The sequence below is a fragment of the Qipengyuania aquimaris genome (assembly GCF_020171965.1).
GTDB classification, from domain to species: Bacteria; Pseudomonadota; Alphaproteobacteria; order Sphingomonadales; family Sphingomonadaceae; genus Qipengyuania; species Qipengyuania aquimaris_A.
Window position 1 is genome coordinate 727,340 of sequence record NZ_JAIUZK010000002.1, and the last position, 111,680, is coordinate 839,019.

Below are 111,680 nucleotides of genomic sequence, written 5' to 3' on the forward strand. Positions count from 1 at the left end.
TTGCCCTACGTCTGGCTGGTCATGCCACGTATGCTGAAGAGCAACCGGATCGAGCAGGTCCATGCCCTGCGCAAGTTCGAGACGCGGCTGCGCATTACCGAAAATTCCGTTCTGAATGGCCGCGAATTGTCCGAAGTGGCCTCGCGCCTGCCAGACGGGATCGAGTTTCATGACGTCCCGCCCGGCCTGTTGCGGCCGCAGCATCGCCTGCTGATGACCGGCACCCATGCCGCCATCGAAGAGGCCATGTCGGTACTCAGGGGCGATGCCGCGCCCAGTTGGGTGATCGATCGCATCCGCCGCAACTCGCATGAGAAGGGCGTCGACATTGCGGTCGTCGAAATGACCGTCACCGCGGATTCCCGCCTCATTGGTCGCACCCTGCCGAGTTCCGGCATTGCAGACCTATACGGCGTGGCCGTGATCGGCACGCACAGGCCCGAACGGTTGCTTGGCGAAAAGGACCAGTATTCGGAAGGCGGCGACATGCGGCTTATCGAAGGCGATGTCCTGCTGGTGATGGGGCTGCCCGAAGATATCGAGAATTTCGAGCGCGCCGACAGCCTCCTCACGCTCGAGGGGCGGCGCGAGTTGCCGCGCCGTTCCAAGGCCGTCCTCGCAGCTACGATCATGGGCGCTTCGGTGGCGCTCGCTTCGGTCGGCCTGCCCTTCTACGGTTCGCAGGGCTTTTACCTGCTCACGGTGCCGATTGCGATTTCGGCGCTGCTCGGTGCGATCCTGATGTTCGTGACCGGATGCGTGAAGTTCGACCGCGTGGGACGCGCCCTTTCAGCCTCGGTCATCGTGCTGGTGGCTGCCAGTATCGCGCTTGGCCGTGTGATCCTCGAAAGCGGGGCGGCGGACTGGATCGGCCTCGTAATGGCCAGCGGGTTGCAATATCTGAGCCCGGCGGCGGCGCTTGCAGTGATCATGCTCACCATGACGCTGATCACCAATTTCGCGTCCAATGCCACGGCTGCCACGGTCGGTACGCCCATCGCCTTTGCCATTGCGACACAGCTTGGCTTGCCGCCGGAACCGATGGTGCTGGCCGTGCTGTTCGGCTGCAACCTCTGCTACGCGACGCCGATCGCCTACCAGACGAATATGCTGATCATGTCGGAAGGCAGCTACGAGTTCTTCGACTACGTGCGCACCGGCGTGCCCTTGGTGATCATCATGGTCGTTGCGCTGTCGGGCGCGCTGGTCTTCACTTACGGGCTGTAGGCCTTCCCTACCGACGCAGGGCGTGCCAGACAGGCGCGCAACCGAACGCCAGATGCGGGCCCGAGGATTCCTTTCCCAGGACCGTGTTCCACATGTTCCACTCTGTGGGGGAGATACCAATGAAGTCCAACTTGCGTCCAACACTCGCCGCGCTCGCCGTGATGGCTGTCGCAACGCCCGCTTCGGCGCAGGACCTGCGCGCTTCGCTGGCCGAGGACATGCCCGGCCTGATGGAGCTTTACCGCGACCTGCACGCGCATCCGGAATTGAGCTTCGAAGAACACAAGACCGCGGCCAAGCTGGCCAAGCGGATGCGCGATCTCGGCTTCGAGGTGACAGAAGGCGTCGGCCAGACCGGCGTCGTATCGGTGATGAATAACGGGGACGGTCCGGTGGTCATGCTGCGCGCGGACATGGACGGGCTACCGGTGATCGAACAGACGGGGCTTCCTTTCGCCAGCAAGGAAACGGCAACGCCTGCCAGCGGCGTGACGACCGGCGTCATGCACGCCTGCGGCCACGATACGCACATGGCGGGCTTCATCGGCGCCGCGCAGCTGCTGGTCGAGCACAAGGACGAATGGCAGGGCACGCTGGTGATGATCCTGCAGCCCGCCGAAGAGCTTGGCCTTGGCGCGATCGCGATGATCGAGGACGGGCTCTACACGCGCTTTCCCAAGCCGGACTACGTCTTGGCCTTCCACGATGCCGCTGCGCCCGCTCCGGCAGGCACCATCGGCTATACGCCGGGCTATGCGCTGGCCAATGTCGACAGCGTCGACATCACGGTGAAGGGTATCGGCGGGCATGGCGCCTATCCGCACACCACGGTCGATCCGATCGTGCTCGGCAGCGCTATCGTGATGAAGGTCCAGACGGTGGTGAGCCGCAATTCCTCGCCGCTCGATCCGGCAGTGATCACCGTCGGAAGCTTCCATGCAGGGGCCAAGCACAACATCATCTCCGATGAAGCCAAGCTCCAGCTGACCGTGCGCAGCTACTCGGACGAAAGCCGCCAGCTGCTGCTCGACGGCATCCGCCGCGTTGCAAAGGGCGAGGCGATTACCGCGGGCCTGCCCGAAGAACTGCACCCGGTGGTGACGGTGGAAGATCCGTACACGCCCTCGACCTTCAATGACCCGGAATTCTCCGAAGAACGCGCTGCATCCTTCCGCGCTCGCTTCGGCGAGGAACGCGTGATGCAGTGGCCGGCGGTCATGGGGGGCGAGGACTTCAGCCAGTTCCGCCGCGCTTCGCCAGAAGATGTGAAGAGCATGATCTTCTGGATCAGCGGCACGACCGATGAAATGCTGACCGCGCTCAAGGAAGAGGGGAAACCGCTGCCCTCGCTCCATTCGCCGTTCTGGGCGCCCGATGCCGAGAAGGTGGTAGCGACCGGCGCCGAAGCGCTGGCCGGTGCCGCGCTCGACCTGATGCCGCGCAGCGGAGGCTGATCCATAAATTGACGGCCGCCGCAGCATTGGGGGTGCTGCGACGGCCGTTTCTCCTCCCCAGGAGAAAGTATGGTCCGCGCTATCGCATCGCTGCTTGAGCGCGGACGATCGGTTTAACCGTCCGAGGGAACGTAGGTCCCCAGGCGATGGTGCAGGGCGTTGATCTTCGCCAGCTCCTCGCGGTCTTCGGTCTGGCGCGCGTAGCTCGTCAGGGCCGTGCGCAGGAGACGGAAATCGGCGGTCGAGAACAGGGCACGTGCGCGGCCCGGCTCGGTCTTGGGAGTGTCTTCGGTCATCGTAGTCATCCTTCCTCTCCGTTAGGCCGCAGCGAACTGGTTCATGGTGTTGTCCTTGCCGCCGGCCTTCAGGGCCGCTTCGCCGGCAAAGTATTCCTTGTGGTCATCGCCGATGTCCGAACCGGCCATGTTCTGGTGCTTCACGCAGGCGATACCCTGGCGGATTTCCTCGCGCTGCACGTTCTTGACGTAGCCGAGCATTGCCTGTTCGCCGAAGTATTCCTTGGCGAGGTTGTCGGTGCTCAGCGCAGCCGTGTGGTAGGTCGGCAGCGTGATGAGGTGGTGGAAGATACCGGCACGCTTCGCGGCATCTGCCTGGAAGGTGCGGATCTTCTCGTCGGCTTCGGCGGCCAGTTCGGTGCCGTCGTAGTCGATGCTCATGAGCTTGGTGCGGTCGTAACCCGACACGTCCTTGCCCTCTGCTTCCCACTTGTCGAAGATCTGCTGGCGGAAGTTGAGCGTCCAGTTGAAGCTGGGCGAGTTGTTGTAGACCAGCTTGGCGTTGGGGATCACTTCGCGGACACGGTCCACCATGCCGGCGATCTGCTCGACATGCGGCTTCTCGGTCTCGATCCACAGCAGGTCGGCACCCGCTTCCAGCGCGCTGATGCAATCGAGCACGCAGCGGTCTTCGCCGGTTCCGGGGCGGAACTGGTAGAGGTTGCTGGGCAGGCGCTTGGGCGCGAGCAGCTTGCCGTCGCGGCTGATGAAGACCTGGCCGTTCTTGATGTCGGCAGCGTCGACTTCGTCGCAATCGAGGAAGCTGTTGTACTTGTCACCCAGATCGCCCGGTTCCTTCGAATAGGCGATCGACTTGGTCAGGCCTGCGCCGAGGCTGTCGGTGCGGGCAACGATGATGCCGTCGGGAACGCCGAGTTCGAGGAAGGCGTAGCGGATCGCGCGGATCTTCTGGTGGAATTCCTCGTGCGGAACCGTGACCTTGCCGTCCTGGTGGCCGCACTGCTTTTCGTCCGACACCTGGTTTTCGATCTGCAGGGCGCAGGCACCCGCTTCGATCATCTTCTTGGCGAGCAGGTAGGTCGCCTCGGCGTTACCGAAACCAGCGTCGATGTCCGCGATGATCGGCACGACATGCGTTTCATGCTCGTCAATTTCCTTGAGCAGGCGGTGCGTGTTGACCGCGTCGCCCTTGGCCTTTGCTTCGTCGAGTTCGCGGAACAGACCGCCCAGCTCGCGGGCGTCGGCCTGGCGCAGGAAGGTGTAGAGTTCCTCGATCAGCGCCGGAACGCTGGTCTTCTCATGCATCGACTGGTCGGGCAGGGGACCGAATTCGCTGCGCAGAGCGGCGACCATCCAGCCCGACAGGTAGAGGTACCGGCGCTTCGTGCTGCCGAAATGCTTCTTGATCGAAATCATCTTCTGCTGCGCGATGAACCCGTGCCAGCAGCCGAGCGACTGGGTGTAGTTCGCCGGGTCGGCGTCATAGGCTTCCATGTCTTCGCGCATGATCTTTGCGGTGTAACGCGCAATGTCGAGACCGGTCGGGAAGCGGTTCTGGACGGCCATGCGTGCAGCGCTGGCGGCGTCGATTGCGCCCCACGGCGCGCCGTTTTCCGAGATGGTCTGGCCGAGTTCGGCGATGCGGCTTTGATAGGTCATGGCGAATCTCCTGTAAGTTCTGGCGCGGTGGCCTTGCTCATGAACTTGGGGCGATTGGCCGTTCCGCGACAGGAAAATTTACAGAATTTGTTGTCTAAACCGTGCTGTTCTGCCAGATGGACGTGTAATGATGTAAAGGAATTTACAAATGGCGGACGCCGCTCTCATGGCAGGACCGGCTATTCGCCGACTGCGTAAACGTGAAAACCTGACCCAGGCGGCCATGGCGACGCGGCTGGCAATCTCGCCGAGTTATCTCAATCTGATCGAACGCAACCAGCGGCCGGTGAGCGCCCGTGTTGTAATGGCATTGGTCGAGAAATTCGACTTCGATCCCCGCTCGCTGCGAGAGGATGAGGCGGTCGGTGGCCTCGATGGCCTCATGCGCCGACTTGCCGATGAACGCTTTTCCGATCTCGATATCGACCGTGACGAAGCAGAGGAGTTCCTGTCCACAGCGCCTCAGGTCGCGGCAGCCTTCGCCCGACTGTATGACAAGGCCGGTCCCGGTGCAGACACGCATGACGATGCCCTGGCGGCGTCGCGCCGGGAAATCGAACGGTGGCGCAACCACTTCGCCGACCTCGACCATTCGGCGGAAGAGCAGGCGGATGAAATGCGCTTGTCGCGTGGCGACATCGGGCTGGCCTTGACCGAGCGACTGCGTGAGCGCCACCAGCTTTCGGTTCGTATCCTGCCTCGCGATGTGCTCCCGGAAAGCCTTAGCCGGTTGGACCTTCACGCAAGACAGATCCAATTGTCGGAAATGCTCGGTCCCGCATCGCGCAATTTCCAGCTCGCGCTCAAGGTGGCGCAGTTGGAAAAGCGCGACGAGATAGAGGCGGTGGCTCAGGGCGCCGAGTTCGAGGATGAAGCCGCACGCGCCTTGTTCAGGCGACATCTCGAAGGCTACTTCGCGGCGGCCCTGCTGATGCCTTACGGCCGCTTCCTGCGCGCCTGCGAGGCGACGGGATATGACCTCCCTGTGCTGGAGCGGCGCTTTTCGGTGAGTTTCGAGCAATTGGCGCATCGTCTGACTACCCTTCAGCGAGTAGGGCAGCGGGGCTTGCCGTTCTTCATGGTCCGGATCGACCGGGCGGGACAGTTTTCCAAGAGCTTCATCGGCGCGAGCACGGCGCATTTTGCCAGTGCGGATGTGTCCTGTCCCTTGTGGGACGCGCACCGGGCCTTCGAAACCGGCGGCGAACTCGTCACGCAATTCGTCGCTCTGGAACAGGCCGGAGAGGGACAGGCGGGCGGATGGCTGACCATGATGCGCAGCGTCGAGGGCAGCGGAGCGCCGGGTGAGGCGCGCTTTGTGGTCGCAGTGGGGATCGAGGCAGTGCTGGCGGCGGACCTTGCACAGGCGAGGGGATTGTCGCTCAACCCGTCGGATGCCCAGCCGATCGGGCCCGGGTGCGCAGCCTGTCAGAGGCAGAATTGTCGCCAGCGTTCGCTGCCCCCGCGCGGCAGGAAATTGCAGTTCGACCGGATGCGTCGCGGCAACACTCCGTTCGAATTCGGCGAGCGGTAACCATGATGCCGGGAACGCTGCGGAACCATCGCGCGTTGGCGCCGCAGTAAGACATGGATGGGAAAGGATTTTTCCATGGCAGAAGAACGTATAACCGAAACGCGCACGCCCGATGGCAACACGCATACCACTCACACAGTCGTCACTGACGAACCGCGTCGCAGCGGCGGCTCGGGCTGGGTTATGGCGATCATTCTCCTGGTTGCCGCGATCGCAGCAATCGTGGTTTTCACTCAAATGGGCGGCGCGGAAGTTGCGAAGGACGAGGCGATCACCGATGCCGCCAACCAGGTAGGCGAAGCGGCCGGACAGGTCGGCGATGCTGCCCAGGACGCTGGCGAAGCCGTTGGCGACGCCGTCAACAACTGATCCAGACTACTATCGAATCAAGGCGGCGCTCCGGCAATTCGGGGCGCCGTTTTCTTTGCTGTAAAGTTTACCGACAGTTCACCAATCGCATGGTAAGGAAAGGCTTAACCAACCTTCGGGGTATCGCCGCCTGCCATGATCAGAGTCTTCAAGCACTACATCCCCAAGGAGGTGATGCTGCTTTGCCTGTTCGACCTGCTCTTGCTTGGTCTGGCAGGGGAAGCAGGCTGGCAGCTGCGGACTTTCCAGCTTTCGATCGGTCCGGGACCCTTCTCGGAGCGGGCAGTGGCAATCTGCGGTTTCGCCGTCATCGTCTGGCTCGCAGTGATTGCGGTCGGCACCTATACGCCGCTTGCCTTGCGCTCGATCCGGTTCGCGACCGCGCGCCTCCTCGTGGCGTTCGGCCTCGGCATCCTGACGATCTCTTTCGTCAATCTGGTCATGCCGGGCACGGCGCTGTGGCGTTCCATCCTGCTCTACGCAATGGCTCTGGGTCTGACGTTTCTGGTCCTGAACCGCTTCATTGCAACGCGAATGCTGGATGCCAAGGTCTTTCGCAGGCGGGTACTGGTGCTCGGGGCGGGACCGCGCGCCCAGCGCCTGCTCGACCTTTCCAATCGGCCTGACAGCGGCTTTCGTGTCCTGACCTTCGTCGCCATGGGCGGCGCAGTCACAGAACGGGTGCCGGGGGCAGTCGAGCGCGAGGAGATCGGCGATCTCGGCAAGTATGTTGAGCGGATTGGCGCGCAGGAAGTCGTCCTCGCCATGCAGGAGAGGCGCAATTCCCTGCCGCTGAAAGACCTGGTCCGGGTCAAGACCAAGGGCGTCGATGTCAGCGATCTGTCCGGTTTCCTGGAACGCGAAACCGGCAAGCTCGATCTCGACACGCTCAATCCGAGCTGGTTGATCTTCTCCGACGGTTTCATCGCCGGGCAGCGTATCTCTACGGTCGCGAAACGTATCTTCGACGTCGTGGTAAGCCTAGCCGTGTTGTTGCTGACCCTTCCACTTATCGGTTTCTTTGCCTTGCTGGTGAAGCTGGAGAGCAAGGGACCGGTATTCTACCGGCAAGAACGGGTCGGCCTCTACGGGCAGACCTTCCAGATACCCAAGCTGCGCTCGATGCGTCAGGACGCCGAGGCGGATGGGATTAAGTGGGCGGAAAAAGACGATCCGCGTATCACCCGCGTGGGCCGCTTCATCCGTCTCGTCCGTATCGATGAATTGCCCCAGCTGTGGAGCGTGTTGAAGGGTGAAATGAGCTTCGTCGGTCCGCGTCCGGAGCGCCCGCAATTCGTGGCCGAACTCGATGAAAAACTTCCGTTCTACGCCGAACGCCACATGGTCAAACCGGGCATCACCGGTTGGGCGCAGATCAACTATCCCTATGGGGCGAGTATCGAGGATGCGCGTGGCAAGCTGGAATACGACCTCTACTATGCGAAAAACTATTCGCCATTTCTCGACCTGCTGATCCTGCTGCAAACGACGAGGGTCATCATCTGGCCGGAAGGCGCGCGCTGATGACGTGGCTGGCAAATATCGGCTCGGTCAGCTTCCTGCTCGGCGCTCTGGTAAGCGGGCTCGCTGCCTTGTGGATCGCGCGTTCCGGAGCGGCCGAGCGTTCCGATCGCTGGGCTGCGGTGGCGGCATTGGCCCTGACTGCAAACTGGTGCTTTGCCGCTGCCAGTTTCGGGGCGGAGCAGCCGATCGTCGCATTGACCGAAGTCGCAAAGAACCTAGCCTGGATTTACGTCTTGCTGCGGCTGTTCGCAAACGACGGGCGCGATGAGACCCTGCGGCTCGTGCGACCGGCAGCCATCGTCCTGGCGCTGGTGGAATCCTTCCAGATCGTCCTTGTCATGCTCGCCTTGCGCAATGCAAACGCTCCGGGCGCAGCGACGCTGATATTCGAAACTTCCGCGATCCTGAGAGCGTTGACGGTGGTCGGTGCTCTGGTCCTCCTGCATAACCTGTATGTCGGCGCTGCGCTGTCTTCGCGGCGCATCCTGCGCTGGAATGCGGCGGCTCTCGCGGGGATGTGGGCGTTTTCGCTGAACTTCTACACGCTGAGCTACCTCACCGGAGAGATTCCGGTGGAATTGCAGGCCATTCGCGGGCTGGCTGCGGCAATCATCGCCGTGCCGTTCGCTGTCGGCTTCAACTCAAATGCAGCCGGCCTCGAGTTTCGCCCGTCCCGGACGCTGACCTTCCGCTCGCTCTCGCTTCTGGTCATCGGCGCCTATTTCATCCTCATGCTGTTGCTGGCGAATTCGCTCGACATGCTGCGCGGCGATATCCGAGCGCTCACGCAGGTAGGGCTGATCCTGGCCGCAGGGGCTTTGGCGCTGATCTGGCTTCCGTCCCAACGCGTGCGCGGCTGGTTGCGGGTTACCGCGGTGAAGCACCTGTTCAAGCACCGCTATGACTACCGCAACGAGTGGATCCGCTTCACCAATACGATCGGTCGTACGGGATTTGACGAAACAACCCTGCAGGAGCGCGCGATCAAGGCACTGGCGGATATTACAGACAGTCCGTGCGGCCTGCTGCTGCTGCCCGAAGATGACGGTGCGCTTGCCCTCGGAGCGCAATGGAATTGGCCCACCGCGGATTTGCCGTCGAGTGCCATGAATTCGGATCTCGCGGCAATCCTTGAGCGAGAGGCACTGATAATCGATTTCGACGAAGTCCGGGCGGGAAAGGAACATCACGGCGAACTGGCGCACATGCCCCACTGGCCTTTCGAGGAACTGCGTGTCTGGGCGGCCGTGCCCCTCCTTCACTTCGATCGGCTCGTCGGTGTCGTCATCCTTGCCCGTCCTGCGATCGAGCGCGAACTGGACTGGGAAGATTTCGACCTTCTGGGCATCGTTGGCCGCCAGTTGGCCAGCTATCTCGCCGAGCAAAGCGGTCAGGCAGCACTGTCCGAAGCGAGCCGCTTCGATGAATTCAATCGTCGCATGGCGTTTGTCATGCACGACATAAAGAACCTGTCGAGCCAGATGTCTCTGCTTCTCCGGAACGCCGAGAAGCACGCCGACAAACCGGAATTTCGCAAGGACATGCTGGTCACGCTCAAGAACAGCGCTGACAAGCTCAATCTCCTGCTCGCCCGGCTGGGAAGGTATGGCACCGGGGCCCGCGAAGAAATGCAGCAGTTCGATCTGGCAGAGATTTCGCGCGAGGTCGCGGCCCGTTTCGAAGGTAGCCACCCGGTCAGACTGGCGCGGTGCGAAGCTGTCGAAGTGGTGGGCGATCGGGAAGGGCTGGAGCAGGCCCTTGTACACCTCGTCCAGAACGCGATCGATGCCAGCGAGCCGGACATCCCTGTCATGATCGAAACCTTCAGCAACGGTATCAGCGGTCAATGCCAGGTCATCGACAACGGCAAGGGTATGAGTCCGGCCTTCGTTCGCAACGGACTGTTCAAGCCGTTCGTGTCGTCGAAGGAGGGTGGCTTCGGCATTGGAGCGTATGAAGCGCGCGAGATCATCCGGGCGATGGACGGGCGCCTCGACGTGGAATCGCGCGAAGGGCTTGGAACGCGCTTCGCTGTCAGCCTGCCCTTGCGCTCTGCCAAGGCGATTTACTCCGGCCCGAAAGATCTAATCGAGGAGACGGTCTGATGGCCGAGGACAAACGCAAGCTCCTGGTGGTGGAAGACGACGAGGGTCTCCAGGCACAGCTGAAATGGGCTTACGAAGACTATGAAGTCCTGATCGCGGGCAACCGCGACCAGGCGCTCGCATTGCTGCGCTCGGAAGAGCCCGCGGTCGTTACGCTGGACCTGGGCCTGCCGCCGGATCCCGACGGCACGAGCGAAGGCTTCGCCGTGCTCGACGCAATCATGGAAATGAAACCTGATACCAAGGTTGTCGTAGCCAGCGGACATGGCGCACGCGAGAGCGCCCTGCAGGCTATCGAGCGCGGGGCCTATGATTTCTACCAGAAGCCGGTCGACATCGAACAGCTGGGCATGATCGTGGATCGGGCCCATCGGCTACATACGATCGAGGCAGAAAACCGCCGCCTTGCCGAGAAAGTGGGCGAAGAGAAAACGGTGCTCGGCTCCATGATCACTGCGGCGCCCGAAATGGCCAAGGTCGCACGCACGATCGAGCGGGTCGCGCCGACGAACGTGTCGGTCATGTTGCTGGGTGCCAGCGGGACCGGCAAGGAATTGCTCGCAAAAGGTCTGCACGAGTCCAGCGATCGCAAACATGGCGCTTTTGTAGCGATCAATTGCGCTGCAATTCCCGAAAACCTGCTGGAGAGCGAGCTTTTCGGACATGAGAAAGGTGCTTTCACCGGTGCCGTGAAGACGAACGAAGGCAAGATCGAGCTGGCCGATGGCGGCACATTGTTCCTCGATGAAGTCGGCGACATACCGCTTCCGCTGCAGGTCAAACTGCTGCGCTTCCTGCAAGAACGTGTCATCGAGCGGATCGGCGGACGCAAGGCAATCTCGGTCGATACAAGGATCGTCTGCGCGACGCACCAGAACCTGGAAGCCATGATTGCGGAGGGCAGTTTTCGCGAAGACCTGTTCTACCGTTTGGCCGAGATCGTCGTGAAAATCCCCTCGCTGACCGAACGCCCAGGTGACGCAGTGCTCCTGGCCAAGCATTTCCTTGCAAAATTCGCGGGCGAGATGAATTCGCGAGTGAAAGGCTTCACGCCCGACGCACTGGCAGCGATCGACAATTGGGGTTGGCCGGGCAATGTCCGCGAGCTTGAAAACCGGGTCAAACGCGCCGTCATCATGGCCGATGACAAGCTGGTAAGCGCCGAAGACCTGGATATGGATGCAGACGAAGAGGGCGGCGAACTGGCGCTAAACCTGAAGCAGGCGCGGGAGGAAGCGGACCGCAGGATGATCCGCAAGGCGCTGGCGAGGACACAGGGCAACATTTCCAACAGCGCCAAGATCCTCGGGATAAGCCGTCCCACGCTCTACGATCTCCTCAAGCAGTATGACCTTCAGGCGTAGCTTTCCGGTGCACCTTGCACTGGGGCTGGCGGCGGCGTCCGCCATGCTCGTCTCATGCGCGGACGAGGCGACGCCCGCCAATGATTTGCAACAGCTGCGAACGCAGATTGCCCGCGGAGATGCCGGCGCTGCAGAGCTCACCATCGATCGCTTGGTCGAAAACAAGGTGGACCGCGGCTCATTCTCTGCATTCGCGGGGGAGGCAGCCCTGCTGCGCGGCGATCTGGTCGAGGCCTGCAAGTGGCTGGCCGAAGGCAATTTTGACAGCGAAACCGCGCCGCTTGGTTTCAGGATGCTCGCCGAACTGGAGCTGCGCGAGGGTGATCTCGACGCAAGTGCCCGAGCCTTGGCCAAAGCGCGCGAGATAGCTCCCGACGATCCGCGCGTGTGGGTGGATATCGGCCGGCTGCGGTATCGCCTCGGCAATCATCGCACTGCAATCGAAGCCGCTGAGCGGGCGGTTGAATTCGGACCGGACGATGTCGAGGCATTGCGTTTTCGCGGGCAGCTTGTGCGTGACATCGAGGGAATGATTCCCGCGGCGAAATGGTTTGCAGCGGCGAGCGAGAAATCCGGCGGCGATACGGCGTTGGAACTCGAATATGCAGCAAGCCTCCTCGACGCGGGAAGATTCGAACAGGCCCAGACGATCCTGTCACGGACCGATGATCCGTATTTGATGGCGATTGCTCTGGCGCGCACTTCCGATTTCTTCGCGGCCCGCGAAGCGCTGGAGAGGGCTGAGACGAACGATCGCCAGACTGCCGCCGCACGATTGCTCTCTGCCATAATCGATGTGGAACTGGGCAACCTCGAAAGCGCCGCACAAAACCTGGACCAGCTCGCTCGTGAACAACCCGCAAACAGGCGCGTTCGCGACCTGCTTGCCTATGTTCTTTCACGCAACGGCAACGAGGACGAGCTGATCTATCGTTTCGCCGATCAAGCGCGTGGACCGCAAGGCTCGCCATGGCTTCGCATTCTGGTCGGGCGCGCATACGAGACGCAGGACAACCGTGAGGAAGCGGCCGAATTTCTCGACCTTGCTGCCTCGGATCAGTCGGCGCTCAGCCTGATCGACGGAGACGACGCAAGAGCAGCAGGAAAAGGTGCTTTCGCGAGGCGTAACAGCATTCGCGCAGCCTTGTCGGCAGGCAGTGTCGATCGGGCAGTTCAAGAGGCGCGGCACTTTTCGGAAGAGTATCCGCAATCCGTCGATGCTGCATCGCTTTTGGGAGATGCGCTTCTGATGCGTTCCGATCTGGTTGGGGCGCGCAAGGCATATCAGCGCGCCGCGCAAATGCGCGGCAGCTGGCCTCTCCTGCTGAGAATGGCCGCTACTCTCGACCGGTCCGAGGCAGCCAGGCTCGTCGCCGAATATGCTGCAGCGAACCCGCTTAATGCAGAGGCCGCGGCAATGGCTGCCGATGGTTATGCGGCGGCAGGACAATGGCGTGAGGCCGCGGCTTCGCTCGATCGCGCGCTGGAGAACGGCATGCGGGATGTCCCATGGGTCCTTGCTGCGCGAAGTGTGGCGGCACGCGAACTGGGCGAGGGCAATGGGGTCGATCAACTGGATTGGGCTATCGAGGCCTACGAAACGCAGCGGATGAGCCAGCCGGCGATTGCGGCGCTGCTTGCGGCGCTGCCGGAAGAGGACGTCCAGCTGCGCTCTGAGCTGGCCGCTAAGCTGCAAGCGCTGGCTGGGAACTAGACAGGATTGCCACGGCGCGGCAGTGCGGCAGGCAATGGCAATTCGCACCATCACCAGAGATCCGATGTTACGCCTTTTGCTCCTGGCAATGGTGCTTGCAGCGCTCTTGCCGGCGATAGGCCAGTGGCGCGGGGTGGCCCAAATGGCTGCAAACGCGGGCATCTTCGCGCTCTTCCTCGCCAACGGGATGCGCATTCCGCGCGCAGAGATAGCTTCCGGCATCGCAAACTGGCGCTTCTTCCTGCCGCTGGCCACGTGGATGTTCGGCGCGATGGCACTCGTCGGACTTGCCTTGTCCCATGGAGGTCAAGCGATCGTACCTCCGTTGGTGGCGATCGGCTTTCTCTACCTTGGGGTCCTGCCTACGACCGTGCAGTCGTCCACTTCCTACAGTTCGCTCGCCCAAGGAAACGTGGCTCTCTCGGTGATTGCCGCGGCTTCCATGAGTATCCTCGGCTTGTTCATTTCTGTCCCGATTTTCCTGGCACTTGGCGGCAGCGGAGAGGGGATGGTGGGGAGCGATGCGCTGATAAAGATCGTCCTCATCCTAATCCTGCCCTTCGCAATCGGCCAAGTCTTGCAGCGCCGGACCGCGACCTTCATCGCGCGGCAGAAGGCACGGATCGTCTGGCTCGACCGGTTCGTGATCGCCTTTGCTGTTTACGTCGCTTTCTCTGGCGCAGTCGAACAGGGCATCTGGGAAAGGTTCGACGCGGCAGAATGGGCAGCCACTCTCGCTCTCGTCGCGGTTTTCCTCGTGGTTGGTCATGCCGGAGCCTGGCTGGCGTCCGGAACGCTGTCCCTTGCGCGCCAGGACCGGGTCGCTTTTCTGTTCGCAGGTGCGCAGAAATCCGCAGCGATCGGAGCGCCGCTCGCAACCGTACTGTTCGAGCCGGCAGCAGCAGGCTTCATCGTCCTGCCGCTGCTGCTCTACCATTTCTTCCAGCTGGTGCTGGCCGCGCCGCTTGCTACTCGGCTGGCAGCTCGGTCCGCTCCTCGCCCGGATGCTTCCGGTTATGACGCACCGACCACCAGAAGCTGAGGCCGATCAGCACCGCGCCGATCAGGCCGGTAATCGTCTCCGGAATATGCCAGCGCGCTGACAGCAGCATGATGATGCCGAGCACGATGATGGCCCAGAAAGCGCCGTGTTCGAGATAGCGGTACTGGGCCAGCGTACCCGTGCGCACGAGATGGATCGTCATCGAACGCACGAACATTGCACCGACCGACAGGCCGAGAGCGATGATGATCATGTTGTTCGACAGTGCGAATGCACCGATCACGCCATCGAAGCTGAAACTGGCGTCCAGCACTTCGAGGTAGAGGAATCCGCCAAGGCCCGATTTCACGATCTCGCCAGCGGCTTTCTTGCGGGCCTCGCGTGCCTCGATGATGGCGGCAATTGCGTGGACTGCGATAAAGGTGACGAGGCCGAGGATCGCCGCCGTCAGGAACACGATCGCATCGTCCGGTGCCAGCATCGTAGAGACGAAATAGACGAGGATGAGGACGAGGCCGATCTCCACCGCAGGCACGTTGGAGAATTTGTTGATCATACGCTCCAGCACGGCGATCCAGTGGATCTCCTTGTCCTCTTCGAAGAAGAAGGTCAGGCCGACCATGGCCAGGAACGCGCCGCCGAAACCGGCGATGCCGATATGGGCATCGGAGACCAGCCGTTCGTATTCCTTCGGATCATTCAACGACAGGTTGATCGCCTCCATGGGGCCGATCTTGGCTGCAATTGCCACGATCGCGATCGGAAAGACGATCCGCATGCCGAAGACGGCGATCAATATGCCGATAGTCAGGAAGCGCTGCTGCCAGACCGGGTCCATATCGCGCAGGACGGTGGCGTTCACCACTGCGTTATCGAAGCTGAGCGACACCTCCAGTATTGAGAGGACGAGCACGATCCACAGGATGCCGAGCGTCGCGGAGATCGAGCCCGTACTGGTCCATCCGTACCAGCCCGCGAGAGCGAAACAGATTGCCGTGAAGACGAGCGAGAACGTGTAGTACTTGCGGAGCGTTTCCATCGATTTTTTGAGGTCCTTAGCCCTTCTTGGGCTGGTAAGTCTGATCTGCTGAGGGGAAGCTGCGTTCGCGCACTTCCTCTGCATATTGTGCGACCGTGCGGTCGATCACTTCGGCGATGTTTTCGTATTTTTTAACGAAGCGCGGGACGCGCTCAAACATGCCGAGCATGTCTTCGGTTACCAGCACCTGTCCATCGCACTGCGCCGAGGCGCCGATCCCGATGGTGGGGCAGGACACTGCCTTGGTGGCCTCGATGGCGATGGGTTCAAGCACCCCTTCAAGGACGATGGCGAACGCGCCAGCCTCATCCAGCGCCTTGGCGTCTCCGACGATCTTCTTCGCCTCCGCATCGTCACGTCCGCGCGCCATATAGCCGCCAAGGACGTTGACCGCTTGCGGGGTGAGGCCGACGTGACCCATCACGGGAATGCCGCGCTGGTTCAGGAATGCGACCGTTTCCGCCATCTGCTCGCCGCCTTCCAGCTTCACCGCTGCCGCACCGCTTTCCTTGAGCAGACGAGAGGCGCTTTCGAATGCCTGTTCCTTCGAGGCTTCGTAGGATCCGAAGGGCATGTCGACGACCACTACCGCGTGATAGCTGCCACGAACCACCGCGGCGGCATGGTTGGCCATCATGTCGAGTGTGACGGGAATGGTGGATGGCAGGCCGTAGATTACCTGCGCCAGCGAATCTCCCACCAGCAGGATGTCGCAATGCGCATCCAGCAATTGCGCCTGACGGGCCGTGTAAGCCGTCAGCATGACCAACGGCTGCTTGGTTTCACCGTCTGCCTTGTGCGCGCGAATCTTCGGCACCGTGAGCCTTTTCATCGGCTGCGGGGTAGGGTTCGCGCGGCTGGTGCTCGTATCGAGCTGGAAAGTGGTCGACATATGCGTCCCGTAGCAAGTGCTGGGAAGAAGGCAAAGCAACGCTTGGACAGCGACGGGTTTCCGTGCTTTAAGCCCACCCCGAGGAGCGGCACGGGAGAGCGCCGCTGGACACAAGGGAATCTAACGACACATGGTCGCTACTTCGCAAACTACGGGCGAGGGTTGGTCCTCGCGCAGCGCATTCATTCTGGCAGCCGTGGGTGCGGCCGTCGGTCTCGGCAATATCTGGCGTTTTCCGACGCTAGCCGGGGAGAGCGGGGGCGGGGCCTTCGTCATATTCTACATCGCCTGCGTTTTCCTGCTCGGCCTGCCGTTGGTGCTGGCTGAAATCTTCATCGGGCGCGTAGGCCAGACCGATGCCGTCGGTTCGATCCGCAAGGTTTCGCAGGAATCGAAAGCTTCGCCGAGCTGGTCGATCTTCGGCGGTGTGGGCGCGATTGCGGCTTTCCTCATCGTTTCGTTCTATTCGGTCGTGGCCGGGTGGGTGCTTTATTACGCGGGCGTAATGGGCCTCGACCTCATCCAGGCAATCGGCGCGGGTGAACCGTTCCGCGGTGCGCTGGCGGGCGAAAGCCAGGAGCAGATCCAGCAGCGCCTCGGCGACATGTTCGCCAGCCCGAGCCTGCTGTTGGCGATGCACTTCGCCTTCATGGGCCTGACCCTCTACATCGTCGCACGCGGCGTCAGCTCGGGTATCGAGAAGGCGGCGACCTACCTGATGCCGATGTTCTTCGTGCTGCTGGTAGGTCTCGTGGTCTACGGGGCGATCGAGGGCGACATTGGCGATGCCATGGCCTTCCTGTTTACCCCCGATTGGTCGAAACTGACCCCGCAGGTGATGAACAGCGCACTTGGGCAGGCCCTCTTCTCGCTATCACTGGGTGTGGCAGGTCTCATCACCTACGGTTCCTACATCAAGGAAAAGAGCAATCTGGGCAGTACCGCGGCGATGATTGCGGTCGCCGACACTAGCGTGGCGCTTCTGGCCGGCCTGATGATCTTCCCGATCGTCTTTGCCGTCGGCCTCGATCCTGCAGCAGGTCCGACGCTGGTTTTCCAGACGCTGCCTTTCGCATTCCAGACGATGCCGGGCGGCGCGCTCTTCGGCTTCCTGTTCTTCGTCCTGATCCTCGTCGCGGCAGTGACGAGCTCGATCTCCCTGCTCGAGGTGCCGACCGCATGGGGCATCGGCGAACGTGGATGGAGCCGCACGAAGTCGGCGCTGATCTTCGGCATCGGCGCGTTCCTGATCGGTATTCTGTGTCTGCTTGGCTACAACGTGTTGTCGGACGTCCGCCCGCTCGGTTTCTGGTCGCTGTTCGAGAATACCGACATCCTCGACACGGTCGACGGGTTTACCGGCAAGGTGATGCTGCCGGTCGGCGCACTGCTGACCTCGCTCTTCATCGGCTGGAAGGCGGACGCCAACCTGCTGCGCGCGACCACGGGTCTGTCGCCGCTGGCATTCAACGTCTGGCGCTTCCTGCTTGCCTGGCTGTGCCCCCTCGCAGTGACGGTTATCCTGGTGACCGGCCTGTTCCCCGGCATCCTGGGGAGCTAAAGAAAAGATTCAGGCTGGAAGTTTTCGCTAGGCGGGCGCGCGACTTGGGAGTATTTATTGCGCGCCGGCTGGCAGGACGGGGAGGTCTCGTTGCGGGCCGGCGGAGCCTTCCGGCCATCCATGATCCTCGACAGAGTTAAACCGCTCGACGCCATTCTGGCCGCAGCGGAAAAGAAATCGCTGCACCGGTCGCTCGGTGCTTTCCAACTCATGCTGTTCGGCATCGGCTGTATAATCGGTACCGGCATTTTCGTGCTGACCGCAGCCGGCGCGCAAAAGGCCGGGCCCGGATTGATGCTGGCGTTTGTCATCGCCGGCGCGGTCTGCATCGTCGCAGCGCTCTGCTACGCTGAAATTGCCGCCATGATCCCGGTCGCCGGATCGGCCTACACCTACAGCTATGCCACGATGGGCGAACTACTCGCGTGGACCGTGGGCTGGGCCCTCATCCTCGAATACGCCATCGCCGCCTCGGCGGTGTCGGTCGGCTGGTCGGGCTATTTCAGCGGGACAATTCTGACGGAATTCCTCGGTATCGAGCTGCCGCAATGGCTGTCTGCCGGGCCGCTCGTTTTCGGTGGTGAGCCGGGTGGGCTGGTGAACTTGCCGGCACTTGTCATTGCCTTGCTGGTAACCTGGCTGTTGATGATCGGCACCAGCGAAAGCGCCAAGGTCAATGCGATCCTGGTCGCGATCAAGGTCACCGCACTTACGGCTTTCATCGGCCTGACGCTGACAAGTGCCTATTTCGATCCTGACCGGTTCAACCCGTTTTTGCCCGCCGGCATTTTCGGAGGCTTCGGCTCGGGCGTTGGCGCGGTGGGCGCGGCGGCGACGATCTTCTTCGCCTATGTCGGTTTCGATGCCGTCTCCACGGCGGCGGAAGAGACTAAGAACCCTCAGCGCAACGTGCCGATCGGTCTCGTGGGTTCTCTGGTATTCTGCACCGTGTTCTACATACTTGTCGCAGCGGGCGCGATCGGGACGATCGGAGGGCAACCTATAATGGGGCCAGGGGGCATTCCTTTCCCGGCCGGATCGGAAGAGCTTGCGCGCCAATGTGCCCTGCCTGCCTATTCGGACGCGCTGGTTTGCTCGAACGAGGCTCTCGCCCACGTGCTGCGGCAGATCGGTTTCTCCGGGATCGGTAACCTGCTCGGCATTGCAGCCTTCCTGGCGCTTCCCTCGGTCATTCTCGTCTTGCTCTTCGCGCAGACGCGCATCTTTTTCGTGATGAGCCGCGACGGACTGCTGCCGGAAAGCCTCTCCAAGGTGCATCCGAAGTGGAAGACACCCCATGTAGTGACCGCCATGACCGGCGTCATCGTGGCGCTGGGGGCAGCGTTCTTCCCGGTGGGACAACTGGCCGACATCGCCAATGCGGGAACGCTCTATGCATTTTTGATGGTCGCTCTGGCCGTGATGACGCTGCGCAGGACAGATCCCGAACGTAAGCGTGATTTCCGTACCCCGATGCTGTGGTTCGTTGGCCCGGCGACGGTTGTCGGGTGTGCCTTCCTCTTCCTGAACCTGCCGTTCGAGGCGATGATTATGTTGCCTCTGTGGTCGGCTATCGGCTTGGTCGTCTACTTCGGTTACGGTCGGCGCAACAGTCATCTCGGACACGGCATCGTCGAGGTGGTTGACGCGGTTGCGGGCGAGGAAACCATGCTGCCGATCCACCCCCCGAAGGATTGAACGAAAAAGGGCCGCTTCCTTTCGGAGCGGCCCTTCGGTTTCGGAATTATCGGGTGATTTAGAGATCGACCTTGTCGACGTGGCGTTCTTCCGCTTCGTCATGGACGGTCATGCCCAGCGCCATCTTGGCGGTGTTGAGGAGGCCAAGGTCTCCGCTCCAGATTTCGGCATCGCCGAGATCCATGCGCAGGAACAGGATGTCCGGATCATCCTTGCCGCCGTCGTACCAGGCTTCGACGAAATTGTTCCAGAACTGGTCGAAGCGTTCCTTGCTGGTTTCGACCGAGAGCGTGCCGTCGAAGCGCGCGAACATGTCGTGATCCTTGCCGGCAAAGCTTGCCGTGACCTTGCCGAGCTGGGCGAAGGTCGAATTCTTCTGGGTGAAGAACCAGATTGCGCTGTTGGCGTCCTTGTCGAGCTGGGCGGTCATCGGCACCGCAGTGTCGGAGCGACCGTCGAGTTCGAGGAAGACGAACGGCGAATCGGACATGGCGAGCCAGAACTTCTTCTTGAGCGCGTCGGAATTGCCTTCGGTATATTTCATGAGTGACCTCTCGTGTTTGCGTTTGCCTCTTCTACGCTCGGGGGAGGTCCTGCGTTCCGCGACGCGCGCCGGAACGAAGCCGTGAAGGGATGAATTGCGCAAGCGGCGATATTGGAACATAATGAGAACAAGCGAGTCGATTCTCTCATGTCCCATGCCGATCTTTCCTCCCTGCCGATAACGGCCTTCGAAGACGTTGCGGCGCTGTCCGCTCGGCGCAGCGTGCGCTGGCGCCCGGGGCTTGCAGCCGTGCAGGGCGCCGCTCACCACACCGAAGTGTTCACCGCTTCGGGCGATGCGGCCGGGGCAGGGGTGGCGCTGGCGCTGGCGCTCGACGACTTGCGCCACCTGCCGCGCACCGATGGCAGCGAAGCCGACGACCGGCGCAACGTGCTGTGGGTGCAGACCCGCGATGCGGCACGCCTGAACGGGCGGCCCTATCGCGCGGGCTTGCCCCGAGGTCTGCAATCGCGGCTCATCCATGTCATGGCCGAAAAGGCCGAGGATGCGCTCTTCGCCCTGGAAGAGGGGCTGCGCTGCCGCGATTTCGCCTTCGTGATCGGCGAGATGGCAGGCAATGCCAAGGCGCTCGATTTCACCGCCTCACGCCGCTTGACGCTGACGAGCGAGCGACACGGTATCCCGCTGTTCCTCGTGCGGATCGATGCCGCGCACGACCTGTCGTCTGCCCGGATGCGCTGGGAAGTGACCAGCGCGCCGTCTGCTGCGCCTGAATGGAATGCGCAGGCTCCCGGCGATCCGGCTTGGAAGGCGGAGCTTTTCCGCGCGCGCTCCCATGCCCCGGGCACATGGACGCTGAGTGACGGCGGCACGGCGCTAACCGCCAGCAAGGCGCGTGAAGACACCGATCGCGCGGTGGCGGATTGGACGGCTGGGTTGCAGCATCGCCGCTCGCCCCGTGCCCGATGAGCGCGAAGACACCGGATGCCGTGTCTTCCCGCCGCATCCTTTCGATCTGGCTGCCCGCAATGGCGATGGATCGCTGGCGAAACGCCGGGGGCGATGACCGCCGTGCACTAGACAGCCGGCCGCTGGTCCTGATCGCCGATACCGCGCACGGGCCGCGGATCGAGGCGGCAAACCGCGCAGGCATGGCGGCAGGCGCCCGTCGCGGCATGATGCTGGCCGATGCGCGGACCCTGTGCCCCGACATAGTCACCGCGCCGAGCGATCCGGCAGGCGATCTCGCCTTCCTCGAAAAGCTGGCGCTCTGGGCGCGGCGCTGGGGGCCGTGGTCCGCCATGGATGCGCCCGACGGCCTGCTGGTCGACGTTACCGCCGTCCCGCACCTGTTCGGCGGCGAGGAGAAGCTGGTCGCCGATGTCGAGGCGGCATTTGCGCGGCGCGAGCTTGGCCTGCGCTGTGCCATCGCCCCCACGGCCGGTGCGGCCTGGGCGCTGTCGCACTTCGGCCCGCAAGGCGCGATCCTGGAAGGACGAGGCGATTTCGAGGCCCGGCTGGCAGACCTGCCTGTCGCCGCGCTGCGGCTCGACGACGATGTGCTCACGGTCCTGCGGCGGCTCGGCCTCAAGCGGCTGGGTGACCTCACCGGTATCGAGAGCGGAGGCAGCGGGCGCGATGCCATCCAGCGCCGCTTTCGCAACCGCAAGTCGCCTGCCGCCAATCCGCTTATTCGCCTCGACCAGATCCTCGGCCGGGTGCCGGAGCCCTTGCTGCCCGTGGTCCCGCAGCACATGCCGCTGGTGCAGCGCCGCCTGATGGAGCCGATCCGCCACCGCCAGCTGCTGGACAAGGTCGTCGAAGACCTCGCGCAGGACATGGCGCGCGAACTGGAAGGGCGAGGCGAAGGGGCAAGGCGGCTCGAACTGGGCCTGTGGCGTGTCGATGGCGAAGTCGTCGTGCGCCGCCTGGAAATGGCCTCTGCCACGCGCGAGGCAGCGCACATATGCCGCCTCTTTGCCGCGCGGCTGGACGATGTCGATGCGGGTTTCGGGATCGAGATGCTGCGCCTGCGCGCCAGCTGGTCCGAACCGCTCGCGCTGGAGCAGGGCGATATCGAGGCGGCGGCCGAAACGCATGGTACATCGCTGTCGGCCTGTATCGACCGGCTGACCGTGCGGCTGGGGGCGAAGGCAGTCAGCCGCCCCGTCGCCTTTGCCAGCCATATCCCCGAACGCGCGCAGCGCTGGCAGCCCCCGCTGGACCCGGAACCCGCTTCACAAGGAGAGTTGGCTTTCCACAAGAGGCCATTGAAAATGCTCGACAAACCGGAAAGGATTTCGGTGCTCTACGCAACGCCCGACGGCTATCCCAAGCGCTTTCGTTGGCGCGGCGGAGTGCATGAGGTGACGCGCGTGGAAGGGCCCGAACGGATCGCGCCGGAATGGTGGCGCGAACGCGGCAGCACGCGGCTGCGGGACTATTACCGGATCGAGGACGACTGCGGCCGCCGGTACTGGATATACCGGCTCGGCATCGTGGGCGACGGGCGCGGCGGCGCACCCGACTGGTACTTGCAGGGATTGTGCGCCTAGGCGGGCTCGGCTGCGGCTTCTTCGCCAGCTTCTTCCTCGTCCGGGACCACGGCCTCTTCGGGTCCGTGCTGCAGTTCGGAAAGTTCGGGATTGAGCGCGCTGGTCTTGCACACCTGGTCGCCCGCCACGATCGTCGCCGCGATGCGCGACTATTCCATCGCTTCTGGCGTATTGTTGAAGGTCGGCACGATCACTTGCGGCGCGATGCACTTGCGCACTTCGCGGCGGTCTTCTTCAACCGGCGCATCGGCATCCTGAGCAAGCGACGGGGTAGCCAAGACGGCAAGGGACGACACGAAAAGGGCAGCACGCATGGAAATCTCCTACGCGCGAACTTCTATTGCCGCGCGCTTTCGCGTGCCTGAACCGTCAACCTTCGGAAACCAGCGAAGCCCTGCGCGAGCGCTTCTGGCCAAGCGGGATCTTGCCGAAATTGGCCACGGGGCCGGTCTGGACTTCCACCTGTTCGACGGTTTCTTCCACGATATGCATGGGGATGGGGCGTTCGAAGATGATGCCGCAGCTCTTGTCGTTGGCCCAGACGATCTTGCCGAAATGTTCGTGACCGTTCCACGAAAGCAGGCCCGATACGCCTTCGCTGGGAGGATTATTCGTTTCCAGTCGCGCACCTGCATCCGATAGGTCGGACAGCCGCCCGACGCGGTCGCCGCCGAGCATCTTGAGCGTTGCGGGACAATCGACGGCGTAGCGGGCTGTTGCTCGCCGTTCCTGCGGCGCTACGGCCTGGTTCCTGCGGAATAGCCCCACACGTTTTCTCCCCTTGGTCCCGCCTTGTGCGCTGCGAAGGGTAAATGCCGCGCTTCCCGAAAGGATTACCGCGCCATTAGGAAACGGGCCGAAAGCGGCAAGCTTCCGACCCGTTTCAAGAGGTTATTCGCTGTTACTCGGGCGCGACGAGGAGACGTGTTCCCAGCGGCTGGATCGACCGAGCGGAGGGGCCGAGATTGGCTTCCATCGCCGCGATCTGGTCCGCGCTGGCCGTCATTACTTCATCGGCAACATGCCAGTTCACGCCTTCGCTGCAGGGCGGCGTGGTGAGCGAGCCCATGTAGCGATAGATGCCGGTGTCTTCGGGCACCATGTCGTTCACATTAAATTCGACTGCGGCTCCCTTGCCGGCACCGACACCGGCCACGATGGTCTCAAGCGCGGGGTTGGCATCGCCTTCTTTGAACATGACGCCCAGAACGCCCAGTTCGCCGCTTTCGGTGGCGTGGACGAAATGCGCGACGAGAGGATAGCGCTTGCCGCTGATCGCGTGTTCGGACGGTGTGTGGAAGTGAACCTGGATCAGGGCGAATTCCTTGCCACCGGAATTCAATCCAAGGCCGGCGGGAAAGTCCACTTGGACCTTTTCTTTACCGAGCGCGATCGTGCCGCTGGTTTCGCCGAAATTCGTTTCCAGTTCGATATTGCCGCGTGCATTGGCTGCGCCGAGATCGATGGGTGACTGGTGGAGGCCCGCATCGCACAAGGCGTAGGCCGCGTTGACGGTAGCCCAGCGCTCAGGCGATACGCCGTCGCTGAAGCTCCAGTCTTTGTCCTGCGCAGCGAGAGGCGTCGCGGCAAGGCCGATCAGGGCGAGGGAAGCGAGATATTTCATTGCATACTCCAGACTGGCGACCAGAGGGTCGCTGAATGTAGGTATGCCGACGATGTCGTAGTTTCGTATCTGACAGGCCGTCGGCGTTACTTACGTCCGACATCACGTGCGGATGCACGCCAGAGGGGCCCGGTCCGTGGTAAATTTACGAGGATAATGCGCGAAGGTTCCCGCTCGGGTTATCTTTTGATATTTGCGAATCCTACAGCGGAACGTATAGTGAACATATGGCCGCGCAAACGATCCTCCAGAAGCTCGAGATTCTCGCCGATGCGGCGAAATACGATGCTTCCTGCGCGTCGTCCGGAACGGCGAAGAAGAACAGCCTTGGCGGGAAGGGCATCGGCTCGACCGAAGGGATGGGCATCTGCCATGCCTATGCGCCCGACGGCCGCTGTATCTCGTTGCTCAAGATCCTGCTGACCAATCACTGCGTGTTCGACTGCCATTACTGCGTCAACCGCAAGAGCTCGAACGTGGCGCGGGCGCGCTTCACGCCGCAGGAGGTGGTGGACCTGACGCTCGCCTTCTACCGCCGCAATTATATCGAAGGGCTGTTCCTCTCTTCGGGCATCGTGAAGAATTCCAATCACACGATGGAGCAGATCGTCGAAGTCGCGCGCATCCTGCGCGAAGAGCACGATTTTCGCGGCTATATCCACCTGAAGACCATCCCCGAGGCGGATGCGGAAATCGTTCACCAGGCGGGGCTCTATGCCGACCGCGTCTCGATCAATGTCGAACTGCCGACCGACAGCGGCCTGACCCGTCTCGCGCCCGACAAGGATGCGCGCCAGATCGAAGGCGCGATGGGCAAGGTGAAGTCCGATCTCGTCGAGGCGAAGGATGCGAGGAAGCGTTTCCGTCATGCACCGCGGTTCGCGCCTGCCGGCCAGTCGACGCAAATGATCGTCGGTGCCGATGCGGCGACCGATGCCGATATCGTTGGCAAGGCGAGCCGGCTCTACGACAATTTCCGCCTGCGCCGTGTCTACTACAGCGCCTTCTCACCGATCCCCGATGCCAGCGCCGTGCTGCCGCTGAAGCGCCCGCCGCTGATCCGCGAACACCGGCTCTACCAGTCCGACTGGCTGATGCGTTTCTATGGCTACAAGCCCAGCGACGTGATGCAGGCGACTGAGGCGGATGGAAACCTGCCGCTCGATATCGATCCCAAGCTCGCCTGGGCGCTCAAGTTCCGGGAGGCCTTTCCGGTCGATGTGAACCGCGCGAGCAAGGAGCAATTGCTGCGCGTGCCGGGTCTCGGTGTGAAGGCGGTGGGCAAGATTCTCGCCAGCCGCCGCCACCGCGCGCTGCGGCTCGACGACGTGGCACTGCTCACCCAGTCGATCACCAAGGTGCGACCTTTCATCTGCACCGTCGACTGGCGGCCTATCACGCTGACCGACCGCGCGGACTTGCGCAGCCTGCTCGCGCCCAAGGCAGAGCAGCTTGAATTGTTCGCGGCATGACCGCGCTCCAGCACGTCAAACTCGGCACTTATTACGTGGTGCATTTGCCCGAAGCCGATGACTTCGACTTCTGGCGCGAGAGGGCGCGGGCGCTGGTCCAGTGCGATGTCCCGCCCGATCGTATCGCATGGGTGGAACCGGGCGGAAGTGGCGACCTGTTCGCTCACGGGGAACGGCGCATGCCTGTGCCGCCGATGGATGCGAAGCCGGTGCGCGCCAACCGGCGCTTCGTGAGCCTGGCGAGGAACGCGATCCTGCATTCCGATCCTGAGCGGTTTGCGCTGCTCTATCGCCTGCTCTGGCGGCTCCAGTCTGCCCCGCGGATGATGGAGGACAAGGCCGATCCCGATGTCCGCCGGGTGGAGGAACTCGACAAGAACGTGCGGCGCGACAGCCACAAGATGCACGCCTTCGTCCGCTTCCGGCTAGTGGAGAGTGAGGACGAAGAGGTGGGCGAGCATTACGTCGCCTGGTTCGAGCCCGAGCATCATATCCTGCGCGCCAATGCGGGCTTCTTCATGCGGCGCTTCTCCAACATGCGCTGGTCGATCCTGACCCCGCGCGGCAGCCTGCACTGGGACGGGGAGACCATGTCCGAAGGTCCGCCTGCCGAGCGTCACGATGCGCCCGGCGGCGATCCCATGGAGGACCTCTGGCGCACCTATTACGCCTCCATCTTCAACCCCGCGCGCCTGAAGATCGGCGCGATGCTGAAGGAGATGCCCAAGAAATACTGGAAGAACATGCCCGAGGCATCGCTTATCCCCGAGCTGGTCGCGGGCGCGCAGGGGCGCGAGGCCAAGATGGTCGAGAAAGGCGCGCTGGAGTTCGAGGAGCGGCCCGATACGCTCGCCGCGATCGACAAGGCGATCCATGCCTGCCGCAAATGTCCTATCGGCAGCCTCGATAACCATGCCGTCATGGGCGAAGGACCTCAGGACGCTGCGCTGATGATTGTTGGCGAACAGCCGGGCGACCAGGAGGACCAGATCGGCCGTCCCTTCGTCGGTCCTGCCGGTCAGCTGCTGGACGCGCATCTCGAAAAGGCAGGGATCGACCGGCGCGCCGCTTACGTCACCAATGCGGTGAAGCATTTCAAATATGTGCAGCGCGGCAAGCGGCGGCTGCACCAGAACCCGGGCGCGAAGGAAATCGACACCTGCCGCTGGTGGATCGAGAGCGAGCGCGCGATCGTGAAACCGAAACTGGTGCTCGCCATGGGCGCCAGCGCGGCGCGCGGGATGCTCGGCAAGACGGTGAGCATTTCCAAGGTTCGAGGGAGCCCCATTCCGCTGGAAGACGGCAGCGAGCTGTGGGTCACCGCGCACCCCTCCTACCTCCTGCGCCTCGAAGGTTCGGCGCGTGAAGAGCAGGCGCGGCTGTTCGATGCCGACCTTGCCGCAGTGAAGGCGCGGCTGGAGGAGCTGGCGTGAGATGCCCGAGAACGACCTCCAGATACCCAAGCGGACGATCGATCTCGACCCTGCGGGCATAGACGCCCCTTCGCGCAGCCCCTTCGTCGAACTCGGCCTCGTATCCTGTTTCAGCTTCCTGCGCGGCGCGTCGGACGCGGTCGACCTCGTCCTGCAGGCGCGCGCGCTGGGTTATGACGCGGTCGGGATTGCGGATGCCAACACCATGGCAGGCGTCGTGCGCGTCCATACCGAGGCGAGAACGCTCAAGCTGAAGCCCTGCATCGGCTGCCGGATCGAAACGGTGGAGGGGCTGGCCTTCCTCGCCTATCCGAAGAGCCGCAGGGCCTATGGCCGCCTCTGCCGCCTGATTTCCGCCGGGCGCATGCGCACCCTGTCGGGCGAATGGCAGGAGAAGGGCGAATGCGACATCTCCCTGCCGATGCTGGCCGCGCATAGCGAAGGGGTGCAGCTGATCCTGCTTCCCCCGCGCGACCTTGCGCGCGAATTCACCGTGCCTGCATGGGCAAGCAATGTCGTCGGGCTCGGCGGCGAGAAGGTGCAGGAACTGGTCGCCGCACCCTTCGAGGGCATCGTCCCGCATCTCGCCGCAGGCCTGCCGACCCTGCGCCATATCGCTGCGGCCTTTCTTTACACCAATAGTGACATCGCGCGGATCGAGCGGCTCGATGCGCTGGCCCGTGCGAACGGCCTGTCGATCCTTGCCACCAACGATGTCCATTACGCGACGCCTGACAGGCGGCCGCTGCAGGACGTGATGACCGCGATCCGGCACAAGACCACCGTGGCGCGGGCCGGGCACCTGCTCCACGGCAATGCCGAGCGTTACCTGAAACCGCCCGAGACCATGTGCCGCCTGTTCGAACGCTGGCCGCATGCCATCGCTGCTGCGCGCGAAGTGGCCGATGCCTGCGATTTCAGCCTCGACGAGCTGAAATACGAATATCCCGAAGAACTCTATCCCGGCGGCGTCGAACCGCAGGAATACCTCGAAAGCGAAACGTGGAAGGGTGCCGAGTGGCGCTATCCGGCAGGCATTCCCGATAGCGTCACCGAAACGCTGCACAAGGAACTGGCGCTGATCGGGAAGATGGACCTCGCGCGCTATTTCCTGACTATCAAGGACATCGTCGATTTCGCGCGCGAGAAGGTCGACCCGCCGATCCTGTGCCAAGGGCGCGGCAGCGCGGCCAATTCGGCCGTCTGCTATTGCCTCGGCATCACCAATGTCGACCCGGCACAGCACCAGCTGCTGTTCGACCGCTTCATCTCCGAAGACCGCAAGGAACCGCCCGATATCGACGTCGATTTCGAGCACGAGCGGCGCGAGGAGGTGATCCAGTATCTCTACCGCAAGTACGGTCGCCACCGCGCCGGGCTATGCGCCACGGTGATCCATTATCGCCCGCGCATGGCGATCCGCGAAGTGGGCAAGGCGATGGGACTGACCGAGGATGTCACCGCCGCGCTCGCCAAGACGGTCTGGGGCGGGTGGGGCCGCGAGATCAGCGAGAAGCACGCCCAGGAAACCGGCATGGACGTGACCGATCCGCACCTTAAGCGGGTTCTCAAGCTGACCGAGCAAATGATTGGAATGCCGCGTCATTTGTCGCAGCACGTCGGTGGCTTTATCCTGACCGAAGGCGCACTGACCGAGACGGTGCCGGTCGGCAATGGCGCCATGCCCGATCGCAGTTTCATCGAATGGGACAAGGACGATATCGAGGCGCTGGGCATCCTCAAGGTCGACGTGCTGGCGCTGGGCATGCTGACCTGCATCAGGAAATGCCTCGACCTGCTTGACGATCATCACGGCCGCACGCTGACGCTGGCCAATGTCCCGCGCGAGGACCCGGAAACCTATGCCATGTTGCGCACGGGGGATTCGCTTGGCGTGTTCCAGGTCGAAAGCCGGGCGCAGATGAACATGCTTCCGCGCCTGCGCCCGCGCCAGTTCTACGATCTCGTCATCCAGGTCGCCATCGTGCGGCCCGGGCCGATCCAGGGCGACATGGTCCACCCCTATCTGAAGCGCCGACGCGGGGCCGAGCCCGTGGTCATCCCTGCGCCAAGTCCGCAGCATGGCCCGCCGGACGAATTGTCGAGCATTCTCGAGCGCACGCTGGGCGTCCCGATCTTCCAGGAACAGGCGATGAAGATTGCCCTCGATGCGGCGAAATTCTCCTCGAAAGAGGCGAACCGGCTGCGCAAGGCCATGGCCACATTCCGCAGCCGCGGGATGGTGGACGAGCTTCAGGACATGATGGTCGGGCGCATGGTGACGCGCGGCTACGACCGCGAGTTCGCGCAGCGCTGCTTCAACCAGATCCGCGGTTTCGGCGAATACGGCTTTCCCGAGAGCCATGCGGCCAGTTTCGCGCATCTCGTCTACGTGTCGAGCTGGCTCAAATGCCACTTCCCCGCCGCCTTCGCCTGCGCGCTGCTCAATTCGCAGCCCATGGGCTTTTACGCGCCTGCGCAGATCGTGCGCGATGCGGCGGAACACGGCGTGCGTGTGCTCCCGGCGGACGTGAACCTGTCGCAATGGGACTGTACGCTGGAGCGGACCGGCGAAGGCGGGGCGGGTGCGGGCGATAGCGGACGGCTCGACAAGCATATCGCGCTGCGCCTTGGCCTGCGCCAGATCGACGGATTACCCGAGGCGGTGGCGGCGCAGCTGATCGCGGAGCGCGAGGCCAACGGCGCCTATGCCGATGTGCGCGCCCTGCGCGACCGTGCCCGCACCGGTCCCGCCCATGTCGAACGGCTGGCGAGTGCGGATGCTTTCGGCTCGATGGGCCTTACGCGGCGGCAGGCCTTGTGGGATGCCCGCAGCCTTGTCGGCGGACCGGACCTGCCTTTGTTCGCCGCCGCTGCCGCGCGCGACGAAGGGGCGGAAAAGCAGCCCACGCGCCTGCCGCAGATGCCGCTGTCGGAAGAGGTCGTTGCGGATTACCAGACCACGCGCCTCAGCCTGAAGGCGCATCCGATGGCCTTCCTGCGCGCCAGCCTTGCAGAGCGCGGCTTCGTGCGCGCTTGCGACCTGCGCGCGAAGAAATTCCGCTCCATGGTCCATGTCGCAGGTGTGGTGCTGATCCGCCAACGTCCGGGCAGCGCCAAGGGCGTGTGCTTCATCACGCTGGAAGACGAGACGGGCGTGATCAATCTCGTCGTCTGGCCGGATCTGAAGGAAAAGCAGCGCCGCGTGGTCATGGGCGCGCGCCTGATGGAGGTGCGCGGGCGCGTCGAATACGATGACGAGGTGATCCACGTGATCGCGCAGCACATGACCGATGCGACCGACCAGTTGCACAGGCTGTCGGACGACATGCTCAACGCCCCGCTTGCGCGCGCGGACCATGTCTCTTCGCCGCTGCCGGACAAGTTCAATCCGCGTGACAATCTGCGCGAGGGCAAGGACGATCCCTACCAGCCCGTCGAACCGTGGCAGGAACCGCCGCCGGGCAATCGCGAATGCGGCTGGCATGGCAGCCACCCGCGCGATGTGCGCATCATTCCGAAATCGCGCGACTTCCATTGAGGCCGGGGTTAAGGGCGCAGCGTGATCGGCACCGAAACCCTCCTCGCATTCCTGATCGTCACGGCCACGACCAGCATAGTGCCCGGCCCGTCGATGATGTTCGTCATGGGACAGGCTATCTGGCGCGGGCCGCGCTCGGGATGGGCAGCACTGATGGGCATGCAGGTCGGCTATTTCGTCTGGTGGGCTTTCGCCGCGCTCGGCCTTGGCGCCTTGGCAAGCGCCTATCCGCTAGCCTTCCGCCTGCTCGCGATTGCCGGCGTTGCCTATCTCGCGTGGCTCGGCATCAAGGCTATCCGCCATTCATTTCACGCGGACGAAGGCGAGGGCGAAGCGCCGCCGCGCAAGGTGTCCAACCACGCTTTCCGTGACGGTATCGCGGTCGCGATCGGCAATCCCAAGTCCCTCGTCTACATGGTCGCAATTATCCCGCCCTTCGTCGATCCGGAGCGCAGCGTGCCGATGCAAATCGTAGTATTGGCGGTGGTCGCCCTGGTGGCGGACCTCGTCATAGGGTGGCTCTATATCGCCGCCGGAAAGCGGCTCGCCCGCCTGATGGAGCGCGCGGCAACACGCGTCTGGATCGATCGGGGCATCGGAATCGTATACATCCTGATAGCGATCGCCATCCTGGTCGATCTCATGGGTACGCAGATTTGAAGTTCACGCTTTCGCGCCACATCGGGAAGTTCGTCGGAGACCGGCGGGTGATCGCCGTGCTGATCCTGATCGGGCTGGCCGTTGCTGGCCGTGCCTGGCTGGCCGCGCATCCAGAGCATGATCCGTGGGCACCGCTAGACCTGAATGACCCGGTTGGCTGGGCTACCGAAGCGAAGCTGTTGGCCCTGCGCGGCGATGTCCCGCAATGCCGCGCTGTCCTGGAGCGGAGCGACGTTGCGTTCAACGCGCTCGAACCCGCGGGTGAGGGGCCATGTCGGCGCGAAGACCGCACGCAGCTGTCGGACTTCCCCCTCAGCCCGGACACGCCGCCCATGACCTGTCCGGTGGCGATTGCATTGCAGCTGTGGAAGCGCGACGGCCTCGATCTGGCGGCGCAGGAGATTTTCGGCAGCGAAGTGGCGCAGATCGAGCACTTGGGCGCCTATTCCTGCCGCCGCCTCTATGGTCGCGGCGAAGGGCCCTGGAGCCAGCACGCCACGGGCAATGCGCTGGATATCGCAGGCTTCGTCCTCGCCGACGGGACGCGCATCAGCGTCCTGGGCGACTGGGACGGGGAGGGGGACAAGGCCCGCTTCCTGCGCGAGGTCCGCGACCGAGCCTGCGACAGTTTCGGCATCGTGCTTTCGCCCGATTACAATGCCGCCCACACCGATCACTTCCACTTCGACATGGGCGCTCGGCGCGGGGGGCTGTGTCGTTAGACCGCTTCGAGCGAGTATCCGGCGCTGCGGACGGTACGTATCGGGTCTTTCAGTCCCTCGATCTCCAGTGCCTTGCGAAGGCGCCGGATGTGCACGTCGACAGTCCTTAGTTCGATATCGCTTTCCGTGCCCCAGACCGCGTCGAGCAGCTGGTTGCGGCTGAACACACGGCCCGGGCTCTCCATAAAGAACTTCAGCAGGCGGTATTCGGTCGGCCCGACCTTGAGCACCTTGCCGCGGCGCATGACCTTGTGCGCGACCGGGTCGAGCGACAGGTCGCCAGCCTCGATAGTCTCGCCTGCCAGGACCGGCCGGATGCGCCGCATCACGGCAGAGACACGGGCGAGCAGTTCGCGCGGTGAGAAAGGTTTGGTGAGGTAGTCGTCCGCCCCGGTCTCGAGGCCGCGCACACGGTCGTCCTCTGTCTCGCGCGCGGTAAGCATTATGATCGGGACATGCGCCGTCGATTTGTCGCGTCGCAGCCTGCGGCAAACCTCGATCCCGCTCGTCCCCTCGATCATCCAGTCGAGGATGACCAGATCCGGCGTTTCCTCACTCGCAAGCAGGATCGCTTCGTCACCGTCCGGCGTGGTCCGGACGTTGTAGCCCTCATTCGAAAAGCGGTATTCCAGAAGCTCGGAGAGGGCGGGATCGTCCTCAACCAGAAGAAGTTTGGCAGCCTGCACTTTCGCGTCTCCATGCGAGCGTGGTTTCTCGTTGGACACGTCTTTATGACCCCCAGGCTACAGGAATGTGTCAGCCGTCCTCATCTACCGGATATTGTCCGGTAGCTGCAAAGTGCACCATTTCGGCTACGTTAGTCGCGTGATCCCCTATACGTTCGAGATTGCGGGCTACAAAAAGCAGCTGCGCAGCGCTCGAGATCATCGAGGGATTTTCAACCATGTGGCTGACGAGATTGCGGAAGATCGAGTTGTAGAAGGCATCGACCTTTTCGTCCGCCAGGATGACTTCCTTGGCGAGTTCCGGATCCCGAGCGGCGTAGGCAGTCAGGACATCGTGGACCATCTCGCTGGCCACTTCCGCCATGGCCGGGAGCAGGGTGAGCGGTTCGAACTTCTTGCGATTGTCGCCGATCTCGCGGCTCGCCTTTGCAATGTTCTTGGAATAGTCGCCGATACGCTCCACCACGCCGGCGATCTTCAGCGCGGCGATCACTTCGCGAAGGTCGTCCGCCATGGGCGCGCGCAGGGCAATGATGCGCACGGCAAGCTTGTCGATCTCGCTTTCCAGCGCGTCGATCTTCTTGTCGCCTTTGACGACCTTTTTCGCCAGATCGTCGTCACCACGGACAAGTGCGTCGAGCGACTGCTGGATCGCGACTTCGGCCAATCCGCCCATTTCAGCGATCAGGCCGCGGAGGCGCGTGATATCTTCGTCGAAGGCTTTAACGGTATGTTCTTGCATCTTTTCCAAAGCCTTATCCGTACCGGCCGGTGATGTAATCCTGGGTCCGCTGTTCGAGCGGATTGGTGAATATGTCAGAAGTACGACCATATTCCACCATCTTTCCGAGGTGGAAGAAGGCCGTGCGCTGGCTGACGCGGGCCGCCTGCTGCATCGAGTGTGTGACGATCACGATGGCATATCGGCCGTTGAGTTCGTCGATCAGTTCCTCGATCTTGGCGGTGGCAATCGGGTCGAGGGCCGAGCAGGGTTCGTCCATCAGGATGACTTCGGGATCGACTGCAATTGCGCGCGCGATGCACAGGCGCTGCTGCTGGCCGCCCGAAAGCGCTGTGCCGCTGTCCTGCAGGCGATCCTTCACTTCTTCCCATAGACCGGCACGGCGAAGCGATTTTTCCACGACCGCGTCCAGTTCGTCCTTGCCTTCGGCCAGACCGTGGATCTTCGGACCGTAGGCGATGTTCTCGTAGATCGACTTGGGGAAAGGATTGGGCTTCTGGAAGACCATGCCGACGCGAGCGCGCAGCTGCACCACGTCCATGCCTGATTTGTAGATATCTTCGCCGTCGAGCATGATGTCCCCTTCGACGCGGGCCGAAGGGATGGTGTCGTTCATGCGGTTAAGCGTGCGCAGGAAAGTCGACTTGCCGCAGCCCGATGGGCCGATGAATGCCGTGACGTAGCGCGTGGGGATATCGATCGACACTTCGTCGATCGCCTTCTTGTCGCCGTAGTAAACGGAGACGTCCCGCGCGCTCATCTTGGCGTCGGTATCTTCCAGGTTTTCGTGAACTACGGTCACCACTTTTTCTCGAACTTGTTGCGCAGGTAGATGGCGAGGCCGTTCATCAGCAGGAGGAACAGCAATAGGACGATGATAGCCGCACTTGTCCGTTCCACGAAACCGCGGTCGATTTCATCCGACCAGAGGAAGATCTGCATGGGCAGGACGGTGGCAGGCGATGTAAAGCCGTCGGGCGGGCTGGCGACGAAGGCGCGCATCCCGATCATCAGCAGCGGAGCGGTTTCGCCGAGCGCTCGTGCCATGCCGATGATCGTACCCGTCAGGATGCCGGGCAAGGCCAGTGGCAGAACGTGGTGGAATACCACCTGGACCGGCGAAGCTCCGACAGCCAGCGCGCCGTCGCGAATACTCGGCGGAACCGCCTTGATCGCGTTGCGGCCCGCGATGACGATGACCGGCATGGTCATGAGCGCCAGCGTCATACCACCGATAACGGGGGCGGAACGCAGGTTGGGGAACAGGGTCAGGAACACGGCGAGCCCGAGCAGGCCGAAGATGATCGACGGCACGGCCGCAAGGTTGTTGATCGAAAGCTCGATCAGGTCGGTCCAGCGGTTCTTCGGAGCGTATTCTTCGAGGTAAAGCGCGGCCAGGACGCCGATCGGGAAGGCCAGCAAAAGCGTGACGATCATCGTCAGCATCGAGCCCTTGAGGGCGCCCCAGATACCCACCTGCTGCGGGTTGGTGGCATCGGCGCGCGAGAAGAAACCCGCATCGAAATTCTTGTCGATCTTACCCGCTGCATCGAGCTCTGCGGCAAGCGCCTGCAGGTCTTGCGACCCTTCACCGGAATATCCGCTGGCGAGGTCTGCACTGGCGGGAAGCCAGAAGGTTTCCTGTCCGCGCACGATCGACGGATCGTCGATGATGGCCTGCGCGACATCGCGCCAGGCCTGTGCACCGAGCTCTTCGGCTCCGGCTTCGCCCAAGGATTCCTGCGCGAAGTACTGAACCACTTCGGGAAGTCCCTGACCTTGCAGCGATTGCAGCGCTTGGGGGGAGTCCATCGTCGCGGGGTCTGCGGATAGACCTGCCTGTGTAAAGTCGATCGGCACTTCCAGCTCGGCGCGCTGGAAGCCGCCGATGCCATTCAATGTCATCGTGCCAAGCAGGTAAACCAGCACCGCGACCGAAAAAACGATCGCTGCGAGGCCAAGCGACCGGAAGCGCTTCTCAGCCGCATAGCGTTTCTTGAGGCGCGCCTCGAAAGCGGGCGTACGCGTGGGGGCGATGTGCTCACTCATAAGCTTCGCGGAACCTCTTAACGACGCGCAGGGCGATGAAGTTGAGACCGAGCGTGACCATGAACAGGACGAAGCCGAGCGCAAAAGCGCTGAGCGTGGCAGGGTGGTCGAAGCTGCCTTCGCCCGTCAGCATGGCCACGATCTGCACCGTGACGGTGGTCATGGAATCGAGCGGGTTGGCGCTGAGGTTGGCCGCGGTCGATGCGGCCATCACCACGATCATGGTTTCGCCAATCGCGCGGCTGATGGCGAGCATCACGCCGGCCACGATGCCGGGAAGGGCCGCCGGAACCAGGACTCGGCGAATGGTCTCGTTCGTGGTGGCGCCCATCGCAAGGCTTCCGTCGCGCATGGATTGCGGCACGGCAGCAATGGAATCGTCGGCCATCGACGACACGAACGGAATGATCATGACACCCATGACCAGGCCTGCAGCGAGCGCGCTTTCGGAAGACGGGTTGGATGCCCCCAAGTCGACCGCCAGGTCGCGGATCGCAGGGGCGATGGTGAGCGCGGCGAAGTAACCGTAGACGACGGTCGGCACGCCAGCGAGGATTTCAAGGGTGGGCTTAACCCAGGCGCGCAGGCGCGGGTTCGCGTACTGCGTCAAGTAGACAGCGCTCATCAGGCCGAGCGGTATCGCCACGATCATGGCGATGATCGCACCGATGAACAGCGTGCCCCAGAAGAGCGGGATTGCGCCGTAGCGGGTGGCATCCGGGTTTTCCGGATTGCTCATCGGGTCAGGTGCCCAGTGTGTTCCGAAAAGGAAGTCGATCGGGTTGACCATTCCGAAGAAGCGCAGCGTCTCGAAAACGAGGCTGACGAAGATCCCGATGGTCGTAAGGATAGCCACCAGCGAGGCGCCCAGCAGGATCGCCATGACGATACGTTCCACCCGCGTGCGAGCAGTGAAATCGGGCTTCAGGCGCAGGAAGGCGAAGGCCCCGCCGAGAAAGGCGATGACCAGCGTCGCGGCGATGCCGATCCAGTTATAGAACGACAGGGCGTCGCGATATGGTTCGACGAACTCGCGGGCGAGGGGATTGAAGACGCCCTGGGCTGCACCGGTGGCAACCGCACGCGCTTCGTTGAGGATCGTCTGGCGCTGGAAGCCGAATGCAGGAAGCTGGTCGGCCGCGGGCGCAGCCAGCACCGACTGGGTCACAAGACCCGGCGCAACCGCACTCCAGATGGCGATGAAGACGAGGACGGGCAAGACTATCCAGAGCGCGACGTACCACGCGTGATAGCTCGGCAAGCTGGCGAGCCGCCCGGTCGGGCTCGCCTTGCGGAAGGTCCACGCACGCGCACGAGCCGCCAACCATCCGGCGAGCCCGAGCCCGAGGGCCAGGAGGAGCAGAATGGTTAGCGACATTGCGTGCGTGGTTACCCTTACTTCAGCTCGGAACCGTCGAGCGTGGTGTACTCGGTGACAGCAGCATTGGCTGCAGCTGCCGCATCATCGGGATTGGCGACGAGGCCGATCTTGGCGAGCGGTCCGTCCTTGCCCCACATGCCTGCCCACTGGCTGAGGAATTCCTTCAGGCCGGGGATGGCGTCGAGGTGCGCCTTCTTGACGTACATGAAGAGCGGACGTGCGCCAGGATATTCAAAGCTCGAGATGTTCTCGTAGGTCGGGTCGACGCCGTTCATCGGCAGGCCCTGCACCTTGTCGAGATTCTCCTCAAGGTAGGAATAGCCGAAAATCCCCACGGCATTCGGATTGCCTTCGATCTTCTGCACGATCAGGTTGTCCTGCTCGCCCTGGTCGACATAAGCGCCGTCGCTACGGACTTCGGTGCAGACCTGGTCGTAACGGTCTTCGTCGGTTTCCTTGAGAGCCTTGGTGGCTTCGTCGGTCTTGCAGCCCGCTTCAAGGATCAGTTCCTTGAGCGCGTCGCGCGTGCCCGAGGTGCTCGGCGGACCGTAAACGAGGATCGGCTCGGCCGGGAGCGAGGGATCGACATCCGCCCAGGTCTTGGTGGTCTGCTCACCGCCATAGGGCGACGCAGCAAGTGCTTCGTAAACCATCTTGGGCGTGAGGTTCATCATGATGCCACCCTTGGAGGAGGCAAGGGCGATGCCGTCGAGGCCGACCTGGACTTCGATGATGTCGGTCACGCCATTGGTCTGGCAAGTCTCGAACTCGCTGGCCTTCATGCGGCGCGATGCGTTGGCGATGTCCGGCGTTTCGGCGCCGACGCCGGCACAGAACAGCTTCATGCCGCCGCCAGTACCGGTCGATTCGATGATCGGCGATGCGAACTGGGTGTCGCGGGCGAACGCTTCCGAAACGGCCTTCGAGAACGGGAAGACGGTCGAGGAGCCGACGGCCTTGATCTGTTCGCGCGAACCGCCACCGGCGGAATTGTCACCACAAGCGGTGAGCGCGAGAGCCGAAGCGGCGGCGAGAGCAATCTTGAAAGTCTTGGTCATGGTAGAACCCCTATGTTGTCCAACTAGCCGCGCAAGAGCGCGGGATTGTTACAAGGTGACGACAAAAGTGTGACTTCCGCTCCGGGGCACCGAATCGTTGTCGATGCCCCTAGCGGGATATGGATCAGAAATCGACCTGAGCGCGAATTCCGAAAGCATCTACGGTGTAATCCGTGTCGCCATCCGCCTTGGCATGGACTGCATCGGTGTAGTCCATCTTGCCGTAGTTGAGGCTGAAGAGCGTGTAATCCGTCGGTTTCCAGATCAGCGACGCGAGGTAGCCGTTCTGGATTCCGCCTACGATTCCTGCGCTGTTGAGGTCGAGATAGTCATAGCGCAGGTTCAGCTGAACCGAACCCATGCCGCCTTCGCCGACGGGGTTTTCGGGCTTCGTGCGATCGAACTTACCGCCCTTATAACCGCGGCTGTCGCCCTTGGTGAGGAAGTAGCCGACTTCGGCATAGCCGCCAAAGAAAGTCGGGTTGTCGGTCATCGCGGGCATGTCGACGTTCTGCCAGAAGCCTTCGGCAGCAGCGTGGAAAGGTCCGGAGATTACGGCGCCTTCGAGCCCGACGCCGAATTCGCTGTCGGCATCCAGATTGCCGGTGTTCACGAACCGCTCGGAGGTGAAGTGCACGAGCGGGCGCTGGCGATAACGTACGCTGGCGTCATCCTCGCCCAGATCGTTGTAGTGAAGCGATCCGCCGAGGTGGAACTGGGTGTTGCCGCTTTTCGGCATCACGACCACGCGACCGTCGAAGCCGCGATTGTTCGTCCCGGTGTCATCGAAATTGTCGGTGAAGACACCGGCCTGCGCCAGGACGACCCCGGCGCTGTAGCTGACCGATGCGCCGATGCGGCGTTCGAACCCGAAAGCATCCGTGAAAGCAGCACGTTCGATGAAGGTCGTGTGCAGGCTGCTGGTCAGTTCTTCGAGGGACTGGAAATTGTTGTGGTGGCCGATCGCGATGTCCAGCCCGCCGTCCTCGTAGGTCAGGATGGCATCGGCCGCTTCGACTTCGTTTCCGGCGAAATCGAGCTCAAACTTGTAGCCGAAGCCTCCGCCAAGCCCGCCGGATGCACCAAGGCGCGCGCGGCGCACTTCGTTTCCGAAGCCGTCGTCGCGGCCGGTTGATTCGGGAACGCTCGTGAAGCCGACATCATACATCAGGCGACCGCGCGGCTTGAAGCTCCAGCCATCCTTCTTTTCAAGGGTAGCGACCTGCGGCTCTGGTGCGGAGGCGGGTGCGGCGACGGCTTCCGCGTTGGCGGCGATCGTCGCGTCCTGCGCAGCGTTTGCAGCCTTCTCTTCAGCGAGTTCGCCTTCGAGCTGGTCGATGCGCGTGACGAGCGCTGCGAGCTGGGCGCGCATCTCTGCCAGTTCCTGGGCAGCCGAAGGGGCCGTCTCGGCCTGAGCAAATACGGGTGTAGCGATGGTGCAGCTTAGTGCGGCGGCAATGACGGAGAGCCGGATTGGCGAATTCATGTGACGAATCCCTTACAAGGTTACGATCCGGAGACGCCTCTATGACCCGATAATTACGGGTTTGTGACACAAGTTCACACGACGCTCCAAGCCTGTGGATTACATGTGCATAGCTGTGGGAAAGCCCGGAAAACGGGGCATTGGGCGCGCTCAGTCGGCAAGGGGAAGGGTGATCTTCACCCGCGTTCCTTCACCTTGCTTGCTCTCGATCACAAGCTTGCCGCGATGCCGTTCGACGATGTGCTTCACGATGGCGAGGCCGAGCCCGGTTCCTCCGGAAGCGCGGCTGCGACCCGGATCGGTACGGTAGAAACGGCGCGTGAGATGCGGAATGTGTTCCGGAGCGATGCCGTCGCCGCGATCGGTTACGGTCATCATCACTCGTGCATCGCCCTGAGGCACGAGCCTGACCGTGACCGGCGTACCCGGCGCGCCGTATTTCATGGCGTTGTCGACCAGGTTGCGGACCAATTGTTCAAGCTGCTGTTCGTCGCCGCGGACGAGGAAGTCGCCATGAGATTCGAAATCCAGGCGATCCAGGCGTTCTGCCCCAGCGCCATCCTGGGACGCGCGCTTTGCAAGATCCGCGAGCGCAACCGTCTTGGCGGGCAGGTCGTGTTTCTCAGCCTCGATACGCGACAGAGACATGAGATCGCTGACAAGGTCCTGCAGGCGCTTCGCCTCGCGCTGGATCGTCGCGAGGAACTTCTCAGCCATCTTCGGTTCGATATCCGGCCCGTCCTCGCGAAGCGTTTCGACATATCCGAGGATTGCTGCAAGCGGCGTGCGCAATTCGTGACTGGCGTTGGCGACGAAATCGGTATGCGCGCGACTGATATCGGCCTCGGCCGTCTTGTTGACCAGTTCGATGACAGAGAGGTTCTTGTCCAGTTTCTTGCGGTTGATTCGCCAGATATCCTTGCGCCGAGCGAGGCCCCTCACAACGGCGGCACCGTCTTCCGGCTTTTCCAGCAGTCGCACCGCTTCCGGCTGGCGCAAGGCCATCTTCACATCCTGTCCAAGGATGTGTGCCCCCAGCAGCCTGCGCGCGGCAATGTTCGCGATGATGACCCGTCCGCCCTCTGTGAGCAGGACCGGCGTTTCGGAGTGCTCGAACAGATCGCCCATGGAATCGCGCGAGATCGCGCCGTCGCTGTTCTTTTCCGCAGGAGGGGGCGGTGTGGAACCGACGAGCCATAGCGACCCCGCCCAGACGAGCAGGATGACAGTCACAACGAGAAAAGGAATCTCGAGCATGAGAAGACCGATGGCCGTCGCAATCGCCAGGGCAAAGGCGGACCAGGGGAAGGAGCGCGCGCTCATGCCAAGCCGCTTAGCTTGGCGCGATTGCCTGCGCCAGCCGTAATCGGAGCGAAATTTCGGAGAAGTGGTGACCCGTACGGGAATCGAACCCGTGTTTCAGCCGTGAAAGGGCCGCGTCCTAACCGCTAGACGAACGGGCCACAAAAGTGGCGCTTTGCGCGGATTGCAGATGCAATAACGCCACCGTGGTGACCCGTACGGGAATCGAACCCGTGTTTCAGCCGTGAAAGGGCCGCGTCCTAACCGCTAGACGAACGGGCCACACCCGTTGCCGGGTCGGTGGCGTGGCGGGGCACTTAGGCGGGGGCGTCGAAAGCGTCAAGCCTCGAATTGTGCAACTTGCCGATCAGTCTGCGAAAGCGGCGTCTTCGAGGTGCAGTTCCGCTTGCGGACGGCTGCCCCAATCGTCGATCTTCGCGCGGCCTGCCAGCCACAGTCGTCGTCCACGCGAGCCATGGAGAAGGGCCTGGCCCATCTCGCTGTCGGCGGCCCGAAATGCGATTCCCTTGAAGCTTTTTCCGTCATCGCCGCTGGCAATCAGGCGGACATGGTCTGTGCCCACGATATCGCATTTCACGAGCCTGACAGGGCCGACTGCTACACGCGGACCGGGCCAGCCAACCCCGTAAGGCCCCCCGGCATCAAGCGTGTCGACCAGCTCGGGCGTAAGACCTCCCGGAGCGACCGCGATATCGAGCAGCATTTCGAGGTTGTCGGAAGCGCGTGCGACCGCCTGCTCGAGATGGCTGTCGAGCCACTCGGCCAGGGCATCTATCTTGCCGACCTCTACCGTTAGGCCTGCGGCCATCGCGTGTCCGCCACCCTTGACCAGCAAGCCTTCTTCACGCGCACGGATAATCGCAGCGCCCAGATCTACGCCGGAAATCGAACGTCCCGATCCTTTGCCTTCCCCTGACGCCTCGTCCACCGCGATAACCACCGAGGGTTTGCCGGTCTTTTCCTTGATCCGTCCGGCGACAATGCCAATCACGCCGGGATGCCACCCTTCGCCGTTGAGGACGTGCACGGCACGATTGTGCTGGGCGGCGAGCTGTTCTTCCGCTGCCTGCTGGACCTCGGCTTCGATTGCGCGCCGTTCCTCGTTGAGAGCGGAAAGCTGAGCGGCAATCTGCGCAGCTTCCTCCGGATCCTGTGTGGTGAGCAATCGCACGCCCAAGGTGGATTCGCCGACACGCCCACCCGCGTTGATGCGTGGCCCCAACGCAAAGCCCAGGTCGGAGCAGACCGGGCTGCGCTTGAGCCGGCTGGCATCGATCAGTGCCGCCATGCCCGTATTGGCGCGCTTGCCCATCACTTTCAGGCCTTGTGCGACGAATGCACGGTTAAGACCATGCAAGGCGGCGACGTCGGCGACAGTGCCAAGCGCGACGAGGTCGAGCAGGGCGAGCAGGTCGGGGGCGGCGCGATTCTCGAAATATCCGCTTTCGCGCAGGGTACGAACCAGCGCGATCGCTAGCAGGAAGGCCACGCCAACTGCCGCGAGATGGCCATGCGCTGCGGCAAGGTCGTTCTCGTCGAGCCGGTTCGGATTCACGAGCGCGACCGTGCGCGGCAACTCGGGCGAGCATTTATGGTGATCGACGACGATCACGTCCACGCCCGCATCGCTCGCCATGGACAATGCGTCATGAGCCATTGCGCCGCAGTCGACCGTAACCACGAGGCTGGAGCCGGATTGACCCAGCTTGACCAGCGCTTCACCCGACGGACCGTAACCTTCCAGCAGGCGATCCGGGATGTAATAGTCCGCATCGACCCCGAGATCCCTAAGCAGCCGGATCAGCAGCGCGGAACTGGTCGCGCCATCGACGTCGTAATCACCGTAAACGGTGATTTTCTCATTCGTCAGAATGGCCTGTGCAATACGTTCTGCGGCCACGTCCATGTCGTTGAATTCGGACGGGTCAGGAAGGAAATCGCGCAGGGTCGGGGTCATGTGGCGATCGATGTCGTCGGAACCTACCCCGCGCGCGAGCAGGATCTGCCGCAGGATGTCGTTGCCGCCCGCGAAGTTTCCCTGGCCCAAGTCCATATTGCCGCCGCGCCAACGCCAGGCTTTGCCGGTTAGCGAGCGCGAAACGCCATAGACATAGGGAAGTGCAGATGTAGCCATCCTGATGTTCTACCTCTTCCCGACAGGTCGCAGCAAGCAGGCGCCATTGACAATCGACAGCCATGCTGGATGGTTCAGCGCGAGATGGAAACAGGGCCGCTACTCATAATCTGGCATAGCCGAACAGGCACGAGCGAGGCGCTCGCCAAGGCCGCCAAGGATGGCGCCGGAGAAGCTGCAATCATTCTTGCCGCGGCTGAGGTGGAACCGGCCGATATACTCAAGGCGAGCGGGTATCTTTTCGTGTGCCCGGAAAACCTCGCATCGATGAGCGGCTGCATGAAAGAGATGTTCGATCGCTGCTATTACCCGGTGCTGGGAAAGATCGAGGGTAGGGCCTTTGCCACCATCATAGCGGCAGGTTCGGACGGGGCAGGTGCGCAGCGCCAGATCGATCGCATCGCGAAAGGCTGGCGGTTGAAACGCGTCTTCGATCATTTCATCGTCAACACGGATGCCCAGACTGCCGAGGCGATACTGGCATCGAAGGTCGTGTCTGAAGATCATTTGAGGACCGCGAGAAGTCTGGGGGAGGCCTTTGCCGAAGGCATCGGGCAGGGTATTTTCTAGTTGCCGAAGAATCATCCAATCTGGAAGTAATTCGGCGCAAGAGCCTCGACGTTATAGGGCTTTTCGCTAAAGGCTTGAAAGGAGTGGGATCGGGGGTTTGGGACGCAGTATGGGGAAGGGGTCGGACAAAGCGAATGATCGCTCGGCCCCCGTTAACGCCCTATTCTTGATGTTCGATCGCGACTGTCGGCCACACCGGTCGGAATTGATCGATGCTATCTCGACTATCCAAGACATTACGATCAGTCATGACCCGTTCCAGCGCGATGCTGCGCATCGCCATGCTCGAGAAGCGTTCGGGGACTCGCCGGAAGGCACGTGGCTGGAACTGCTCAAATGGGGCATGACTTTCGATTGTCTCGGGCTCGCCCCGGGACCGAAGCTCGTATTGCCGCCGGTCAGGCACCGGTTGAGCCTTTCCTCCGATATCGACCTGGCTTCTCATGACGCCATTGCACTTACGCCGGGGCCTCACCTCGCCGATGCTTCGAGCAGTATCCCTGTGGTGCGAGCCATGCTGGATGCAGCAACGGCACTGATCGAGGCCCTCGGAGGCGTTCAAGCCGTATACTGGGGGCCGAGCGGTTCGGCGATGTCCCGGGCTGTCTTCACCTCGCTCGCTTCCTCCTGGATGGAAGGGGGGGCATTTCCCGCTCTCGGACTGGTTGGACACATCGTCGATGGGCAGGGGCGCCTCTGCACCGATGGGCTGCGGTGGTTTGTGGGACGCGAGCTTGCACTCTCGCCGGAGCTCTCGATCGATCGAAGTGCCGCAATGCGCATCGCGATTAGATTGATCCACGAGCTGGTGCCTCTCGGGCGGCTGGATCAGGAGACGCGGTTCACCCTGGATGATGGGGTCGAGCTGCGTGTCGTGCCCGTCGATGACGCTCTGATTGAGGTTCGCACGATGTAAGGAATTCGCTTTGGGTCGCCATCTCTACCCGGACCAGCGCTTCCGCGTGCCTTTTCGTGCGGTTAACCGGCGAGGTGCGCATGGCCACGATCCGGCCATGCAACGCCACCATCTTCTCCCGCGGCAATTGCTGAATCGATCATGCTTCGGCTCGATGTTCGCTGCCTTGGGACGAGAGCGGATCGGTTTCGACGACTTCAGGATAAACGGAATGCTGTTGCCGTCCTGCGAAAAGGCCGCACGGCGCACGGCCCTGCCTCTCCATCGCGGCCCGCATCAGGAATATAATGCGATGGTCATAGACCGGGTCGGAGATATCGAGGCTCTATGGAAAATTCGTCGCAAATCCGATTGCGACGCAGCCGGTCGGGATGCGATTGCCGGGTTGCGACTGCTCCAGCAAACGCTTCGCAAACAGCTTTTGGACGAAACGCGCCCGATCCGCCTCAATCGCAAGGACCCCGCCAGCAGAGGCATCGATTTCTCCGAACTCGATGCCCTGGCCGATGGTCTGTGGGCGGCCGCGGCCTAGGCGGTCGCTTCGGCGAGCGCTTTCTTGGCCGCGGTATATTCGGTTTCGAGCCGGGCAACCATGTCCTCTACCGGCCCGACGCTCTTCACCGTTCCGATACCCTGTCCCGAACCCCAGATGTCCTTCCACGCCTTGGCCTTGGTGTTGCCGCCGCTGCCGAAATTCATCTTGCTGGGATCGCTTTCCGGAAGGTTTTCCGGATCGAGACCTGCCTTCTCAATGCTCGAACGCAGGTAATTACCATGCACTCCGGTGAACAGGTTCGAGTAGACGATGCCGTCCGCGCTGCCTTCGACGATGCCTTCCTTGTACCCGTCGACTGCATTTGCTTCCTCGGTCGCGATCCAAGGCGAACCGATATAGGCAAAATCCGCTCCGAGAGCTTGCGCTGCAAGGATGGAGCGACCGTGAGCGATCGAACCGGATAGCGCGACCAATCCATCGAACCACTCGCGGATTTCCTGCATCAAGGCGAAGGGGCTGAGCGTACCGGCATGGCCGCCAGCGCCTGCGGCGACGGGGATGAGCCCATCGGCGCCCTTCTCGATGGCTTTATGAGCGAAGCGATTGTTGATGACGTCATGCATGGTGATGCCGCCCCAACCGCGGACCGCGTCGAAGATTTCTTCCCTCGCGCCAAGGGAGGTGATCACCAGTGGAACCTGCCATTTCGCGCAGGTCGCCATGTCCGCTTCGATGCGGTCATTGGATCGATGAACGATTTGATTGACCGCGAATGGCGCTGCCGGGCGATCCGGGTTGTCCCGGTTGTGGGCTGCCAGCTCTTCGGTGATACGATGGAGCCATTCGTCCAGTTCGCTTTGCGGACGCGCGTTGAGAGCCGGGAAGCTGCCGACAATACCGGCCTTGCATTGGGCGATCACCAATTCCGGCCCGGACACGATGAAGAGAGGCGATCCGATTACCGGAATGCGCAGTTTGTCGAACGGGGCAGGCAGGCTCATGCTGTAGGGCTCCTCTACTCTTCTGAAGCAGCGTGCCTATGGCGCAGTATCCGACTTGTCGAGTGTGACGTTACGTAAACGTCAGGCCCCTTCCAGCAAGTGTTCGACACCATATACGCGTGCTGCGGTACCAGCGAAGAGCGCGCGCTTCTCATCGGCGGAATGGCCTTGTGCCAGGCGCTTGAATGCATTCCACAGGACAGGATAGCTCGCACCCCATCTGTCGACAGGATAGTTGCTCTCGAACATCGCGCGATCCGGGCCAAAGCTTTCGATGCAAGTCTCGACATACGGGCGCCAGAGCGCTGCCAGATGCTCGGAGTCGTGACCCTTCGCAGGGCCGTCCTCGGGCATGCCGCAGAATGCCATCGCCAGGCCTCCCAGCTTCACCGATACGTTAGGGCATTCGGCGAGAGCGTGGATCGATCTGCGCCAGCGATCGAAGTTTTCATGCAGTTTGCCGCGATAGCTCGCGATGTTGAGCGGTGTACCGCAATGGTCGAGGATGATTGCCTGGTCCGGAAACCTTTTCGCCAATTCGATGACGTCGCCAAGTTGCGGCTCGAGAAGCCAGGCATCGAAGGTCAGTCCGTACTCGGAATAGGCTTCGAAACCGGCCAGGAATGCGTCACTGCGATACAGGCCTTCGGGGGCGTGGAAAGGCGGGCCCAGCACCTCTGGATCGGCGTCCCACGCACTTGCATGCCGAATGCCTCTGAAGCGGCCATTGCCTGCCGCGACCAAGGCTTCGATGACGGGGCGAACCGCATCCCCGAGCGTCAAATCGGCATGGCCGACAATCCCGGCACAAGGGCGAATGTCTCCGTAAAGGCCGCTGGCACCCTGCGCAGCTACGCCATTTACAAACTCGACTTCACCCACGCTTTTCAGCGCATCATCCCTGGCAGCATCATAAAATGCACCACACTCCATGAAGACGGTGCCGATGATGTTGTGGCCTGTGCCGGTGTCGGCCAGCAATTCGTCGAAAGTGTAATAGGCTGCACCTGCGATCGCTTCGATAAAGTCGTGGCGAGGTTCGGGAAAGGCAGGAACGAGCGGCCTCAGGTCCCACAGGTGATGATGGGGATCGATGATCGGCAGTTCAGGTTCAAGAATTTCTTCCGACATCTTCAATCTCCTGCAAAGGCACTAGGATAGGCCGCCAGATTCCAGTCCTGCCGTCTTGCCGCCAGCTTCGTCGAGCGTCTTGTGGATCTTGGCCGGATCGCAATTCGCATCGACGCAGTCCACCGAGACGAAAACGCGCCCTTTCCGAATTTCCTGCTCGTATAGAGTGGCAGCGACACCATCCACATCATGGTCGGTCAGCATCTTGGCAATGCCGCTCCCGGTCGCGCCGATAATCCCGGAAAATGCAGCGACCGAAGAGAACGCGGAGGCAGTAAGAGCCCCGGCGACCGCTACCGGACCGACGCCGGGAATGATAAGGATCGCCGTTCCCAGCATTGCACCTGCGATACCACCGCCAGCCATGGCAGAGGCAATGCCGAGATATCCATGCCCCTCGCTCGGCTTGTAATCCGCATCGAGATATTGACTGGTTCGCCATACCATCGACACGGCTTTGTCGGGAATCCCTTCCTGACGCAGTTTCTCTACTGCCGCTTCCGCGCTTTCGGAGCCCTCGAAGACCGCGGTCACTATTCGGGCGGAATTCGACCTCATGTGACGCCGCGCTTCCAGGAAGGTGCGGGCGAATTTGTCTCTCTCGGGCTCGCCAGCGAATGACACCCTCAGCCCCGAGGAATCGTGCAGTTTTTTGACACTAGGCGAGCGTGGATGCCTGAAAAGGGTGCGCAACAGCATATCGACCGTGGAAGGGCGCAGCACCGAATTGGTGCCGCGATTGATCCATTCCATACGACGCGGGCGAGGGTGCGAACGCTCCAGATAATAAAGCGCCGGCAGATGGTCAGCCTTGATGACGTAGAAGGGGTCTTCCAACGGGATAGCTACTCAACCAGCGGCGATAACAGCCTGTATTATTGCGATAGTGACCCTTCCTCTACCATACACGGTATGATGTGCTTGTATAGAACCAGCATGTAATCCCGCTATGGGACATATTTCGTCTCAGAGAGTCTTCGCCACTGCGGAATTGGCCGCACTCAGCACCGACCGGACACTGGCCGTCGCGACATCTTCATCGATGCCGCATCCCCATATGGTGTTGCCCTCTCCGTCCCGGCATTCGAGATATGCTGCGGCCTGGCTGTCGCGACCGGTGGTCAGTGCGTGCTCGCTGTAATCGACGATTTCGAGTTGCAGGCCAAACGCCTTTTCGATGGTCGAAAGCACCGAGGAGATCAGGCCGTTACCGCGGCCCGAAACGCTTTTTTCGACACCATCGACCGCGATCGTCCCGCTGAACAGCCTGGTGCCGTCCGATGCGCGCCGCTCGTCATAATCGACAAGCTGGAAGCGCTTCTCGCTGGTTTGGACGTGGTAAGCCCGTTTGAAGGCTTCCCAGATGTCCGCTGCACCCAGTTCGCGGCCGAGCTCGTCTGCCATGCGCTGGACATGGGGGCTGAAATCGGCCTGCATTTTCTTCGGCAGCTTGAGGCCCTGATCCTGTTCGAGGACCCATGCAAAGCCTCCCTTGCCGGATTGCGAATTGACGCGGATGACCGCCTCGTAGGTCCGCCCGAGATCGGCAGGATCGATGGGCAGGTAAGGCACACGCCAATGAGGATCGTTCTGCACCTCATGGGCCGCGAAACCTTTCTTGATGGCGTCCTGATGGCTGCCTGAGAACGCTGTGTAGACCAGTTCGCCGCCATAGGGATGGCGCTGGTGCACGGGCAGTTCGTTGCAGTACTCCACCGTCTCGATGACCCGGTCTATATCGGAGAAATCGAGGCGGGGATCGATGCCCTGCGTGTACATGTTGAGCGCCATGGTCACGAGGCAGCAATTTCCGGTCCGCTCGCCGTTCCCGAAAAGGCAACCTTCCACCCGGTCGGCCCCGGCCATCAGCGCCAGTTCGGCGGCTGCCACGCCGGTGCCGCGATCGTTATGGGTGTGAAGGCTGATGACCGCACTGTTGCGATTGGGCAGGTTGCGGATGAAATATTCCACCTGGTCTGCGTAAATATTCGGAGTGGCCGCTTCCACCGTCGCAGGCAGGTTGAGGATGATCGGATGTTCGCGAGTGGGGGCAAGAACTTCCATCACCGCTTCGCAAACTTCGAGGCTGAAATCGAGTTCTGCGGTTGAGAATGTTTCCGGCGAATACTGGAAGTGCCAGTCGGTGTCCGGTTGCTGCGCCGCCTCGTCGCGCATGACCTTGGCACCGCGGACGGCGATATCGCGCACCTGCTCCCGCGTCATGCCGAAAACGACTTCGCGCCATGCGGGGCTGACCGCGTTGTAAAGGTGCACGATGGCCTGCTTCGCCCCCTTGAGGCTGGCGAAGCTTGTCCGGATCAGGTCTTCCCTGCTTTGGGTGAGTACTTGCACCAGCACATCGTCCGGGACGCGGCCTGATTGGACGAGGCCGCTGATGAAATCGAACTCGGTTGCGCCAGCGCTGGGAAAGCCGACTTCGATCTCTTTCACGCCGATCTCGACTAGGAGATCGAAGAACCGGTTCTTCTTGTGCGCATCCATCGGGTCGACGATCGCCTGGTTACCGTCCCGAAGATCGGTCGACAGCCAGCGGGGCGGGGCGGTGATCGTCCTTGTCGGCCACTGACGGTCGGTCAGGGGGACCTGGGGAAAGGCCGAGTATTTGGCGCTGGGATCGCTAAGCATTGGCATGAAAAAACTCGTATCGGGGTTCGGCTATCGTCGGAAAGGCCCTTGGGTGCGCGGTGCACCCTGATGGCACACCGAGTTCACGCCCAAGGGCGTGTAAGTCGCAGAAGTAGTCCGATGCGGTTCATGCGATGATGAATTGCGCAATTTTTCGCGCAGGACAAGGTGAAGTTTTCTTTTCTATCGCCAACGCAGGCGATCGCGGGTCAATTCTTTCACGTTTGTAACCCCCATGAGGCGCATACCACGCTCGATTTCGTCCTGCAGTATGGCAAGTGCGCGCTCGACGCCTTCCTGGCCGGCCGCGGCAAGCGCATAGAGGTATAGCCTGCCACCAGATGCAGCGATTGCGCCCATCGCAAGGCTTTTCAAAACGTGGGTGCCACGCCGGACCCCGCCGTCGCAGATGATTTCGATCTCGCCTCCGACCGCATCGACGATCTCCTGCAATTGGTCGAAGGGCGCGCGGCTGCCGTCCAATTGCCTGCCGCCGTGACTGGAGATCATGATTGCGTCCGCTCCGATCTCGACTGCGCGTCTTGCATCTGCAGCGCTCATCACCCCTTTGAGGCAGAACGTGCCGCCCCAGTCCTGCCGTATCCTCGCCGCAGTGTCCCAATCCATGTTCGTGTCGAGCATGGTGTTGAAATAATCCTGGATGCTCACGGCCTTGCCAGTCCCTTCCTGCACATGGCCGTCGAGGTTGGGGAGGCGGAACTTGGGGGAGAAGATGTAATTGAGTGTCCAGTACGGCCGCGTCGCGTAACTCCACAGCGATGAGGCGGAGAAGCGGGGCGGGGTGGTGAATCCCGAGCGCAGGCAGCGCTCCCTCTTGCCCGATACGATCGTGTCGACTGTCAGCGCCAAAGCGTCGAAGCCGCTCTCCTGGCAGCGTTCGATCATGCTCGCGTTGAGGCCCTTGTCCTTGTGGACGTAGAGCTGGAACAGCTTCGGGCCGCTGGTCAGGCCGGCGATTTCCTCGATCGAGTGTGTCGCCAGGCTCGAGATACCGAACCACAGGCCAAATTTCTCCGCAGCGAGTGCGACTGCGCGCTCGCCGTCGCGGTGAAAAGCCCGCTGCAGGGCTGTCGGGCTGAGCATGAGGGGAAGCGCGCTCTTGCGCCCCATGATCGTGCAGCTGGTGTCGATTTTCCCCACACCGGCAAGGACGTCCGGCACCAGGTCCACATTGTCGAAAGCGCTGGTGTTGCGGGCCTTGGTCAGCTCGTCGTCTGCCGCACCATCGATATAGTCGAAGACCGGCCACGGTAGGCGTGCCTTGGCCAGTTTGCGGAAATCATCGATATTGTGACAGTCGGACAAGCGCATGCGGACCGTCGTGAAGGCTCGCGATGCGCTTGTCGAGAGGCCTTACTGCAGTTCGAAGGCTGCGCTTATGTCGAGGTCGACTTCGCTTCCGACTACTGGCGCGAGGTAATCGATACCCCATTGCGTCCGGTCGATTGTTGCGCGCGCGTGGAAACCGACTGTGCGCGCTTCGTTCATGGGATTCTGGCCTGCGCCGGTGAAGTCGACGAGCATGGTGACCGGACCGGTGTTGCCATTCATCGTCAGCTGTCCGGTGACGACCGCCGATGTGTCGCCGACCCGGCGAACGGAGGTCGATACGAAGCGTGCAGCTTGCGGATCGGGGCCGAAGAAATCCGGTTCCGCCCCGTCCTTGCCCGGGCGCAGCAGATGGTCGCGCAAGCCCTCGCTGGGTACGGCGACGCTGGTGATGGGGATCGAGATGTCGAAACTGCTCGCCTCGATGTCAGCAGGATCGAAGGACATCGTCCCCTCGATATCGCCGAACAGGCCAAAGTAGTCGTTGAAACCGAAGTGGCTCACGCTCCACTGCACGAGGGTGTGCGCAGGATCGAGGGCGTAGGTGCCTGCAGCGACGCGGCTGGCGTCGACGGCACCCGGCACCTGACCTTGTCCCTGGGCAGAGAAGGAAGTGACGGCGAGGCCTGCGCTGGTGGCGAGGGCTAGGGCGAGGATCGGCTTCTTCATGTTCGGTCTCCTGCGGGAATGCTCTCTAGAAAAACCGCAGAAATCGCGTCGTTCCTGATCTGGCGACACGAAAATGCGATTACTCTAACCGAGTATGCGACTTTCATCCGGTGTGAGCCTTCGCGGAGTAGCTATCGGTTGCAATGTCGCCGGATCGAACAGCGGATTGCGCCTGCGGTCGCCGGAAAAAATATCGCGGATCAACCTTTTGAAAAAGCTGCGTAGCAGAGCGTTCATGGAAAGCGGCTTCAGGCCATCGGTATTGCCGGGAGCGTCTTTTAGGAAGAGGTGTCCCCGAACCGGCCCCAACGCCGATCGGCCGCTTGCCTCGCAATTCGCGACAAGCACGGTGGTATAGGGAAGCTTCCCGTTCGCGTAGGTGTTGAACATTGGCGTGTCGCAACACTTTGCATACCAGCGCAAGGTCGGCTTGTCGGTCATGTGAAGACCGGCCAACTGGTCCTTGCCCGAATGGAATGCCAGGCGGGCGCAACGCGTCTGGTAAAGCTCGGTCCCACCAGCCTCGTCCAGGATGCGGTCTTCGGCGCCAAGGAACCTGGGCACAGACTGGCAATCGGTGCAGTGACAATAGACATGGTCCCCTTCACCGGGGCCGACATCTTTCACGACACCCGTCACGGTGCCGCAAGCGCAAGAGAAGGCGAGGTCCGTCATGACCTCACCCTCTCCTTATCGCGCTGAACCGCAAAGGGTTTTCGACTAATTGCGTTCTTTGTCGACGAGCTTGTTGGCGCCGATCCACGGCATCATGGCGCGAAGCTGCGCTCCGGTCTTCTCGATCGGGTGGGCTGCTGCGGCCTTGCGGCTGGCCTTGAGCTCGGGCTGTCCCGCCTGGTTGTCGAGCACGAAGTCCTTCACGAAGCGACCCGACTGGATGTCCTTGAGGACGCGGCCCATTTCGGCCTTGGTCTCTTCGGTGATGATGCGCGGGCCGGTCTTGATGTCGCCGTATTCGGCGGTGTTCGAGATCGAATAGCGCATATTGGCGATGCCGCCTTCATAGAGAAGGTCGACGATCAGCTTGGTCTCGTGGAGGCATTCGAAATAGGCCATTTCGGGCGCGTATCCCGCCTCGACCAGCGTTTCGAAACCGGCCTGGATGAGGTGGGTGATCCCGCCGCACAGAACCGCCTGCTCGCCGAAGAGGTCGGTTTCGCACTCTTCCTTGAAGTCGGTTTCGATGATGCCCGAACGGCCGCCGCCGACTGCGCTGGCATAAGAGAGGGCCAGTTGCTTGGCGAAGCCGTTGCCGCCGGACTGGTTGCTTTCCTGGTGGACGGCGATGAGGCAGGGGACGCCGCCGCCCTTGATATACTCACCGCGAACCGTGTGGCCGGGGCCCTTGGGGGCAATCATGATGACGTCCACGTCAGCGGGCGGATCGATCAGCCCGAAGTGAATGTTGAGACCGTGCGCGAAGGCGAGGGCGGTTCCGGGACGCATCTTACCCGCAACCTCGCCCGCATAAATCGCAGCCTGGTGCTCGTCGGGTGCGAGGATCATGAGCACATCAGCCCATGCGGCGGCTTCGGAGACCGTCTTGACGGTGAAGCCTGCACCTTCGGCTTTCTTTGCCGTGGCCGAGCCTTCGCGCAGGGCAATGACGACTTCGCCCACACCGCTGTCACGAAGGTTCTGCGCGTGAGCGTGGCCCTGGCTGCCGTAACCGACAATAGCGACCTTCTTGTCCTTGATCAGCTGCTGGTCGCAATCGGCGTCGTAATAAACTTGCATTTCTAACCCCATATTAGGCGCGGTCGGGCCCGCGCATCATACCAACGATCCCCGAGCGCCCGACCTCTACGAGGCCGAGTTCACGCATCAGGACGATGAAACTGTCGATCTTGTCCGGCGCGCCGGTCAGCTCGAAAACAAAGCTTTGCGTCGTGGTGTCGACGACATTCGCGCGAAACAGCTCTGCAATGCGCAGCGCCTCGACCCGGTCGTCGCCCTTTCCGGCGACCTTCACCAGAGCGAGTTCGCGTTCGACATGAGCGCCGTGTTCGGTCAGGTCGATGACCTTGTGGACGGGCACCAGCCGTTCAAGCTGGGCGCGGATCTGGTCGATCACCGGCTCGGGACCGCGGGTAACGATGGTGATCCGGCTGATCGCATGGTCTTCCGATATGTCGGCCACCGTCAGGCTATCGATGTTGTAGCCGCGCGCGGTGAACATGCCCGATATCTTCGCAAGGATACCGGCCTCATTGTCGACGATCACGTTGAGGACGTGACGTTCGCTGGATTGCTCGGCGATTTTCACGGCTGGCGCTCCTGCCAGACGGGTTCGAACATGCGGCCTTCGCCGTCGTAATCGCGCAGGAAATCGCGTCCGCGGCGGACGGCTTCGAAATTGTCCGTCTGGCGCGAGAGATCGAGCTGGTCCAGCAGCAGGACCCAACTGCCGTCATCGCGTTTTTCGGCGACATCCATGCCGATGAAACGGTGACCGTCATCCTCGAGCCAGTCGAGCAGACGCTCCGCATCCTCGCGCGCGAACCACTTCTTGCGTTCCGCGCGCTGCGCGAATTCGGTGGGAATTTTCATACGCATACCCATCACACCAGCGCCTTCGCTTCGTCGTCCATCGTGCCCCCGACCTGGTCGCCATACAAAAGCATCTCCGTATGCGCCGCGCCGCTCGGAATCATCGGGAAGCAGTTGGCATCCTTGGCCACCTGGCAGTCGACGATCACCGGCCCGTCATGGGCGAGCATCGCCTCGATCCCTGCATCGAGCTGGCTTTCATCCTCGATACGGATGCCCTTCCAGCCATAGGCTTCGGCCAGCTTCACGAAGTCGGGCAGACTGTCGGAATAGCTGTTCGAATAGCGGCTTTCATAAGTCAGTTCCTGCCATTGGCGGACCATTCCCATGTACTCGTTGTTGAGGATGAAGACTTTGACCGGCAGGCGGAACTGGCTTGCCGTGCCGAGCTCCTGGATATTCATCTGGATGCTCGCTTCGCCGGCGATATCGATGACGAGGCTGTCGGGGTTGCCCAGCTGCGCGCCGATGGCTGCGGGAAGGCCATAGCCCATCGTGCCGAGGCCGCCGCTGGTGAGCCACTTGTTCGGGCCCATGAAGCCGAAATACTGCGCCGCCCACATCTGGTGCTGCCCAACCTCGGTGGTGATGATGGGATCACGATCCTTGGTTAGCGCGAACAGCCGTTCGATGCTCTTCTGCGGCATGATCGCATCGGAGCGTTCCGGATAGGCAAGGCAGTCGCGCGCCTTCCAGCCCAGGAGACGCGCCTGCCATTCCGACAGGTCGTTGGGTTTGCGCGCACCCCATTCCTGCAGCAGTTGGTCGAGCACATTGCCGCAATCGCCCACGATACCGAGATCGACTGGCACGATCTTGTTGATCTGCGCGCGGTCGATGTCGATGTGGATTTTCTTCGCTTGCGGAGCGAATGCATCCAGTCGGCCGGTCACTCGGTCGTCGAAGCGCGCTCCGACCGCCACAATCAGATCGGCCCGATTCATGGCCATGTTGGCCTCATATGTGCCGTGCATGCCGAGCATGCCGAGCCAGTCGGGGTGATCGGCAGGGAAGGCACCCAGGCCCATGAGGGTGCTGGTCACCGGCGCGCCGGTTGCCTTCTGCAGTTGGCGCAGGCGTTCAGTTGCCTTGGGGCCGGCGTTGATGACGCCGCCGCCGGTGTAGAAAACCGGGCGTTCCGCCTGCGCCAGCATCTGGATTGCCTGCTCGATCTCGCTTGCGCTGCCGTCGACTTCAGGTTGGTAGCGATGCGAGGGCAGGGGGGCATCGTCCTGGTCGCCCCAGGATGCGAGCGCGATCTGGACATCCTTCGGAATGTCGATCACGACCGGTCCAGGACGGCCGGTTGTGGCGATGCGGAAGGCTTCCTCGATCGTGGCGCGCAGGCGTTCCGGGTCTTTGACCAGATAGTTGTGCTTGGTGCAGTGGCGCGTGAGACCGACGGTATCGGCTTCCTGGAAAGCGTCGGTGCCGATCAGGCCCGTGGGGACCTGTCCGGTGATCACCACCATGGGGATGGAGTCCATGTAGGCATCGGCGATGCCGGTGACTGCATTGGTGGCGCCCGGACCACTGGTGACTAGGACGACGCCCGGTTTGCCGGTCGATCGCGCATAGCCTTCAGCCGCGTGGGCGGCGCCTGCTTCATGGCGAACGAGGATGTGCCGGATATCGTCGTCTGCAAACAGCTCGTCATAGATCGGCAGCACTGCACCGCCGGGGTAGCCGAATACGAATTCGACGCCCTGCCGTTTCAGGCATTCGATCAGGATTGCGGCGCCGCTGCGCTCTTCCGACACGGGTATTCCTCCACTTCCAGTCACAAATCGGCCCGGCGCTGGGGTCATAGCACCGGGCCGACAGGAGCCTTCGTATGAGTAACGAATAGCGCGTTGTCAACTCGATTTGCGTAACAAAGAAACAAAATGATCCGCTAAAGCGTCATTAATGTTACTCGTCCGCGGCCATGTTTCCGGCGGCTGGTGCCTGAACCACGTGTATTGCCGTTTGGCGTACCGACGTGTCGCAATCTGGCCAGCGACGATGGCTTCATCGCGCGATAGCTCGCCTTTGAGATAGCCCGCGATTTCGCGCACCCCGATCGCGCGCATGACGGGAAGCTGGGGATCGAGACCTCGCGCGAGCAAGCTTTCCACTTCCTCGACCGCTCCGCCCTCCATCATCAAGACGAAGCGGCGATCGCAGCGTTCGTAGAGCCATTCGCGCTCGGGCAGCAGGACCAGCGGGGAAAGGGTGATTTCCCCAACGATGCCGCCGGTCTTGCGCGCCTGCCAATCCTTGAGCGTTCGTCCGGTAGATCGCACCACTTCCAGCGCCCTGGCGGTGCGTGCAACATCGGCCGGCGCAAGGCGGGATGCGGCCTCCGGATCCTCTGCCTCCAGCGCTTCGCGCGCCTCTGATTGGGATAGAGCTCTTACCTCGTCACGTAGACTTTGGACGATAGGAGGTACGGGTGCGATGCCTTCCAATAGGGTGCGCATGTAAAGACCCGTGCCGCCGCACAGGATCGGGACCGCGCCTTCATCGTGAAGTGCAGCAATTTCGCGTTTGGCGGCCTCGGCCCAGTCGGCTGCCGAGCATGCGGTCGCACCGTCCCAGGCGCCGTAGAGGCGATGTTCGATGCCTTGCATCTCTTCTTCGTCGGGCCGGGCGGAAAGGATCTGGAGATCGGCATAGACCTGTGCGCTGTCCGCGTTGATGACGACACCGCGGCCGCCGCGCTCTTCGATGGCTTTGGCCAGGCCTACCGCGAGATCGCTCTTGCCGCTTGCGGTCGGCCCTGCGATGAGCGCCACCGGTTTTTCAAGAGACGGTTCTTCAGGAGAATAGGCAGTGCTCATCGCGCGACTGATAGCAGAGCAGGAGGGACTGGAAACCCGCTTGGAAAATGCGCGGGCGCAGCTGGACCAGGCGGGCATGCCGCTGGCTTCCGCTGCCATGCTGGATTTCTGCGGCGAGGTGCTCGAAATCACCTTCCCCGACGGGCAGGCCGACACCGTCACGCGCATCCTGTCCGAAAGTTTCGGCGAATGCGACATGCTGGTCGCCGACCATGCCATTGAAGTTCCGCGGCTATTCGTGTCCGACATGGATAGCACCATGATCGGGCAGGAATGTATCGACGAGCTGGCGGACTATGCGGGCATCAAGCAGCACGTCGCCGAAATCACCGAACGCGCGATGCGCGGCGAGCTCGATTTCGAAGCTGCACTCAGGGAACGCGTAGCTCTCCTCGAGGGGTTGGACGAGACGGCGATCCAGCAATGCCTGGATGAACGTATCCGCCCCGTCGCAGGCGCACGCACTCTGGTGCAGACGCTGAAGAGCCACGGTTGCCGTCCGGTTCTCGTCACCGGTGGGTTCCATCATTTCGCGGATCCTGTCGCGGAAACGCTCGGCTTCGACCGGGTGGTCGGCAATCGCCTCGCCGTTGCCGGGGGCAAGCTCACCGGCAAGTTGGCAGGGCCCGTCAGCGATGCGTCGACAAAGCTGGCCACGCTGGAGGAAGAGCGGGACCAATTGGGCGATGGCGCGCGCGTCCTGGCCACCGGGGACGGGGCCAACGACATACCCATGATCATCGCCGCAGATTACGGCGTTGCGTACCGGGCGAAGCCCAAGGCCCGCGATGCGGCAAGCGGCCGGATAGCCAGCGAAGACCTTACAGTTTTGCTTTCGCTACTTGGTATCGCCCGATCGAATTGGGTAGAAGGCTGAAAAGGAAACGGTTTTTTGGCGCATCCTTCCAATAGGAGGTGCGAATACTGCGCTACCGTCCCTTTCGGGATCAATGATGGTAGTCGACGTTACTCATAAAGCCGGACCGGGCGTGGATCACGCCGCAGACGGGATTCCGTTTCGCCATCCAGCGCGGCCCTACCGCAAGCGTAATCTTCGCCGGGCTCTTCACCACTACCGCAAACTGGTCGAGAACAAGGAAGACACCTCCCACGTTTTTCATATCTACGATGCATTGCCGTCCGAGCATTTCGAGCCTGATGCAGAGCGGCTTGCATTAACGGATCACGGGGAGATGCTCCGCAAAACGGAGCCCTATCTTCCGCACATTCTGGACGATCACGAAGCGCTGCGCGCCATGCCCACCGGGTCGGTCGGACAGGCCTATTGCGATTTCATGGAAGAACAGGGCCTGACTGCAGCAGACCTGGCGAGGAAAGGCACATGGTCCGGTAGGCCGATCTATGGGGATATGATCGAATGGTTCGGCTGGCGACAGCGCGATACGCATGATCTTCTGCACGTGATGACAGGCTATGGTCGGGACACGCTGGGAGAGGCGTGTGTCCTCCTCTTCACGCACGGCCACTCGCCAAGTCCCGCGCATCTCCTCCTAGGTTATTCGGGCGCTTTGAAGATCAGGCAGTCGGTACAGACACAGGCACCGGTAATCGAGGCCGCACGGGAAGCGCGGCGCGCGGGGAAAGGGTGTGAGGGGCTTATCGGCCACCCCATCCGCGAGGTCCTGCATATGGACCTCCATCACGCTCGCGAGGTACTGGGCTTCTCGGAACCGCTTGCCTATCTGCGCTGCCACGAGATCTGGCAGGACGAAAACATCGACCCGCACAGTCTGCTGGCGCGTCGGGCCTGAAGACTCAGAGCCAGGAACTGATCGTCGACAGCGGTTTCTTTTCCAGAGCGTGTTTGGGCACCGTGGCTCCCTCTGCCGGAAGGCCTGTGACGATGACCATCAGCGGCTTCTCGTATTCCGGCCGCTCGCATATCTCGCGCAGGAAACCCATGGGCGAGGGGGTGTGGGTCAACGTCGCGAGGCCAGCTTCGTGCAAGGTCGAGATCAGCATGCCGCAGGCGATCCCGACACTTTCGTTGACGTAGTAGTTCTGCGTTTTCCCGTCTTCGGCGATCCCGCCCTTTCGCTGGGCGAAGACGACGATCAGCCAAGGTGCGGTCTCCAGGAACGGCTTGTCGGCATCGGTGCCCAAGGGCGCCAACGCATCGAGCCATTCCTCGCTCGCCTTGCCGGCATAGAACGCGCGTTCTTCTGCCTCGGCAGCTTCGCGGATGGCGCGTTTCTTTTCGGGCGATGAGACCACCGCGAAATGCCACGGCTGGTGGTTTGCGCCATTGGGAGCCGTGCCTGCCGCCTCGATCGCGGCTTCGATGACCTCACGCGGAACGCGCGCGTCGGAAAAATACCGGCAGGTGCGCCGCTCCTTCAACCTGTCCCGCATGGACCGCGCGCGCTCGATACGCTGCGCATCGTCCATCGCAGGCAGGGAATAGGGTACTGTCTCGTGGTCTTGCATGGTCCCTCCTATTCCTGTTTCGATGGCGAAAGGGAACCCGTTACATGGACAGGCAATTTACAGTATTGTAAGTTGCTGCCTGCAATGGAGTCTCGCATGGCGCTTTCTGATCGACCGCTCGTTCATCCGGACCGCAAGACCAGCGGCATTCGCCCGCTCAAGGCGTGGCGGCATTTCCGCAAACTTGTCGCCGACAAGGAAGACACCGCGCAGGTATTCCACATCATCGAATCGCTGAAGGGCAAGCGTAGCCACGAGCAGGCATGGAACTTCGTGCAATCGGACGAGGGACGCCGGTTCCTGCACAATGGCACGGACATTCCTGCCATGCTCGACGATCATGGTCGCTGGGCCGATTGCGGGCCGAATACGGTGGCCGCGCGGTACATTGCCTTCATGAAGCGCGAGGGATTGTCCGCAGCGGGCCTGGTCGCAGAATCGCATAAGTTCAATCCGCCGGAAAACCGCCATGACGACCTGACGGAATGGTATTTCTGCCGCCTGCGCGACACGCACGATTTTTTCCATATCCTGACTGAATACGGACGCGATGCCCTGGGCGAAGCGGCGCTGCTCGGTTTCAGTTACGAACAGAACCTCAACCCGGGCGTTCTGTTCATCGCTTATGCCGGTGCTCGCCAGATCAAGAAGGGGACAGGCACCTCGGCCCCGATCTTCGCTGCAATCAACGAAGGACGGCGCCTGGGTAAGGAAGCCAGGAAACTCGCGCATATGGATGTCGAGCAGGTAATGCGCGAGGACATCGATGTTGCGCGCAAGCGGCTGAATGTCGGCAGGCCGGAGACCTATTTCCGCTGCCTCGAAATCATGCGGGAAGAGGGTCTGACCGAAGACCAGATCATGCCGCCGCAGCAGCAGGCTGCCTGAATATCAGCGCAATTCCTTGCGGATGGCGAATTTGAGGCCCGACCAGGTCTCGTCCACCGCGCATTTCTTCGTATCCACGAATCCCAGCGCCAACCCCGCTTCGCGCACGGCGTGTTCGTCGATTTCGGTGGCGACGCCCGATGCCTGTTTGGGCCAGCTGACCCAGACATGGCCGTTTGACGAAATCGCGTCGCGCAGCACGACCAGCTTCTCTTCAAGGGCGGCCTGATCGGTCACGAAGATATGGGCGGCGTCCGGTCCGGCTTCCGGGCCCGGTACGAAGGTCAGTTCGAGCGCATATTCATCGATCTCGTCGATGATGCTTTCGGGCATGCCGTCGAACCACACGGTTATCCCGTCCCTCAGGGAAAGTTTCTTGGCGAGGGGTGTGTCCGAATAGCCAGCGCTCATCGTGTCAGCTCCAATTCTGCATGCCGCAATCGCCAAGATCGACCGCAAGATGCCATAGCGCGCCCACCGCGAATGCGCGAACCCACCACTTGGGCACCAGCAGCATCGCGCAATAGACGCCTGCCGCAAGCCAGCCGTGGAGCGGATGGAAGCCGATGCTGCAACGGTCCGGATCGAACATGGGGTCGGCCAGCAAGTGGTCGAGGTCGATCAGATTTGCCGAAACGACAACCAGCCCCGCGCGAAGCCAGTTCTTCGCCCACAGGACGCGGGCGATCAGGAAGGGGACGAGCCAGTGCCCGCCATAGTGCAGGGCAATCTGCAGCAGCGCCATTGGCGCCGCCTCAGCCCTCCATCCATTTGCTGAAGAAGCTCTTGTGCGCTTCGCGCAGCTTGGTCACCGGAACGTCGAACAGCTCGTTGCCGCCGACCGTGCCAAGACGGCGGAAACCGACGCGCGCGGTGTCTTCGTTCTCCGTACCCTTGGCGAGATAGGCATTGAATGCCTCTGCATCGGGGACGGTGATGACATAGCGGCCCTGGTCTTCGCCGAACCACCACTGCGCCTGCGTGTAGTCGTCATTGCCGATGGTTTCGGCGCCCATGCCGCTGGCCATCGCCATTTCGGCGAGCGCTACGGCGAGACCGCCATCGGAGACATCGTGTACCGCGCTGACCAGACCTGCCTCGATCAGTTCGCGCACACCTTCGCCTGCATTCTTTTCGAGCGTCAGGTCGACCGGCGGGGCACGGCCTTCGTCGCGGCCATGGATTTCAGCGAGCCAGAGCGACTTGCCGATATGCGAACGTTCGGGATCGGGCGTCGCCCATTCTTCGGGCCAGATGAGGTAGATCGCCTCGCCTTCGGCCTTGAAGGGCATGGTCATCATCTTGGCGTAATCGTCGATCAGGCCGACGCCGCCGATAGCCGGGGTGGGCAGGATCGCGCTGCCGCCGCCGGTCGCCTTGCTCTCGTTGTAGAGGCTCACATTGCCCGACACGATCGGAAAATCGAGCGCGCGGCAGGCTGCACCCATGCCGTCCAGCGCGTGGACGAATTGCGCCATGATTTCGGGGCGCTGCGGGTTGGCGAAGTTGAGGCAGTTCGTGACCGCGAGCGGACGCGCGCCGACTGCGCAAAGGTTGCGGTATGCTTCGGCGATCGCCTGCTTGCCACCTTCATACGGGTCTGCGTGAACGTATCGCGGCGTGCAGTCGGTGCTGATTGCCAGCGCCTTCTTCGTGCCGTGCACGCGAACCACGCCCGCATCCCCGCCGGTCTGGAGCGTATCCGCGCCGACCTGGCTGTCGTACTGCTCCGAAATCCAGCTCCGCGAGGACAGGTTGGGCGAGGCCAGCAGTTTCAGCAGGTCGCCGCCGACGTCGCTGGTGTCGGGACGATCGGCCATCGGCTTGATTCCGGCCCAGGCGGTGTATTCTTCCTTCGAGAGGTACGGGCGGTCGTATTCGGGCGCATCCGCTGCAAGCGGGCCGAGCGGAATGTCGCACACCACTTCGCCGCCGAATTCGAGCACCATGTGCCGCGTGTCGGTGACTTCGCCGATGACTGCGAAATCAAGTTCCCACTTCTCGAAGATGGCCGCCGCCATTTCTTCCTTGCCGGGCTTCAGGACCATGAGCATGCGCTCCTGGCTTTCGCTCAGCATCATCTCGTAAGGCGTCATGCCCTCTTCGCGGCAGGGAACTTTGTCCATGTCGAGGCGGATGCCCGCCTTGCCGTTGGTCGCCATCTCGACGCTGGAGGAAGTGAGGCCCGCGGCACCCATGTCCTGGATCGCGACGATGGCGTCGGTCGCCATCAGCTCAAGGCACGCTTCGATCAGCAGCTTTTCGGTGAAGGGGTCGCCGACCTGAACCGTGGGGCGCTTGGCATCGGCGTCTTCCTCGAAATCCGCGCTGGCCATGGTCGCGCCGTGGATGCCGTCGCGGCCTGTCTTCGAGCCGACATAGACGATCGGGTTCCCTACGCCGGTCGCGGCCGAGTAGAAGATCTTGTCGGCGTCAGCGACGCCCACCGTCATCGCGTTGACGAGGATGTTGCCGTCATAGGCCGGGTTGAAATTCGTCTCGCCAGCGACGGTCGGGACGCCCACGCAATTGCCATAGCCGCCGATGCCCGCGACCACGCCCTGCACGAGGTGCTTCATCTTCGGATGGTCGGGCCGTCCGAAGCGCAGAGCGTTGGCGTTGGCCACCGGACGAGCGCCCATGGTGAAGACGTCGCGCAGGATACCGCCGACACCCGTCGCCGCGCCCTGGTAGGGTTCGATGTAACTGGGGTGGTTGTGGCTCTCCATCTTGAAGATGGCGGCCTGGCCATCGCCGATGTCGATCACGCCCGCGTTTTCGCCCGGTCCGCAGATCACCCACGGTGCCTCGGTCGGCAGCTTCTTCAGGTGCAGGCGGCTGGACTTGTAGGAGCAGTGCTCGCTCCACATGACGGAAAAGATGCCGAGTTCGACGAGGTTCGGTTCTCGTCCAAGTGCGTTCAGGACGCGCTCGTATTCTTCTTCGGACAGGCCATGCTGGGCAACGACGTCGGGGGTGATTTCGCTCATGGCCCGCGCCCTTACGGTGCTGCGCGCCGAGGCGCAATATGCTCGGCTACCACAATGGTGGGCTTGCTACCCCGAGGCCGACCTCGTTGCGATGCCAGCGTGTAGTGCCGACCCAGTATGCGAGCGCCGTGAGCAACCCGAAGGCGAACAGGGCGGTCAGCGGCAAGGCTATCGAATATTCCGTAGGTTGCGGGCCGAACCAGCTGATCGCCTGGAAAACGAGCATGAAACCCATGAGGATAAGCGGAGGTACGATCGGCCCCTTGGTCGCGCGCATGAACCAGATGAATGCGCCAAGGGTTATTCCCAGTTCGAGCGGGATTTCGATCCAGGGATAGTTCCACAGACCCCAGCCCATCTTCTCCTCACCACCTGCGAGGGTGAGATCGGGACGGTGGACGAGGAGGTCGAGGACCCAGTGGCTCATTACGACGATTGCCGTCCAGGTCGCAGCCACCGCGTTGCGCAAGGTGATGCCGACTACGGCAGCAAAGGCGACCGCGAATACGGCCGTACCAAGCAGGCTGTGCGTATAAGGCATGTGATACAGGTCCAACCCGTTCATCACGGTAATGCCGGGCACGATGCGCGCCTGCTCTATGCCGACCATGAAGAAGGCCATGAAAGCCCAGTCCACCAGCTGTGCGGCGATGAACAGCGTGCCCAGCTTGGGCGCTTCGCTCGTGATTGCGCTTGCGGCGAAAGCCGGTGCGAAATGACCTATGAACATGGGGCCGCTTTATCCTTCAGGCGAGCTTGCTCGCAGCATAGGTGGCAACGGTTGCGGCAACCGATGTGGCGAACGCGCCCCAGATGATGTCGGCGATGGTAACCGTGGTCGACCATTGCTTGAGCGTCGCTTGGTTCGTCAGGTCGTAGGTCGCGTAACAGATCGCGCCGAGCAGCGCCCCGTTGAGTGCGGCACTGCCAAGCCCTCCGGAAAGGCCCGGACGGACTGCGAACCAGACCATCGCGGCCACGTAAGCGGCGTAGAACACGAGGGCAGGGCCCATGCGGAAGCTATCGGCAAGCATATCGCCAAGGCGCGGCCTGTAGAAATTATTCCCGGCCCAGCCTAGCCAGAGTGCATCGAGCGCGCCGAATGCCAACGCCGCCGCGACAAATGCGATAATCCACGTCATACCTGCTCCCCCGGTTTTGCATCTTCTTGACCGCGCGGCTGTGCGCCGTCAATGCTCACCCGATATGACAGAGGGTCAAGACAAGCCGATCGGCGAAATGAGTTTCGAGGAAGCGCTCCGCGCCCTTGAAGGTGTCGTGCGTAACCTGGAAAGCGGCGACGTACCGCTCGATGAAAGCATCGCGCTCTACGAACGCGGCGAGGAATTGCGCAAGGCGTGCCAGGCACGGCTGGATGCAGCGCAGGCGCGGATCGAAAAAATCGTGCAGGGAGCCGACGGGAAGCCATCGGGCACCGTGCCTTTCGATGCGGAAAGTTGAGGCGTGAACGCGATGACCGCAATGCCCGATCTCCTGGCAAACGCTTTCGACCAGATCCAGGCAGAGGTCGACGGGGCATTCGATGCCTTTCTCCCCGTGCCGCAAGACACGCGGGCGCGCCTGGTAGAGGCGATGCGCTATGCCGCGATAGGCGGGGGTAAGCGTGTCCGCCCCCTGCTAGTCTGCGCAACGGCGCAATTGTTCGGGGTTACGCGACAGGCCGCCGTCAACGCGGGCTGCGCGGTCGAGGCGATCCATGCATATTCGCTGATCCACGACGACCTTCCCTGCATGGATGATGACGACCTGCGTCATGGCAAGCCGACGCTGCACAAGCAGTTCGACGAGGCGACGGCAGTCCTCGCCGGCGACTGCCTCCACGCGCTTGCATTCGACATCCTGACCATGCCCGATACCAGCAGCGATCCCTTCGTTCGCGCAGAGCTGGTGGCCGCGCTTGCCAAGGCGAGTGGCCATGAAGGCATGGCAGGTGGCCAGATGATGGACATCGTTTCGGACGAAGAGGATTACGACTTGCGCCAGGTGACGCGCTTGCAACAGCTCAAGACCGGCGCCTTGCTTGCGGCCAGTGTCGAGATGGGGGCCATTCTTGGCCGGATACCGCCGGAAGGGCGCACGCACTTGCGCGCCTATGCCCGCGATATCGGTCTCGCTTTCCAGATCGCCGACGATCTTCTCGACGTTGAAGGCGACGAGGAGAAAGCCGGCAAGGCGCTGCGCAAGGACGAGGGGCAGGGCAAGCAGACCTTCGTGACCCTGATGGGCCGCGATGCCGCGCGCGCGCAGGCCGAAATGCTGGTCGAACAGGCGGGGCAGCACCTTGCCAGCCACGGTTCTGACGCGGCACTGCTCGTTGAACTGGCACGATTTGTCGTGAAGAGGGATCACTGATGGGCGAACGTATCGGCATTTATCCGGGGACCTTCGATCCCATCACGCTCGGCCATGCGGACATCATCCGCCGTGGATCGAAGCTGGTCGACAAGCTGATCATCGGCGTGACCACGAACCCGTCGAAGAACCCCATGTTCTCGACCGACGAACGCTTCGCCATGGTGGAGCGCGAGATCGCGCGCATGGGCCTCGACAATGTCGAGGTGGTGGGATTCAACGCGCTGCTGGTGAAATTCGCCCAGAAGATGGGCGCCAACGTCCTTATCCGCGGGCTGCGCGCCGTCGCCGATTTCGAATACGAATACCAGATGGCGGGCATGAACCAGCAGCTCGACGACGAAATCGAGACAGTTTTCCTCATGGCCGACGTTTCGCTCCAGCCGATCGCGTCCAAGCTGGTGAAGGAAATCGCACTGTTCGGCGGCGATATCACACCGTTCGTAAGCCAGGAGGTTTGCGAGGATGTCGTCAAGCGTGTGGATGAAAAGGGACGGCTGGGCGACTATTGATCCTGCCAAAGCTATTCATTGAACCGACAGCGCCCGCTCGCTAGGGCGTTCTGCATACCAGACAATTCGACGGAAACCCGATGCTCAAGACCTCGCTTGCCTTTGCTGCCGCCGCCCTGACGGCTCTCGCTCCGCTCTCCGCGATAGCGCAGGATGCCGAAGTGCCGGCTGAGCGCGCACTTTTCCAGCCGATCAATTACAGCGTGCAGGAAGATCCGGAGAACATCCTGCTGCTCGACCTGTCCAATGGCGAGCGTGTGGCGATCCGCCTGATGCCGAGCTGGGCGCCCAACCATGTTGATCGGATCAAGACGCTGGCCCGCTCCGGCTTCTACGACGGCGTGATCTTTCACCGCGTGATCGACGGCTTCATGGCGCAGACGGGCGATCCGACGGGCACGGGTCAGGGCAGCTCCGAGCTTCCCGACCTCGAGGAAGAATTCAACATCATGCCGCACGTGCGCGGCACGGTGTCGATGGCCCGCGCTGCCGACGAAGACAGCGCGAACAGCCAGTTCTTCATCGTGTTCTATCCGCGTTTCAACCTGGACAAGCGCTACACCAATTTCGGCCGGGTGATCTCGAACATGGCCGCAGTGGACGCGATCAATCGCGGTGAACCGCCGCAGGACCCGACGCGCATTCTCCAGGCGTCGATCGCGGCCGACAATCGTCCGGTCCCGGCTGCTCGGCGTATCATGGCGGATCCAGAGGTGACTGCCGACGATCTGAACGCCCCGATCGGCTAAGCGCTTTTCCTGACACCGTCCTGCGTCTAGGGGCGCTGGCGATGAAGGTAGACCTGTTCGATTTCGATTTGCCGCCCGAACGCATAGCCTTGCGTCCGGCGCGCCCGCGCGACGCCGCCCGTATGCTGGTCGTGGAGGGTGCCGAAGGGCCCATGCGCGATTGCGGCGTGCGCGATCTCCCGTCCCTGCTGAAAGCGGGCGATGTGCTGGTCTTCAACGACACCCGCGTCATCCCGGCACAGCTCGAGGGGCGCCGCGGCGAAGCGAAGATCGGCGCGACCCTTCACAAGCGCGTCGACCTGCGCCGGTGGCAAGCCTTCATCCGTAATGCGAAGCGCGTGCGGGCAGGGGACCTGATCGAGTTCGGGGGCGGCGTCTCCGCCCTTGCCGAAGAGCGCTTGCCCGATGGCTCGTTCATCCTGGATTTCCAGGGAGAGGAACCGGTCGAAGTCCTGCTCGAACGCGCAGGCCGCATGCCCCTTCCGCCCTATATCGCCGGAAAACGCGAGACCGATGCGCAGGACCGCGAAGACTACCAGACCATGTTCGCCGCCGAGGACGGTGCCGTGGCAGCACCGACGGCATCATTGCATTTCACCCCGGAACTCGTTGCTGCGCTGGATGAGGCGGGCGTGGGCAGCGAAACCCTGACCCTCCATGTCGGGGCCGGGACCTTCCTGCCGGTAAAGGCCGAGGATACCGACGATCATGCCATGCACTCGGAATGGGGCCGGATCGAACCCGAGGTTGCGGACCGGCTCAATGCCGCGCGCGCAGCGGGAGGACGGATTATCGCCGTCGGGACGACGAGCCTCCGCTTGCTCGAAAGTGCGACGCAGGCCGATGGCGTGATCCGCGCGTTTGCAGGCGACACCGACATCTTCATCACACCGGGATATCAGTTCCGCGCGGTCGACGGCCTGATGACCAATTTCCACCTGCCGAAATCGACGCTGATGATGCTGGTCAGCGCCCTTATGGGCAGGGACCGCATGATGGCGGCTTACGCGCACGCGATTGCCAACGAATACCGTTTCTACAGCTACGGCGACTCCTCGCTTCTCATTCCCTGAACCGGGGATCGGTCCGCAGTCCGAACTTGGCTCTCCCGATCCTTGGCCTATGGTGACCGCGAGGTTCGAATCGCGACCTCAATTCAACGGAGGGACGCAATGAAATTTAGCGGTCTGGCAGCGGCTGCCGCATTCGCCATGAGCACGCCGCTCGCGGCGCAAAGCATGGTCGCAGCACCGAACGAAGCCTCGGCCAAACTGGGGCAGTGCCTGGTCGACAGGACTACCGGCAGCGATCGCACCCTTGTTGCGCGCTGGATGGCAGGCAGCATGGCGTCCTCACCGATGATGGAGGGCCTGGTCGAAGTCGATACCGCAGCGAAGGAGCAGGTCGATCGCGAGATGGCGGACCTCTTCGCGCGCTTGCTTACCAAGGACTGCAAGGCGCAGGCCAAGGTAGTCATGCAGAGCCGCGACCGGATGGGTATGCAGGCTGCGGGCGGTCGGCTCGGCGAGATCGCGATGGCGGAACTGATGATGGACCCGGCGGCCATGCAGGCGCTGATGGCGTACATCCAGTATATCGATCCCGCTGCCATGGCCGCGCTGGCCGAGTAGGAGCGCTATCCTGAGCTCGGACCCGATCCTCGAACTCGAAGGGCTGACCAAGGTCTACCCCGGCGGCCTGAAGGCGCTCGACAATGTCGACCTGACTATCCGCCGGGGAGAGATTTTCGCCCTGCTCGGGCCGAACGGTGCGGGCAAGACGACTCTGATCGGCGCGGTCTGCGGCCTTGTGCGGCCCACATCTGGCACCATGCGCGTTTTCGGGCATGACCTTGCTACCGAGTGGCGTCAGGCGCGTAGCCGGATCGGCCTTGTTCCGCAGGAACTGAGCACCGACATGTTCGAGCCGGTGAAGCGGGCTGTGGCCTATTCGCGCGGGCTGTTCGGACTCCCCCCCAATCCGGAGCGGATAGAGGAAATCCTGCGCTCGCTCAGCCTGTGGGACAAGCGGGACGAGCGGATCATGGCCCTATCTGGCGGAATGAAGCGCCGCGTGCTGATCGCCAAGGCGCTTGCGCACGAGCCGGACCTGTTGTTCCTCGACGAACCGACGGCGGGTGTCGACGTCGAACTGCGCAAGGGCATGTGGCGGATCATCGACGAGATGCGAGAGCGCGGCGTCACGGTCATCCTCACCACCCATTACATCGAAGAAGCCGAGGAAATGGCCGACCGCGTCGGCATCATCAGCGGCGGCCGCATCCTGATGGTGGACGAAAAAGACGCGATGATGTCGCGCCTCGGCCGGACGGAAGCGCATATCACGCTAGCGAAGCCGCTGGACGCTTTGCCGGCGGAACTGAGCCAATTGCCCGTCGAATTGGAAGATGGCGGCAACAAGCTTTGCTACCGCGGCGGTGACGGGACCGGAAAGGGCAAGGAAGAAGTCGCGGCCCTGACCAAGGCCCTTATCGCCGCAGGTATCGATTACACCGGCATCGACACGCGCGAGAGCAGCCTCGAAGACATTTTCGTCACCCTGCTGGGTGAAGACGGGGAGGCCGCATGATCAACTGGCGTTCGACCTGGTCCATCTACACGCGCGAACTGATGCGTTTCCTGCGCACGGCCTTCCAGTCCGTCCTTGCGCCGGTCCTGACCACCTCGCTCTATTTCATCGTTTTCGGTGCGGCCATCGGAGGGCGGATGCCTGACCTTGGCGGGGTGGATTACGGAGCCTTCATCATTCCGGGACTGCTGATGCTGACCTTGCTGGGCGAAACGACCAGCAATTCCAGTTTCGGCATCTACATGCCGCGCTTCACCGGCACGATCTACGAATTGCTCAGCGCGCCTGTCGGCGTTGGCGAGACCCTGATCGGCTTCGTCGGCGCAGCCATGACCAAGAGCCTTATCCTTGCGGCAATCATCCTCCTGACCGCGCGCCTGTTCGTCGACTATTCGATCGCTCACCCTTTGCTCGCGATAATCTACATCATGCTGGTGGCCGCAGCCTTCAGCCTTTTCGGATTCATCCTCGGGATCTGGGCCGATAATTTCGAGAAGCTCGGGATCATCCCGATGCTGTTCCTGACGCCGCTAACCTTCCTTGGCGGGACTTTCTATTCGATCGATATGCTGCCCAAGCCCTGGGACACGATCGCGCTGGCAAATCCGATCGTCTACCTCGTCAGCGGACTTCGCTGGACCTTCTACGGCAGCAGCGATGTGAACATCTGGGTCAGCTTCGGGATCACGCTCGCTTTCCTGGCGGCATGTACCGGCGTGATCGCCTATATCTTCAAGACAGGCTGGCGACTGCGCGCCTGACGCGCTAGGCGCGGGCGCCATGAAGAACCTGCGTCATATCCTGATAGCCCTTTTGGTCGGGTGCCTGGCTGTGCCCGCCAGCGCCGAGCTTCCCGAAGCCGCCCGCACAATGATCGAAAACGCAATCGCGACCGGCGATGCGGCCAAGGTGGATGCCGTGATCTCGGTAGCCCGCTCGAGCTTTCCCGACGATGCCGGTGAAATCGACACGCTGGAGAACGGCTGGAAGGCTACCCTTGCGAAACGCAACGCCGAGGCCGAGCAGGCGCGTATCGCGGCGATAGAGAATGCCGGGGCGCTCGACCTGTGGTCCGGCGAAGGCGAGATCGGTGGCTTCCAATCCTCCGGCAATACCGACAGCGTCGGCATCGCAGCGTCCCTCAAGATGAAGCGAGAAGGGATCGACTGGAGCCACCGCTTGCGCGCGCGCCTCGATTACCAGCGCCAGAACGGCCAGACGAGCCGCGAGCAGTACCTGCTCGCCTACGAGCCCCGCTGGCAGTTCAACGACCGCATGTTCATCTACGGCCTCGCACAATACGAGCGCGACAAGATCCAGGGCTTTTCCGGCCGGTATGCGGTCTCGGGCGGCGTCGGATACAAGCTGGTCGATAGCGACACGCTGGCGCTGTCGGTAAAGGCAGGCCCAGCCTACCGCGTTACAGAATATACCGACGGGCGGACGGAAAACCGCATTGCAGCTCTCGCAGGGCTCGATTTCGATTGGCAGATTTTCGAGCGTCTCTCTTTTACGCAGGACGCGAATGCCTTGGCAGAAACCGGCGGGGAAGCGCAGTTGATCGTCGACGGGTCCAACACCAGCCTGACCTTCATCAGCGGCCTCGATTTCGAGATCAGCAACCGCCTTCGTTCGCGTGTGTCGTACCAGATCGACTACGACAGCAATCCGCCGGTCGGGAAAGTTTCGACCGACACGCTGACCCGCGCCACTCTCATTTACGGGTTCTGACATGGCCAATCGGTTCGACTTCACGATCGACGCGACGGACGGCGCTGCGCGTACCGGGCGGATTTCCATGCTGCGCGGAGATATCCGCACGCCCGCCTTCATGCCCGTAGGCACCGCCGCCACGGTTAAGGCGATGAAGCCGGAGACGGTGCGCGCAACAGGCGCGGACATTATCCTTGGCAACACCTACCACCTTATGCTGCGCCCGGGTGCCGAGCGTGTCGCCAGGCTGGGCGGCCTCCACAAGTTCATGAACTGGGACCGGCCTATCCTGACTGACAGCGGCGGTTACCAGGTCATGAGCCTGTCGGACCTGCGCAAGCTTACCGAAAAGGGTGTCGAGTTCCGCAGCCACATCGACGGGTCGAAGCATATGCTTACCCCCGAACGCTCGATGGAGATCCAGCGATTGCTCGGCTCGGACATCGTGATGGCATTCGACGAGTGTCCGCGCGCCGATCGTCCGCGTGACGAAATTGCGGCGAGCATGGAAATGTCGATGCGCTGGGCACAGCGGAGCCGGGACGGGTTCGATGCGGGCGGAGAGCACGCCGAGCGATCCGCCCTGTTCGGTATCCAGCAGGGCGCTCTCGACGAGGAATTGCGCAAGATCAGCGCTGAGAAACTGACCGATATCGGCTTCGATGGCTACGCAATCGGTGGACTTGCCGTGGGTGAGGGGCAGGAGGCGATGTTCGCCACGCTCGATTTCGCGCCGGGCCAATTGCCGCAGGATCGGCCGCGTTACCTGATGGGCGTCGGCAAGCCGGACGACCTCGTCGGCGCGGTCGAGCGCGGGGTCGACATGTTCGATTGCGTCCTGCCGAGCCGGTCGGGACGGAACGGTCAGGCATTCACCTGGCATGGCCCGCTCAACCTTCGCAATGCGCGGTTCGCCGAGGACACGGGACCGCTAGACGAGAAATGCGCCTGTTCGGTTTGCGCGACCTATTCGCGTGCCTATCTCCATCACTTGCAGAAGTCGGGCGAAATCCTCGGAGCCATGCTGATGACCGAACACAATATCGCATTCTACCAGCAGCTGATGCAGGCCATGCGCGATGCGATTGGTGGCGGTACTTTCGCTGCCTTTGCGGCTGATTTTCGCTGGGATTACCTCGGAGACGCCAAGCAGTGACATGGCGCCGCGCAGCTGTGATCGGCGCATCCGGCAGCATTGGCGCAGCGATCGCCGACAAGCTTGAGGCGGGTGGAACCACGGTCCTGCGGTATGCCCGATCCGGCGATAGCGCACGCATCGACATCGAGGACGAAGGCAGCATCGCGGATGCTGCGGAACGGGCTGGCGAGAACGGGCCAATCGACCTCGTCTTCGTCGCCACGGGCTTTCTCCACGAGGAGGGTAGTGGCCCCGAAAAGGACTGGCGACACCTCGACGCGGAAAACTTCGCGCGCAATTTTGCAATCAACGTCACCGGTCCTGCATTGGTCGCCAAGCATTTCCTGCCGCTCCTGCCCGACGATCGCCGAGGCGGCTTTGCGGCGCTGTCGGCGAGGGTGGGGAGCATCTCGGACAACCGGCTCGGCGGTTGGTACGCCTATCGGGCGAGCAAGGCCGCGCTCAACATGATGGTGCGCAGCCTATCCATCGAACTGGCGCGCAAGAAGCCGGAGGCGTTCTGCGTCGGCCTCCATCCCGGCACGGTCGACACGCGGCTGAGCGAGCCGTTCCAGCGCAATGTTCCGGAAGGCAAGCTGTTCACGCCGGACTATTCGGCGGGGATGCTGCTCGATGTTCTGGGCTCGTTGAGCCCTTCGGACAGCGGGAAGTGCTTCGCCTATGACGGCGAGGAAATTCCGGCGTGATGGCTGCGAAAGGCTCTACATGACGAGATGGCGTTCGGGGGGAGGGCTTGGCTCCAGTGACCGCAGCGAGATAACCGCGCTGGTGGTGATGGCGATCGTCACGATCCTACTGTGGCATTCGCCTTACGGCGGATATCTGCTCTACCCGTTCACGATCCTGTCGACCTGGTTTCATGAAATGGGCCACGGCCTTGCGGCGATGGCATTCGGCCACGAATTCGAGCGCTTGGTCATTTTCCCCAACGGTTCGGGCTATGCTGCGCACCTGTCCGAGGGCGAGCCGTCCAGACTATCGAGTGCCCTGATCGCAGCCGCCGGGCTCTTGGGGCCGACATTCGCAGGATGCGCGCTCATCCTGTCCTCACGCACGAGGCGCGCTACACGGATTGCTCTGGTTGTGCTGGGCGGGGTGTTGTTGATCTCGACCCTTATCTGGGTGCGTTCCCTCACCGGATGGCTGGTCCTGCCCGCGGTCGGGCTGGCCTGCCTCTGGTTCGCTTTCAAAGCACAGGCCAACCAACGACATTTCGCGGTCCAGTTCCTTGGCGTGCAGGGCTGCATCAGCATCTATCGCGACTTTGGCTACCTGTTCAGCGAGGGCGGCATGCTCGGCGGGAGACCGCAGCTATCGGACACCGGTCATATCGCGCAGGCGCTGTTCCTGCCGTACTGGTTCTGGGGTGGCCTCATCACAGCGATTATCGTCGCGCTGATCTACTGGTCCTTGCGCTTGGCCCATTCGCGCTGACCGGGCTTTTCCTGCATTTCCAGGATCGTCCCGCGATAAGCCATGAAGCTTCCGCCGGGCCCCGTGAATCCGGCGCCGATTGCGTTTGCATTGCGCTGTGCATCGGTGAGCGAGGTATACCATTTGCCGATGCGATTGCGTGTCACGAAGCGATAGAAGACCATAGCATCGACACAACGTCAGGTCCGTGACTGGTTCCGACAACTTCTTGAAAATGCGACGAATAGAAACGAAAAAGGGCGGCCCCGCAGGACCGCCCTTTCGTGTTTCGTTGCCGAAGTGATCAGCGCGAATAGAATTCGACGACCAGGTTCGGTTCCATGGTGACCGGGTAGGGCACTTCGTCGAGCTTCGGCACGCGGGTGAAGGTCACCTTGTCGTTGCCGTCGGGTGCGACGTAATCGGGAATTTCACGCTCGGGCAGGCTCTGCGCTTCGATGACGAGAGCCATTTCCTTGGCCTTGCTGCCGAGGCTGACGACGTCGCCGACCTTGACGCGGGCCGATGCGATGTTGGTCTTCACGCCGTTGAGGTAGATGTGGCCATGGCTCACGATCTGACGGGCGGAGAAGATGGTCGGAGCGAACTTGGCGCGATAGACGACCATGTCGAGACGCTGTTCGAGCAGGCCGATCAGGTTCTGACCGGTGTCGCCCTTCATGGCCGACGCTTCCTTGTAGGTGCGCTTGAACTGCTTCTCGGTCACGTCGCCGTAGTAGCCCTTGAGCTTCTGCTTGGCGCGCAGCTGCAGGCCGAAGTCGCTCATCTTGCTCTTGCGGCGCTGACCGTGCTGGCCGGGGCCGTAGGAACGCTTGTTAACCGGCGAATTCGGACGACCCCAGATGTTTTCACCCATCCGGCGGTCGAGTTTGTACTTGGCGCTCTTGCGCTTCGACATAAGTCTTTCCTTCAATTTGCTGAGCGGACCCAATGTCCGCCATCCAACCCGGCATCGCACCGCTGGAAGATTGTTCCAGCGCGGCTACCGCTTCACCGGGGTGCGGAGCCAACTAGCGAAGGCGCGCGCATAGCAGGATTGTGCAGCGCGTCAAGCGTTGCGCGCTGCATCGCAGAAGGCGCGGATCAATTCCGGGTCCTTCTGGCCGGGCGCGGTCTCTACACCAGAGGAAGTGTCGAGCAATGGCGCGCCCGTCCGCTCCAGCGCATCTGCGACATTTGCGGGGGAAAGCCCGCCTGCAAGGCCCCATCCAGGCCTGCCGCGCCAGCCGGACAAGAGCGACCAGTCGAAACTGAGCCCCATGCCACCCGGGAGCGCCGCGTCCTTCGGCGTCCGCGCGTCGAACAGGAGCAGATCGGCGATCCCTCTATACGCCTGAACATTCTCGACGTCTTTGGCGGTTGCCACGGGAATCGCTTTCCAGACGGGTAAACCGAAACGATCCTTCACTTGCGCGACGCGTTCCGGAGTTTCTTCGCCGTGCAACTGGATGGCATCGAGGCGGCCGGCCCTGACGCTCTCGGCAATGAGACCGTCGTCCGCGTCCACGAACAGGCCGACGCGCCCGATGGACGAACCTGCACGCGCCGCCAGTGCCGCCGCAGCATGGCCATCGACGTTGCGCGGGGATGGCGGGAAAAACACCAGTCCAATGAAATCCGCTCGGGCCGCTATCGCCGCGTCGAGGGCATCAGGGGTTGAAATCCCGCAAATCTTGATGGCTACGCTGGTCATGAGCAGAACCTAGGAGTGCGAAAGCCGCTTTGCCAGCACGGCGAATTCCAATGGCGGATCGCGCGGGACCGGGAAAGGGCGCGTTTCGCCCGTCCGTTCATATCCGCGCCGCTCGTACCAGGATATAAGGGAGGAACGCTGCGTAATCACGGTCATCTCCAGCGTTTCTATACCGCGTTTCAAAGCTGCCAGTTCAGCCGCTTCGAGCAGCATTCCGCCAAGCCCTCCCGACTGCATCGTTGGCGCGACGCACAGCATGCCGAGATAGCCGCTTGCCGCGTCGAGCTGTGTCACGGCAACGCAGCCGATCGGCGCTCCGGCATTGCCCCGGGCCAGCTGGAAGCTGACCTTCTCGCTTTCGATGAGGCGCTCGATCTCTTCGAGAGAAGTGCGTTCGTCGTCGAGGAGGTCGGCTTCGTGGTTCCAGCCCTGCCGCGCGCTGTCGCCGCGATAGGCGCTCTCTATGAGGAGCTTGATCTCGGCGGCATCCGCAAGGGATGCCTCGATAATGGAAGTCAAAGAGTGGCCTCGATCGCGCGGGCCGCTTCGGCGGGATCGTCCGCCCGGCTGATGGGCCGTCCGATGACGAGGACGCTGGCGCCGTCATCGCGCGCCTGGCGTGGTGTCACAACGCGTTTCTGGTCACCCATCGCGCTGCCAGCCGGACGCAAGCCGGGGACGACGAAGTAGCCGTCTTTCCATTGGTCGTGTACGGCTTTCACCTCGTGACCTGAACACACGATCCCGTCGAGCCCGCTGTCTTTGGCAAGTTCCGCGAGACGCATGACCTGATCGTGCGCCGTGCCCTGGACGCCGGTGCGCTGCAAATCGCGGTCATCCATGCTGGTGAGCATAGTGACGCCGACTACCTTCGTGTTCTCTCCCGCAGCAGCCTTCGCGTCTTCCATCATCGCGCGTCCGCCGCTGGCATGGATGGTTACAATCGAAGGTTCGAGCTGGTGGATCGCGTGCATCGCACCGGCCACCGTGTTCGGGATGTCGTATAGCTTGAGATCGAGGAAGATCGGCAGGCCGAGCTGTCCGATCATGTGTACTCCGTGCGCGCCATGCGCGCAGAAGAATTCCAGTCCCAGCTTGATCCCGCCGACGTGCGCCTTGACCTTTTCTGCCAGCGCAACTCCATCGCGCAGGCGAGGGACGTCGAGAGCGAGATAGACAGGGTTGCTCATGACCGCGTGTCTGATTCCGGATTTACAGGATTGGCAGGCTCGGCGACAGTCGAGGCCGCTGGCGTAGGTGCGGGGCGATCGTCGGCACGCGGTGCCACCATTTGCGAAGTCGCTTGCTCAAGCGCGGTGATCCGGCGCGTGTGACGCCAGCGTACTCCGCGATGATAGAGCCACATCGGCACGATCCCGATCAGGAAAGACACGATGACGAGGGCAGGCACGCGGGTGTCCCAGACGATGCCAGGCCAGATGCGCACATCGATCTGCTTGTCCCAATTGCCGAAGGAAAAGGCGAGGATCGCCACCAGCAGTGCAATCCACAGGATCGTTCGGACGATTTGCATTTCTTAGCTACCCCTCACCGGTTTTCCGGCAATGCTAGGCGCACACCAGACGTGCCGCAAGGCTCAGCCGAAAACGCGGTCGAAGATCGTGTCGACCTGCTTGAAGTGGTAATCGAGGTCGAAGCGTTCCTCGAGCTGCTCGTTCGTCAGCGCAGCGGTCACCTCCTCGTCCTGCTTGAGCAGGTCGAGCAGCATCAGCCTGCCATCCGATTCCCACACCTTCATCGCGTTGCGCTGGACGAGGCGATAGGCGTCCTCGCGGCTCACGCCGTTCTGGGTCAAGGCAAGCAGGACGCGCTGCGAATGGATGAGGCCGCCCATGCGATCCATGTTGGCCTGCATGCGCTCAGGATAGACGAGCAGCTTGTCGACCACGCCGGTGAGGCGCGCGAGAGCGAAATCGAGCGTGATGGTCGCATCGGGGCCGATGAACCGCTCGACCGAGGAATGCGAAATATCGCGCTCGTGCCACAGCGCCACATTTTCGAGTGCCGGCAGGGCGTAGGCGCGGATCATGCGGGCCTGGCCGGTCAGGTTTTCCGTCAGGATCGGGTTGCGCTTGTGCGGCATTGCCGACGAGCCCTTCTGCCCCTTCGAGAAGAATTCCTCGGCCTCGAGAACTTCGGTGCGCTGCAAGTGGCGGATTTCCACCGCAACGCGCTCGATCGATCCGGCGATCACCGCGAGTGTGGCGAAATACATGGCATGGCGATCACGCGGAATGACCTGCGTGGAAACCGGCTCCGGCTTGAGGCCCAGCTTTTCCGCGACATATTCTTCCACGCTCGGATCGATATTGGCGAAGGTGCCGACCGCGCCGGAGATCGCGCAGGTCGCGATTTCCTCGCGCGCAGCCAGCAAACGGGTCTTGCAGCGATCGAACTCGGCATAGGCCTGCGCGAGCTTGAGACCGAAGGTTACCGGCTCTGCATGAATGCCATGACTGCGACCGATAGTGGGGGTATATTTGTGTTCCTCGGCGCGGCGCTTGATCGCGGCCAGCAGCTGGTCGAGGTCTTCGAGCAGCAGGTCGGTCGAACGCGCCAGCTGGACCGCCAGTGTCGTGTCGAGCACGTCGGAACTGGTCATGCCCTGGTGCATGAAGCGCGCTTCGTCGCCGACATTTTCCGCGACCCAAGTGAGAAAGGCGATCACGTCGTGCTTGGTTACCGCTTCGATCGCGTCGATCGCTTCGACGTCGATCTTGGGGTCGGTTGCCCACCAGTCCCAAAGGGCCTTTGCCGCGCTTTTGGGGACGACGCCAAGCTCGCCGAGTTTCTCGGTCGCGTGCGCCTCGATCTCGAACCAGATGCGATACTTCGCCTCCGGCTCCCAGATGGCGGTCATGGCTGGACGGGCATAGCGGGGGACCATCGGTCGACTCCGAGTCTTGTGATTGGGGTGCAGGGCAGCGCGCTAGGCAAGGGCGCGCGCGCTGGCAAGGGGAGCGGCGGCATGCATTCGAAATATTGGTGAACAGGCGGTTTCCCAGTCCCACTCACTGTCATTGCATGTAGTTCCAATTGCGGTAAGTTGTTCTGCATGAACGATCAGACGATACTTCCGATTTCTCGAACAAGCCTGGCTGCATCGGCCGCGATGGCCATTATTCTGGCGGCTCCTGCCAATGCGGGTGAAGCCGTTCTTTATGGACCGGCGCCCGATTGGGTTGACGCTGCAACGCTTGACCTTGTCGACGTGGAGGACGCGCCGTCGACGCTGATCTACGACTGGCAGCAGCGCCTCGAGGATGGTGTCGTCACCGAATACGAAGATGCCGCGATCCGCATCGACAATCCCGAGTTACTCATGGACCACGGGACTGTTTCGCTTTCCTGGCTGCCCGACAAGGGCGACCTGACTGTGCATCGGGTCGAGATCATCCGCGCAGGCCAGAGCATCGATGTCATCGGCGGAGGGACACAATTCGAAGTTATCCGCCGCGAACGTGGCCTTGAGCAGCGTCTGCTCGACGGACAGCTTACCGCAACGCTTGCCGTGTCGGGCTTGCAGGTCGACGACATCCTGCGGGTGACGCACTCGGTCACGGTAGACGACCAGGCGCTCGGCGATGAAATGCAGGCGTCGCAGTACCTTTTCCAGGAACCGTGGCAGGTCGGCTTCTCACGGGCGATCGTCAGCTGGCCGCAAGATAGTGAAGTATACTGGCGGGCCGAAGATGTAGCCGGTGTAGAGCCTCCTGTAGTGGTCGACGGCTATAAGACGCTCACTATCGCGCTGCCGATAGACGAGCTTCCCGATATGCCTGGCGATGCCCCGTCGCGCTTCAATCGCGATCCGGTTTTGCGGGTCGGGACCTTCGCGGACTGGCAGGATTTGTCGCGCGCCTTCGCTCCGCATTACCAGGCAGCGGCCGAGGTCGCTGACGACAGCGACGTCGCCGCCAAGGCTCGCGAAATCATGGCCGCTACCAGCGATCCGCTCGAGCGCACGGCCTTGGCAGTGCGGCTGGTTCAGGACGAGGTGAGCTACCTTCTCAATGGTCTCGATGGCGGCAATTACATGCCGCAGTCGGCTGACGAGACGTGGGAGAAGCGCTACGGAGACTGCAAGGCCAAGTCGGTCCTTTTGTACTCCCTGCTGTCGCAAATGGGTATCGACGCGATCCCGGTGCTTGTCTCCACCAGGGGAGGCGATGCGATCCCCGAATTGCTGCCGATCCCTGGCAATTTCGATCATATGATCGTGCGCGCAAACATCGACGGCACGGATTACTGGCTCGATGGCACCAGCACCGCAACGCGCTTGTCCAACATCGGCGAAGTCCCGGCATTCTTCTATGCCCTGCCATTGCCCGAAGCGGGGGCGGACCTCGTCCCGATGACTCAGCGGCGCAAGGCGTCGCCGGACATGGTGATGGAAGCGACCTCGGATTATTCGGCCGGGATCGATTTTCCCGCGCTCTTTTCGCTGACGATGCAAATTTCAGGACCGCAGGGAGCAACGCTCAGGGCGGCTGCGGATGAAGCCGACGAGGAGCAGCTCAAGCGTTTCGCTTCGAGTTTCGCGTCGGGGCCGGGCGGGGCGCTGACATCGGTTTCCCTTTCCTATGACGACGACCGGGCCGTAGGGATCCTGACCGCCGAAGGCATCATGGCCAGCGACTTTTCCTGGGCTGACGGGCGGATGCGCCTCGCATCGGACCAGACCGACAAGTTCGCCTTCAATCCCGACCGTGCGCGTGCCGAATGGCGCAACATTCCGGTCCAGACCGGCGGCCCTCAATACAACCGCGTCAACGCCTCCGTCATCCTGCCGGAGGGAATGGACAATTTCGAGGCAACCGGCGATGCCGTAATCGACGAAGGCTTTGCGAATACCGCCATCTACGGCACTCGCGCTATTGAAGGGAATGTCATCCGTTTCAGCGTCGACGTATGGAACGACCTAGGCGAAATCCCCGCGTCCGAGCTTCCGGCGCATAAGCGCAAGGTGCGCCAGCTCAACGCGCTGGAGGCCGAGGTACTTGCGCCAGAGGATTTCGCATGGCGCTGGGAAATCGATAGCGCCACCTTGGCCAAGCGCGTGAAACCGCTCCTCGATGCTTATGACCGGGCCGTGGATTTCTCGGCCGCCGACGACTGGGGGCCGCTTACCCAGCGTGCGACCTTCAAGGCGCAGATTTTCGACTGGGACGGAGTGCTTGCCGACCTCGACACGCTCATCGCCAATCAGCCGAGCGCATATCTGCATAGCTGGCGCGGCGGAGTCCACGAGGCGCTCGGCGACCGCGAGGCCGCAATTGCCGATGCACAGGCCGCCTATGACCTGGACCCGAGCACGTATTTCGCGCTCAATCTCGCAGAGCTCTTGGCTTACGGCGGAAAGCGTGACGAGGCACTCGACCTGCTGGCAGACCTTCCCGTCAGCGACGATGAGGAAGGCTCATACGCCAGTACCTTCGCCACCGTTGCCGGTCTCGCCGGTCGCACGGACGATGCGATTGCAGCGCTGGAAGAGCAGGTGGCGGACAAGCCGACCAATGCGTCGGTCCTGAATGCGGATTGCTGGTTCCGCGGACTGTTCAATATCCAGCCGGAAACCGCCCTGTCTTCCTGCACGAAAGCCATCGAACGCGCGACGAACAGCGCGCCGATGCTCGATAGCCGGGCGATGGTCAGCTACCGGATGGGCGATTACGACGCTGCGCTCAGCGACCTCGACAGCGCTCTGGAACTGGCGCCGGGCCTGTCCGCATCGCTATACCTGCGCGGTATCGTGCGCCTTGAAAAAGGTGACAAGGCCGGCCGTACGGATGTCGAGCGGGCGCTGCGCATGGCACCAGAATTGGCGGCCAAATATGCGATGCACGGGGTCGTCCCGAAGAACTGAGGGTACAGCCTAGATCAAGCCCTTGGCGCGCAGCGATACGTGGCTGCCGCGCCCCATGATCACGTGGTCGTGCACGGTGATGTTGAGCAGGCGGCCCGCCTCGGCGATCCGGTTGGTGATCTGGATGTCCGCGCGGCTGGGTTCGGGGTCGCCGCTCGGGTGGTTGTGGACCAGGATCAGGGCCGACGCACCGATGTCGAAGGCCTTGCGGATCACCTCGCGCGGATGGATCGCCGCTTCGTCCACCGATCCTTCTGCCGCCAGGTGGTCGAGAATTAGCCGGTTGCGGGTGTCGAGGTAGAGCACGCGCACGCGCTCGTGCTTCAAATGGCTCATGTCGATGGCGAGATAATCGATCAGGGCCTGCCAGCTGCCGAGCACGGGCTGCTGTTCGATTTCGCCGCGCGCCATGCGGCGGGCCGACAGGGCAATGGCGTGCAATGTGGCGGCGCTGGCATCGCCCATGCCCTTTACCTGCGCCAAGGCACCCGGGTCCGCATTCAGCACGCCGGAGAAGGAGCCGAACCGTTCGATCAGGCGCTTTGCCAGCGGTTTGGTATCCCCTTGCCGGAATGCGCCGAAAAGCAGGTATTCGAGCAGCTCGTAATCGGCCAACGCCTCCGCGCCGCCGTTAAGCAGGCGGCTTCGCAACCGCTCGCGATGACCGGCGCCGGCATGCGGCTTTGCATTGCTGGTTTCCTGCGGCAAATTCGACCCCCGAAGCGCGACCTTTCAAATGCTTGCATTGCCTTCGCGCTGCGATGGGCGCAAGTGTGCACGCGATGGAAGAGGTCGCACCGCCCCCACATTCCGATTCCCGGCCGCGGTGGCGCAAGAAACGCTATGCCGCGCCCGGCCTTACGCTGCTGGTGCTGCTGGCCCTGTCGCTGACCGCGTGGTCGAGCCGCGAATCCATCGCCGACGATTTTATCCGCGACCAGCTCGACGCATACGGGGTCGAAGCGACGTACGAGATCGAACGGATCGGCGGGCAGACGCAAATCCTTCGCAACGTGGTGGTCGGCGATCCTGACAGGCCGGATTTCACGGCCGAGAAGGTCATTCTCGAACTGGAGCACCGCTTGGGCCTGCCGTCGGTCGGCAGCGTCGAACTGGTCGCGCCGCGCTTGTTCGGCACGTATCGCGACGGGCAGCTGAGTTTCGGTGCACTCGACCCGATCGTTTTCGACGATAGCGGCGAATCGACGGGATTGCCCGAGTTACGCCTCTCCATTCGCGACGGGCGCGGCCTACTCGAAACCGATTTCGGCAATGTGGGATTGAAGCTGGAAGGCGCAGGTCCGCTGCGTGACGGATTCGCGGGTGTCCTTGCGGCCACCGCGCCCGATTTCACCGCGTCGGGCTGCGACCTGTCGGGAGCGACGCTGTTCGGTGAAATCACGACGGCTGCAGGAGCACCCGGTTTCAACGGTCCCTTGCGAGTCGAAGAGCTTGCCTGCGGGGATGACGGCGTGACGGTCGCGAACGTCGTCGCACAGCTGGAAGCGGACCTCGAACCCTCGCTGGCGGATCCAAAGATCGCTGCCCGTTTCGATACCGATGCATTCACGCTTCCGGGCGTTGCGGCCCAGTCCCTGTCAGGGAACCTGCGCGTGCAGCTAAGGGATGACGATCTTGCCGGAAGCTATACGATTGCTGCCCGCGGCGTCGCCAACGAACAGGTCATGGCAGCGCTGCTGACCGCCGATGGGGATGTGCGCGGCAGGGATGGCTTCTCGCGCATCGAGATCGACAGCACTGTCGAAGGCAATGGCCTGCGGCTCGGGCCTGCGCTGATCGCATCGGTGGAGAGCCTTGCGAGCACCGGCGAGGGTACGCTGGTCGAACCGATCGCGCGGAAAATCGCTGCCGCATTGCAGGCGCAGACCCGGGGCAGCTCGCTTCAGGGTCGCATTCGTGTGAGCCGGACGGACGATGCGCTGACCCTGCTCGTTCCCGAAGCCGAAGTTCGCGGCGGGCAGGGCGCAAGGCTGCTGTCCGTTTCGCGGTTTGAGGCGAGCAGGCAGGGCGATACGCCGATGCGCTATTCGGGCAATCTGGCGACCGGCGGACCCGGCATCCCGCGCATTTCCGGGCGGATGGAGCGAAGAACCGAGAGCGGACCTGCATTCCGCCTGTCCATGGCCCCCTATGAAGCAGGCGTGGCGCGCCTCGCCATTCCGAGCCTGTCGATCGTCCAGTCCGATCGCGGCGCATTGGGCTTTTCGGGCGAAATCGAGGCAAGCGGGCCGCTTCCGGGCGGCGCGATCGATGGTCTGTCGATGCCGGTGTCGGGCCGATATGAGCCCGGTGGCAGCCTGGCCCTATGGCGGGATTGTACGCGCCTGTCTTTCCGCCGGCTAGCCGTGTCGAACCTCAATATCGAAGGTCCAGGCCTGACCCTGTGCCCGCCGCCCGGCAAACCGATCCTCGCTTACTCGTCCAGCGGGTTGCAGCTTGCTGCGGGTGCGCCGCAACTGGACGTGAGGGGAACCCTCGCGGATACGCCGATACGCATTGCCAGCGGGCCGGTCGCCTTCGCCTGGCCCGGCGTGGTGAAGGCGCGCGATCTCGATGTCGTGCTCGGCCCCGAGGCTACGGCGAGCCGTTTTGCGATCACCGATCTGGATGCGCGGCTTGGCGAGAATATCGAAGGTAATTTCTCCGATGCCGAGATCACCCTTGCATCCGTGCCGCTGGATATCCGCAACGCCCGCGGCGACTGGTCCTATGCGGGCGGGGTCTTTGCGATTGCCGATGCCGCGTTCCGCCTGCTTGATAGGGCAGAGCCAGACCGGTTCGAACCGCTAGAAGCGCGCGAGGCATCGCTCGCCCTGCGCGACAATATCATCACCGCGCAGGCCGACCTGCGCGAGCCGGAGAGCGACCGTCTCGTTACCGCAGTGGATATCGACCATAATCTCGGCACGGGAGCAGGATCGGCGCGGCTGGTGGTGGACGACCTGCTGTTCAACGACCGGCTGCAATTCGCGGACCTCACGCCGCTCGCGCTCGGCGTAATTGCCAATGCGCAAGGGTCTATCGACGGGGAAGGGCGCATCGCCTGGTCCGCCGATGGAGAGGTGACCAGCAGCGGCGCGTTTTCGACCGACAGCCTCGATTTTGCGGCCGCCTTCGGCCCGGTAAAAGGCGCAAGCGGGACTATCCGTTTCACCGACCTCCTCAATCTGACGACCGCTCCCGGCCAGAAGCTGCGCGTCGCGTCGATCAACCCGGGGGTCGAGGTGCTGGACGGCGAAATCGAGTTTGCGCTTCGAAACGGCGAAGTCCTTGCCATTGCAGGCGGCAGCTGGCCCTTCATGGGCGGACGCCTTGTCCTGCGAGACTTCGACTTCAACCTCGGTGTCGAGGAAGAGCGTCGCTACGTTTTCGAGATCATCGGGTTGGAAGCGGCGCAGTTCGTCGCCCAGATGGAGCTGGAGAACATCTCCGCCACCGGCACATTCGACGGGACGGTCCCGATCGTGTTCGACAGCGACGGCAATGGCCGGATCGACGAAGGCATTCTCATTTCGCGGCAGCCGGGAGGCAATCTCTCCTATGTCGGCGACCTGACCTACGAAGACCTCTCGGCAATCGCCAATTTCGCCTTCGATGCGCTGCGAAGCATGGATTACTCGCAAATGCGCGTGGTTATGGAAGGACCGCTTGCGGGCGAGATCGTTACTCGCGTGCGCTTCGACGGCGTGCAGCAGGGCGAGGGCGCGAAACGCAACATCATCACCCGCCAGATCGCCAAGCTGCCGATCCAGTTCCGGATCAACATCCGCGCACAATTCTATCAGCTGCTGACCTCCATGAAGGCGCTCTACGACCCTTCGGCCGTCCGCGACCCGCGTGAGCTGGGATTGCTGAGCGACGACGGGCAGCGCCTGTTGCGCCGTTCCATCACCGGCGAGGAAGCCGCACCCGAAGTCGACCCGGAAGATGTCATTCCGGATGAACCCACCATTCAGGACCAGGAAAGCGAGGATGCGCGATGATACGAGCATATTTGACTGACCCTTCGCCCCTTGCGACAAGCGAATTCATGCAGATCACGGGGGCCACGATGGGCAGACGGTTATTGGCGATTGCGGCGGTTCCGCTCGCGCTGGGTGGGTGCATCACAGTCGAGGCACCGACCGAGCCGATCGTGATCGAGTTGAACGTCAATATCCGCCAGGAAGTGATTTATCGGCTTGCCGAAGATGCCGGCGACACGATCGAGAATAATGCGGATATCTTTTGATGGGTGAACATATGACCAGGTCGATTATCAAGACTGCACTCGGTGCGGCCGCCGTCGCAACCGCGCTTGGCGGCATCGCATCTCCCGCTTTCGCCCAGCGCGACCCCGCCTATGCCGCGGCGCGCGCGGCCGGGCAGGTCGGTGAGAAGATGGACGGCTATCTCGGCATCGTCGGCGCGGAAACCGCCGAATTGCGCCGCGTCGTCAACGATATCAACATCAAGCGCCGCGCCGTTTATGCAGAGCGTGCGCAGGCGAATAACGCAACTCTGGAAGAGTACGCGCTGACGGCCGGTTGCCAGGCGATTCTCGCCACTACCCCGGGCGAAAAATACCAGGCACCCGACGGCACCTGGCAGACCCGTACCAGCGCGGCTCCCATGCGCGATTCGCGTTGCCCGTAAGGCCGTTTGGCGGGTGCACGAAGCGGGCTGCCTGCGGAACGCTAGTCACTAAGTCCTAGAAACACGCAATTCACACCCCCTTCGTGTTGACTCGCCAATGCCCCCCTTCTAAGGGGGCGGCGCCCTTGGCGGGCAAGTCCCTGCGCGTGCCGCGCAACCCCCTGTAGTAAGGAGCAAGGCATGAGCGAAGACAAACCCGCACGGGAACCCATCGAGGAGGATGCGCGGATCGACGCGCTGGAAAAACGGCTAGCAGCCGCCCAGCAGCGCGAAGAGCAGCGTAACCGACCCCAAGGCTCCGGAGCCGATGCGAATTATCGCAGTGGAAACCGGGTATTGGCGGATCTTCTCGGCGGGCTTCTTGGCGGTACGGTGATCGGATATGCCATCGGCTATTTTACCGGCACCGACCCGTGGGGTCTGTTGGTCGGGCTGTTCCTCGGGATAGTCGTGGCTTTCAGGAACATCATCCGCGCGGCAAATCAGGGCCCCGGCGAATAATCCGCAAGGATTTCCGGGGCTTTCGTTACAGGATTTGAAGGACTAACTGACGTGGCAGCCGAACAGGCCAAAGTCGATCCGATGTACCAGTTCACCATCAAGCCGCTCGGCGGTTCGGATGAGTGGGCCCTGGGCGAAGGCTTCAACATCGCCTTCACCAACAGTGCAATGTGGATGCTCATCACGACCGTGGTGCTCTTCCTCTTCGTGCTGGGCGGAATGAGGCGCCAGCTGGTCCCGGGCCGCTGGCAGATGATGGTGGAAACCTTCACCGGCTTCATCGACAACATGCTCGAAGCGAACATCGGCAAGGCAGGGCGCAAATACGTGCCTTACGTCTTCAGCCTGTTCATGTTCATCCTCTTCGCGAACCTGCTCGGCCTCCTGCCGCTCGGTGTCGTGGGCGTTCACCCGTTCACCTTCACGAGCCACTTCACCGTCACCGGTGTGCTCGCAATCATCAGCTTCTCGATCGTCCTGCTGGTCGGGTTCTGGAAGCACGGCTTCCACTTCTTCAGCCTCTTCGTGCCGCACGGCACGCCGCTGCCGATGATCCCGGTCATCGCACCGATCGAATTCATCTCCTTCATGGTCCGTCCGTTCAGCCTGGCCCTGCGACTTTTCGTTGCAATGATGGCCGGCCACGTCCTGCTGGAAGTCCTTTCCAGCTTCGTAATCGACGGCACCAACGCCGGCGTAGGCTTCGGCCTCCTCGTCGGCCTCCCAAGCTTCATCCTGATGATCGGCATCTGCGCGCTCGAACTGCTCGTCGCCGGTATCCAGGCCTACGTCTTCGCGCTGTTGACTGCACTGTACATCAACGACGCCGAAAACCTTCACTAAGACCTTTCAACAATACACGTTTTTCCCAAAGGAGTTTGTCATGGAAATGGAAGCTGCAAAGCTCATCGGTGCGGGCCTCGCGGCGATCGGTGCCGGTATGGCTGCGATCGGCGTTGGTAACGTCTTCGGTTCGTTCCTCGAAAGCGCGCTGCGCAATCCGGGTGCTGCCGACGGCCAGCAGGGCCGCCTGTTCATCGGCTTCGCCGCTGCCGAGCTTCTCGGCCTGCTGGCGTTCGTCGTTGCCATGATCCTGATCTTCGTCGCCTAATCGACGACAATCGAGATCGCGCCGGTCGGGTCTGACCCGGCCGGTGCATTGAATTTCCCGTACCCGCTTTTCGAGAGCTGAGATGCCACAGATAGCACAGCTTGCCGATACATGGTCCAGCCAGGTTTTCTGGTTGCTCGTGTTTTTCGGCATCACTTTCTTCGTTGTCGGCAACCTCATGGTGCCCAAGGTGATGAGTACCGTCGCTGAACGCGATGGCCAGATCGCTGCCGACCTCGCCGCTGCCAAGGCCGCGCGCGATGCTGCCGACGAGCAGGAAGAGGCATGGCGGGTGCGTGAGAACGAGAACCGCGCTGCCGCGCAGGCAATCGTTGCCAAGGCCAAGGACGAGGCTGCGGCCAAGTCCGAGAAGAAGCTGAAGGCGGCGCAAACGCGTATCGACAAGAAGCTGGCCGATGCGGAAGCTCGGATCGGCGACGCCCGGACGGAAGCGCTGGCAGAAGTCGAAAGCGTTGCCGTCGAAGCTGCGCAGGACATCGTCAAGACGCTTGCCGGCGTCAAGGTTACCAAGCCTGTCGCAACCAAGGCGGTGAAGGAGGCCATGGCAAATGGCTAACACGACTGTTCCCGAAGTGTTTGCGACCGAGGCTGCAGAAGCCACTGTCGAGGTCGACGCCGGTGCCGGCAAGCATGTAGAGCCGATGCTGTGGGGCCTTGCGCCCTACCAGTGGGTCTCGATTTCCATGCTGGTCCTGCTCCTGTTCGCCTTCTTCGGTGCCAAGGTGCACAAGACGATCGCAGGCGGCCTCGACGGCAAGATCGCAGCGATCAAGCAGCAGCTCGACGAAGCCAAGCAGCTTCGTGCCGAAGCAGAAGCGCTTCGCAAGGAGTATGCCGACAAGATTGCCGGTGCCGAAAAGGACGCCGAAGCCATGCTGGAGAATGCCCAGCATGAAGCCGATGCGATCCTGGAAAAGGCGGAAGCCGACAGCAAGGCGATGGTCGAACGCCGCAAGCGCATGGCGGAAGACAAGATCGCTGCTGCCGAACGCGAAGCCGTCGAAGACGTCCGCAATCGCGCAGCGCTGGCTGCCACTTCGGCCAGCCGCAAGCTGATCGCCGAAAAGCACGATGCGGAAGCGGACAAGGCACTGGCCGACAAGGTTATCGCCGGGATCTGATCTCGCTCTCAAGCGACACGGAAATAGCGCGCGAAGCCTCGGGTTTCGCGCGCTTTTTCGTTGTTTGAAGGGAAGGGGCCGGGCTCGCGGTCCGGGGAGCGCAGATCAGGGTTCCAGCACGATCTTTCCGAAGACTTCGCCCGACTGCATCGCTTCGAAGGCTTCCCGCCATTTCGACATCGGCAAGATACGGTCGATATGCGGCGTGATTCTGCCGCTGCTGGCCAGATCGTCGAGTTCTTGAGCGATCCGCGCGCCTCGCTCCGGGAAGCGGCGGCTGTATTCGCCCGCTCTCACACCGACGATCGAGAAGCCCTTGATGAGTGGGATGTTCACGGCGATTTCGGGAATGCGTCCCGCCACGAAGCCGACGACCAGCAGCTTGCCGCCAAAGGTGACGCAGCGTGTGCTCTCGTCGAAGACATCGCCACCGACTGGATCGAACACAAGGTCGCAAAGCCGCCCGTTCGTGAGCGCCGACACATCCTCGCGAAAGCGGCCCTGATTGCTGATAACGGCTTCGGCACCGGAAGCTGCAGCCAGGCGGTCCAGCTTGCCTGCGGAGTGGGATGCCGCGATCACTTTCGCTCCGAGGGCCTTCGCGAGATCGCATGCAGCCAGGCCGACCCCGCCGCTTGCCCCATGGACCAGGATCGTCTGGCCAGCCTCTAGCTTGCCCAATTCGACCAGCGCGACATATGCAGTCTGATAGGCGGCACCCATCGCTGCGGCCTGAGGGAAGTCCAGCCCCTCGGGTATATGCCTGAGGGCGGAGGGGGGCAGGGCGATGGATTCGGCAAAGGCGCCGGTCTTGGCACCGCCCATCACCCGGTCACCCGGCACGAACCCGCTGTCCGGTTCCGCCGCAATAACCTCGCCGGCCATCTCCAGGCCGGAGGTGAAGGGAAGCTCCGGTTTGAACTGGTACTTGCCCTGCGTCATCAAGAGGTCTGGATAATTGAGCGATGCAGCGCGGACGCGAACCAGCACTTCGCCTTCTGTGCGCACAGGATCTGGAATGTCGACCAATTCGACGCCGGACAGGTCGCCCGTCAGGTCATGGACGCGAACTGCCTTCATTTCAGGCAAAGATCGATAGGTCGAGTGCTTCGGATGTGCCGAACCAGATGACGTGCCGCGTGTGATCGGCCAGGTCGTCGCCGCTGAGGCCATGCACGAAAAGAGTAAGGTCGCCGCGGTTCTCTACCGCCCAAGAGGCGAAAGGACCGAACTGGTCGGCCCTGAGTGTGAGCTGGCACGATCCGCGCGGATGGGGTCCGACCGGCCTGGTGTGGAAATGCCCGACCGGAACGCCGAATGCGGCGCGTGCGGCAGCAGCGAATTCTTGGGCCTGCGCCAGCTCGCTCTCATCGAAATAGATGTGAGCGTGGTATCCCTTGATACTCATCGTCAGAAACTGTCCTTGGCTGCGCGAAGTGCTGCGAAGGTTTCCGCAGGTGAACTGCCACCCCAGCGGTCACGTAATTCGGCGCTGTCCGCGCGCAGGAACGGGTTGGTAGCGAGTTCTCGCGACAGCACTGTCGGCACTGTCGGCTCGCCCTTGGCGCGCTTCTCTTCTACGCGCGCGGCGTAGAGCTGCAGTTCGGTATTGTCCGGATCCGCATGCAGGGCGAACCTCGCGTTAGCGGCGGTGTATTCGTGTGCGCAGTAAAGCTGGGTGTTGTCTGGAAGCTGCCGGATCCGGTCGAGGCTGTTCCAGAACTGCTCCGGCTCGCCCTCGAACATCCGGCCGCAGCCCAGCGCGAACACGCTGTCGCCCACGAAGGCCGTATCGGCTTCGGCGATATGGTAAGCGATGTGCCCGTTGGTGTGGCCCGACACATCGATCACGCGGGCCTTGCACTCGCCGAGCTCGACGCTGTCGCCATTGCCGACCACCCGGTCGATCGGACTCAGCTTCTCGACCTCCTGCGGAGCGATTACCTTCGCCCCTGTCGCTTCGACAATAGCCTTGTTCCCGCCTGCATGGTCGGGATGCCAGTGGGTGTTCCAGATCTGGGTGATGGTCCAGCCCTTGGCCTCGGCCTGCCTCAGGTATTCCGCCCCGTCGGGCGTGTCGATCGCCGCGGTCTCCCCGCTATCGGGATCGTGGAGGAGGAATCCGTAATTGTCGGACAGGCAGGGGAACTGGTGGACTTCTAGCATGTGTTTCGGTCTGTCTTAACGCTGCGCTACTTTAGGACAGGGAACGTAAGCTCCCCCGCGCCAAAGGGAAAGGCCCGCCTGCTCCTGAGAGCAAGCGGGCCTTCCTGATTAGCCTCGAGAAGGCAGGAAGAGCTTAGTCTTCCTTCTTCTTCAGTGCTTCGCCGAGGATGTCGCCGAGCGATGCACCCGAATCCGACGAACCGAACTGTGCAACCGCTTCCTTCTCTTCCGAGATCTGGCGGGCCTTGATCGAGAAGGTCGGCTTCTTCGAACGATCGAAGCCGGTGACCATGGCATCGACCTTCGCGCCGGGCTGGAAACGGTCGGGACGCTGTTCGTCACGATCGCGGCCGAGGTCCGAACGCTTGATGAAGCCGGTTGCGCCATCTTCGCCGACCTGGACTTCGAGACCGCCATCGCGGACTTCGAGGACGGTGACGGTGACGACCTGGTTCTTGCGGAGCGAGCTGCCTGCGCCTGCTTCGGTCGGAGCGCCCTTTTCGAGCTGCTTCATGCCGAGGCTGATGCGTTCCTTCTCGATGTCGACATCGAGAACGACGGCTTCGACTTCCTCGCCCTTGCGGTGCAGGGCAAGCGCGTCTTCACCCGAGATGCCCCATGCGATGTCGGACATGTGGACCATGCCGTCGACGTCGCCCGGAAGGCCGATGAAGAGACCGAATTCGGTGGCGTTCTTGACTTCGCCGGTGACCTTGGCGCCAACGGGGTGCGCTTCAGCGAATTCTTCCCACGGATTGCGCTGGGCCTGCTTGAGGCCGAGCGAAATGCGGCGCTTTTCGCTGTCCACTTCGAGGACCATGACTTCGACTTCCTGCGAGGTCGAGACGATCTTGCCGGGGTGGACGTTCTTCTTGGTCCAGCTCATTTCCGAAACGTGGACCAGGCCTTCGATGCCCGGCTCGATTTCGACGAATGCGCCGTACTCAGTGATGTTCGTAACCGTACCGGTCATCTTCATGCCGACCGGGTACTTGGCTGCGACACCGTCCCACGGATCCGATTCCAGCTGCTTCATGCCGAGGCTGATGCGCTGGGTGTCTTCGTTGATGCGGACGATCTGGACGGTCACGGTCTGGCCGATTTCGATCATCTCGCTGGGGTGGTTGACGCGCTTGTAGCTCATGTCGGTGACGTGAAGCAGGCCGTCGATGCCGCCGAGGTCGACGAATGCACCGTAGTCGGTGATGTTCTTCACGACGCCGTCGATGACCTGGCCTTCAGCCAGCTTGTCAATCAGTTCGCTGCGCTGTTCCGCACGGGTTTCTTCGAGCACGGCGCGACGCGAAACGACGATGTTGCCGCGACGACGGTCCATCTTCAGGATCTGGAACGGCTGCGGCATGTCCATCAGCGGGGTGACATCGCGCACGGGGCGGATGTCGACCTGCGAACCGGGCAGGAAGGCCACGGCACCGTCGAGGTCGACGGTGAAGCCGCCCTTGACGCGGCCGAAGATGCGGCCGTCGACGCGCTTGCCTTCGCCGAACTCGCTTTCAAGCTTGTCCCAGGCAGCTTCGCGACGTGCGCGATCGCGCGACAGCATGGCTTCGCCGTCGGCGTTCTCGATGCGGTCGACGAAAACTTCGACTTCCGAACCGACCGAGAGGCCGTGGTCGTCTTCGCCGCGCATGAATTCCTTGAGGTCGACGCGGCCTTCGCTCTTCAGGCCGACATCGATGTGCGCCATGCCGTTTTCGATGGCAGTGACGGTGCCCTTGACGACGCGACCTTCGAAGCCGCCGTCATCGGCGCCACCGAGTTGCTCGTCGAGCATTGCCGCGAAATCGTCGCGGGTAGGATTGGCTGAGGTTGCCATAGGTTGTGTAGTCCTAACGTTCGTTTTGCTACCGGCCACCGGTTTTACCGGGGTCTTTCTCCGTCTGCCTGTGCACCATTGCACGGGCCGTACGGGGCAAGAGGGCCGTGATCTCCGCAGAGCCGTATGCCGCTGCGAAGGTCCATCGAATCCAGCAGGTTTCGTGAACGGGCGCGCGCCTAGGCCAATGTGGGCCGGAAAGCAAGGAAATACGGCGTTCCCGCACCGTCTTTGCGCTGGCCGGTCGAGGTGATACGAAACACACCATGACCGCTCTCGTTCAATCGCTCGCCAGCTATCGCGAATTCCATCGCGATCATCGCAATGTCCTCACGCACGCGCTGGGCATCCCGATGATCGTGCTGTCGGTGGAAATCCTGCTTTCTCGGCCCGTCTGGGACGTGTCCGGCATGGTGCTCACGCCGGCGATCGTCGCGAACGTCCTCGCGGCGCTGTGGTATCTCAGGCTCGACCTCAAGTTCGGCGCGCTGATGACTTTACTTCTCGCGGTGTTCGCCTTCGCAGGTCACCAGATTGCGCAGGTGTCCGACCTTGCCTGGCTTGGCGGGGGGATCGGCCTCTTCGTGGTCGGATGGCTGTTCCAGTTCGTCGGCCACCATTACGAGGGGCGCAAACCGGCATTCGTCGACGACATACGCAGCCTGCTGGTCGGGCCGCTGTTCATGGTGGCGGAAGGGCTTTTCGCGCTTGGTCTCTGCCAGGACTTGCAGCGCAAGGTCGAGCAGGGCCCGGCGCAGGCGCCGCTCAGGAGCTGATTGCTTCTTCGACCGCCGCGATTGCCGCGGCGATCGCCTCCTCGCGGTCGAGCGAGCTGGTGTCGATCACCATGGCGTCTTCTGCCGGGACGAGTGGAGCGACAGCCCGGTTGCGATCGCGTTCGTCGCGGCGGCGCAAATCGTCCTGTATCTCCAGCAGCGTAACGCCCGCACCCCGGTCGCGCATTTCCAGGAAGCGGCGGCGCGCGCGCGCTTCCACGCTGGCCGTCACGAACAGCTTCGCGTCTGCCTCGGGAGCGATCACCGTGCCGATGTCGCGTCCGTCGAGCACTGCGCCGCCGTCGCGTGTTGCGAAAGCGCGCTGTCGTTCGAACAAGGCCTCGCGCACGGCGGGATGGATGGACACGCGGCTTGCAAGACCGCCAGTCGCTTCATCGCGCAGGTGCGGATCGCCCAAGAGGCTGTCGGGAAAGCTGGTGGCCGCCAGTGCGTCGGCTCCGTTGTCGGGATCGCCTCCGTCCAGGAAGACCTGCCGACCGACCGCGCGATAAAGCAGTCCGGTATCGAGATGGGGTAGCCCGAAATGCTCGGCGAGGGCCTTGGCAATCGTGCCTTTGCCCGAGGCGGTCGGTCCGTCGACGGAGATGATCATTCCGTGTCCTCCTTCGCCTTTTCCTGTTCGATCCGCCTGCGTTGGAGAGCCTTGTCGCGTTCATCCCACCACCACTTGATGACCGGACCCGCGAGAACAACGAAGAAGATTGCGGCAGCGGCCTGTCCTGGTTCGAGCGTGCCTCCACCCCGCGAAACATAGGTGAGGACGGCGAAACTGCTGATCGCCGCATAAATATACAGCAACTTCCGGCTCATGCGCTTTTCCTGCGCGCCTTGAGCGCTTTCGCCAAGCCCCAGATCGCGATCGCTGCCCAGAAACCTTCGAGCACCAGACTCGGCCAGTTGGTGTGCACCACCAGGGAGACGGTCAGCAGGGCGGCGCCCGTCAGGTTGGTGCCATGCAGGATGAACGGGTTCGGCTCTTCCTTGTAGGTCAGGTAGGCATAGGCGCCGATGATGCAGGCCGTGCCGACGAAGCCGACCATGGATGCCCAGTCGAGATTGATCATGCCGATGCCTCGTCGATCAGCGCAGTGAAGTTGGGGAAGCTTGTTGCGATGGGTTCGGTGCTGTCGATCTCGACGCCGGTTTCGCTGGCGAGGCCTGCGACCGCCATGCTCATCGCGATGCGGTGGTCGAGATGGGTGGTGACCGTGCCGCCCCCGGGCAGTGGCTCGCCGCCCGAACCGGTAATCAGCAATCCGTCTTCGCGTTCTTGCACTTTCGCTCCGGCGAGCTTGAGCGCGGCTGCCATGGCGGACAGCCGGTCGCTTTCCTTGACGCGCAGTTCCTCGAGCCCGCTGGTAATCGTGGCCCCTTTCGCCATGGCGGCCGCCACGAAGAGGACCGGGAATTCATCGATCATGCTGGGCGCGATGTCGGGATCGACCTCGATGCCGGTGAGCGGCGCATGGCGCACGCGCAAATCAGCGACAGGCTCGCCGCCGACTTCGCGCGGGTCGAGATAGTCGATGTCTGCGCCCATCTGTTTCAGGACGCGGAAGATACCGTCGCGCGTAGGGTTGAGGCCGACATTCTCGATCACGAGGTCGCTTCCCGGCACGATGCTTGCCGCCACGGCGAAGAATGCTGCCGAAGAGGGGTCGCCCGGCACTTCTATATCGCAGGGAGACATATCGACCGGTCCGGTGACGGAGATGTGTTTTTCGCCGTCAATTTCCTCGACCGTGACTTCGACACCGAAGGCGCGCAGCATGCGTTCCGTGTGGTCGCGGGTGGGGACGGGCTCGATCACTGTCGTCGTGCCGGGCGTATTCAGGCCAGCCAGCAGCACGGCGCTCTTCACCTGCGCACTTGCGACAGGAAGGCGATAGGTCATCGGGACGGCTGGCTGCATCCCCTCCATGATCAGCGGCAGCGTGCCGCCGGGGGAGGGGGTGAAGCTCGCGCCCATGTTCGACAGCGGATCGATCACGCGGCCCATCGGGCGCTTGGAAAGGCTCGCATCGCCGGTAAAAGCTGCTGTAATGCCGTGGCTTGCGACGAGGCCCATGAGGAGGCGCGTCGACGTGCCCGAATTGCCCATGTCCAGCGCACCTTCGGGTTGCAGCAGCGTGCCGACGCCGACGCCATCGACGCTATAGGTGCCGTCGTCCGCCTTGCGGACCTTCGCGCCCATTTGCTCGAGCGCGCGGCCCGTCGCCAGAACGTCCTCGCCTTCCAGCAGCCCGCGGATGGTTGTGGTCCCGACCGCCAAGGCCCCGAACATGAGCGAGCGGTGGCTGATCGATTTGTCGCCCGGCACGCGAATGCGTCCGGTCAGCGGGCCACGGGGAGTAAAGCGATGGGCGGTCAAGCGGGCTTCCGGCTGGAGTTGCAGGGATGAAGCGCGGGTCTTTGACAGTGGCAATGGCTTCTGGCAAGGCGCGCGCGCAGTTGATTCCTGCCCAGCGGGATCCCATCAATACAATTACGAATTCACGGCGACCCGGCCCGATGCCGGGGCGGCAAACATCAAGGATTACACATGGTCAAACCTGAATGGGGCACCAAGCGCACTTGCCCGAATTGCGGCACTCGCTTCTACGATCTGAACAAGGAAGATCCGGTCACCTGCATCGAATGCGGTGAAGAATGGACCCCCGAACCCGTTCTCAAGTCCAAGCAGCCGATCCTCGCCGAGGAAGAGAAGAAAGACAAGAAGGGCGAAGCCGACAGCGATCTGGGCGGTGACGACGATGACGATCTGGATATCGACATCGACGAAGACGACGATTCGCCCGACAATGAAGTCGATCTGGGCGGCGACGACGACCTCGGCGTCGAAACCAAGTCCAAGGGCGACGACGACGACGCGGACGAGAGCTAATTTTGCTGTTGCATTGCGGGAAGGCTGCTTATATTGGGCGCCTCCCGCAAGGGTGACGCACCTCCCAGGATGCGTCGTTTGAAAATGGCTCGGGGCCTTAGCTCAGCTGGGAGAGCGCTACAATGGCATTGTAGAGGTCAGCGGTTCGATCCCGCTAGGCTCCACCATTTTCCCGGATTTGATGGTAGCAGGCCGTGGCGACGGCTGCGGCTTGCTTCCACCACACCCGGGCACACGTTTGGGTTTCATAGGGGTTTGACCCCACGCTGGCCGACGAGTTTTCGTCCGCCGGCGTTTTTCGCGTTTATCCGGTGCTCAGGCGTCGGGAAGGAGTAGAACGGCCATGTTCGACAATCTGTCCGACCGGCTCGGCAATGTCTTCGACAAGCTCAAGGGGCGCGGTGCGCTGTCCGAAAGCGATGTGCGCGAAGCCATGCGCGAAGTTCGCATCGCGCTGCTCGAAGCCGATGTCGCTCTCCCCGTCGTCCGCCGTTTCATCGATGCCGTCACCGAAAAGGCGATCGGCTCGGAAGTCCTGAAATCCGTCACTCCGGGCCAGCAGGTCGTCAAGATCGTCGACGACGAGCTGGTCGATATGCTCGGCGGCACCGAGGTCGAGGGGCTGAACCTCAACGCCAAGCCTCCGGTCGTCATCATGATGGTCGGCCTGCAGGGTTCTGGTAAGACGACGACGACGGCCAAGCTCGGCAAGCTGCTGCGCGAAAAGCACGGCAAGAAGGCCATGATGGCCTCGCTCGACGTCAACCGTCCGGCAGCGCAGGAGCAGCTGAAGGTGCTGGGCGAACAGGTCGATGTCGCGACCCTGCCGATCGTGCCCGGCCAGCAGCCGGTCGATATCGCACGCCGCGCCATGGAAAGCGCAAAGCTCCAGGCGGCAGACGTCCTGCTGCTCGACACCGCGGGCCGCCTGCACGTCGACGAGGCGCTGATGGCGGAAATGAAGGCGATCAACGCCGTCTCCGCCCCGACCGAAGTGCTGCTGGTGGTCGACAGCCTGACCGGCCAGGACGCGGTCAACGTCGCGCAGAGCTTTACCGGCGAAGTGCCGCTGACCGGCGTGGTGCTGACCCGCATGGACGGCGATGCGCGCGGCGGTGCGGCGCTTTCGATGCGCTATGTCACCGGCAAACCGATCAAGTTTGCAGGGACCGGCGAAAAGCTCGACGCGATCGAGGCCTTCGATCCCAAGCGTGTGGCCGGCCGCATCCTCGGCATGGGCGATGTCGTCAGCCTCGTCGAAAAGGCTGCGACGGCGATCAAGGAAGAAGAGGCCGAAGCGCTCGCCAAGAAAATGGCGAAGGGCGAATTCGACCTCGACGACCTTCGCATGCAGTTGAAGCAGATGCAGAACATGGGCGGCCTTGGCGCGCTCGCCGGCATGATGCCCGGCATGAAAAAGGCCAAGCAGGCGATGCAGGCCAGCGGTATGGACGACAAGGTCCTGGTCCACATGGACGCGATCATTTCGTCCATGACTCCGAAAGAGCGCAAGCATCCCAAGCTGCTCAACGCCAAGCGCAAGAAGCGCGTAGCAGCGGGTTCGGGCACGCAGGTCCAGGAAGTGAACAAGGTGCTCAAGATGCACCAGGAAATGGCCAAGGCCATGAAGCAGATCAAGAAGATGGGCGGGTTGAAGGGTCTCGGCGCCCTGTTCGGCAAGGGCGGGCTCGGTGCCGCCATGCCGGGCCTCGGCGGCCCCGGCGGGCCCGGTCCCATGGGCGGACTGCCCGGACTGGGTTCGGGCGGCGACAAGGGGCCGAGTGTCGATCCCGACACGCTTCCCGCCGATCTGCGTGACATGTTGAACAAGAAATAAACGAAATTACCGATATTTACATTCGAAAGGTGAAGTAAAATGGCAGTTGCAATTCGTCTGTCGCGCGGTGGCGCGAAGAAGCGTCCCTACTACCGCATCGTCGTGTCGGACTCGCGCAGCCCGCGTGACGGCAAGTACCTGGAGCAGATCGGCACCTACAACCCGATGCTGCCGAAGGATTCGGGCGAGCGCGTGAAGCTCGACGAAGACCGCGCACGTCACTGGCTGTCGGTCGGCGCGACCCCGTCGGACCGCGTCCACCGTTTCCTCGACGCAGCCGGCATCCTCGAGCGTGCGCCGCGCAACAACCCGAAGAAGGGTGAACCGGGCGAAGCCGCGAAGGAACGCGCTGAAGAGAAGGCTGCGAAGGCTGCAGAAGCCGAAGAAGCTGCCAAGGCCGCTGAAGAAGAGGCCAAGGCTGAAGCCGAAGCTCCGGCTGAAGAAGCTGCTGCTGAAGAAGCGCCGGCCGAAGAAGCTGCTGCAGAAGAAGCTCCGGCTGAAGACGCAGCCGAAGAAAAGGCCGAGTAAGCCTTTTCCATGCAGGACAAACCCGCCACCCTTGCCGCCGTCACCGGTGCGCATGGCGTGGCGGGCGAAGTCCGTCTGAAGCTGTTCGGGGAGGGCGTCGATGCCCTGAAGGCCCACAAGAGCTTCAATGACGGTACGCTGACACTTTCCAAGGTGCGCAGCGACAATAAGGGCGGCGCAATCGCGCGCTTTGCCGAGATCACCAGTCGCAACGATGCCGAGGCCCTGCGCGGCACGGTGCTGACGGTTCCGATCGATGCCCTCCCGCCGCTGGAGGAGGGCGAATTCTACTACTCCGACCTGCTCGACCTGCCGGTAGTGACCGATGCGGGCGAGGCCGTTGGGCGCGTGTGCGCGGTCGAGAACTTCGGCGCGACGGATATCGTCGAGATCGAGAAGCCCGACGGCAAGAAGTTCATGGTCCCCCTGACGAAGCAAGCGGTGCCTTCCTGGGATGACAGCACGCTTGTCGTGAACGCCGATTTCGTCGACTAAGCGCTCCATGAGCCCACTCAAGGTTGCAATAGTCCAGGCTGCACCCATTCCGCTCGCCATTGGTGACGGGATCGAGAAGGCTGTCCGACTTGCCCGCGAGGCGATTGAGGGCGGGGCGCAGCTTGTGGCCTTTGGCGAGACCTTCCTCGGCGGCTATCCGCTGTGGCCGGACGAAGCGCCCGGCGCGGCGCTGTGGGACCACCCCGGCACCAAGGCGCTGCATCGGATCATGCTCGAACAGGCGGTGGTGGCTAATGACGAGCGGTTGCTGCCCTTGCAGGAACTCGCCGACGAGAGCGGTGCGGTCATCAGCATCGGCGGGCATGAGCGGGTGCGGCAAAGCCTGTACAACAACCAGATGACCTTCCGTCCCGGCCTGCCCGTGCTCGACCACCGCAAGCTGGTGCCCACACATGGCGAGCGCCTTATCTGGATGCGCGGCGACGGTTCGACGTTGGGCGTGCACCAGGCGGAATGGGGCAACATCGGCTCGCTGATCTGCTGGGAGCACTGGATGCCCTTGGCGCGCGCGGCGATGCACAACCTTAGCGAGAGCGTGCATGTGGCTGCCTGGCCCACCGTGCGCGAGGAATACGCGCTCGCCTCGCGGCACTATGCGATGGAGGGGCGGTGTTTCGTGCTGGCGGCAGGGCTGGTGCAGGCAAAGGACGATTTGTTCGATGGTCTGGAACGGGTTGGCGGCGATGCGGCGGCAAAGGAGTTGTTCGAGGCGATTGAGGGCGATGCGCTCAATCGCGGCGGTTCGATTATTATCGCGCCCGATGCGCGGATCGTGGCGCAGGCGGATGCGGGCGAGCAGACGCTCGTAGCCGACCTCGATCTTGACGAGATCGGACAGGGGCTGGCGAGCCTCGACACTGATGGTCACTATTCGCGACCGGATGTCTTTGAACTGACTGTCGACCGGAAACCCAAGGGAGGGGTCACATGGGCGAACTGAGTTGGGCAACTGTGGTCCTGTCCGGCTTGGCCCTTGTGGGAGTGGCAGTCGTGCTTGGCGTGTTCTGCGGGGTGGCCCTGGTGGTCTCGGCCGGGGTCAGGAGCATCCGCCCCCAGTCCAGCGCCCAACGGGCCGCTCTCTTGGGTTCCGCGCTCTTGCCCATTCTCAGCGTGGGCCTGTTCCTCGCGGCCTTCTCGACAGCGCTAGAACCCGATTTTCGCGGACCCGAAGTGCTCGGGATTGCTATCGTGGGCATCCTTGCCACATTCTCGGTAATCGTAGGCTGGCCGGTGAGCTACTTTGTGGCACGCCGGGCCATGGCAAAACATTGACCACCCGAAACCGATGACCTTCGCCGCCACCATCCTCACCCTCTATCCCGAGATGTTTCCCGGGCCGCTGGGCGTGTCGTTGGCGGGCAGGGCGCTCGAGCGGGGGGACTGGTCGTGCGAGACTGTCCAGATCCGCGATTTTGCCACGGACAAGCATCGCACGGTCGACGATACGCCGGCTGGCGGCGGGGCGGGCATGGTGCTAAAACCCGATGTCCTTGGTCCCGCTATCGAAAGCGTGGGCGAGGGAAGGCCGATCCTCGCCATGACACCGCGGGGGAAACCCATCAGTCAGGCGCGCATTCGCGAAATCGCGGCCGGACCCGGCGTTGCCATACTGTGCGGCCGGTTCGAGGGGTTTGACGAGCGGATTTTCGACCATTACCCGCAGGTTGAAGAGGTCAGCCTTGCCGACATCGTCCTGTCAGGCGGAGAGACCGCCGCAATCGCCATACTCGACGCTTGCATTCGCCTGCTACCCGGAGTAATGGGCGCGCCCGATAGCGGAGTCGAAGAGAGCTACGAAAACGGCCTCATCGAATATCCGCAGTATACCCGACCTCAGGAATGGGAAGGGCGCACGATCCCTGAAGTGCTGCGATCGGGGGATCATGCGAAGATCGCTGCTTGGCGCAAGGCAAGGAGCGAGGAAGACACACGGTTACGCAGGCCGGACCTTTGGGATCGCTATAGTGGCGATCGGGACCAGTCTGCCTCTGGCGCGCGGCGAAAAGACTAAGGAAACGGTTCGATGAACCTGATTCAGCAGCTCGAAGCAGAAGCTATCGAGAACCTCGGCAAGGACGTTCCGGAATTTCGCGCCGGTGACACTGTACGTGTTGGCGTGAAGGTCAAGGAAGGCAACCGCGAGCGTGTTCAGAATTTCGAAGGCGTTGTCATCGCCCGCTCCAACCGCGGCATGGGCAGCAACTTCACCGTCCGCAAGCTTTCGTTCGGCGAAGGCGTGGAACGCGTGTTCCCGCTCTACAGCCCGATCGTCGACAGCATCACCGTGGTCCGCCGCGGTATCGTGCGTCGCGCGAAGCTCTACTATCTGCGTGGCCGCACCGGTAAGCGCGCTCGTATCGCCGAGCGGCGCGACAACGCCCCCAAGGCGTAAGGCTCGCAACAGCGAATTCGAAGGGCGGTCCTGCGGGGCCGCCCTTTTTCGTTTGGCCAAAAAAGAAAGGGCGGTGCTCCTGAAAGCACCGCCTCCCAAGTACCCAAAAGAAAGGGCGGTGCTCCTGAAAGCACCGCCCTTGTCACGTGGGGATCATGATGAGCCTTGCGGCCCGTTCTGATGCCTCCGGAAGCCGTTGAGCCGGAAAGTGGCTCCCGATGACAGGGACCCTTCTGGAGGACAGGCGTTAAGGGGATTTAAGGAAGCGCGCTTAAGGCGAAATTAGGCATGAATTGCGCGCTTTTTTCCAAGGCTTGCTTTCCACCCCGCAGCTTGCGAGAGCATGGCACCGCAATCAGGGAGAGAAAATTGCGCGTTTTGACCTTTGCCACGGCCCTGGCGCTCGGCACCTGCCTTGCAGCGCCTGCACTGGCCGACGATCACACCACTACAACACAGGCGGCGCCCATGGACCTGACCTTCGAACGCGTTTTTGCCTCTCCCTCGCTCGATGGCCCCGCGCCGCGGCAGGCGAAACTTTCGCCGGACGGGCGCTACCTGACCTTGCTGCGCAACCGCGAGGACGACCGGGAGCGCTACGATCTGTGGGCCTATGACCGCGAGAAGGACGATTGGTCGATGCTGGTCGACAGCGAGAAGCTGTCTTCGGGCCGCGAATTGTCAGAGGACGAGAAGATGCAGCGCGAACGCGCGCGTGTCGGCAGCCTCAAGGGCATCATCGACTACCAGTGGACCAAGGAAGCCGATGCCGTGCTCGTGCCGCTCGACGGCGACCTCTATCTCGCAAGGATCGGCGGCGAAGTCGTCCAGCTTTCCGATACGGAAGAAAGCGAGCTTAACCCCTCGCTCAGCAGCACGGGTGCCTATGTCAGCTTCGTGCGCGACAGGCAGCTGTGGGTTGGCGACGTGGGCGCCGAGGCCAGACCCGTCACGCCGAAGGAAGGCGAAGATATCCGTTGGGGCGAGGCGGAATTCGTCGCGCAGGAAGAAATGGCCCGCCTCACCGGCTATTGGTGGAGCCCCGACGACCGCCGGATCGCAGTCCAGCGGTTCGACGAAAGCGGGGTGGGTATTGTCACCCGCGCAGCCATCGGCGCGACCGGCACCAAGGTCTTCGACCAGCGCTATCCCGTCGCCGGCAGCGCCAATGCGATAGTCGACCTGTTCGTCATGGACCCGAACGGCCAGAACCGCGTGAAGGTGGACCTGGGTGATGATCCGGACATCTACCTCGCGCGCGTCGACTGGGCACCTGACGGATCGGCGCTCTATGTCCAGCGCCAGAACCGCGAACAGACGGTTCTCGATGTTCTCAAGGTCGATCCTGCCACCGGTGCGAGCGAGGTGCTTTTCACCGAAACCGCGGCGATGGAGGATTACTGGATCAACCTGTCCGACGACTACAAGTGGCTCGACGACGGCAGCCTCATCTGGTGGTCGGAACGCGACGGTTTCGGGCACCTCTACCGCTATGCCGAGGGAAACTGGCAGCAGCTGACCAGCGGCGACTGGGTGGTGACGAAGCTGCTCGGCGTCGATGAGGCGCAGGGTCGCGTCTATTTCCAGGGCACGAAGGACGATGTGCTGGCGCAGCAGATTTACATGTTCGACCTTACCGATCCGTCGGAGGTCACGCGCCTCACGGACCTGTCCTATGTCAATTCCGGCACCATGGATAACAAGGCGCAGACGCTGCTCGTGACGCGCTCGAATGACGACCGCCCGCCGCAAAGCTATCTTGCCGATGCGGAGGGAACGCGTCTCGCCTGGATCGAGCAGAACGAGCTCGACGCCGATCATCCCTATGCGCCTTACCTGGCCAGCCACAGGCCCACCCAATACGGCGTGCTGCCGGCCGAGGACGGCACGCTGCTCTATTGGGAGATGGTCGCGCCCGACCTCGAGCCGGGCAAGAAATACCCGGTCTATTTCTACCATTATGGCGGTCCCGGGCCGCAGATCGTGACCAAGGGCTGGAACGGCGCGCTGCGCCAAGCGATCGTCGACAAGGGCTACATCTGGTTCGCGCTCGACAATCGCGGCAGCGCCAATCGCGGGGTGAAGTTCGAACAGCCGATCTACCGCGCCATGGGCGGCGTGGAAGTGCGCGACCAGAAGGCGGGTGCGGAGTTCCTCACCCAGTTCGACTTCGTCGACCCGGACAAGATCGCAATCGATGGCTGGTCCTATGGCGGCTACATGACATTGAAGCAGCTCCAGGCCGACCCGGGTCTCTATGCTGCCGGTATCAGCGGCGCGCCCGTCACGAGGTGGGAACTGTACGACACGCACTATACCGAGCGTTACATGGGCACGCCGCAGGACGATGCGGAGGCTTACGAGGCGGCTTCGGCCATCCCGGACGCAACGAAGATCACGGATCCCATGTTGCTGATCCACGGGATGGCGGACGACAACGTGGTGTTCGAGAACGCGACCGAGCTGATTTCGGCGATGCAGGAAGGCAATGTGCCGTTCCAGATGATGCTCTACCCCGGCTACACGCACCGCGTTTCGGGCGAGCAGATCTCCCCGCACCGTTACAACACCGTGTTCCGCTTCCTCGAGCATCATGGCGTGACCCCGCCCGAGTGATCGCGAGCCGGTCTTTACCGCCCGCAATCGAATGTGCGCTTGCGGGCGCGGCGGCAATCGCTATCTCGGCGGCAGATTGATTTTGGAGAAGTGATTTGGGCTATCGTGTTGCCGTAGTCGGCGCGACCGGAAATGTCGGACGCGAAATGATGATGGTGCTGGCCGAGCGCGGGTTTCCCTGCGACGAGGTTGCCGCCGTTGCCTCCAGCCGTTCGCACGGCACCGAGGTCGAATTCGGCGACACCGGCAAGATGCTCAAGTGCAAGAACATCGAGCATTTCGATTGGTCCGGCTGGGACATCGCCCTGTTCGCCGCCGGTAGCGGCCCGGCCAAGGAATACGCGCCGAAGGCTGCGGCTGCGGGTTGCGTGGTGATCGACAACAGCTCGCTTTACCGAATGGACCCGGACGTGCCGCTGATCGTGCCCGAGGTAAATCCGGAAGCGATCCACGACTATTCCAAAAAGAACATTATCGCGAACCCCAACTGCTCGACCGCGCAGCTGGTTGTCGCGCTCAAGCCCTTGCACGATGCAGCGACGATCAAGCGCGTCGTCGTCTCCACCTACCAGTCGGTTTCCGGCGCGGGCAAGGCGGGCATGGATGAGCTGTTCGAACAGAGCCGCAATATCTTCGTCGGGGACTCTGTCGAGCCGGTAAAGTTCACCAAGCAGATCGCCTTCAACGTGATCCCGCACATCGACGTCTTCCTGGATGACGGATCGACCAAGGAAGAATGGAAGATGGTGGTCGAAACCAAGAAGATCCTCGATCCGAAGATCAAGCTGTCGGCGACCTGCGTGCGCGTGCCTGTCTTCGTCGGACATTCCGAAGCGGTGAACATCGAATTCGAGAACGAGCTTTCGGCAGAACAGGCGCAGGACATCCTGCGCGAGGCTCCGGGCTGCATGCTCGTCGACAAGCGCGAAGACGGCGGCTACACCACGCCTGTCGAAGCGGCTGGGGACAGCGCGACTTACATCAGCCGCGTGCGCGAAGACGCTACGGTCGAGAACGGTCTTGTCCTGTGGTGCGTATCCGACAACCTTCGCAAGGGCGCGGCGCTCAACGCAGTGCAGATCGCCGAACTGCTCGGGTGCGAGGTCCTGAAAAAGGGATGATCCGAGCGAGTTCTCTTGCGGCGCTGCCGATCGTCATCGCCCTTGCGGCTTGCAGTGACGAGCCTGCCCCCGAACCCGCGGCAACGCAGGTGGTCGACCGGTTCGAGGAAGCGCGCATCATCGTCAATGCCAATGGATTGGCCGCGGCAAGCGACAAAGGTGCCATGGTCATGCGGTTCGGCTCCCCTCGCGCGGAAGTCGACGCCATGGCTGAAAGCGCCTGGGGCGAGGCTGGCGAACAATCGCGTCAGGAAGAATGCGGTGCAGGCGCTATGGATTTCACCTCCTACGGCCCGCTGCAAATCGCTTACCAGGATGATCGCTTTGCGGGATGGTTCGTGCGTGAGGGCGCCGGCGTCGTCACGTCGGATGGCATCCGGACAGGCGCGACACTTGAAGCGCTGAAAACAGAACGTCAGGTGCGCGAGATCGACAGCACCTTACCCGGCGAATTCGAATATACGACAGGTGATTTCGGCACGATCAGGGGCTTCGCGGAGGACGGGACGATAACCGCCCTACAGGCCGGATTGAGCTGCTTCTTCCGCTGAGGCTACGCGTCTGTATAAGACAGGCATGACCCTTACCGCAGAGCTCTATTTCAGCTTTCGCTCGCCCTACAGCTATCTTTCGGTCGGTCGCTACCGAGCGATGACCGAAGAGTTCGATCTCAAGATCGCTTTGAGGCCGGTCTACCCGCTTGCGATCCGGCAGCCAGATTTCTTCGAACGCAACCATCCGAATTGGCTCGGCTACACCATGCGGGACATGATCCGCGTGGCGCAATTCCACGAAATTCCTTTCGGCGCGCCGCGGCCCGATCCCATCATCCAGGACATGGCGACGCGGCAGATTGCCGACGACCAGCCCTATATTCGCCGCGTGACGCGCATGGGGCAGGCCGCCGCCCGACGCGGTGCCGGGCTGGTTTTCGCAGCCGAAGCGGGCCGGATGATCTGGGGCGGGCAGGAGAACTGGCACGAAGGCGGACACCTCGACCGCGCGCTGGAGGCAGCCGGGCTGGGCGTCGAGGAAATCATCGCCGAGGTGCAGGGCGATGCAGAGGCACTGGACGCCGAGATTGCCGCCAACCAGGAGGCGCTGGAAGCCGCCGGCCACTGGGGCGTCCCCACGCTTGTCTTCGACGGAGAGCCTTTCTTCGGGCAGGACCGTATCGAGATGGTCCAATGGCGCATGGAGCAGAAGGGGTTGGAAAAGCGGTGAAGGGAGAATTGACCGGTGGGTGCTTGTGCGGCTCGGTGCGCTATGTGCTCAAGGAAGGCACGCGGTTTGCGCCATATGCCTGCCATTGCACCGACTGCCAGAAGCGGACCGGCACGGCGTTCTCGGAGCACATGCTGTTCGCGGAGAAAGATATCGAGGTCGAAGGTGCGCTCGATACTGCGGAATACACGCAGCCTTCCGGCGCAAAATCGACAATTTTTGGATGTGGGACCTGCAAGGCCAGGATCTACGCGGTGAACGACCGCCGGGCGGGCTTCGCCAGCTTGCGGTGCGGAACACTGGACATCAGCAGCGACATCGTCCCCGCGGCACATGTCTGGGTGAAGAGCAAGCAACCGTGGATCTTGATCCCGAAGGATAGCAAGACGATGGAAACGCAGCCGTCCTCTACGGAAGAATGGGTCTCGCTGGTGGGGCTGGCATGAGCGCCGAACATTTCGAAAGCTTCGACGGTACCCGGCTGGCCATTCACCATGTCGGCGAAGGCAGGCCGCTGGTCTTGCTCCATGGCCTGTTTTCAAGCGCACAGATGAACTGGATCAAGTTCGGGCATGCCGAGGAGATCGCCTCGCGTGGGTATGAGGTCATCATGCTCGATTTTCGGGTCCATGGTGACAGCGAAGCCCCGGAGGAGCCGGAGAAGTATCCGCTAAACGTCTTGGTCCGTGATGTGGCGGCGCTTGTCGATCATCTTGAGCTCGAAGACTATGACCTCGGCGGCTTCTCCCTGGGCGCTCGGACATCGCTGCATGGCGTGGCGCATGGAATTCTCTCGCCAAAGCGGCTGATCGTCGGAGGGATGGGCACGGCGGGTCTTGGCGAATGGGGCAAGCGCAGCGCATTCTTTAAGCGCGTGATTGATGAGTTCGACACGATAGAGCGCGGCGACCCCGCCTACTTCTCGATGCAGTTCCTGAAGTCGCAAGGCGTCAATCGCACCGCGGCGCGGCTCTTGCTCGACACGATGCCGGATCTGGATCTCGCGATGCTGGACAATGTCTCAATGCAGACGCTGGTTGTTTGCGGTGACGAGGACCGCGATAACGGCTCCGCAGAAGCGCTGGCCGAACTTTTGCCGAACGCCGAATATGCCGAAGTCCCGGGCACCCACATGGGGAGCGTTACCAAGCCCGATCTCGGACGGGCCATGGCCGACTGGCTGGATCGGACCGCGTGAATCTGCTGGTCCGTTACTGGTGGATCATCTGGCTCCTCGGCCTGCTGGTGTTTGCCCTGTTGCGTATCCCGCACGGGCCCTTGGCCATCCCCGAGGTTCCCGGCGGCATATTCGATCACCAGGCCGCGGGTAGTGCAGCCGAAGTCAACCGCATCCAGCAGGCGTGGAGCGAAGCAGGCCTGCTTGGCCATGCGCGATGGGGGATGATCGGCGATTTCCTCTTCATCGGGCTCTACGGCATCGGTGCGACCTTGGGCGGCATCGCCATGCGCCGTACATTTCACACTGCGGGCCTGGTCGTAGCTGCAATGGGCGGGATTTTCATTGTCACCGATTACGCGGAAACGATCGCGCAGTTCATCCAATTGACTTCCATGCAAGGGAATGACGGGCTCGCTCGGCTCGCCGCAACAATGCAGCCTATCAAGATGGCCGCGTTCGGCGTGAGCTTCCTCGGCATATTGGCCTTGCTTGTCGTTCGTCGAATGAGAAACCGAGCGGGTTGATAAAGCCTCCAGACAGGTGCAATCCGGTGACATACGAAACCGGATTACCCTGTTCGAGAGGATACACATGAAATTCGCACCCGTAGCGCTGTCCGCGCTCGCCATTTCGCTTGCTGCCTGCACCACCGCCAATGCGGAGCCGATGCCTTCCGCACCGATCGCGCCGGTGGCAGATGCCGATCCTTACCCGATGACGCCGACAGGGGCGGCTGCGTGGGTCGACATGGTCGAGAAGGACCTCTTCGATTTCGGCGTCGAGTACGCGCGCGTTGCCTGGCTCAACTCGACGTATATCGTTCACGACAGCGACATGCTCGCTGCGAAATACGGGGCCGAAGCGACCCAGAAATCGGTCGCTTATGCGAACAAGGCGGCCGAATATGCACGCGTTGCCGGCCTCGATCCCGAAGTGGCTCGCAAGCTCGATATCCTGCGCAACGGCATCGTCATGCCCGCTCCGGTCCGTGATGGCGCCGCGACCGAGCTGTCCGACATCGCGACGCGCCTTGGTTCCGCCTATGGCAAGGGCAAGGGCACGCTGAACGGAGAGGAGATCAACGGCTCCGATATCGAAGCCGAGATGGGCAACCTCGAACGCTCTCCCGAAGAACTCGCCGAAATGTGGGCCAGCTGGCACGACAATGTCGGCGCGCCGATGCGCAGCGACTACCTGCGCATGATCGGCATTGCGAACGAGGGTTCGAAGGAGCTTGGCTTCAACGACCTTGGCGCGATGTGGCGCTCCAATTACGACATGGACCCCGACCAGTTCGCCGCCGAGACGGAACGGATGTGGCAGGAAGTGAAGCCGCTCTACATGGCGCTGCACACCTATGTCCGCTCCAAGCTCAACGAGAAGTATGGTGACGCCGTCCAGCCCGCGACCGGACCCATTCGCGCCGACCTGCTCGGCAATATGTGGGCGCAGGAATGGGGTAATATCTACCCGCTCGTCGCTCCCGAGGGCGCCGGCGACATCGGCTATGACCTGACCGAGCTCATCGAAGAAGACGGCATGGACGAGGTCCAGATGGTCCGCGTGGGCGAACAGTTCTTCTCCTCGCTCGGCTTCGAACCGCTCCCGGAAACCTTCTGGGAGCGCAGCCAGTTCACCAAGCCGCGCGACCGCGAAGTGGTCTGCCACGCCAGCGCATGGGACGTGGACAATGTCGACGACCTGCGCATCAAGATGTGCATCAAGCGCAATGCGGACGACTTCAAGGTCATCCACCACGAGCTTGGTCACAACTACTACCAGCGCGCCTACAACCAGCAGGATTACCTGCATCTCAACGGCGCGAACGACGGCTTCCATGAAGCGATCGGCGACATGATCGCGCTGTCGATTACGCCCGAATATCTGGTGCAGATCGACATGCTCGATCGTGCAGACGTGCCGAGCGCGGACAAGGACATCGGCCTGCTGCTGCGCGAAGCGATGGACAAGGTTGCCTTCCTGCCGTTCGGCCTGATGGTCGATCGCTATCGCTGGGGTCTGTTCGACGGGTCGATCCCCACAGAAGGCCTCAATGCCGGCTGGAACGACCTGCGCCTTGAATACCAGGGCATTACGCCCCCGGTGGCGCGTGACGAGACCAAGTTCGACGCAGGCGCGAAGTACCACATCCCGGGCAACGTGCCGTACACGCGCTACTTCCTCGCGCGGATCCTGCAGTTCCAGTTCTACAAGGCTGCGTGCGACCAGGCCGGCTGGGAAGGGCCGCTTCACCGCTGCTCGTTCTATGGCAACGAAGAAGTGGGCAAGAACCTCAACGCCATGCTGGAAATGGGCGCGAGCAAGCCGTGGCCCGATGCTCTGGAAGCCTTCACCGGCGAGCGCCAGATGTCCGGCAAGGCAATGGTCGAGTACTTCGCCCCGCTGATGGCGTGGCTGGAAGAGCAGAACCAGGGCAAGCCGCAGGGGTGGTAAGAATGCGGATCGCGGCGCTCCTCCTCATCCTGCTCGCGTCATGCGCGCCGATGGCGGAGGACGGGCCGCGTGCCGTATCTGACAGTCCTGCAGATGGCGCGCTGTTCGTGGCGGGCAAATTCGGCAACACGCTGGCGAAGATCGACCTTGCCAGCGGGACCGAGGTTGCGCGGGTGGACAGCTGCGCCAACCCGCACGAACTGGCGACGTCACCAGACGGCAAATACGTGGCACTCGCGTGCTATGGCGGAACCAGTGTCGACATTTTCCGCACCAGCGACCTCGGCCGCGTGAAGTCGGTAGAGCTTGGCGAAAACGCCCGTCCGCACGGGATCGTGTGGCACCCGAACGGCGACCTTTACGCAACCGCCGAGGGGCGGCAGTCGATCTTCTGGATCCGTTCCCCGATGGGCGAGCACGAGACTTTCGAATATTCGACCGGCAAGGAAGGCAGCCATATGGTTGCCGTCTCACCCGGTGCGCGTCACGCATGGACGACCGATCTCGGCTCGAAGACAGTCACGCTGGTCGATTTGAAGACCCGCCGCGCCCCGCTTTCGGTCGAAGTGGGTGAGGAGCCCGAAGGCATTGCGCTGAGCCCCGATGGCGAGACGCTGTGGGTTTCCGCACGCGGCTCGAACAAGGCTTTCGCACTTGATCCCATGTCCCTCGCTATACGGAAGGAGATCGATACAGGTCGCTTCCCGCTGCGTATCGCTGTCCGTCCGCAAGGTGACTTCGCGGTGACCAGCGACCTTGCCGATGGCGGTCTGTCGGTGATCGATACTGCGACCGGAGAAGTCGTGCGCAATATCGCGGTGTCCAGTCCCGACGAAGCGCAAACGCGTTTTCAGGTTACGATCCTTTGGTCGCCCGACGGAGAACGTATCTACGCGGCAGAAACCCGCTCGGATACGATCGCGGAAGCCGATTTCGCTAGCGGAGAGGTCTTGCGCCGCCTACCGGGTGAAGGAGGTGGAGACGGACTGGCGATCATCGAATGAGCGATAACAAGGTTTTGCCCGTAGTGGGGTGGCGGGAGCTGGTACATTTGCCCGAGCTTGGTCTGCGGGGTATTCCCGCGAAGATCGATACTGGAGCGCGCACGTCGTCCTTGCACGGCGTGGTGCTCGACGAGTTCGAACGTGACGGCGAGAAATACGTCCGTTTCGCCGTCGACTTCGAAAAGCCACATGTGCGCCAGATATGCGAGGCCGTTCACGTTGACATCCGCGGGATCACCAGTTCCAACGGCGAAACGCAGTATCGTTATGTCATCAAGACGCCGCTGAAGATCGGCGACGTCAAGTTCCGCGCTGAAATCAGCCTGGCCGACCGGTCGG

General features: G+C 62.4%; 116 protein-coding genes and 3 tRNA genes (2 of these 119 running past the window's edge). 65 read left to right on the plus strand and 54 right to left on the minus strand.

What is annotated here, in order from left to right; genetic code table 11:
* Positions 1 to 1,227: the 3' portion of an SLC13 family permease gene (locus LCM24_RS11285; protein WP_224804407.1), read on the plus strand. 609 nt of this gene lie to the left of the window's left edge; 1,227 of the gene's 1,836 nt are visible here — the last part of the coding sequence; its start codon lies beyond the left edge, outside the window; it ends in the stop codon at positions 1,225 to 1,227.
* Positions 1,228 to 1,346: 119 nt separating this feature from the next.
* Positions 1,347 to 2,681: an amidohydrolase gene (locus LCM24_RS11290; protein ID WP_224804409.1), complete on the plus strand. Its 1,335-nt coding sequence runs from the start codon at positions 1,347 to 1,349 to the stop codon at positions 2,679 to 2,681.
* 113 nt (positions 2,682 to 2,794) lie between these two features.
* On the opposite strand, the gene LCM24_RS11295 is transcribed toward LCM24_RS11290, so the two are convergent.
* Entirely contained in the window at positions 2,795 to 2,977 is a 183-nt protein-coding gene (locus LCM24_RS11295) for a hypothetical protein (protein ID WP_006832439.1), read from the minus strand.
* A 21-nt stretch (positions 2,978 to 2,998) separates the two neighbouring features.
* Complete coding sequence (locus LCM24_RS11300; protein WP_224804411.1) at positions 2,999 to 4,597, minus strand: isocitrate lyase; 1,599 nt, start codon at positions 4,595 to 4,597, stop codon at positions 2,999 to 3,001.
* Positions 4,598 to 4,745: 148 nt separating this feature from the next.
* Here LCM24_RS11300 and LCM24_RS11305 point away from each other — a divergent pair, with 148 nt between their 5' ends.
* The 7 genes from LCM24_RS11305 (at position 4,746) to LCM24_RS11335 (ending at position 14,249) form a co-directional block, all read left to right on the plus strand.
* Positions 4,746 to 6,131 carry a helix-turn-helix domain-containing protein gene (locus LCM24_RS11305; protein WP_224804413.1) on the plus strand — a complete coding sequence of 462 codons (1,386 nt, stop codon included), beginning with the start codon at positions 4,746 to 4,748 and terminating at the stop codon, positions 6,129 to 6,131.
* A gap of 75 nt (positions 6,132 to 6,206) precedes the next feature.
* A complete protein-coding gene (locus LCM24_RS11310) occupies positions 6,207 to 6,500 on the plus strand; it encodes a hypothetical protein (RefSeq protein ID WP_090479952.1) in 294 nt (97 codons plus the stop codon).
* 135 nt (positions 6,501 to 6,635) lie between these two features.
* Positions 6,636 to 8,024 (plus strand): TIGR03013 family XrtA/PEP-CTERM system glycosyltransferase, encoded by a 1,389-nt coding sequence (locus tag LCM24_RS11315; protein ID WP_224804415.1) that lies wholly within the window; start codon positions 6,636 to 6,638, stop codon positions 8,022 to 8,024.
* Positions 8,024 to 10,129 (plus strand): XrtA/PEP-CTERM system histidine kinase PrsK, encoded by a 2,106-nt coding sequence (gene prsK, locus LCM24_RS11320; protein WP_224804417.1) that lies wholly within the window; start codon positions 8,024 to 8,026, stop codon positions 10,127 to 10,129. Before LCM24_RS11315 ends, prsK begins: the two co-directional genes overlap by 1 nt.
* On the plus strand, positions 10,129 to 11,493 hold the full coding sequence (gene prsR, locus LCM24_RS11325) for a PEP-CTERM-box response regulator transcription factor (RefSeq protein WP_224804419.1): 1,365 nt from the start codon (positions 10,129 to 10,131) through the stop codon (positions 11,491 to 11,493). Before prsK ends, prsR begins: the two co-directional genes overlap by 1 nt.
* The gene (locus LCM24_RS11330; RefSeq protein ID WP_224804421.1) at positions 11,477 to 13,207 is read left to right on the plus strand and encodes a tetratricopeptide repeat protein; all 1,731 of its coding nucleotides are present in this window, start codon (positions 11,477 to 11,479) and stop codon (positions 13,205 to 13,207) included. Before prsR ends, LCM24_RS11330 begins: the two co-directional genes overlap by 17 nt.
* Before the next feature lie 88 nt (positions 13,208 to 13,295).
* Entirely contained in the window at positions 13,296 to 14,249 is a 954-nt protein-coding gene (locus LCM24_RS11335) for a bile acid:sodium symporter family protein (RefSeq protein ID WP_263618024.1), read from the plus strand.
* Here LCM24_RS11335 and LCM24_RS11340 read toward each other — a convergent pair.
* Both LCM24_RS11340 and panB read right to left on the minus strand, forming a co-directional pair.
* On the minus strand, positions 14,176 to 15,249 hold the full coding sequence (locus LCM24_RS11340; protein WP_224804423.1) for a DUF475 domain-containing protein: 1,074 nt from the start codon (positions 15,247 to 15,249) through the stop codon (positions 14,176 to 14,178). The genes LCM24_RS11335 and LCM24_RS11340 overlap by 74 nt on opposite strands.
* Positions 15,250 to 15,265: 16 nt before the next feature.
* Positions 15,266 to 16,141 carry a 3-methyl-2-oxobutanoate hydroxymethyltransferase gene (gene panB / locus LCM24_RS11345; RefSeq protein ID WP_160594682.1) on the minus strand — a complete coding sequence of 292 codons (876 nt, stop codon included), beginning with the start codon at positions 16,139 to 16,141 and terminating at the stop codon, positions 15,266 to 15,268.
* 130 nt (positions 16,142 to 16,271) lie between these two features.
* Here panB and LCM24_RS11350 point away from each other — a divergent pair, with 130 nt between their 5' ends.
* Positions 16,272 to 17,702, plus strand: a complete 1,431-nt coding sequence (locus tag LCM24_RS11350) for a sodium-dependent transporter (protein ID WP_224804425.1) — start codon at positions 16,272 to 16,274, stop codon at positions 17,700 to 17,702.
* A 120-nt stretch (positions 17,703 to 17,822) separates the two neighbouring features.
* Positions 17,823 to 19,400 (plus strand): amino acid permease, encoded by a 1,578-nt coding sequence (locus tag LCM24_RS11355; RefSeq protein WP_224804427.1) that lies wholly within the window; start codon positions 17,823 to 17,825, stop codon positions 19,398 to 19,400.
* A gap of 58 nt (positions 19,401 to 19,458) precedes the next feature.
* On the opposite strand, the gene LCM24_RS11360 is transcribed toward LCM24_RS11355, so the two are convergent.
* The gene (locus LCM24_RS11360) at positions 19,459 to 19,944 is read right to left on the minus strand and encodes a pyridoxamine 5'-phosphate oxidase family protein (RefSeq protein WP_224804429.1); all 486 of its coding nucleotides are present in this window, start codon (positions 19,942 to 19,944) and stop codon (positions 19,459 to 19,461) included.
* Positions 19,945 to 20,091: 147 nt separating this feature from the next.
* Here LCM24_RS11360 and LCM24_RS11365 point away from each other — a divergent pair, with 147 nt between their 5' ends.
* Both LCM24_RS11365 and LCM24_RS11370 read left to right on the plus strand, forming a co-directional pair.
* Entirely contained in the window at positions 20,092 to 20,874 is a 783-nt protein-coding gene (locus LCM24_RS11365; RefSeq protein ID WP_224804431.1) for a hypothetical protein, read from the plus strand.
* Positions 20,871 to 22,460, plus strand: a complete 1,590-nt coding sequence (locus LCM24_RS11370) for a Y-family DNA polymerase (protein WP_224804433.1) — start codon at positions 20,871 to 20,873, stop codon at positions 22,458 to 22,460. The genes LCM24_RS11365 and LCM24_RS11370 overlap by 4 nt, the downstream gene beginning before the upstream one ends.
* Here the strand turns inward: LCM24_RS11370 and LCM24_RS13040 are convergent.
* The 4 genes from LCM24_RS13040 to LCM24_RS11385 all read right to left on the minus strand — a co-directional run bounded on the left by LCM24_RS13040 (position 22,457) and on the right by LCM24_RS11385 (position 24,084).
* Entirely contained in the window at positions 22,457 to 22,588 is a 132-nt protein-coding gene (locus tag LCM24_RS13040; RefSeq protein WP_263617982.1) for a hypothetical protein, read from the minus strand. The genes LCM24_RS11370 and LCM24_RS13040 overlap by 4 nt on opposite strands.
* 21 nt (positions 22,589 to 22,609) lie before the next feature.
* The gene (locus LCM24_RS11375; protein ID WP_224804435.1) at positions 22,610 to 22,774 is read right to left on the minus strand and encodes a hypothetical protein; all 165 of its coding nucleotides are present in this window, start codon (positions 22,772 to 22,774) and stop codon (positions 22,610 to 22,612) included.
* A 55-nt stretch (positions 22,775 to 22,829) separates the two neighbouring features.
* The gene (locus LCM24_RS11380; RefSeq protein ID WP_224804437.1) at positions 22,830 to 23,228 is read right to left on the minus strand and encodes a PilZ domain-containing protein; all 399 of its coding nucleotides are present in this window, start codon (positions 23,226 to 23,228) and stop codon (positions 22,830 to 22,832) included.
* 133 nt (positions 23,229 to 23,361) lie between these two features.
* Positions 23,362 to 24,084 (minus strand): carbonic anhydrase, encoded by a 723-nt coding sequence (locus LCM24_RS11385; RefSeq protein ID WP_224804439.1) that lies wholly within the window; start codon positions 24,082 to 24,084, stop codon positions 23,362 to 23,364.
* A 227-nt stretch (positions 24,085 to 24,311) separates the two neighbouring features.
* On the opposite strand from LCM24_RS11385, the gene LCM24_RS11390 reads away from it, so the two are divergent.
* The 5 genes from LCM24_RS11390 to LCM24_RS11410 are packed head-to-tail and all read left to right on the plus strand — an operon-like array spanning position 24,312 to position 31,912.
* Positions 24,312 to 25,556, plus strand: coding sequence for a putative DNA modification/repair radical SAM protein (locus LCM24_RS11390; protein WP_224804441.1), 1,245 nt, complete (start codon positions 24,312 to 24,314; stop codon positions 25,554 to 25,556).
* Positions 25,553 to 26,989 carry a UdgX family uracil-DNA binding protein gene (locus LCM24_RS11395; RefSeq protein ID WP_224804443.1) on the plus strand — a complete coding sequence of 479 codons (1,437 nt, stop codon included), beginning with the start codon at positions 25,553 to 25,555 and terminating at the stop codon, positions 26,987 to 26,989. The genes LCM24_RS11390 and LCM24_RS11395 overlap by 4 nt, the downstream gene beginning before the upstream one ends.
* 1 nt (position 26,990) lies before the next feature.
* The gene (locus LCM24_RS11400; RefSeq protein WP_224804446.1) at positions 26,991 to 30,530 is read left to right on the plus strand and encodes an error-prone DNA polymerase; all 3,540 of its coding nucleotides are present in this window, start codon (positions 26,991 to 26,993) and stop codon (positions 30,528 to 30,530) included.
* A 21-nt stretch (positions 30,531 to 30,551) separates the two neighbouring features.
* Positions 30,552 to 31,190 carry a LysE family translocator gene (locus LCM24_RS11405; RefSeq protein ID WP_224804448.1) on the plus strand — a complete coding sequence of 213 codons (639 nt, stop codon included), beginning with the start codon at positions 30,552 to 30,554 and terminating at the stop codon, positions 31,188 to 31,190.
* On the plus strand, positions 31,187 to 31,912 hold the full coding sequence (locus LCM24_RS11410) for an extensin family protein (RefSeq protein ID WP_224804450.1): 726 nt from the start codon (positions 31,187 to 31,189) through the stop codon (positions 31,910 to 31,912). The genes LCM24_RS11405 and LCM24_RS11410 overlap by 4 nt, the downstream gene beginning before the upstream one ends.
* On the opposite strand, the gene phoB is transcribed toward LCM24_RS11410, so the two are convergent.
* The 11 genes from phoB to recJ form a co-directional block, all read right to left on the minus strand.
* Entirely contained in the window at positions 31,909 to 32,598 is a 690-nt protein-coding gene (gene phoB, locus LCM24_RS11415; protein ID WP_224804452.1) for a phosphate regulon transcriptional regulator PhoB, read from the minus strand. The two genes, LCM24_RS11410 and phoB, sit on opposite strands and share 4 nt — an antisense overlap.
* Positions 32,599 to 32,668: 70 nt before the next feature.
* Positions 32,669 to 33,340: a phosphate signaling complex protein PhoU gene (gene phoU / locus LCM24_RS11420; protein ID WP_090479900.1), complete on the minus strand. Its 672-nt coding sequence runs from the start codon at positions 33,338 to 33,340 to the stop codon at positions 32,669 to 32,671.
* 13 nt (positions 33,341 to 33,353) lie between these two features.
* On the minus strand, positions 33,354 to 34,100 hold the full coding sequence (pstB, locus tag LCM24_RS11425) for a phosphate ABC transporter ATP-binding protein PstB (RefSeq protein ID WP_218152636.1): 747 nt from the start codon (positions 34,098 to 34,100) through the stop codon (positions 33,354 to 33,356).
* A gap of 38 nt (positions 34,101 to 34,138) precedes the next feature.
* Complete coding sequence (gene pstA, locus LCM24_RS11430; RefSeq protein WP_090479897.1) at positions 34,139 to 35,389, minus strand: phosphate ABC transporter permease PstA; 1,251 nt, start codon at positions 35,387 to 35,389, stop codon at positions 34,139 to 34,141.
* Positions 35,382 to 36,767: a phosphate ABC transporter permease subunit PstC gene (pstC, locus tag LCM24_RS11435; protein WP_160594696.1), complete on the minus strand. Its 1,386-nt coding sequence runs from the start codon at positions 36,765 to 36,767 to the stop codon at positions 35,382 to 35,384. The genes pstA and pstC overlap by 8 nt, the downstream gene beginning before the upstream one ends.
* A 17-nt stretch (positions 36,768 to 36,784) precedes the next feature.
* Positions 36,785 to 37,828, minus strand: coding sequence for a substrate-binding domain-containing protein (locus LCM24_RS11440; RefSeq protein WP_224804455.1), 1,044 nt, complete (start codon positions 37,826 to 37,828; stop codon positions 36,785 to 36,787).
* Between the two features lie 124 nt (positions 37,829 to 37,952).
* Positions 37,953 to 39,314, minus strand: a complete 1,362-nt coding sequence (locus LCM24_RS11445) for a porin (RefSeq protein WP_224804457.1) — start codon at positions 39,312 to 39,314, stop codon at positions 37,953 to 37,955.
* A 150-nt stretch (positions 39,315 to 39,464) separates the two neighbouring features.
* Positions 39,465 to 40,637, minus strand: coding sequence for a sensor histidine kinase (locus LCM24_RS11450; RefSeq protein WP_224804459.1), 1,173 nt, complete (start codon positions 40,635 to 40,637; stop codon positions 39,465 to 39,467).
* Between the two features lie 65 nt (positions 40,638 to 40,702).
* Positions 40,703 to 40,777: transfer RNA gene (locus tag LCM24_RS11455), tRNA-Glu, on the minus strand.
* A gap of 46 nt (positions 40,778 to 40,823) precedes the next feature.
* A tRNA-Glu gene (locus LCM24_RS11460) sits at positions 40,824 to 40,898 on the minus strand.
* Between the two features lie 85 nt (positions 40,899 to 40,983).
* Complete coding sequence (gene recJ / locus LCM24_RS11465; RefSeq protein ID WP_224804461.1) at positions 40,984 to 42,771, minus strand: single-stranded-DNA-specific exonuclease RecJ; 1,788 nt, start codon at positions 42,769 to 42,771, stop codon at positions 40,984 to 40,986.
* Positions 42,772 to 42,855: 84 nt separating this feature from the next.
* Between recJ and LCM24_RS11470 the strand changes: the two genes are divergently transcribed.
* The 3 genes from LCM24_RS11470 (at position 42,856) to LCM24_RS11480 (ending at position 44,789) form a co-directional block, all read left to right on the plus strand.
* Complete coding sequence (locus LCM24_RS11470; protein ID WP_412093803.1) at positions 42,856 to 43,341, plus strand: flavodoxin family protein; 486 nt, start codon at positions 42,856 to 42,858, stop codon at positions 43,339 to 43,341.
* 205 nt (positions 43,342 to 43,546) lie between these two features.
* Complete coding sequence (locus tag LCM24_RS11475) at positions 43,547 to 44,257, plus strand: hypothetical protein (protein ID WP_224804465.1); 711 nt, start codon at positions 43,547 to 43,549, stop codon at positions 44,255 to 44,257.
* Positions 44,258 to 44,267: 10 nt separating this feature from the next.
* On the plus strand, positions 44,268 to 44,789 hold the full coding sequence (locus tag LCM24_RS11480; RefSeq protein WP_224804467.1) for an AHH domain-containing protein: 522 nt from the start codon (positions 44,268 to 44,270) through the stop codon (positions 44,787 to 44,789).
* On the opposite strand, the gene LCM24_RS11485 is transcribed toward LCM24_RS11480, so the two are convergent.
* The 12 genes from LCM24_RS11485 to miaA all read right to left on the minus strand — a co-directional run bounded on the left by LCM24_RS11485 (position 44,786) and on the right by miaA (position 56,940).
* Positions 44,786 to 45,754, minus strand: coding sequence for an NAD(P)H-dependent flavin oxidoreductase (locus LCM24_RS11485; RefSeq protein WP_090479879.1), 969 nt, complete (start codon positions 45,752 to 45,754; stop codon positions 44,786 to 44,788). The genes LCM24_RS11480 and LCM24_RS11485 overlap by 4 nt on opposite strands.
* An 81-nt stretch (positions 45,755 to 45,835) precedes the next feature.
* Entirely contained in the window at positions 45,836 to 46,885 is a 1,050-nt protein-coding gene (locus tag LCM24_RS11490) for an amidohydrolase family protein (protein WP_224804469.1), read from the minus strand.
* 21 nt (positions 46,886 to 46,906) lie between these two features.
* A complete protein-coding gene (locus LCM24_RS11495) occupies positions 46,907 to 47,722 on the minus strand; it encodes a hypothetical protein (protein ID WP_224804471.1) in 816 nt (271 codons plus the stop codon).
* Between the two features lie 129 nt (positions 47,723 to 47,851).
* Entirely contained in the window at positions 47,852 to 49,537 is a 1,686-nt protein-coding gene (leuA, locus tag LCM24_RS11500) for a 2-isopropylmalate synthase (protein WP_224804473.1), read from the minus strand.
* 177 nt (positions 49,538 to 49,714) lie between these two features.
* Positions 49,715 to 50,863: an alpha-hydroxy acid oxidase gene (locus LCM24_RS11505; protein WP_224804475.1), complete on the minus strand. Its 1,149-nt coding sequence runs from the start codon at positions 50,861 to 50,863 to the stop codon at positions 49,715 to 49,717.
* A gap of 42 nt (positions 50,864 to 50,905) precedes the next feature.
* Positions 50,906 to 51,550: a YceI family protein gene (locus LCM24_RS11510; RefSeq protein ID WP_224804477.1), complete on the minus strand. Its 645-nt coding sequence runs from the start codon at positions 51,548 to 51,550 to the stop codon at positions 50,906 to 50,908.
* An 84-nt stretch (positions 51,551 to 51,634) separates the two neighbouring features.
* Positions 51,635 to 52,225 carry a DUF6151 family protein gene (locus LCM24_RS11515; RefSeq protein ID WP_224804479.1) on the minus strand — a complete coding sequence of 197 codons (591 nt, stop codon included), beginning with the start codon at positions 52,223 to 52,225 and terminating at the stop codon, positions 51,635 to 51,637.
* 45 nt (positions 52,226 to 52,270) lie between these two features.
* The gene (ilvC, locus tag LCM24_RS11520) at positions 52,271 to 53,305 is read right to left on the minus strand and encodes a ketol-acid reductoisomerase (RefSeq protein WP_224804481.1); all 1,035 of its coding nucleotides are present in this window, start codon (positions 53,303 to 53,305) and stop codon (positions 52,271 to 52,273) included.
* A 13-nt stretch (positions 53,306 to 53,318) separates the two neighbouring features.
* Entirely contained in the window at positions 53,319 to 53,834 is a 516-nt protein-coding gene (gene ilvN, locus LCM24_RS11525) for an acetolactate synthase small subunit (RefSeq protein WP_090479858.1), read from the minus strand.
* Entirely contained in the window at positions 53,831 to 54,130 is a 300-nt protein-coding gene (locus LCM24_RS11530; RefSeq protein ID WP_224804483.1) for a hypothetical protein, read from the minus strand. The genes ilvN and LCM24_RS11530 overlap by 4 nt, the downstream gene beginning before the upstream one ends.
* The gene (ilvB, locus tag LCM24_RS11535; protein WP_224804485.1) at positions 54,130 to 55,878 is read right to left on the minus strand and encodes a biosynthetic-type acetolactate synthase large subunit; all 1,749 of its coding nucleotides are present in this window, start codon (positions 55,876 to 55,878) and stop codon (positions 54,130 to 54,132) included. Before ilvB ends, LCM24_RS11530 begins: the two co-directional genes overlap by 1 nt.
* Before the next feature lie 96 nt (positions 55,879 to 55,974).
* Positions 55,975 to 56,940 (minus strand): tRNA (adenosine(37)-N6)-dimethylallyltransferase MiaA, encoded by a 966-nt coding sequence (gene miaA / locus LCM24_RS11540; RefSeq protein WP_224804487.1) that lies wholly within the window; start codon positions 56,938 to 56,940, stop codon positions 55,975 to 55,977.
* On the opposite strand from miaA, the gene serB reads away from it, so the two are divergent.
* Together serB and LCM24_RS11550 are read left to right on the plus strand one after the other, a co-directional pair.
* Positions 56,933 to 57,817, plus strand: coding sequence for a phosphoserine phosphatase SerB (gene serB, locus LCM24_RS11545; RefSeq protein ID WP_224804489.1), 885 nt, complete (start codon positions 56,933 to 56,935; stop codon positions 57,815 to 57,817). The two genes, miaA and serB, sit on opposite strands and share 8 nt — an antisense overlap.
* 73 nt (positions 57,818 to 57,890) lie before the next feature.
* On the plus strand, positions 57,891 to 58,712 hold the full coding sequence (locus tag LCM24_RS11550) for a Coq4 family protein (RefSeq protein ID WP_224804491.1): 822 nt from the start codon (positions 57,891 to 57,893) through the stop codon (positions 58,710 to 58,712).
* Between the two features lie 4 nt (positions 58,713 to 58,716).
* Here the strand turns inward: LCM24_RS11550 and LCM24_RS11555 are convergent, their stop codons facing one another.
* On the minus strand, positions 58,717 to 59,388 hold the full coding sequence (locus tag LCM24_RS11555; protein WP_224804493.1) for a nitroreductase family protein: 672 nt from the start codon (positions 59,386 to 59,388) through the stop codon (positions 58,717 to 58,719).
* Positions 59,389 to 59,484: 96 nt separating this feature from the next.
* Between LCM24_RS11555 and LCM24_RS11560 the strand changes: the two genes are divergently transcribed.
* The gene (locus tag LCM24_RS11560; protein WP_224804495.1) at positions 59,485 to 60,276 is read left to right on the plus strand and encodes a ubiquinone biosynthesis protein COQ4; all 792 of its coding nucleotides are present in this window, start codon (positions 59,485 to 59,487) and stop codon (positions 60,274 to 60,276) included.
* Positions 60,277 to 60,279: 3 nt separating this feature from the next.
* On the opposite strand, the gene LCM24_RS11565 is transcribed toward LCM24_RS11560, so the two are convergent.
* The 5 genes from LCM24_RS11565 to LCM24_RS11585 are packed head-to-tail and all read right to left on the minus strand — an operon-like array spanning position 60,280 to position 64,408.
* Entirely contained in the window at positions 60,280 to 60,687 is a 408-nt protein-coding gene (locus tag LCM24_RS11565) for a DUF3052 family protein (RefSeq protein WP_224804497.1), read from the minus strand.
* A 4-nt stretch (positions 60,688 to 60,691) separates the two neighbouring features.
* Entirely contained in the window at positions 60,692 to 61,021 is a 330-nt protein-coding gene (locus tag LCM24_RS11570) for a DUF6122 family protein (RefSeq protein WP_224804499.1), read from the minus strand.
* Between the two features lie 10 nt (positions 61,022 to 61,031).
* Positions 61,032 to 63,266 (minus strand): phosphoribosylformylglycinamidine synthase subunit PurL, encoded by a 2,235-nt coding sequence (gene purL, locus LCM24_RS11575; RefSeq protein ID WP_224804501.1) that lies wholly within the window; start codon positions 63,264 to 63,266, stop codon positions 61,032 to 61,034.
* 46 nt (positions 63,267 to 63,312) lie between these two features.
* Entirely contained in the window at positions 63,313 to 63,996 is a 684-nt protein-coding gene (locus LCM24_RS11580) for a hypothetical protein (RefSeq protein WP_224804502.1), read from the minus strand.
* A 16-nt stretch (positions 63,997 to 64,012) separates the two neighbouring features.
* Positions 64,013 to 64,408, minus strand: coding sequence for a DUF2177 family protein (locus LCM24_RS11585; protein ID WP_224804505.1), 396 nt, complete (start codon positions 64,406 to 64,408; stop codon positions 64,013 to 64,015).
* Positions 64,409 to 64,472: 64 nt separating this feature from the next.
* Between LCM24_RS11585 and LCM24_RS11590 the strand changes: the two genes are divergently transcribed.
* The 12 genes from LCM24_RS11590 (at position 64,473) to LCM24_RS11645 (ending at position 73,795) form a co-directional block, all read left to right on the plus strand.
* Entirely contained in the window at positions 64,473 to 64,727 is a 255-nt protein-coding gene (locus tag LCM24_RS11590) for an exodeoxyribonuclease VII small subunit (RefSeq protein WP_224804507.1), read from the plus strand.
* Between the two features lie 21 nt (positions 64,728 to 64,748).
* Positions 64,749 to 65,639: a polyprenyl synthetase family protein gene (locus LCM24_RS11595; RefSeq protein ID WP_224804959.1), complete on the plus strand. Its 891-nt coding sequence runs from the start codon at positions 64,749 to 64,751 to the stop codon at positions 65,637 to 65,639.
* Positions 65,639 to 66,151, plus strand: coding sequence for a pantetheine-phosphate adenylyltransferase (coaD, locus tag LCM24_RS11600; RefSeq protein ID WP_224804509.1), 513 nt, complete (start codon positions 65,639 to 65,641; stop codon positions 66,149 to 66,151). Before LCM24_RS11595 ends, coaD begins: the two co-directional genes overlap by 1 nt.
* An 80-nt stretch (positions 66,152 to 66,231) precedes the next feature.
* Positions 66,232 to 66,900: a peptidylprolyl isomerase gene (locus tag LCM24_RS11605; protein ID WP_224804511.1), complete on the plus strand. Its 669-nt coding sequence runs from the start codon at positions 66,232 to 66,234 to the stop codon at positions 66,898 to 66,900.
* Positions 66,901 to 66,941: 41 nt separating this feature from the next.
* Positions 66,942 to 67,973 carry a tRNA preQ1(34) S-adenosylmethionine ribosyltransferase-isomerase QueA gene (queA, locus tag LCM24_RS11610; protein ID WP_224804513.1) on the plus strand — a complete coding sequence of 344 codons (1,032 nt, stop codon included), beginning with the start codon at positions 66,942 to 66,944 and terminating at the stop codon, positions 67,971 to 67,973.
* Positions 67,974 to 68,072: 99 nt separating this feature from the next.
* Positions 68,073 to 68,531: a hypothetical protein gene (locus LCM24_RS11615; RefSeq protein ID WP_224804515.1), complete on the plus strand. Its 459-nt coding sequence runs from the start codon at positions 68,073 to 68,075 to the stop codon at positions 68,529 to 68,531.
* 7 nt (positions 68,532 to 68,538) lie between these two features.
* The gene (locus tag LCM24_RS11620) at positions 68,539 to 69,489 is read left to right on the plus strand and encodes an ABC transporter ATP-binding protein (protein WP_224804961.1); all 951 of its coding nucleotides are present in this window, start codon (positions 68,539 to 68,541) and stop codon (positions 69,487 to 69,489) included.
* Positions 69,486 to 70,250, plus strand: a complete 765-nt coding sequence (locus LCM24_RS11625) for an ABC transporter permease (RefSeq protein WP_224804517.1) — start codon at positions 69,486 to 69,488, stop codon at positions 70,248 to 70,250. Before LCM24_RS11620 ends, LCM24_RS11625 begins: the two co-directional genes overlap by 4 nt.
* Before the next feature lie 19 nt (positions 70,251 to 70,269).
* The gene (locus LCM24_RS11630) at positions 70,270 to 71,220 is read left to right on the plus strand and encodes a YdiY family protein (protein ID WP_224804519.1); all 951 of its coding nucleotides are present in this window, start codon (positions 70,270 to 70,272) and stop codon (positions 71,218 to 71,220) included.
* A 1-nt stretch (position 71,221) separates the two neighbouring features.
* Positions 71,222 to 72,358 carry a tRNA guanosine(34) transglycosylase Tgt gene (tgt, locus tag LCM24_RS11635; protein ID WP_224804521.1) on the plus strand — a complete coding sequence of 379 codons (1,137 nt, stop codon included), beginning with the start codon at positions 71,222 to 71,224 and terminating at the stop codon, positions 72,356 to 72,358.
* On the plus strand, positions 72,355 to 73,047 hold the full coding sequence (locus tag LCM24_RS11640; RefSeq protein ID WP_224804523.1) for an SDR family NAD(P)-dependent oxidoreductase: 693 nt from the start codon (positions 72,355 to 72,357) through the stop codon (positions 73,045 to 73,047). Before tgt ends, LCM24_RS11640 begins: the two co-directional genes overlap by 4 nt.
* Positions 73,048 to 73,066: 19 nt before the next feature.
* A complete protein-coding gene (locus LCM24_RS11645; RefSeq protein ID WP_224804525.1) occupies positions 73,067 to 73,795 on the plus strand; it encodes a M50 family metallopeptidase in 729 nt (242 codons plus the stop codon).
* On the opposite strand, the gene LCM24_RS11650 is transcribed toward LCM24_RS11645, so the two are convergent.
* The 7 genes from LCM24_RS11650 to purB all read right to left on the minus strand — a co-directional run bounded on the left by LCM24_RS11650 (position 73,762) and on the right by purB (position 78,396).
* Positions 73,762 to 73,959 carry a hypothetical protein gene (locus LCM24_RS11650; RefSeq protein ID WP_224804527.1) on the minus strand — a complete coding sequence of 66 codons (198 nt, stop codon included), beginning with the start codon at positions 73,957 to 73,959 and terminating at the stop codon, positions 73,762 to 73,764. The genes LCM24_RS11645 and LCM24_RS11650 overlap by 34 nt on opposite strands.
* 119 nt (positions 73,960 to 74,078) lie before the next feature.
* The gene (rpsD, locus tag LCM24_RS11655; protein WP_090479793.1) at positions 74,079 to 74,693 is read right to left on the minus strand and encodes a 30S ribosomal protein S4; all 615 of its coding nucleotides are present in this window, start codon (positions 74,691 to 74,693) and stop codon (positions 74,079 to 74,081) included.
* Positions 74,694 to 74,843: 150 nt separating this feature from the next.
* Positions 74,844 to 75,488 carry a phosphoribosylanthranilate isomerase gene (locus tag LCM24_RS11660; protein ID WP_224804529.1) on the minus strand — a complete coding sequence of 215 codons (645 nt, stop codon included), beginning with the start codon at positions 75,486 to 75,488 and terminating at the stop codon, positions 74,844 to 74,846.
* A 9-nt stretch (positions 75,489 to 75,497) separates the two neighbouring features.
* Entirely contained in the window at positions 75,498 to 76,007 is a 510-nt protein-coding gene (locus LCM24_RS11665; protein WP_224804531.1) for a GNAT family N-acetyltransferase, read from the minus strand.
* A complete protein-coding gene (gene pyrF / locus LCM24_RS11670; RefSeq protein ID WP_224804533.1) occupies positions 76,004 to 76,678 on the minus strand; it encodes an orotidine-5'-phosphate decarboxylase in 675 nt (224 codons plus the stop codon). The genes LCM24_RS11665 and pyrF overlap by 4 nt, the downstream gene beginning before the upstream one ends.
* The gene (locus LCM24_RS11675; protein ID WP_224804535.1) at positions 76,675 to 77,022 is read right to left on the minus strand and encodes a hypothetical protein; all 348 of its coding nucleotides are present in this window, start codon (positions 77,020 to 77,022) and stop codon (positions 76,675 to 76,677) included. The genes pyrF and LCM24_RS11675 overlap by 4 nt, the downstream gene beginning before the upstream one ends.
* A gap of 63 nt (positions 77,023 to 77,085) precedes the next feature.
* On the minus strand, positions 77,086 to 78,396 hold the full coding sequence (purB, locus tag LCM24_RS11680; RefSeq protein ID WP_090479782.1) for an adenylosuccinate lyase: 1,311 nt from the start codon (positions 78,394 to 78,396) through the stop codon (positions 77,086 to 77,088).
* 225 nt (positions 78,397 to 78,621) lie between these two features.
* On the opposite strand from purB, the gene LCM24_RS11685 reads away from it, so the two are divergent.
* On the plus strand, positions 78,622 to 81,375 hold the full coding sequence (locus LCM24_RS11685) for a DUF3857 domain-containing protein (RefSeq protein ID WP_224804537.1): 2,754 nt from the start codon (positions 78,622 to 78,624) through the stop codon (positions 81,373 to 81,375).
* 9 nt (positions 81,376 to 81,384) lie between these two features.
* On the opposite strand, the gene radC is transcribed toward LCM24_RS11685, so the two are convergent.
* Positions 81,385 to 82,083 carry a RadC family protein gene (gene radC / locus LCM24_RS11690; RefSeq protein WP_224804539.1) on the minus strand — a complete coding sequence of 233 codons (699 nt, stop codon included), beginning with the start codon at positions 82,081 to 82,083 and terminating at the stop codon, positions 81,385 to 81,387.
* Positions 82,084 to 82,157: 74 nt separating this feature from the next.
* On the opposite strand from radC, the gene LCM24_RS11695 reads away from it, so the two are divergent.
* The 8 genes from LCM24_RS11695 (at position 82,158) to LCM24_RS11730 (ending at position 88,785) form a co-directional block, all read left to right on the plus strand.
* Positions 82,158 to 85,379, plus strand: a complete 3,222-nt coding sequence (locus LCM24_RS11695) for a YdbH domain-containing protein (RefSeq protein ID WP_224804541.1) — start codon at positions 82,158 to 82,160, stop codon at positions 85,377 to 85,379.
* Between the two features lie 68 nt (positions 85,380 to 85,447).
* Positions 85,448 to 85,627, plus strand: a complete 180-nt coding sequence (locus tag LCM24_RS11700; RefSeq protein ID WP_090480285.1) for a YnbE family lipoprotein — start codon at positions 85,448 to 85,450, stop codon at positions 85,625 to 85,627.
* An 11-nt stretch (positions 85,628 to 85,638) separates the two neighbouring features.
* Entirely contained in the window at positions 85,639 to 86,031 is a 393-nt protein-coding gene (locus LCM24_RS11705; protein WP_224804543.1) for a YdbL family protein, read from the plus strand.
* Between the two features lie 180 nt (positions 86,032 to 86,211).
* A complete protein-coding gene (locus LCM24_RS11710; protein ID WP_224804545.1) occupies positions 86,212 to 86,532 on the plus strand; it encodes an AtpZ/AtpI family protein in 321 nt (106 codons plus the stop codon).
* A gap of 51 nt (positions 86,533 to 86,583) precedes the next feature.
* On the plus strand, positions 86,584 to 87,375 hold the full coding sequence (locus LCM24_RS11715) for a F0F1 ATP synthase subunit A (RefSeq protein WP_318247370.1): 792 nt from the start codon (positions 86,584 to 86,586) through the stop codon (positions 87,373 to 87,375).
* Positions 87,376 to 87,415: 40 nt separating this feature from the next.
* Positions 87,416 to 87,643, plus strand: coding sequence for a F0F1 ATP synthase subunit C (locus LCM24_RS11720; RefSeq protein ID WP_006832363.1), 228 nt, complete (start codon positions 87,416 to 87,418; stop codon positions 87,641 to 87,643).
* Positions 87,644 to 87,725: 82 nt separating this feature from the next.
* Positions 87,726 to 88,220, plus strand: a complete 495-nt coding sequence (locus LCM24_RS11725) for an ATPase (protein WP_160594742.1) — start codon at positions 87,726 to 87,728, stop codon at positions 88,218 to 88,220.
* Positions 88,213 to 88,785: a hypothetical protein gene (locus LCM24_RS11730; RefSeq protein WP_224804547.1), complete on the plus strand. Its 573-nt coding sequence runs from the start codon at positions 88,213 to 88,215 to the stop codon at positions 88,783 to 88,785. The genes LCM24_RS11725 and LCM24_RS11730 overlap by 8 nt, the downstream gene beginning before the upstream one ends.
* Positions 88,786 to 88,890: 105 nt before the next feature.
* Here LCM24_RS11730 and LCM24_RS11735 read toward each other — a convergent pair whose 3' ends face one another.
* The 4 genes from LCM24_RS11735 to rpsA form a co-directional block, all read right to left on the minus strand.
* Positions 88,891 to 89,865 carry an NADPH:quinone oxidoreductase family protein gene (locus tag LCM24_RS11735; protein ID WP_224804549.1) on the minus strand — a complete coding sequence of 325 codons (975 nt, stop codon included), beginning with the start codon at positions 89,863 to 89,865 and terminating at the stop codon, positions 88,891 to 88,893.
* 1 nt (position 89,866) lies between these two features.
* A complete protein-coding gene (locus LCM24_RS11740; RefSeq protein WP_224804551.1) occupies positions 89,867 to 90,193 on the minus strand; it encodes a DOPA 4,5-dioxygenase family protein in 327 nt (108 codons plus the stop codon).
* 2 nt (positions 90,194 to 90,195) lie between these two features.
* A complete protein-coding gene (gene gloB / locus LCM24_RS11745) occupies positions 90,196 to 90,951 on the minus strand; it encodes a hydroxyacylglutathione hydrolase (RefSeq protein ID WP_224804553.1) in 756 nt (251 codons plus the stop codon).
* Between the two features lie 133 nt (positions 90,952 to 91,084).
* Positions 91,085 to 92,788 carry a 30S ribosomal protein S1 gene (gene rpsA / locus LCM24_RS11750; RefSeq protein WP_090479754.1) on the minus strand — a complete coding sequence of 568 codons (1,704 nt, stop codon included), beginning with the start codon at positions 92,786 to 92,788 and terminating at the stop codon, positions 91,085 to 91,087.
* Positions 92,789 to 93,054: 266 nt separating this feature from the next.
* On the opposite strand from rpsA, the gene LCM24_RS11755 reads away from it, so the two are divergent.
* Positions 93,055 to 93,564, plus strand: coding sequence for a DUF962 domain-containing protein (locus LCM24_RS11755; RefSeq protein WP_224804555.1), 510 nt, complete (start codon positions 93,055 to 93,057; stop codon positions 93,562 to 93,564).
* Here the strand turns inward: LCM24_RS11755 and LCM24_RS11760 are convergent.
* Genes LCM24_RS11760 through aroA form a run of 4 tightly spaced genes read right to left on the minus strand, consistent with a single transcriptional unit; the run spans position 93,554 to position 95,956 of the window.
* Positions 93,554 to 94,177: a (d)CMP kinase gene (locus tag LCM24_RS11760; RefSeq protein WP_224804556.1), complete on the minus strand. Its 624-nt coding sequence runs from the start codon at positions 94,175 to 94,177 to the stop codon at positions 93,554 to 93,556. The genes LCM24_RS11755 and LCM24_RS11760 overlap by 11 nt on opposite strands.
* Entirely contained in the window at positions 94,174 to 94,395 is a 222-nt protein-coding gene (locus LCM24_RS11765; RefSeq protein ID WP_224804558.1) for a hypothetical protein, read from the minus strand. Before LCM24_RS11765 ends, LCM24_RS11760 begins: the two co-directional genes overlap by 4 nt.
* Positions 94,392 to 94,649 (minus strand): CBU_0592 family membrane protein, encoded by a 258-nt coding sequence (locus LCM24_RS11770; RefSeq protein ID WP_224804560.1) that lies wholly within the window; start codon positions 94,647 to 94,649, stop codon positions 94,392 to 94,394. Before LCM24_RS11770 ends, LCM24_RS11765 begins: the two co-directional genes overlap by 4 nt.
* Complete coding sequence (aroA, locus tag LCM24_RS11775) at positions 94,646 to 95,956, minus strand: 3-phosphoshikimate 1-carboxyvinyltransferase (protein ID WP_224804562.1); 1,311 nt, start codon at positions 95,954 to 95,956, stop codon at positions 94,646 to 94,648. Before aroA ends, LCM24_RS11770 begins: the two co-directional genes overlap by 4 nt.
* A 171-nt stretch (positions 95,957 to 96,127) precedes the next feature.
* On the opposite strand from aroA, the gene LCM24_RS11780 reads away from it, so the two are divergent.
* The 19 genes from LCM24_RS11780 to LCM24_RS11870 form a co-directional block, all read left to right on the plus strand.
* Positions 96,128 to 96,469, plus strand: a complete 342-nt coding sequence (locus tag LCM24_RS11780; RefSeq protein WP_040964039.1) for a TIGR02300 family protein — start codon at positions 96,128 to 96,130, stop codon at positions 96,467 to 96,469.
* Between the two features lie 91 nt (positions 96,470 to 96,560).
* Positions 96,561 to 96,636, plus strand: a tRNA-Ala gene (locus LCM24_RS11785).
* Between the two features lie 176 nt (positions 96,637 to 96,812).
* Positions 96,813 to 98,306, plus strand: a complete 1,494-nt coding sequence (gene ffh / locus LCM24_RS11790) for a signal recognition particle protein (RefSeq protein WP_090479734.1) — start codon at positions 96,813 to 96,815, stop codon at positions 98,304 to 98,306.
* A 39-nt stretch (positions 98,307 to 98,345) separates the two neighbouring features.
* Positions 98,346 to 98,834, plus strand: coding sequence for a 30S ribosomal protein S16 (gene rpsP, locus LCM24_RS11795; RefSeq protein ID WP_224804564.1), 489 nt, complete (start codon positions 98,346 to 98,348; stop codon positions 98,832 to 98,834).
* 9 nt (positions 98,835 to 98,843) lie between these two features.
* Positions 98,844 to 99,329, plus strand: coding sequence for a ribosome maturation factor RimM (gene rimM / locus LCM24_RS11800; protein ID WP_224804565.1), 486 nt, complete (start codon positions 98,844 to 98,846; stop codon positions 99,327 to 99,329).
* Between the two features lie 7 nt (positions 99,330 to 99,336).
* The gene (locus LCM24_RS11805) at positions 99,337 to 100,290 is read left to right on the plus strand and encodes a carbon-nitrogen hydrolase family protein (protein WP_224804567.1); all 954 of its coding nucleotides are present in this window, start codon (positions 99,337 to 99,339) and stop codon (positions 100,288 to 100,290) included.
* Positions 100,278 to 100,622 (plus strand): hypothetical protein, encoded by a 345-nt coding sequence (locus LCM24_RS11810; protein WP_224804569.1) that lies wholly within the window; start codon positions 100,278 to 100,280, stop codon positions 100,620 to 100,622. Before LCM24_RS11805 ends, LCM24_RS11810 begins: the two co-directional genes overlap by 13 nt.
* A gap of 13 nt (positions 100,623 to 100,635) precedes the next feature.
* Entirely contained in the window at positions 100,636 to 101,361 is a 726-nt protein-coding gene (gene trmD / locus LCM24_RS11815) for a tRNA (guanosine(37)-N1)-methyltransferase TrmD (RefSeq protein WP_224804570.1), read from the plus strand.
* A 12-nt stretch (positions 101,362 to 101,373) separates the two neighbouring features.
* Positions 101,374 to 101,742: a 50S ribosomal protein L19 gene (gene rplS, locus LCM24_RS11820; protein WP_090479716.1), complete on the plus strand. Its 369-nt coding sequence runs from the start codon at positions 101,374 to 101,376 to the stop codon at positions 101,740 to 101,742.
* A 369-nt stretch (positions 101,743 to 102,111) separates the two neighbouring features.
* Positions 102,112 to 104,358, plus strand: a complete 2,247-nt coding sequence (locus LCM24_RS11825; protein ID WP_224804572.1) for a S9 family peptidase — start codon at positions 102,112 to 102,114, stop codon at positions 104,356 to 104,358.
* Positions 104,359 to 104,453: 95 nt separating this feature from the next.
* Complete coding sequence (locus LCM24_RS11830) at positions 104,454 to 105,479, plus strand: aspartate-semialdehyde dehydrogenase (RefSeq protein ID WP_224804574.1); 1,026 nt, start codon at positions 104,454 to 104,456, stop codon at positions 105,477 to 105,479.
* Positions 105,476 to 106,030, plus strand: a complete 555-nt coding sequence (locus LCM24_RS11835) for a hypothetical protein (protein WP_224804576.1) — start codon at positions 105,476 to 105,478, stop codon at positions 106,028 to 106,030. The genes LCM24_RS11830 and LCM24_RS11835 overlap by 4 nt, the downstream gene beginning before the upstream one ends.
* Positions 106,031 to 106,055: 25 nt before the next feature.
* Positions 106,056 to 106,703, plus strand: coding sequence for a 2-hydroxychromene-2-carboxylate isomerase (locus LCM24_RS11840; protein WP_224804578.1), 648 nt, complete (start codon positions 106,056 to 106,058; stop codon positions 106,701 to 106,703).
* Positions 106,704 to 106,747: 44 nt separating this feature from the next.
* On the plus strand, positions 106,748 to 107,149 hold the full coding sequence (locus tag LCM24_RS11845; protein WP_224804579.1) for a GFA family protein: 402 nt from the start codon (positions 106,748 to 106,750) through the stop codon (positions 107,147 to 107,149).
* Positions 107,146 to 107,901, plus strand: a complete 756-nt coding sequence (locus LCM24_RS11850) for an alpha/beta fold hydrolase (protein WP_224804581.1) — start codon at positions 107,146 to 107,148, stop codon at positions 107,899 to 107,901. The genes LCM24_RS11845 and LCM24_RS11850 overlap by 4 nt, the downstream gene beginning before the upstream one ends.
* A complete protein-coding gene (locus LCM24_RS11855; RefSeq protein ID WP_224804583.1) occupies positions 107,898 to 108,407 on the plus strand; it encodes a hypothetical protein in 510 nt (169 codons plus the stop codon). Before LCM24_RS11850 ends, LCM24_RS11855 begins: the two co-directional genes overlap by 4 nt.
* 67 nt (positions 108,408 to 108,474) lie before the next feature.
* Positions 108,475 to 110,337 carry a M2 family metallopeptidase gene (locus tag LCM24_RS11860; protein ID WP_224804585.1) on the plus strand — a complete coding sequence of 621 codons (1,863 nt, stop codon included), beginning with the start codon at positions 108,475 to 108,477 and terminating at the stop codon, positions 110,335 to 110,337.
* A 2-nt stretch (positions 110,338 to 110,339) separates the two neighbouring features.
* Entirely contained in the window at positions 110,340 to 111,341 is a 1,002-nt protein-coding gene (locus LCM24_RS11865; RefSeq protein ID WP_224804587.1) for a YncE family protein, read from the plus strand.
* Positions 111,338 to 111,680: the 5' portion of an ATP-dependent zinc protease gene (locus LCM24_RS11870; protein ID WP_224804589.1), read on the plus strand. The gene runs 119 nt beyond the window's last position; the window shows 343 of its 462 coding nt (coding positions 1-343); its start codon is at positions 111,338 to 111,340; the stop codon falls past the right edge of the window. Before LCM24_RS11865 ends, LCM24_RS11870 begins: the two co-directional genes overlap by 4 nt.

Bases quoted from the DNA above. Each gene is read 5' to 3' on its own strand.
- LCM24_RS11290 (WP_224804409.1), top strand. From the start codon at position 1,347: ATGAAGTCCAACTTGCGTCCAACACTCGCCGCGCTCGCCGTGATGGCT.
- LCM24_RS11295 (WP_006832439.1), bottom strand. From the start codon at position 2,977: ATGACCGAAGACACTCCCAAGACCGAGCCGGGCCGCGCACGTGCCCTG.
- LCM24_RS11300 (WP_224804411.1), bottom strand. From the start codon at position 4,597: ATGACCTATCAAAGCCGCATCGCCGAACTCGGCCAGACCATCTCGGAA.
- LCM24_RS11305 (WP_224804413.1), top strand. From the start codon at position 4,746: ATGGCGGACGCCGCTCTCATGGCAGGACCGGCTATTCGCCGACTGCGT.
- LCM24_RS11310 (WP_090479952.1), top strand. From the start codon at position 6,207: ATGGCAGAAGAACGTATAACCGAAACGCGCACGCCCGATGGCAACACG.
- LCM24_RS11315 (WP_224804415.1), top strand. From the start codon at position 6,636: ATGATCAGAGTCTTCAAGCACTACATCCCCAAGGAGGTGATGCTGCTT.
- prsK (WP_224804417.1), top strand. From the start codon at position 8,024: ATGACGTGGCTGGCAAATATCGGCTCGGTCAGCTTCCTGCTCGGCGCT.
- prsR (WP_224804419.1), top strand. From the start codon at position 10,129: ATGGCCGAGGACAAACGCAAGCTCCTGGTGGTGGAAGACGACGAGGGT.
- LCM24_RS11330 (WP_224804421.1), top strand. From the start codon at position 11,477: ATGACCTTCAGGCGTAGCTTTCCGGTGCACCTTGCACTGGGGCTGGCG.
- LCM24_RS11335 (WP_263618024.1), top strand. From the start codon at position 13,296: ATGGTGCTTGCAGCGCTCTTGCCGGCGATAGGCCAGTGGCGCGGGGTG.
- LCM24_RS11340 (WP_224804423.1), bottom strand. From the start codon at position 15,249: ATGGAAACGCTCCGCAAGTACTACACGTTCTCGCTCGTCTTCACGGCA.
- panB (WP_160594682.1), bottom strand. From the start codon at position 16,141: ATGTCGACCACTTTCCAGCTCGATACGAGCACCAGCCGCGCGAACCCT.
- LCM24_RS11350 (WP_224804425.1), top strand. From the start codon at position 16,272: ATGGTCGCTACTTCGCAAACTACGGGCGAGGGTTGGTCCTCGCGCAGC.
- LCM24_RS11355 (WP_224804427.1), top strand. From the start codon at position 17,823: ATGATCCTCGACAGAGTTAAACCGCTCGACGCCATTCTGGCCGCAGCG.
- LCM24_RS11360 (WP_224804429.1), bottom strand. From the start codon at position 19,944: ATGAAATATACCGAAGGCAATTCCGACGCGCTCAAGAAGAAGTTCTGG.
- LCM24_RS11365 (WP_224804431.1), top strand. From the start codon at position 20,092: ATGTCCCATGCCGATCTTTCCTCCCTGCCGATAACGGCCTTCGAAGAC.
- LCM24_RS11370 (WP_224804433.1), top strand. From the start codon at position 20,871: ATGAGCGCGAAGACACCGGATGCCGTGTCTTCCCGCCGCATCCTTTCG.
- LCM24_RS11375 (WP_224804435.1), bottom strand. From the start codon at position 22,774: ATGCGTGCTGCCCTTTTCGTGTCGTCCCTTGCCGTCTTGGCTACCCCG.
- LCM24_RS11385 (WP_224804439.1), bottom strand. From the start codon at position 24,084: ATGAAATATCTCGCTTCCCTCGCCCTGATCGGCCTTGCCGCGACGCCT.
- LCM24_RS11390 (WP_224804441.1), top strand. From the start codon at position 24,312: ATGGCCGCGCAAACGATCCTCCAGAAGCTCGAGATTCTCGCCGATGCG.
- LCM24_RS11395 (WP_224804443.1), top strand. From the start codon at position 25,553: ATGACCGCGCTCCAGCACGTCAAACTCGGCACTTATTACGTGGTGCAT.
- LCM24_RS11400 (WP_224804446.1), top strand. From the start codon at position 26,991: ATGCCCGAGAACGACCTCCAGATACCCAAGCGGACGATCGATCTCGAC.
- phoU (WP_090479900.1), bottom strand. From the start codon at position 33,340: ATGCAAGAACATACCGTTAAAGCCTTCGACGAAGATATCACGCGCCTC.
- pstB (WP_218152636.1), bottom strand. From the start codon at position 34,100: ATGAGCGCGCGGGACGTCTCCGTTTACTACGGCGACAAGAAGGCGATC.
- pstA (WP_090479897.1), bottom strand. From the start codon at position 35,389: ATGAGTGAGCACATCGCCCCCACGCGTACGCCCGCTTTCGAGGCGCGC.
- pstC (WP_160594696.1), bottom strand. From the start codon at position 36,767: ATGTCGCTAACCATTCTGCTCCTCCTGGCCCTCGGGCTCGGGCTCGCC.
- LCM24_RS11440 (WP_224804455.1), bottom strand. From the start codon at position 37,828: ATGACCAAGACTTTCAAGATTGCTCTCGCCGCCGCTTCGGCTCTCGCG.
- LCM24_RS11445 (WP_224804457.1), bottom strand. From the start codon at position 39,314: ATGAATTCGCCAATCCGGCTCTCCGTCATTGCCGCCGCACTAAGCTGC.
- LCM24_RS11450 (WP_224804459.1), bottom strand. From the start codon at position 40,637: ATGAGCGCGCGCTCCTTCCCCTGGTCCGCCTTTGCCCTGGCGATTGCG.
- recJ (WP_224804461.1), bottom strand. From the start codon at position 42,771: ATGGCTACATCTGCACTTCCCTATGTCTATGGCGTTTCGCGCTCGCTA.
- LCM24_RS11470 (WP_412093803.1), top strand. From the start codon at position 42,856: ATGGAAACAGGGCCGCTACTCATAATCTGGCATAGCCGAACAGGCACG.
- LCM24_RS11485 (WP_090479879.1), bottom strand. From the start codon at position 45,754: ATGAGCCTGCCTGCCCCGTTCGACAAACTGCGCATTCCGGTAATCGGA.
- LCM24_RS11490 (WP_224804469.1), bottom strand. From the start codon at position 46,885: ATGTCGGAAGAAATTCTTGAACCTGAACTGCCGATCATCGATCCCCAT.
- leuA (WP_224804473.1), bottom strand. From the start codon at position 49,537: ATGCCAATGCTTAGCGATCCCAGCGCCAAATACTCGGCCTTTCCCCAG.
- LCM24_RS11505 (WP_224804475.1), bottom strand. From the start codon at position 50,863: ATGCGCTTGTCCGACTGTCACAATATCGATGATTTCCGCAAACTGGCC.
- LCM24_RS11510 (WP_224804477.1), bottom strand. From the start codon at position 51,550: ATGAAGAAGCCGATCCTCGCCCTAGCCCTCGCCACCAGCGCAGGCCTC.
- LCM24_RS11515 (WP_224804479.1), bottom strand. From the start codon at position 52,225: ATGACGGACCTCGCCTTCTCTTGCGCTTGCGGCACCGTGACGGGTGTC.
- ilvC (WP_224804481.1), bottom strand. From the start codon at position 53,305: ATGCAAGTTTATTACGACGCCGATTGCGACCAGCAGCTGATCAAGGAC.
- LCM24_RS11530 (WP_224804483.1), bottom strand. From the start codon at position 54,130: ATGGGTATGCGTATGAAAATTCCCACCGAATTCGCGCAGCGCGCGGAA.
- miaA (WP_224804487.1), bottom strand. From the start codon at position 56,940: ATGAGCACTGCCTATTCTCCTGAAGAACCGTCTCTTGAAAAACCGGTG.
- LCM24_RS11550 (WP_224804491.1), top strand. From the start codon at position 57,891: ATGATGGTAGTCGACGTTACTCATAAAGCCGGACCGGGCGTGGATCAC.
- LCM24_RS11555 (WP_224804493.1), bottom strand. From the start codon at position 59,388: ATGCAAGACCACGAGACAGTACCCTATTCCCTGCCTGCGATGGACGAT.
- LCM24_RS11560 (WP_224804495.1), top strand. From the start codon at position 59,485: ATGGCGCTTTCTGATCGACCGCTCGTTCATCCGGACCGCAAGACCAGC.
- LCM24_RS11565 (WP_224804497.1), bottom strand. From the start codon at position 60,687: ATGAGCGCTGGCTATTCGGACACACCCCTCGCCAAGAAACTTTCCCTG.
- LCM24_RS11570 (WP_224804499.1), bottom strand. From the start codon at position 61,021: ATGGCGCTGCTGCAGATTGCCCTGCACTATGGCGGGCACTGGCTCGTC.
- purL (WP_224804501.1), bottom strand. From the start codon at position 63,266: ATGAGCGAAATCACCCCCGACGTCGTTGCCCAGCATGGCCTGTCCGAA.
- LCM24_RS11580 (WP_224804502.1), bottom strand. From the start codon at position 63,996: ATGTTCATAGGTCATTTCGCACCGGCTTTCGCCGCAAGCGCAATCACG.
- LCM24_RS11585 (WP_224804505.1), bottom strand. From the start codon at position 64,408: ATGACGTGGATTATCGCATTTGTCGCGGCGGCGTTGGCATTCGGCGCG.
- LCM24_RS11590 (WP_224804507.1), top strand. From the start codon at position 64,473: ATGACAGAGGGTCAAGACAAGCCGATCGGCGAAATGAGTTTCGAGGAA.
- LCM24_RS11595 (WP_224804959.1), top strand. From the start codon at position 64,749: ATGCCCGATCTCCTGGCAAACGCTTTCGACCAGATCCAGGCAGAGGTC.
- coaD (WP_224804509.1), top strand. From the start codon at position 65,639: ATGGGCGAACGTATCGGCATTTATCCGGGGACCTTCGATCCCATCACG.
- LCM24_RS11605 (WP_224804511.1), top strand. From the start codon at position 66,232: ATGCTCAAGACCTCGCTTGCCTTTGCTGCCGCCGCCCTGACGGCTCTC.
- queA (WP_224804513.1), top strand. From the start codon at position 66,942: ATGAAGGTAGACCTGTTCGATTTCGATTTGCCGCCCGAACGCATAGCC.
- LCM24_RS11615 (WP_224804515.1), top strand. From the start codon at position 68,073: ATGAAATTTAGCGGTCTGGCAGCGGCTGCCGCATTCGCCATGAGCACG.
- LCM24_RS11625 (WP_224804517.1), top strand. From the start codon at position 69,486: ATGATCAACTGGCGTTCGACCTGGTCCATCTACACGCGCGAACTGATG.
- LCM24_RS11630 (WP_224804519.1), top strand. From the start codon at position 70,270: ATGAAGAACCTGCGTCATATCCTGATAGCCCTTTTGGTCGGGTGCCTG.
- tgt (WP_224804521.1), top strand. From the start codon at position 71,222: ATGGCCAATCGGTTCGACTTCACGATCGACGCGACGGACGGCGCTGCG.
- LCM24_RS11645 (WP_224804525.1), top strand. From the start codon at position 73,067: ATGACGAGATGGCGTTCGGGGGGAGGGCTTGGCTCCAGTGACCGCAGC.
- LCM24_RS11650 (WP_224804527.1), bottom strand. From the start codon at position 73,959: ATGGTCTTCTATCGCTTCGTGACACGCAATCGCATCGGCAAATGGTAT.
- rpsD (WP_090479793.1), bottom strand. From the start codon at position 74,693: ATGTCGAAGCGCAAGAGCGCCAAGTACAAACTCGACCGCCGGATGGGT.
- LCM24_RS11660 (WP_224804529.1), bottom strand. From the start codon at position 75,488: ATGACCAGCGTAGCCATCAAGATTTGCGGGATTTCAACCCCTGATGCC.
- pyrF (WP_224804533.1), bottom strand. From the start codon at position 76,678: ATGAGCAACCCTGTCTATCTCGCTCTCGACGTCCCTCGCCTGCGCGAT.
- LCM24_RS11675 (WP_224804535.1), bottom strand. From the start codon at position 77,022: ATGCAAATCGTCCGAACGATCCTGTGGATTGCACTGCTGGTGGCGATC.
- purB (WP_090479782.1), bottom strand. From the start codon at position 78,396: ATGGTCCCCCGCTATGCCCGTCCAGCCATGACCGCCATCTGGGAGCCG.
- LCM24_RS11685 (WP_224804537.1), top strand. From the start codon at position 78,622: ATGGCCATTATTCTGGCGGCTCCTGCCAATGCGGGTGAAGCCGTTCTT.
- LCM24_RS11695 (WP_224804541.1), top strand. From the start codon at position 82,158: ATGGAAGAGGTCGCACCGCCCCCACATTCCGATTCCCGGCCGCGGTGG.
- LCM24_RS11700 (WP_090480285.1), top strand. From the start codon at position 85,448: ATGGGCAGACGGTTATTGGCGATTGCGGCGGTTCCGCTCGCGCTGGGT.
- LCM24_RS11705 (WP_224804543.1), top strand. From the start codon at position 85,639: ATGACCAGGTCGATTATCAAGACTGCACTCGGTGCGGCCGCCGTCGCA.
- LCM24_RS11710 (WP_224804545.1), top strand. From the start codon at position 86,212: ATGAGCGAAGACAAACCCGCACGGGAACCCATCGAGGAGGATGCGCGG.
- LCM24_RS11720 (WP_006832363.1), top strand. From the start codon at position 87,416: ATGGAAATGGAAGCTGCAAAGCTCATCGGTGCGGGCCTCGCGGCGATC.
- LCM24_RS11725 (WP_160594742.1), top strand. From the start codon at position 87,726: ATGCCACAGATAGCACAGCTTGCCGATACATGGTCCAGCCAGGTTTTC.
- LCM24_RS11730 (WP_224804547.1), top strand. From the start codon at position 88,213: ATGGCTAACACGACTGTTCCCGAAGTGTTTGCGACCGAGGCTGCAGAA.
- LCM24_RS11735 (WP_224804549.1), bottom strand. From the start codon at position 89,865: ATGAAGGCAGTTCGCGTCCATGACCTGACGGGCGACCTGTCCGGCGTC.
- LCM24_RS11740 (WP_224804551.1), bottom strand. From the start codon at position 90,193: ATGAGTATCAAGGGATACCACGCTCACATCTATTTCGATGAGAGCGAG.
- gloB (WP_224804553.1), bottom strand. From the start codon at position 90,951: ATGCTAGAAGTCCACCAGTTCCCCTGCCTGTCCGACAATTACGGATTC.
- rpsA (WP_090479754.1), bottom strand. From the start codon at position 92,788: ATGGCAACCTCAGCCAATCCTACCCGCGACGATTTCGCGGCAATGCTC.
- LCM24_RS11755 (WP_224804555.1), top strand. From the start codon at position 93,055: ATGACCGCTCTCGTTCAATCGCTCGCCAGCTATCGCGAATTCCATCGC.
- LCM24_RS11760 (WP_224804556.1), bottom strand. From the start codon at position 94,177: ATGATCATCTCCGTCGACGGACCGACCGCCTCGGGCAAAGGCACGATT.
- LCM24_RS11765 (WP_224804558.1), bottom strand. From the start codon at position 94,395: ATGAGCCGGAAGTTGCTGTATATTTATGCGGCGATCAGCAGTTTCGCC.
- LCM24_RS11770 (WP_224804560.1), bottom strand. From the start codon at position 94,649: ATGATCAATCTCGACTGGGCATCCATGGTCGGCTTCGTCGGCACGGCC.
- LCM24_RS11780 (WP_040964039.1), top strand. From the start codon at position 96,128: ATGGTCAAACCTGAATGGGGCACCAAGCGCACTTGCCCGAATTGCGGC.
- ffh (WP_090479734.1), top strand. From the start codon at position 96,813: ATGTTCGACAATCTGTCCGACCGGCTCGGCAATGTCTTCGACAAGCTC.
- rpsP (WP_224804564.1), top strand. From the start codon at position 98,346: ATGGCAGTTGCAATTCGTCTGTCGCGCGGTGGCGCGAAGAAGCGTCCC.
- rimM (WP_224804565.1), top strand. From the start codon at position 98,844: ATGCAGGACAAACCCGCCACCCTTGCCGCCGTCACCGGTGCGCATGGC.
- LCM24_RS11805 (WP_224804567.1), top strand. From the start codon at position 99,337: ATGAGCCCACTCAAGGTTGCAATAGTCCAGGCTGCACCCATTCCGCTC.
- LCM24_RS11810 (WP_224804569.1), top strand. From the start codon at position 100,278: ATGGGCGAACTGAGTTGGGCAACTGTGGTCCTGTCCGGCTTGGCCCTT.
- trmD (WP_224804570.1), top strand. From the start codon at position 100,636: ATGACCTTCGCCGCCACCATCCTCACCCTCTATCCCGAGATGTTTCCC.
- rplS (WP_090479716.1), top strand. From the start codon at position 101,374: ATGAACCTGATTCAGCAGCTCGAAGCAGAAGCTATCGAGAACCTCGGC.
- LCM24_RS11835 (WP_224804576.1), top strand. From the start codon at position 105,476: ATGATCCGAGCGAGTTCTCTTGCGGCGCTGCCGATCGTCATCGCCCTT.
- LCM24_RS11840 (WP_224804578.1), top strand. From the start codon at position 106,056: ATGACCCTTACCGCAGAGCTCTATTTCAGCTTTCGCTCGCCCTACAGC.
- LCM24_RS11850 (WP_224804581.1), top strand. From the start codon at position 107,146: ATGAGCGCCGAACATTTCGAAAGCTTCGACGGTACCCGGCTGGCCATT.
- LCM24_RS11860 (WP_224804585.1), top strand. From the start codon at position 108,475: ATGAAATTCGCACCCGTAGCGCTGTCCGCGCTCGCCATTTCGCTTGCT.
- LCM24_RS11865 (WP_224804587.1), top strand. From the start codon at position 110,340: ATGCGGATCGCGGCGCTCCTCCTCATCCTGCTCGCGTCATGCGCGCCG.